Annotated in this window: 82 protein-coding genes and 14 pseudogenes (1 of these 96 running past the window's edge); 42 read left to right on the top strand and 54 right to left on the bottom strand. The window is 58.9% G+C overall.

Going from position 1 to position 115,343, the window contains the following annotated elements; genetic code table 11:
* Window positions 1–169: 169 nt before the first annotated feature.
* A complete protein-coding gene (locus ABIA42_RS01295) occupies window positions 170–340 on the bottom strand; it encodes a hypothetical protein (RefSeq protein WP_014497906.1) in 171 nt (56 codons plus the stop codon).
* A 36-nt stretch (window positions 341–376) separates the two neighbouring features.
* Between ABIA42_RS01295 and ABIA42_RS01290 the strand changes: the two genes are divergently transcribed.
* Window positions 377–751: a di-heme-cytochrome C peroxidase gene (locus ABIA42_RS01290; protein ID WP_269465757.1), complete on the top strand. Its 375-nt coding sequence runs from the start codon at window positions 377–379 to the stop codon at window positions 749–751.
* Window positions 752–1,435: 684 nt separating this feature from the next.
* Here the strand turns inward: ABIA42_RS01290 and rpoN are convergent.
* The 3 genes and pseudogenes from rpoN to ABIA42_RS01275 form a co-directional block, all read right to left on the bottom strand.
* Window positions 1,436–2,890, bottom strand: coding sequence for an RNA polymerase factor sigma-54 (gene rpoN, locus ABIA42_RS01285; protein ID WP_011084688.1), 1,455 nt, complete (start codon window positions 2,888–2,890; stop codon window positions 1,436–1,438).
* Window positions 2,891–5,199: 2,309 nt separating this feature from the next.
* Window positions 5,200–5,985 carry an autoinducer binding domain-containing protein gene (locus tag ABIA42_RS01280; RefSeq protein ID WP_370115775.1) on the bottom strand — a complete coding sequence of 262 codons (786 nt, stop codon included), beginning with the start codon at window positions 5,983–5,985 and terminating at the stop codon, window positions 5,200–5,202.
* Window positions 5,986–7,085: 1,100 nt separating this feature from the next.
* A pseudogene (locus ABIA42_RS01275) lies at window positions 7,086–7,699 on the bottom strand (J domain-containing protein).
* 1,406 nt (window positions 7,700–9,105) lie between these two features.
* On the opposite strand from ABIA42_RS01275, the gene ABIA42_RS01270 reads away from it, so the two are divergent.
* A complete protein-coding gene (locus tag ABIA42_RS01270) occupies window positions 9,106–10,434 on the top strand; it encodes a hypothetical protein (RefSeq protein WP_011084682.1) in 1,329 nt (442 codons plus the stop codon).
* A 684-nt stretch (window positions 10,435–11,118) separates the two neighbouring features.
* Entirely contained in the window at window positions 11,119–11,535 is a 417-nt protein-coding gene (locus ABIA42_RS01265) for an SET domain-containing protein (RefSeq protein ID WP_011084680.1), read from the top strand.
* Window positions 11,536–12,274: 739 nt separating this feature from the next.
* Here ABIA42_RS01265 and ABIA42_RS01260 read toward each other — a convergent pair.
* A pseudogene (locus tag ABIA42_RS01260) lies at window positions 12,275–13,057 on the bottom strand (IS5-like element ISBj2 family transposase).
* Between the two features lie 510 nt (window positions 13,058–13,567).
* On the opposite strand from ABIA42_RS01260, the gene ABIA42_RS01255 reads away from it, so the two are divergent.
* On the top strand, window positions 13,568–15,226 hold the full coding sequence (locus ABIA42_RS01255; protein ID WP_370115777.1) for an outer membrane beta-barrel protein: 1,659 nt from the start codon (window positions 13,568–13,570) through the stop codon (window positions 15,224–15,226).
* Between the two features lie 2,156 nt (window positions 15,227–17,382).
* Here ABIA42_RS01255 and ABIA42_RS01250 read toward each other — a convergent pair.
* Window positions 17,383–18,144 (bottom strand): hypothetical protein, encoded by a 762-nt coding sequence (locus ABIA42_RS01250; protein ID WP_233465590.1) that lies wholly within the window; start codon window positions 18,142–18,144, stop codon window positions 17,383–17,385.
* Window positions 18,145–19,570: 1,426 nt separating this feature from the next.
* Window positions 19,571–20,215: pseudogene (locus ABIA42_RS01245) on the bottom strand (IS66 family transposase); the annotation flags it as partial.
* 73 nt (window positions 20,216–20,288) lie between these two features.
* Between ABIA42_RS01245 and ABIA42_RS01240 the strand changes: the two are divergent.
* The gene (locus tag ABIA42_RS01240) at window positions 20,289–21,515 is read left to right on the top strand and encodes an IS256 family transposase (RefSeq protein ID WP_370112649.1); all 1,227 of its coding nucleotides are present in this window, start codon (window positions 20,289–20,291) and stop codon (window positions 21,513–21,515) included.
* Here the strand turns inward: ABIA42_RS01240 and tnpB are convergent.
* On the bottom strand, window positions 21,504–21,920 hold the full coding sequence (tnpB, locus tag ABIA42_RS01235) for an IS66 family insertion sequence element accessory protein TnpB (RefSeq protein WP_370115779.1): 417 nt from the start codon (window positions 21,918–21,920) through the stop codon (window positions 21,504–21,506). The two genes, ABIA42_RS01240 and tnpB, sit on opposite strands and share 12 nt — an antisense overlap.
* Before the next feature lie 19 nt (window positions 21,921–21,939).
* Window positions 21,940–22,194 (bottom strand): transposase, encoded by a 255-nt coding sequence (locus ABIA42_RS01230; protein WP_231088534.1) that lies wholly within the window; start codon window positions 22,192–22,194, stop codon window positions 21,940–21,942.
* 446 nt (window positions 22,195–22,640) lie between these two features.
* Between ABIA42_RS01230 and ABIA42_RS01225 the strand changes: the two genes are divergently transcribed.
* The gene (locus ABIA42_RS01225) at window positions 22,641–23,987 is read left to right on the top strand and encodes a citrate-proton symporter (RefSeq protein ID WP_174719444.1); all 1,347 of its coding nucleotides are present in this window, start codon (window positions 22,641–22,643) and stop codon (window positions 23,985–23,987) included.
* Window positions 23,988–24,376: 389 nt separating this feature from the next.
* Here ABIA42_RS01225 and ABIA42_RS01220 read toward each other — a convergent pair whose 3' ends face one another.
* Window positions 24,377–24,583, bottom strand: a complete 207-nt coding sequence (locus ABIA42_RS01220) for a hypothetical protein (protein ID WP_011084669.1) — start codon at window positions 24,581–24,583, stop codon at window positions 24,377–24,379.
* Window positions 24,584–25,139: 556 nt separating this feature from the next.
* Between ABIA42_RS01220 and ABIA42_RS01215 the strand changes: the two genes are divergently transcribed.
* A complete protein-coding gene (locus ABIA42_RS01215; RefSeq protein ID WP_014498653.1) occupies window positions 25,140–25,679 on the top strand; it encodes a GNAT family N-acetyltransferase in 540 nt (179 codons plus the stop codon).
* 188 nt (window positions 25,680–25,867) lie between these two features.
* Window positions 25,868–26,664, top strand: a pseudogene (locus ABIA42_RS01210) (IS1380 family transposase); the annotation flags it as partial.
* A 151-nt stretch (window positions 26,665–26,815) separates the two neighbouring features.
* Here ABIA42_RS01210 and ABIA42_RS01205 read toward each other — a convergent pair.
* Entirely contained in the window at window positions 26,816–27,241 is a 426-nt protein-coding gene (locus ABIA42_RS01205; RefSeq protein WP_223153745.1) for a hypothetical protein, read from the bottom strand.
* 227 nt (window positions 27,242–27,468) lie between these two features.
* Here ABIA42_RS01205 and ABIA42_RS01200 point away from each other — a divergent pair, with 227 nt between their 5' ends.
* From ABIA42_RS01200 to ABIA42_RS01190, 3 genes are all read left to right on the top strand, one after another.
* A complete protein-coding gene (locus tag ABIA42_RS01200) occupies window positions 27,469–27,852 on the top strand; it encodes a hypothetical protein (RefSeq protein ID WP_011084664.1) in 384 nt (127 codons plus the stop codon).
* A gap of 583 nt (window positions 27,853–28,435) precedes the next feature.
* Complete coding sequence (locus tag ABIA42_RS01195) at window positions 28,436–28,729, top strand: IS5 family transposase (RefSeq protein WP_011084662.1); 294 nt, start codon at window positions 28,436–28,438, stop codon at window positions 28,727–28,729.
* Between the two features lie 142 nt (window positions 28,730–28,871).
* Window positions 28,872–29,882, top strand: a complete 1,011-nt coding sequence (locus ABIA42_RS01190; protein WP_011084661.1) for an IS481 family transposase — start codon at window positions 28,872–28,874, stop codon at window positions 29,880–29,882.
* Between the two features lie 330 nt (window positions 29,883–30,212).
* Here ABIA42_RS01190 and ABIA42_RS01185 read toward each other — a convergent pair whose 3' ends face one another.
* The 4 genes from ABIA42_RS01185 to ABIA42_RS01170 form a co-directional block, all read right to left on the bottom strand.
* Window positions 30,213–32,456 (bottom strand): hypothetical protein, encoded by a 2,244-nt coding sequence (locus ABIA42_RS01185; RefSeq protein WP_011084660.1) that lies wholly within the window; start codon window positions 32,454–32,456, stop codon window positions 30,213–30,215.
* 426 nt (window positions 32,457–32,882) lie between these two features.
* Window positions 32,883–34,124: a cytochrome P450 gene (locus ABIA42_RS01180; RefSeq protein WP_011084659.1), complete on the bottom strand. Its 1,242-nt coding sequence runs from the start codon at window positions 34,122–34,124 to the stop codon at window positions 32,883–32,885.
* 550 nt (window positions 34,125–34,674) lie between these two features.
* Window positions 34,675–35,556 carry a pantoate--beta-alanine ligase gene (locus ABIA42_RS01175; RefSeq protein WP_011084658.1) on the bottom strand — a complete coding sequence of 294 codons (882 nt, stop codon included), beginning with the start codon at window positions 35,554–35,556 and terminating at the stop codon, window positions 34,675–34,677.
* A gap of 184 nt (window positions 35,557–35,740) precedes the next feature.
* A complete protein-coding gene (locus tag ABIA42_RS01170) occupies window positions 35,741–37,222 on the bottom strand; it encodes a pentapeptide repeat-containing protein (RefSeq protein WP_370115782.1) in 1,482 nt (493 codons plus the stop codon).
* 1,406 nt (window positions 37,223–38,628) lie between these two features.
* On the opposite strand from ABIA42_RS01170, the gene ABIA42_RS01165 reads away from it, so the two are divergent.
* The gene (locus ABIA42_RS01165) at window positions 38,629–39,537 is read left to right on the top strand and encodes a hypothetical protein (protein ID WP_014497924.1); all 909 of its coding nucleotides are present in this window, start codon (window positions 38,629–38,631) and stop codon (window positions 39,535–39,537) included.
* Between the two features lie 462 nt (window positions 39,538–39,999).
* Here ABIA42_RS01165 and ABIA42_RS01160 read toward each other — a convergent pair whose 3' ends face one another.
* Entirely contained in the window at window positions 40,000–40,434 is a 435-nt protein-coding gene (locus tag ABIA42_RS01160; protein ID WP_011084653.1) for a VirK family protein, read from the bottom strand.
* Between the two features lie 685 nt (window positions 40,435–41,119).
* On the opposite strand from ABIA42_RS01160, the gene ABIA42_RS01155 reads away from it, so the two are divergent.
* The 5 genes from ABIA42_RS01155 (at window position 41,120) to ABIA42_RS01135 (ending at window position 49,468) form a co-directional block, all read left to right on the top strand.
* A complete protein-coding gene (locus ABIA42_RS01155) occupies window positions 41,120–42,100 on the top strand; it encodes a hypothetical protein (RefSeq protein WP_370115784.1) in 981 nt (326 codons plus the stop codon).
* A gap of 2,013 nt (window positions 42,101–44,113) precedes the next feature.
* A complete protein-coding gene (locus tag ABIA42_RS01150; protein WP_011084649.1) occupies window positions 44,114–44,803 on the top strand; it encodes a response regulator transcription factor in 690 nt (229 codons plus the stop codon).
* A gap of 26 nt (window positions 44,804–44,829) precedes the next feature.
* On the top strand, window positions 44,830–46,284 hold the full coding sequence (locus tag ABIA42_RS01145) for a type II and III secretion system protein family protein (protein WP_018647881.1): 1,455 nt from the start codon (window positions 44,830–44,832) through the stop codon (window positions 46,282–46,284).
* A gap of 10 nt (window positions 46,285–46,294) precedes the next feature.
* Window positions 46,295–46,957 carry a CpaD family pilus assembly lipoprotein gene (locus ABIA42_RS01140; protein WP_011084647.1) on the top strand — a complete coding sequence of 221 codons (663 nt, stop codon included), beginning with the start codon at window positions 46,295–46,297 and terminating at the stop codon, window positions 46,955–46,957.
* 195 nt (window positions 46,958–47,152) lie between these two features.
* On the top strand, window positions 47,153–49,468 hold the full coding sequence (locus ABIA42_RS01135) for a hypothetical protein (RefSeq protein WP_011084646.1): 2,316 nt from the start codon (window positions 47,153–47,155) through the stop codon (window positions 49,466–49,468).
* Window positions 49,469–49,760: 292 nt separating this feature from the next.
* Here ABIA42_RS01135 and ltrA read toward each other — a convergent pair whose 3' ends face one another.
* Window positions 49,761–51,170 (bottom strand): group II intron reverse transcriptase/maturase, encoded by a 1,410-nt coding sequence (gene ltrA, locus ABIA42_RS01130; protein WP_028144280.1) that lies wholly within the window; start codon window positions 51,168–51,170, stop codon window positions 49,761–49,763.
* A 272-nt stretch (window positions 51,171–51,442) separates the two neighbouring features.
* On the opposite strand from ltrA, the pseudogene ABIA42_RS01125 reads away from it, so the two are divergent.
* A pseudogene (locus tag ABIA42_RS01125) lies at window positions 51,443–51,883 on the top strand (transposase); the annotation flags it as partial.
* A gap of 771 nt (window positions 51,884–52,654) precedes the next feature.
* Here the strand turns inward: ABIA42_RS01125 and istB (ABIA42_RS01120) are convergent.
* From istB (ABIA42_RS01120) to ABIA42_RS01110, 3 genes and pseudogenes are all read right to left on the bottom strand, one after another.
* Window positions 52,655–53,386, bottom strand: coding sequence for an IS21-like element ISFK1 family helper ATPase IstB (gene istB / locus ABIA42_RS01120; RefSeq protein WP_014497992.1), 732 nt, complete (start codon window positions 53,384–53,386; stop codon window positions 52,655–52,657).
* A gap of 8 nt (window positions 53,387–53,394) precedes the next feature.
* Window positions 53,395–54,771 (bottom strand): annotated as a pseudogene (gene istA, locus ABIA42_RS01115) (IS21-like element ISFK1 family transposase); the annotation flags it as partial.
* A gap of 82 nt (window positions 54,772–54,853) precedes the next feature.
* Window positions 54,854–55,072 (bottom strand): hypothetical protein, encoded by a 219-nt coding sequence (locus ABIA42_RS01110; RefSeq protein WP_161966259.1) that lies wholly within the window; start codon window positions 55,070–55,072, stop codon window positions 54,854–54,856.
* 324 nt (window positions 55,073–55,396) lie between these two features.
* Between ABIA42_RS01110 and ABIA42_RS01105 the strand changes: the two genes are divergently transcribed.
* Window positions 55,397–56,731, top strand: coding sequence for an IS5-like element ISBj2_B family transposase (locus ABIA42_RS01105; protein ID WP_041960889.1), 1,335 nt, complete (start codon window positions 55,397–55,399; stop codon window positions 56,729–56,731).
* A gap of 129 nt (window positions 56,732–56,860) precedes the next feature.
* Here the strand turns inward: ABIA42_RS01105 and ABIA42_RS01100 are convergent, their stop codons facing one another.
* From ABIA42_RS01100 to ABIA42_RS01080, 5 genes and pseudogenes are all read right to left on the bottom strand, one after another.
* Window positions 56,861–57,067: a hypothetical protein gene (locus tag ABIA42_RS01100; RefSeq protein ID WP_011084638.1), complete on the bottom strand. Its 207-nt coding sequence runs from the start codon at window positions 57,065–57,067 to the stop codon at window positions 56,861–56,863.
* Between the two features lie 834 nt (window positions 57,068–57,901).
* Window positions 57,902–58,303: a hypothetical protein gene (locus ABIA42_RS01095; protein WP_011084637.1), complete on the bottom strand. Its 402-nt coding sequence runs from the start codon at window positions 58,301–58,303 to the stop codon at window positions 57,902–57,904.
* Window positions 58,304–59,305: 1,002 nt separating this feature from the next.
* Window positions 59,306–60,370: an IS630-like element ISRj1 family transposase gene (locus ABIA42_RS01090; protein WP_026192128.1), complete on the bottom strand. Its 1,065-nt coding sequence runs from the start codon at window positions 60,368–60,370 to the stop codon at window positions 59,306–59,308.
* 324 nt (window positions 60,371–60,694) lie between these two features.
* Window positions 60,695–60,853 (bottom strand): annotated as a pseudogene (locus tag ABIA42_RS01085) (IS630 family transposase); the annotation flags it as partial.
* A 234-nt stretch (window positions 60,854–61,087) separates the two neighbouring features.
* Window positions 61,088–62,109, bottom strand: a pseudogene (locus ABIA42_RS01080) (IS110 family transposase).
* 325 nt (window positions 62,110–62,434) lie between these two features.
* On the opposite strand from ABIA42_RS01080, the pseudogene ABIA42_RS01075 reads away from it, so the two are divergent.
* Window positions 62,435–62,752, top strand: a pseudogene (locus tag ABIA42_RS01075) (transposase); the annotation flags it as partial.
* 134 nt (window positions 62,753–62,886) lie between these two features.
* On the opposite strand, the gene istB (ABIA42_RS01070) reads toward ABIA42_RS01075, so the two are convergent.
* From istB (ABIA42_RS01070) to ABIA42_RS01060, 3 genes and pseudogenes are all read right to left on the bottom strand, one after another.
* Window positions 62,887–63,696, bottom strand: coding sequence for an IS21-like element ISBj11 family helper ATPase IstB (istB, locus tag ABIA42_RS01070; protein WP_014497900.1), 810 nt, complete (start codon window positions 63,694–63,696; stop codon window positions 62,887–62,889).
* Window positions 63,693–65,243 carry an IS21-like element ISBj11 family transposase gene (istA, locus tag ABIA42_RS01065; protein WP_080769320.1) on the bottom strand — a complete coding sequence of 517 codons (1,551 nt, stop codon included), beginning with the start codon at window positions 65,241–65,243 and terminating at the stop codon, window positions 63,693–63,695. Before istA (ABIA42_RS01065) ends, istB (ABIA42_RS01070) begins: the two co-directional genes overlap by 4 nt.
* 430 nt (window positions 65,244–65,673) lie before the next feature.
* Window positions 65,674–66,467, bottom strand: a pseudogene (locus ABIA42_RS01060) (IS630 family transposase); the annotation flags it as partial.
* Between the two features lie 107 nt (window positions 66,468–66,574).
* On the opposite strand from ABIA42_RS01060, the pseudogene ABIA42_RS01055 reads away from it, so the two are divergent.
* A pseudogene (locus ABIA42_RS01055) lies at window positions 66,575–67,356 on the top strand (IS5-like element ISBj2 family transposase).
* A 9-nt stretch (window positions 67,357–67,365) separates the two neighbouring features.
* Here ABIA42_RS01055 and ABIA42_RS01050 read toward each other — a convergent pair.
* Genes ABIA42_RS01050 through ABIA42_RS01000 form a run of 11 tightly spaced genes read right to left on the bottom strand, consistent with a single transcriptional unit; the run spans window position 67,366 to window position 75,789 of the window.
* A complete protein-coding gene (locus ABIA42_RS01050; RefSeq protein ID WP_011084630.1) occupies window positions 67,366–68,403 on the bottom strand; it encodes an EscU/YscU/HrcU family type III secretion system export apparatus switch protein in 1,038 nt (345 codons plus the stop codon).
* A complete protein-coding gene (gene sctT, locus ABIA42_RS01045; protein WP_011084629.1) occupies window positions 68,400–69,221 on the bottom strand; it encodes a type III secretion system export apparatus subunit SctT in 822 nt (273 codons plus the stop codon). The genes ABIA42_RS01050 and sctT overlap by 4 nt, the downstream gene beginning before the upstream one ends.
* 10 nt (window positions 69,222–69,231) lie before the next feature.
* Window positions 69,232–69,507 (bottom strand): EscS/YscS/HrcS family type III secretion system export apparatus protein, encoded by a 276-nt coding sequence (locus ABIA42_RS01040; protein ID WP_011084628.1) that lies wholly within the window; start codon window positions 69,505–69,507, stop codon window positions 69,232–69,234.
* A 2-nt stretch (window positions 69,508–69,509) separates the two neighbouring features.
* Window positions 69,510–70,175: a type III secretion system export apparatus subunit SctR gene (gene sctR, locus ABIA42_RS01035; protein WP_011084627.1), complete on the bottom strand. Its 666-nt coding sequence runs from the start codon at window positions 70,173–70,175 to the stop codon at window positions 69,510–69,512.
* Window positions 70,168–71,289: a type III secretion system cytoplasmic ring protein SctQ gene (gene sctQ, locus ABIA42_RS01030; RefSeq protein ID WP_011084626.1), complete on the bottom strand. Its 1,122-nt coding sequence runs from the start codon at window positions 71,287–71,289 to the stop codon at window positions 70,168–70,170. The genes sctR and sctQ overlap by 8 nt, the downstream gene beginning before the upstream one ends.
* On the bottom strand, window positions 71,286–71,822 hold the full coding sequence (locus tag ABIA42_RS01025; RefSeq protein ID WP_011084625.1) for a hypothetical protein: 537 nt from the start codon (window positions 71,820–71,822) through the stop codon (window positions 71,286–71,288). Before ABIA42_RS01025 ends, sctQ begins: the two co-directional genes overlap by 4 nt.
* Window positions 71,798–73,153, bottom strand: a complete 1,356-nt coding sequence (gene sctN / locus ABIA42_RS01020) for a type III secretion system ATPase SctN (RefSeq protein WP_011084624.1) — start codon at window positions 73,151–73,153, stop codon at window positions 71,798–71,800. The genes ABIA42_RS01025 and sctN overlap by 25 nt, the downstream gene beginning before the upstream one ends.
* Entirely contained in the window at window positions 73,150–73,770 is a 621-nt protein-coding gene (sctL, locus tag ABIA42_RS01015; RefSeq protein ID WP_011084623.1) for a type III secretion system stator protein SctL, read from the bottom strand. Before sctL ends, sctN begins: the two co-directional genes overlap by 4 nt.
* Window positions 73,767–74,405, bottom strand: a complete 639-nt coding sequence (locus tag ABIA42_RS01010; RefSeq protein ID WP_011084622.1) for a nodulation protein — start codon at window positions 74,403–74,405, stop codon at window positions 73,767–73,769. The genes sctL and ABIA42_RS01010 overlap by 4 nt, the downstream gene beginning before the upstream one ends.
* An 11-nt stretch (window positions 74,406–74,416) precedes the next feature.
* The gene (sctJ, locus tag ABIA42_RS01005; protein ID WP_011084621.1) at window positions 74,417–75,280 is read right to left on the bottom strand and encodes a type III secretion system inner membrane ring lipoprotein SctJ; all 864 of its coding nucleotides are present in this window, start codon (window positions 75,278–75,280) and stop codon (window positions 74,417–74,419) included.
* Window positions 75,281–75,288: 8 nt separating this feature from the next.
* Window positions 75,289–75,789, bottom strand: a complete 501-nt coding sequence (locus ABIA42_RS01000; protein WP_038975004.1) for a nodulation protein NolB — start codon at window positions 75,787–75,789, stop codon at window positions 75,289–75,291.
* 182 nt (window positions 75,790–75,971) lie between these two features.
* On the opposite strand from ABIA42_RS01000, the gene ABIA42_RS00995 reads away from it, so the two are divergent.
* On the top strand, window positions 75,972–76,664 hold the full coding sequence (locus tag ABIA42_RS00995; RefSeq protein WP_020608155.1) for a secretin N-terminal domain-containing protein: 693 nt from the start codon (window positions 75,972–75,974) through the stop codon (window positions 76,662–76,664).
* Window positions 76,665–77,220: 556 nt separating this feature from the next.
* Here the strand turns inward: ABIA42_RS00995 and ABIA42_RS00990 are convergent.
* Window positions 77,221–77,397, bottom strand: a complete 177-nt coding sequence (locus tag ABIA42_RS00990) for a hypothetical protein (RefSeq protein WP_161966260.1) — start codon at window positions 77,395–77,397, stop codon at window positions 77,221–77,223.
* 416 nt (window positions 77,398–77,813) lie between these two features.
* On the opposite strand from ABIA42_RS00990, the gene ABIA42_RS00985 reads away from it, so the two are divergent.
* Complete coding sequence (locus ABIA42_RS00985; protein WP_011084616.1) at window positions 77,814–78,017, top strand: hypothetical protein; 204 nt, start codon at window positions 77,814–77,816, stop codon at window positions 78,015–78,017.
* Window positions 78,018–78,587: 570 nt separating this feature from the next.
* Here the strand turns inward: ABIA42_RS00985 and ABIA42_RS00980 are convergent.
* The gene (locus tag ABIA42_RS00980; RefSeq protein ID WP_039228620.1) at window positions 78,588–79,652 is read right to left on the bottom strand and encodes an IS630-like element ISRj1 family transposase; all 1,065 of its coding nucleotides are present in this window, start codon (window positions 79,650–79,652) and stop codon (window positions 78,588–78,590) included.
* Between the two features lie 154 nt (window positions 79,653–79,806).
* A complete protein-coding gene (locus tag ABIA42_RS00975; protein ID WP_014497946.1) occupies window positions 79,807–81,261 on the bottom strand; it encodes a DUF1521 domain-containing protein in 1,455 nt (484 codons plus the stop codon).
* A 250-nt stretch (window positions 81,262–81,511) separates the two neighbouring features.
* Between ABIA42_RS00975 and ABIA42_RS00970 the strand changes: the two genes are divergently transcribed.
* The 13 genes and pseudogenes from ABIA42_RS00970 to ABIA42_RS00910 all read left to right on the top strand — a co-directional run bounded on the left by ABIA42_RS00970 (window position 81,512) and on the right by ABIA42_RS00910 (window position 94,406).
* Entirely contained in the window at window positions 81,512–82,072 is a 561-nt protein-coding gene (locus ABIA42_RS00970) for a hypothetical protein (RefSeq protein WP_370115789.1), read from the top strand.
* 97 nt (window positions 82,073–82,169) lie between these two features.
* Window positions 82,170–82,478 carry a hypothetical protein gene (locus tag ABIA42_RS00965; RefSeq protein WP_011084613.1) on the top strand — a complete coding sequence of 103 codons (309 nt, stop codon included), beginning with the start codon at window positions 82,170–82,172 and terminating at the stop codon, window positions 82,476–82,478.
* A 42-nt stretch (window positions 82,479–82,520) separates the two neighbouring features.
* Window positions 82,521–82,712, top strand: a complete 192-nt coding sequence (locus tag ABIA42_RS00960) for a hypothetical protein (protein WP_014497948.1) — start codon at window positions 82,521–82,523, stop codon at window positions 82,710–82,712.
* A gap of 116 nt (window positions 82,713–82,828) precedes the next feature.
* Window positions 82,829–83,722, top strand: a complete 894-nt coding sequence (locus tag ABIA42_RS00955) for a hypothetical protein (RefSeq protein WP_011084612.1) — start codon at window positions 82,829–82,831, stop codon at window positions 83,720–83,722.
* A gap of 33 nt (window positions 83,723–83,755) precedes the next feature.
* Window positions 83,756–84,292 carry a hypothetical protein gene (locus tag ABIA42_RS00950; RefSeq protein ID WP_011084611.1) on the top strand — a complete coding sequence of 179 codons (537 nt, stop codon included), beginning with the start codon at window positions 83,756–83,758 and terminating at the stop codon, window positions 84,290–84,292.
* Window positions 84,293–84,294: 2 nt separating this feature from the next.
* The gene (locus tag ABIA42_RS00945; RefSeq protein ID WP_011084610.1) at window positions 84,295–84,723 is read left to right on the top strand and encodes a M48 family metallopeptidase; all 429 of its coding nucleotides are present in this window, start codon (window positions 84,295–84,297) and stop codon (window positions 84,721–84,723) included.
* Between the two features lie 9 nt (window positions 84,724–84,732).
* Window positions 84,733–86,832: a type III secretion system export apparatus subunit SctV gene (gene sctV, locus ABIA42_RS00940; protein WP_011084609.1), complete on the top strand. Its 2,100-nt coding sequence runs from the start codon at window positions 84,733–84,735 to the stop codon at window positions 86,830–86,832.
* Window positions 86,833–86,862: 30 nt separating this feature from the next.
* Window positions 86,863–87,453, top strand: a complete 591-nt coding sequence (locus ABIA42_RS00935; RefSeq protein WP_370115791.1) for a tetratricopeptide repeat protein — start codon at window positions 86,863–86,865, stop codon at window positions 87,451–87,453.
* Window positions 87,454–88,020: 567 nt separating this feature from the next.
* Entirely contained in the window at window positions 88,021–88,443 is a 423-nt protein-coding gene (locus ABIA42_RS00930) for a hypothetical protein (RefSeq protein WP_011084606.1), read from the top strand.
* A 1,114-nt stretch (window positions 88,444–89,557) separates the two neighbouring features.
* Window positions 89,558–90,904, top strand: coding sequence for a pitrilysin family protein (locus tag ABIA42_RS00925; protein ID WP_018647480.1), 1,347 nt, complete (start codon window positions 89,558–89,560; stop codon window positions 90,902–90,904).
* Between the two features lie 53 nt (window positions 90,905–90,957).
* Window positions 90,958–92,363 (top strand): annotated as a pseudogene (locus ABIA42_RS00920) (M16 family metallopeptidase).
* A 519-nt stretch (window positions 92,364–92,882) separates the two neighbouring features.
* Complete coding sequence (locus tag ABIA42_RS00915; protein WP_011084600.1) at window positions 92,883–93,632, top strand: hypothetical protein; 750 nt, start codon at window positions 92,883–92,885, stop codon at window positions 93,630–93,632.
* Between the two features lie 54 nt (window positions 93,633–93,686).
* Complete coding sequence (locus ABIA42_RS00910; RefSeq protein WP_370115793.1) at window positions 93,687–94,406, top strand: hypothetical protein; 720 nt, start codon at window positions 93,687–93,689, stop codon at window positions 94,404–94,406.
* A 546-nt stretch (window positions 94,407–94,952) separates the two neighbouring features.
* Here ABIA42_RS00910 and ABIA42_RS00905 read toward each other — a convergent pair.
* A complete protein-coding gene (locus ABIA42_RS00905) occupies window positions 94,953–95,396 on the bottom strand; it encodes an NEL domain-containing protein (protein ID WP_240536560.1) in 444 nt (147 codons plus the stop codon).
* A gap of 84 nt (window positions 95,397–95,480) precedes the next feature.
* A complete protein-coding gene (locus ABIA42_RS00900) occupies window positions 95,481–95,870 on the bottom strand; it encodes a hypothetical protein (RefSeq protein ID WP_014497954.1) in 390 nt (129 codons plus the stop codon).
* A gap of 3,450 nt (window positions 95,871–99,320) precedes the next feature.
* Here ABIA42_RS00900 and modC point away from each other — a divergent pair.
* Together modC and ABIA42_RS00890 are read left to right on the top strand one after the other, a co-directional pair.
* On the top strand, window positions 99,321–100,430 hold the full coding sequence (gene modC / locus ABIA42_RS00895) for a molybdenum ABC transporter ATP-binding protein (protein WP_014497956.1): 1,110 nt from the start codon (window positions 99,321–99,323) through the stop codon (window positions 100,428–100,430).
* Window positions 100,431–100,437: 7 nt separating this feature from the next.
* Window positions 100,438–101,755: pseudogene (locus ABIA42_RS00890) on the top strand (IS256 family transposase).
* Window positions 101,756–102,780: 1,025 nt separating this feature from the next.
* Here ABIA42_RS00890 and ABIA42_RS00885 read toward each other — a convergent pair.
* Window positions 102,781–103,910 (bottom strand): IS3-like element ISRj2 family transposase gene (locus tag ABIA42_RS00885; protein WP_109866565.1). Its coding sequence is split into 2 segments (ribosomal slippage): window positions 102,781–103,658 and window positions 103,658–103,910, totalling 1,131 coding nucleotides; the frame shifts between segments, so codons are not numbered across the junction.
* Window positions 103,911–104,150: 240 nt separating this feature from the next.
* On the opposite strand from ABIA42_RS00885, the gene ABIA42_RS00880 reads away from it, so the two are divergent.
* Complete coding sequence (locus ABIA42_RS00880) at window positions 104,151–104,660, top strand: peroxiredoxin (protein WP_370115795.1); 510 nt, start codon at window positions 104,151–104,153, stop codon at window positions 104,658–104,660.
* On the opposite strand, the pseudogene ABIA42_RS00875 reads toward ABIA42_RS00880, so the two are convergent.
* Window positions 104,624–105,407: pseudogene (locus ABIA42_RS00875) on the bottom strand (IS5-like element ISBj2 family transposase). The gene ABIA42_RS00880 and the pseudogene ABIA42_RS00875 sit on opposite strands and share 37 nt — an antisense overlap.
* A gap of 141 nt (window positions 105,408–105,548) precedes the next feature.
* Here ABIA42_RS00875 and ABIA42_RS00870 point away from each other — a divergent pair.
* Entirely contained in the window at window positions 105,549–106,097 is a 549-nt protein-coding gene (locus ABIA42_RS00870; RefSeq protein ID WP_011084585.1) for a carboxymuconolactone decarboxylase family protein, read from the top strand.
* A 211-nt stretch (window positions 106,098–106,308) separates the two neighbouring features.
* Here ABIA42_RS00870 and ABIA42_RS00865 read toward each other — a convergent pair whose 3' ends face one another.
* From ABIA42_RS00865 to ABIA42_RS00835, 7 genes are all read right to left on the bottom strand, one after another.
* Window positions 106,309–106,605 (bottom strand): ferredoxin family protein, encoded by a 297-nt coding sequence (locus ABIA42_RS00865; RefSeq protein WP_011084584.1) that lies wholly within the window; start codon window positions 106,603–106,605, stop codon window positions 106,309–106,311.
* Window positions 106,606–106,643: 38 nt separating this feature from the next.
* Window positions 106,644–107,951, bottom strand: coding sequence for an FAD-dependent monooxygenase (locus ABIA42_RS00860; protein ID WP_370115797.1), 1,308 nt, complete (start codon window positions 107,949–107,951; stop codon window positions 106,644–106,646).
* Window positions 107,952–107,962: 11 nt separating this feature from the next.
* Entirely contained in the window at window positions 107,963–109,072 is a 1,110-nt protein-coding gene (locus ABIA42_RS00855; RefSeq protein WP_014497958.1) for an electron transfer flavoprotein subunit alpha/FixB family protein, read from the bottom strand.
* Between the two features lie 950 nt (window positions 109,073–110,022).
* Entirely contained in the window at window positions 110,023–110,364 is a 342-nt protein-coding gene (gene nifW, locus ABIA42_RS00850; RefSeq protein ID WP_011084580.1) for a nitrogenase stabilizing/protective protein NifW, read from the bottom strand.
* A gap of 654 nt (window positions 110,365–111,018) precedes the next feature.
* Window positions 111,019–111,837 (bottom strand): nitrogen fixation protein NifQ, encoded by an 819-nt coding sequence (locus tag ABIA42_RS00845; RefSeq protein WP_018647473.1) that lies wholly within the window; start codon window positions 111,835–111,837, stop codon window positions 111,019–111,021.
* A 106-nt stretch (window positions 111,838–111,943) separates the two neighbouring features.
* Complete coding sequence (gene nifH, locus ABIA42_RS00840; RefSeq protein ID WP_011084578.1) at window positions 111,944–112,828, bottom strand: nitrogenase iron protein; 885 nt, start codon at window positions 112,826–112,828, stop codon at window positions 111,944–111,946.
* 181 nt (window positions 112,829–113,009) lie between these two features.
* Window positions 113,010–113,321, bottom strand: coding sequence for a hypothetical protein (locus tag ABIA42_RS00835; protein ID WP_161170736.1), 312 nt, complete (start codon window positions 113,319–113,321; stop codon window positions 113,010–113,012).
* Window positions 113,322–113,395: 74 nt separating this feature from the next.
* Between ABIA42_RS00835 and ABIA42_RS00830 the strand changes: the two genes are divergently transcribed.
* Together ABIA42_RS00830 and ABIA42_RS00825 are read left to right on the top strand one after the other, a co-directional pair.
* Window positions 113,396–113,821, top strand: a complete 426-nt coding sequence (locus ABIA42_RS00830; protein WP_011084576.1) for an ArsC/Spx/MgsR family protein — start codon at window positions 113,396–113,398, stop codon at window positions 113,819–113,821.
* Window positions 113,822–114,030: 209 nt separating this feature from the next.
* On the top strand, window positions 114,031–114,774 hold the full coding sequence (locus ABIA42_RS00825; protein WP_018647470.1) for an OmpW family protein: 744 nt from the start codon (window positions 114,031–114,033) through the stop codon (window positions 114,772–114,774).
* Between the two features lie 405 nt (window positions 114,775–115,179).
* Here the strand turns inward: ABIA42_RS00825 and ABIA42_RS00820 are convergent, their stop codons facing one another.
* Window positions 115,180–115,343: the 3' portion of a ferredoxin gene (locus ABIA42_RS00820; protein ID WP_011084574.1), read on the bottom strand. 184 nt of this gene lie beyond the right edge of the window; 164 of the gene's 348 nt are visible here — the last part of the coding sequence; its start codon lies beyond the right edge, outside the window; the stop codon is at window positions 115,180–115,182.

Genomic DNA, 115,343 nt, shown 5'->3' with positions numbered 1-115,343 from the left:
TCGAACTCTTGGACGAGATTTACCGGCCAAGCGCATTTCTAGCGTCACAACAAGTTCCTCAAATTTTTTGCGTGTTGCGCCCGCCAGAGGTCGTTGCCGATAATAGCTGTACAGGCGCTCGGTTATGACAGCTGTCACCCACCGTGGCGTATCTTCCGATTCGTAAAACTCACTTATCCTGGTTATAGCTAGGGAACGAGTCGATCTCGAGCAACATGAAAGAGCAGAGCAGCGTGCGAATTGCAGATGTCTTCTCGCTGCGTATCTGCTCATCGATAAAATCAACCAGCTTTTCGCTTCCAAGGCTTTGATAGGCGATCTCGGCAACGATGGTCGGCATGACATGCTTGATCGTACCCTCGATGAACCTAAATAGCTGGGACAGCTTTTCACTCAGTACCGGGCGCGACCATTGGACGGTGTTTGGGCAACAGCTCCTTATCTGCACAACGGGTCTGTTCCGACCCTGAGAGACATGCTGGTGCCGCACGCCAAGCGGCCGATGTCGTTTTGCGTAGGCAGCCGTGCGTTCGACCCGGTCAACGTCGGGCTCGCGACGAAAGCACAGTCGTCCGAAAGCTGTGCGGCCGGTCTGACGAACTTCGATGTGTCGCTGCTTGGGAACAGCAATCGCGGACATTCTTTCGAGGGTAAGGAAACCGACTTAAGGAAACTGCCGCCCGGCATCATCGGACCAGAGTTGACCGACGCCGAACGGCGAGCGCTTGTCGAATATCTCAAGACTCTATGAGCGATGGCGTTCGACGCCGACTTGTGTGCCGGCGTCGCTAGCTTCCGCCGAGTTCGAATGCGCCTCGTCAGAACACGTGCCATTCGGCAGATTGTCCCTGCTCAGCCAGGTCATGTGTCCCTCCTGCCGGGACGTCGTCGATTGTCTTGAAGCCGCCATGAGCTCGCCGGTCCTAAGCAGCCCCGACTTGGCGCAATCCTGACGATCCCGCCCAACCGCACTTGGCGATGCTGGGCGCGGCTACAGTTGCGCACTCGAAAACCTGTTCATTTTCCAAAATCTGGGCGCTCCAAGTGTAGTTTTTACAACATTTAGCGCCGAGCTATTATGGTTAAGCCAATAATTCGCCCTACAACCTTGTTGTGCAGCGTAGCAACGAACCGGAAAGTTATCGCGGAAGAGGTGGTGGCGATCATTGGCGTGCGAGATCAGCCGGCTGCTACCGATCGGGGCCGTATATCGGCCGACAATAAGCCAAGGCGAGGACTTGGGAGGAATAAGAGCTTGGCGCCGACGGAGCCTCTGAAAACGCTCGCCCCTCTTAGACGGCAGTCGGCCTATACTACCTCTCCTCAAATGCCGCGCCAGAAGCTTCCTTCCATCACCATCAACAATCTCGCTCCAAAGGCCCGCTTTCAGAGACCTCCAAAGCTACGCTTCCGGATTAAATCGACAGCTGGGGGTTTATTTATCGAGGCCAGTTCCGCCCGATGCTCTACTGTTCATCGTTGACCACATATTGTCGCGGCGGCGCTGCACCGAGGACCGAATGCGCATGGCTTCGCGGTACTTCGCGACCGTGCGGCGGGCAATATCAATGCCCGAGACTCGCAGGCGCTCAACGATCGCGTCATCGGACAGAACCGCTGACGGCTCTTCGGATTCGATCAGCTGCTTGATGCGGTGACGCACCGCTTCAGCGGAATGCGCCTCACCGCCATCCGCCGAAGGGATCGATGCCGTGAAGAAATATTTCAACTCGAATGTGCCGCGATTTGTTGCCATGTATTTGTTGGCGGTGACGCGCGACACCGTGGATTCATGCATCTGGATGGCCTCGGCAACGGCCTTTAGATTCAGCGGCCGCAAATGCGCAACACCAAGGGTAAAGAAGCCGTCCTGCTGACGCACGATCTCGGTCGCAACTTTCAGGATGGTGCGGGCGCGCTGGTCGAGCGCGCGCACCAGCCAGGTCGCGTTCTGCAGCGCGTCGTTGAAGTAGGACTTATCGACGTCCTTGCCGATCTTCTTCGACAGCTTGGAATAATAGGTCTGGTTGACCAGCACGCGCGGCAAGGTGTCGCTGTTGAGCTCGACATGCCAGCCGCCATCAGGAGCCGGACGGACATAGACGTCGGGTACCATCGTCTGCAGCCGCGCCGACCCGAACTTCATGCCCGGCTTGGGACTGAGCCGGCGGAGCTCGTCGATCATGTCGGCGATGTCCTCGTCGTCGACGCCGCAGAGCTTGCGCAAGCTCGCGATGTCGCGCTTGGCGAGGAGATCGAGATGCTCGACGAGGGCCTGCATCGCCGGATCGTATCTATCGAGCTCGCGGAGCTGGATCGCCAGGCACTCGCGCAAGTTACGCGCACAGACGCCGGGCGGATCGAACTCCTGCAGGACGGCAAGAACGTGCTCGACATCCTCCTGCGTTGCGCCGAGCCGCTCGGCGGCCTGGCCGAGATCCGGCGGCAGATAGCCGGCTTCGTCGACGAGATCGATCAGATACTGCCCGATCATGCGCTGCGCCGGCGCGGTGAATGCGACCGACAGTTGTTCGGCCAGGTGGTCGGACAATGTTGTCTCGGACGCGACAAACGCTTCGAGATTGTAGTCTTCGTCACCCGAGCCGCCGCCACCCCATTCGGTATAGGTGGTCATGGCGCCATCCCGGGCGTCGCGCACTTGGGCCTCGGCCAGCTGATCGCCGCTGACCTGATCGACCTCAGTCGGGGCTTCGGCCCCAGCTGCATCGTCACTGGCACGCTCGAGCAGCGGATTACACTCCAGCTCTTCCTCCACGAAGGTCATGAGGTCGAGATTAGATAATTGCAGCAGCTTGATCGCCTGCATCAGCTGCGGCGACATGACCAGCGACTGGGATTGCCGGAACTCTAATCTTTGCGTGAGCGCCATGAAGCAAGAACCGTTACTGAAGTTGGTCTGCGTTTTGCTCATCTAGTCAGGAGCTGATCTAAGCGCTTTGATGTCGCGCAAAAGCGGATGCGAGGTGAGATGAAGGCAGCGAACAACGGAATCCGACACTCAGTCGGAGCTCCCTCGTCAATCCCCATTGTGCGCGAGATGAGAGGACTAGGAATTCGGATGCGGCACTGTGACGCGAGGGCATCAACAAACAGGACAGCTTCCCGTGGCGATACTCCTATCAAGGACTTGCAGTCCCCGGCAGTTTCGGTGAGTTCTGCGCGTAGCCGCGATCCTCCACCCTCCCGCAGGAGCGCCGGCAACAGCTGCGCGGGGCTCAGGATCAGTGCCTGCCGCCACTCAGACAGTCCCTCGCTGTCGAGCCTTGCTGCACGCTCGAATTAGCGCGAACTTCGAAGCCGATCGTGGAAGGAAGTTGCGCAAACGAATTGGCACTAGGGCTGGCAGTCGAAAATAGTTGAGGTAGCGGGTTGAACCGGCCGCAAGATCGCTATTGCGTCAAACGCGATTGCGAGGCGATCACCATTCAGCTGCCCAACGCCTGCCGCTTGTTGGCCGCTAGCGTCTGCCCCATGTGCGTCGAGAAGAGTCTCTTGTCCGGGTTGCTGACGCAAATCGGCAGAAGTTCGAATAGCGGGCATATATTGGCCTGCTCTTCGGCTTATCCTGCCGAAAGTTCCAACGTATTCGGGATGACGAATCTGGGGCCTCTGACGCATCAAATCTGGGACAGTTAGTTTCCTCCGCTTGGCCGCTGAGCGGGACGATCTTGTCGGTTTGGTCGAGAGCCCTGCGCCAGTCGCCTTGCTTGCAGCGGCCGGCCGACATACTCGCTCCGCGAGAGGCGTCCGCACGCGCGAGACCGCCATGATGTTCCTACGACCTCGAGCAACATTTCATCGCTGGCCAGCGGGGTCTTGCCAGCGCGTTGGCCCACTCCTCGCCATATCGGTGCTGCCGGTGAAGCCTGCCGCCTCCCCAAACAACACCTCTCCGAAGCTTCGGTGGGATGCCGACCCCAATCACTCGCCTCAGTGGCATCTGAGCTGCGGCGAAACGACAAGAAGAATTCGCGCTCTTGGTACAACTCACCGGGTCGCAGAGGCAAGCTCCCGAGCCGAACCCCGGCTCATCGCCCGCGTCGTCGTACCTGCCATTCGCGCTCCCGCTGCCTCTGCGCCGATGGTAGCACCATACACCGCGCTGTAGAACACCGCAGCGGAAGTTGGCGCCGCGACATCTTATTCCGGCTACCGACGCAATTGAGCGGCCGCGTGAGGAGTTCGAGCGACGGATCAAGATCAAGACCGTTTGCCATCAGCGGCCGCCGCGGCAATGCCGTCCTGGCCTGCTCACCCCCGGCCAGATCAACATGCGCAAGGTCGACGGCTGGAGACCCCTCACCACAAATCCTTCGATAGGTAACTTGGGACGCGCCTAGTTGTGGGGCGCGCACCATAGCCACAATGCAATGCGCATCGCGATTGAACTCGCTGCGCACGGGCAGGTAGCTTCATGTTAGTGGAAATCGCGCCGACATTGCCGCAGCTGGCAAGCCTCGATTGCACAACGCGAAGCATCAACTTCTCGATAAGGGCCGCGCTGCCGCTCAGGTGAAGGGCCTGGCTTCAGCGATCACGGCTTCGTCCAGCGGCAAGCCCCTGCCATAGGGACGAACCAGCTTTCGCGGGCGGTCGCATCGAGCAGCGGCACCTCAGTTGCCTGATTGATATGGCCGGGACGGCCGGCTGGCGCAGCCTCGAGAGCCTCGAGACGGTTGGTGGCGAGAATGAAGATGTTGTCATTGTTGCTTCAACCCGTTCATTGCGTTGAGCAGCCTGTTTAGCAACACTTACTTGCAAAAACCTATAACAGCGCGATTCCTGGCAAACAGATCGACATCCTCGATCTGAAACGGATGGAACTTCATATCAATAGCGCCGGGATCGCGTGGTCGGTATGACAAAGCATGCGATTTACCGCCTAGGACCTGCATTGTCCGAACTAGGAAATCCAGCCTCAGGCGAGTCTGACGCAGCGAGACTTGCATGAAGCGCCGACGCCCCTAGGTCCACGCCAGCCACTGATAAACACCGGACACGCGCGCCGGATGCGCTTGCCCCGTCATCTGGTTTGAGCCAATTCCGTTGAAGTACATCGTTGAATCCACTAGAGATCGAATCCACTAGAGATCGGCTATCCCGACCGCAGCAGATGAATCGCAAAGGAAGAGCCCGCCGACGCAGGGTCCTTGATCGTTCCTTTGAAGGCGTACGGAGCTAAATGATGCCGCGCCGGGTTGCTTTGGCTACAGCATTTGTCCGGTTTGCCGCCCCTAGCTTTCTGATGACGTTCTTCATGTGGAAATTGACGGTATTATCAGTGACGTTAACAAGTTGCCCGATTACCCAGGCTGACTTCCCCTCTGCGACCCAGTATAGGCACTCTGTTTCTCGCGGTGTTAGCGGAATGTCTGTCTCGCAACTCTCATCAAGCGGCGGTGTAATCTGCGCGACAGCGTTGTGAAACGCCGACGCCAATGTCGTGAGATGAGCCATGCGATCCTGTGGATCGGCATCATCGAAAGGAGATGCAAACGATACGAAAGCCGATCGGCCTTGCGATCCAAACAATGGCACGCTCATGCCATGCTTAAGGCCTGCTTCTTTGGCCTCGCGTAAGACGCGCGGCTCACGGGGCTGCAGTTCATATCGACTGGTTAGTTCATCCCAAAGAAAGGGCCTTGGCAGCATTGCTGTCCGCCGGACCACCGGGTCGATCGCTTGATATTCTTGTTCAGCATAGCGTTGGCACCAATCAGACGGGAAGTTTATAGTTGGCGGGGGCGATAGATACTCTGGCAAACGACGCTCATTGGAGCAGGAGAGTGCTCCGTAGGCGACTTTATCAAAGCCTTCATTGCTCGCGAAATTCACAAGAAGATCGAACAGCGCTGCGATTGATCTTGTCTGTATAGCGCACTCGATGAAGCTGAATAGGTCGGGCCCGCGACTTTCCCGTCTGCTTGAAGCGAGTGGCATTTTGCCGTGCGACTGGTCATCCATTTTCTATTTCCGTTTGCTTACACAGATGTTGGCTTTGCTTCTTGCAGCTGAAAGCTCGCGCGCGAAAGGAAAGCGCCGGCCCAGAACTGTTTCACACGGTCCCAGCACGCTCCGAGAAGATAATCGGAGCGACTTGACGCACGCTGGCAGGTCGAGCCAAAGCGAAGCTGACTTTGTTCGCTGCTGACCGGTCGGGCTGCTCTCCAAGGTGCCAGTGCCCCAGTCTCTCGAAAGAACGGCTGGCAAATCATGCAACGATTGCGGCGGACACGGTCAGCACTTCTCGTAAGAACATGCCGGCATCTCGAGCGCCACCGCAAAGGAGCGAGGTCGGCATGGAACTGTTCGCAGCTCGGCACACCACACCCGGACGGGTCCAGCGCCCTCAGGTGCTTGCGCATTTTGGGCCACCACCCGCGGACATCAACAAATGGCTGCTTGACGAGGACGACAGCGTGCATGCGATCCTCAGGACTTTCCAAGAACCACCGATGCGCACAGCAATTCTCGCACCACTCGCCGATCGGAGAACTTGCCCCCATAATAGGGGCACTCGCAGAAAGATGGTCTCCTCTGGTTGAGCGGATGTGACATACGTCGAACATGCGACAACGTCTCATGCGCGACACAGAATTTGATATAGATCAAGAGCGTGATTAAAGGCCTGCCGTCTCACCTGCATTGACGGGGCGCGAATGGCACTCCCTGAGTGCCATCTTAACGCGCGAGGCAAGTCCAGTACCAACCTTCCTGCGGGCAGCGGAGCAGCAGTTTAGTGTGGCTCTGCTTTTCGAGCAGTCGAGGACGGCACTTTCGAACTTTCGCTGTGGCTCGCCTTTGCGAACTTCCCATCGGCGTCGTGAAGACTTGCCCCCTCCTTGCAAACCCGAGGAGAGAGCGAATGAACGAGGAAAGAAACAAAGGCTCGTTGTTGATCGGTCCGGGAGCAGGTTGATAGAACTCCTTGTGGCGTGGCGGAAATGTTGCGCCTCTCGGGCCTAGGGTCTGAAGCGGGTTACACGCCAGCTCGGGTGCAGCCTTCACACGATGAAGGGCTATGGAATGGCGGGTGAGGTGAAGCCGTTCAAGTCGTGTCCGGGTTAGCTCTCCCGCACCACGGTCTTCAGGTAATGGTAGGCCTTGATGATCTCGACCAGGCGCTGCTCCGTAGAGCGGTCGCCGCCATTGGCATCGGGGTGGTGCCTCTTGACCATCGCCCTGTACCTCGCCTTGATATCTCCGAGCGTCGCATCGACATTCAGGCCCATCACCTGCAACGCTTTCCGCTTGGCATTGAAAAGCTTGCGCGTCTCAGGCCTGGCCCCGCGCGGGCGCGTCCCTTCAGCTCAGCGAGCATGCAAAAAGCATCGCAGTCGTCCTCGGAATGGGCCGGGCTGCCGGTCATCTTGCGGGCGCTGATGGGCTCGCCGATTTTCCAAGTTGGACGATGGCCCGTCAGCGCGTCATTCTGGTAGCGCGCGATCGCTTCGGCGTCCATCCCGGAGAAGAAATTGTAGGACTGATTGTATTCGCGAGCATGCTCGATGCAGAAGTGCCAATATTCGCGCGCATTGTGGCGGCCCTTTGGCGCGGGATGGGTTGCCTTGTTCTGGCAATCAGGCCATTCGCATCGCACCGCGGTCCGGCGCTCCTCCTGCGCTTCCTGCTTGTTGATGCGAATGGAGGCGAAGAATTTGGATGTGTCGCTCAGCATGACTTGGCTCCGTTGGGCGGAGCGGCAGTTAGCAGCGCCGCTTCTAAGCTAGAGAATTGGTTTCGACGGCAAGTTGGATCTGACTCGGCCTTTGCGTCTAGTTCAGTGCATGGTGTAGCAAGCACTTCCCAGCAATCGACATGCCAGGACTCGCGCGCTTGGTTCAGACAATCATCTCTTTGCGATCTCAGATCGATTCAATTGCAATGTGCTGTCGGGCTCTGCACATCGAGGTCTTGAACGGGACCGGGTGAATACGAACAAAGCGGGAGCTATGCAGGAATCTGGCTGATGACGCGCTTAGGGAAGCAGCGGAGCAACGCGGATGGTGAATTTGCGAGAACTTCTCGACGAGGCGATATGGCCAGAATGAGACTATCAACATCCTGCCCTTCGCTCAGCCGCCTGCGGTTGATCATGCGTGCTACAAATTCTGCGCAACAGAGCGCGTGTTCTGCTCGCCCGGTGCCGCGACGGAATCGTTCCAGAGACGCCGGCGAGATGAAGCGGCCAAGGATGGCCGCGCAACACCGCAAAAGCTATCGGCGCAATCGAGGCGGCCGGGCCCAAGGTGAGGACCGGGCGCGCGACTCTCGCCGGTTGGATCCGCTTCACGTACTTGATTTTGCCAGCCGAGCGCGGCGACCAGGAGCTTTGATCCCCTGCTTAGCCGGGCCGTATGTTGACTCGCGATTTCAGGAGGCACGATCGGCCCTGCTGGAAAGGATGCGGCGAATCTTTTGCTATTAGCGATTTTTGGGGCCTGAACAATCGATCGCGGGGCAAATACGTGCGCCGCAGCACAAGTCCGCCGGCGATCAAAGAGAGCCCGAGCTGGTTCTGAGCGGCAAGAAGAAGGCCATGGAGGGTCTCAACGGCGCCCAGCCGGCGCGGTCGCGGAGCATGCACTCGACATCTTTACTGCGAGCGCACCAAATATGTGCGTGGCCGCGATTACCGGACAAGGATCGCCGATATAAAGCCTATTGGCTTTCTGTGTCTTGCCGGCCGAGCACCAGCAGAGAACCACAATCCGAGCGAGAGCATCCGCCGCGGTACGGCACACGAACATGCGAGCCAGGAACCGTTGTCGGCCACCAACCGTATTAGATTGTGCAAGCTGAGCAAGCGTGAGACGTTGGGATGACCGAAGAGCCACAATCAGTTGCCGAGATCATCGCGGCGTCAGAGTGCCGACAGTATTTGAGCCCGTCCCAAACAGGCAAAAACGATGCCGCCTGCTCGGCTTCGTCACCAGTCGCGATTGCGGCGAAATGACTGAGCTGAGATCGCACTCCGGTTAGTCTCTAAGCACGTCAGCTTGTCGACAGCTGATCCTAATAGAGTGAGACAGTGACACGATTGGATCGGCATTGCGAGCCGACTCAAACCACCGGAGAGTCGACATGGACCCTTTTAACCGCATCAACCCACTCGACCGTGACCACGCCGCGGCACCGCAACAGCAGCAAGCGGAGTTTGAGCCTTACTTGGATGAAGTGCCCCAGCTTGATACCTCGACAATCGCAGAGAATCCCGTTTTTCATGATCCCTACTACCCTCATCTGTCTGAAGAAGGCCTTAGACTGGCCCAGGCATTGGGACTTGAGCACCAGAGCACGGACCGTCCTCATCCCGAACACGCAGTCACCAGACGCGAGGACGCCGCTGCGCAGCATCGCGCGCCGCAGGGTGGGCCGGAGGAACTGACTGCGCAAGGTCACGATCAGGATCCGTGGCAAGAGCCGATACGCGAAGCGATCCTAGCATCGTCTCTCAACCGGCCAGCCCCGGGTGGTCTGGCACCGGATCCCGAAGAAGCCGTTCGTTACTTCAGCTGGAGCGGCGCCTACCGGCCGGCTGCAAACGAGCTAGCCTCGGTCGCTTCCAGCTCAGGTCACGAAGTCGTTGTGGATGAGGATTACACCGGCCAACCTACGAAGAGGCAGAGGACACTAAGCCTGGCGGAAGAAAATGCCACTGCGCGCCAGCGCACCGAGCCCGGCAATTCAACCGGTCGCGAGTTAATTGAAGACGCCGGCGCACCGCTTCTGGCCAGCAGCCGGTTCGTCCTTCCTGAGGAAGTCTACGATCAGGATCTGCTGTGGGCCATGGTGGATAACGCTCGCCCATCGTCATCTCTCGAACCAAACGAGGGTCATCACCAAGCCCTGGACTCAGAAGCGGCCGTTGGTCCGTTCAACGCGCAGCACGGCGACCAGCACGCGTCCGCTGCGCACGAGCGCAGCAACGTCCCGCCGAGCCAGGACAGCCGACCTACCAGTTTTATCGTTCACAATGACCGTTACACGGCGCTGTTCGTGCCTGCGGGGGCGATGAGGCGAAGCACCCCACTCAATCCGCCAGGCTCAACCATTCAATTCGGATCTCGACCGGAAAACGTTCTGCCGCCCAGCCTGCAGCCAACGGATCGAACCGCCCGATCGCTTTTTGGACGGTCGATTGAGCAAGCCGCTCCGGCGTCCTCCAGGGCTCAGAGGACGTACCCCGCGGCCCGCGAGATTTACGCTGCATCATTCTCCGTTCCCGAGACTTTTTTGCACGGCACCCAACCCGCGCCGGACACGATGCGGGCGAAACTCGGCCAGTGGGGCCTTCTGCCGGACGAAGCGCATCCGACAAAACAATACGACATTCATGGTGAGCGCTACACCGCCCTTTTCGGACCCGGAGGCTCCGATGACCTTCGGCTCATCCATCACCCACGAATGTAGACGCCGAGGGACATCTCAAACGCATGGAGCCCGTCCAGATAGTTCCGGAATTGGACTTGTTATTGGACCATAGCTTGCTCCGGCTGCTCCTGCGAGGTTGGCGCGGTTCTGGGCAGCACAGATGTCCGCTGCTCGCGTCGATGACTTGCCAGCATCATCGCTTAGCAACTCCTCGTTGGGCCGAACTTCTACCTCCGTTTTCTTGCTAACTACGGCGTGATCACGTTGATTGCCTCGAGGCGGTTGTGCAGCGAAATCGGCAGTCGAGTGCCGGCCTCCCGCGCACTTTGCCTGCAATATCTGCTCCACATCCACAGTTGCCTGGGCACGCACTGACGCATTCACCCGCGGGCGGCTCTTGAAGCTGCGATGAAGGGCTTGTCGGCGGCTTGCCGGGCCGCGAGAGCATCGAGCGCGCCGTCGCGCTGGTAACAGGTCATGATCGTGCGACACGAGCTCGCCGCTATAATCGACACGGATCTTTGCTCGGAATGCGACTGACTTGCAGCCCTCCCAGCTCACGGCCTTGTCGCTGGAGGCGATCCGCAGCAGGCGGCCCAATACGCCTGGAGAAGACATAAATTGTGATGGAGGCGCGGATAAACGAGCCTACCAATTCGTGCAGCAGATTTCGCAGCTCACGTCAGTTAGTTTGCTGGGTAGTAACTCCGGGAGACTTCTTCAATGCTGATCGTCGACACAATTTTGAAGCCAGACAGGTTTGGCGGTATTGGACTTTTCTCCGCGACTCGTTTGCCCAAAGGTTCGTTGATCTGGATTCACAACCCAATCGTTGACATCACGGTGACGCCTGAACAATACGAAGCCCTAGCTCCAACATTCCAAGCGCTACTTGATAAGCATGCCTATCCAAGAGACTACAAGGCTTACGATGGTGTTATCGAGTACAATGCTGACAATGCCCGCTTCATGAACCACAGCAGCCGCCCAAACACATACCAAGACGACCGCCGAGTTTTCACAGCCCGTGACGTACAACCCGGTGAAGAACTGACCTGCAATTACTTATTTTTCGATCCACGGTGTGACGTATCGTGGAATGAAGAACCATCCATGAATCTTGATGCCCCAACGGGCTAGGCGACGGTGGATTCAAGTTCGCGGTCTGACGACTTGATCCGTTGGCGAATTACGCCGGCAAGACTTTCGGCAACTCGTTGTGGCCATCGACCGACTCGGCCAATTTTCTAGCTGCCTTACCGAGCAAGAAGATTTTGCGAGCGGAGCCTTGTTCGACAGACATCCCTTGGCGCGCAGAGCTCCTTGGCGCACCGTCGCGGGAGCGCTTTCGATGAGGTATCTCCTCGAGGCGGACTTCATTGCATCTCTAGAGCTTACCCAACGCCGGATCTCCGCGGATGTGCCCGTTCTCGCACTGACTTTTGAGTCTTGATCCTCGATATTTCCTGAGATGGCCCGGGCACCGATCCTGATATTACCTTTAGGATAGGCCGATTGTGCCGCTTGATGTCAGAGTAGCAGATGTGCTGTTACAAACGCACTTGATGAGGGCTTATCGCGGCTCGATCTTTGCGCCTCCGATTTAGCTTCGCGCAATGCAGAGAGCATCCGTCCCATCTGGTCACGATCCTACATACTGCCATATCAGGACCTGTTTAGATAAGAGATCAGCGACTATCGTGTGATCGATTTCGTCGGCCGAGGTCCATCCGATCTTGCCGATCAACTATCATTACGCGCTCAAGGATGCCGCGAGGGACGAAAGCCGCAAGACAATGGGCGCGTCGATCCTAAAGCGGTCCGAGCACGACTCCTAGCTTCCTGGCGTACTCACGCTCCCAAAAACTAGGGTCCAGACTCAATTGAGCCAATATGCGACGAGAGCGGCGAGATGAACAGCGGCCAAAAAATTACGGGCGAGCTTGTCATATCGCGTGGCGATGCGCCGGAAGTCCTTAAGCCTGCCAAAGCAGCGTTCGATGACATTTCGTCCTTTGTAGGCGCGTTTGTTGAAGCGATGGATGACGACACGGTTAGATTTATTGGGGATTACGGGCTTGGCGCCACGACGAATGATTGCGCCGCGAAGCTTGTCGCCATCATACCCTTTGTCGGCGAGGAGCACGCTCATGGGTGGCGCGAGCGCCAGGACATCGGGAGCCGCAGCGATATCGGCATCCTGGCCTGGAGTCAGATGCAGGACGACCGGCCGGCAGAGCGGATCGCTCAGCGCATGGATTTTTGTCGTGCGGCCTCCGCGCGAGCGGCCGATTGCTTGATTGTGCTCCCCCCTTTTCCGCCGGAGCCACACCGGTGAGCTTTAATCGAGGTCGAGTCGAGCGACAGTACGACGCCGTCTTCGCCAGGCTTGGCCAGCGCTTCGAAGATTGCGCACCATCGTCCTCGCTTGGCCCAGCGATTGAAGCGATTGTAGATCGTCGTGTAAGGGCCGTATTCACGTGGACAATCACGCCATCGTGCACCCGATTGCAGCATGTGAATGATGCCGCTGACGATGCGTCGGTCGTCGTCCCGATCCGGCCCCGTCAGTCCCCTCGGCAGATGCGGTTCGATACGCGCCCATTGCCTGTCGTTCAGCCAAAACAAACCAGCGCGCATTCTCTCGCCCCCGAATCAACACGTAGGCAAGAGAATCACGTGGCGCTATTTAGGTACAGACCCTAGTACGAGCTGAACTTGCAACGGCCGGCTGGTTGCCATCAGGCAGCTCGCGGAGTGAAAAGAACACTAGGCTTGAAATCTCACGGCTCATCCAAGCTGAACCAGCTTGTGCTCACCGGGCAGACCACAAAGTTCCGGCACATGCACGTGCCTTGGACGCTAGCTCCGCAATGCAGCGAACCTCGACACTCGTTCGTCCGCCTTCCACCCAATGTAGGGAAGTTGACGCGGCACGCTCTTAGTAAGCTCCTGCAGAACAAAGGAATTGCTCCGGCACGCGGCTTGCTACGTTGAGGACGTCATCACCAATCGTCGTGCGGTGATCTTCGGAGCGGCCCCGGCTCGTTATTGGGGGCCTGGTGCTCCGACGATTTGCCGTGCGGCGATACTTAGCGAGCGCGACTACAACTCGGGAAAGTTCAGGGCAATCTTTATGCGATCAAGAGTTCTCTTTTTGGGGGCTGCGACCATGGCGATCGCCACAACGGGTACATCTATGGCGAACCTCGGGCGAGAAGCCCTGCCACCGTCGGTGTGGAACTGGTCCGGAGGCTACATTGGCGGGCATGTAGGCGGCGGGTACGGTCGAACCTCTTTCACCAATCCGTTCGGCCCACCGATCTACGGCGACGTCGTCGATATTCCCTCCTTCGTCGCAGGTGGCCAAATCGGCTACAATTGGCAGAACAATAGTTGGGTGTACGGCCTCGAACTGGATGCCAGCGCAGCTGTCGCGAGCGGCTCAAACACCTGCCTCGCAGCCTCAGACTTGATTGTAAGCGCAAACTGCAACGCAGCTCCGAACCTCTTTGCGACCGGGACCGGTCGCATCGGTTACGCCTTCGGCTCGCTCGGGCAAACGCTTGCCTATCTCAAGGCAGGTGCAGCCTGGCAAAATAATCGAGGCGACATCGTCAACAACTTTGAAGGGGGCGACCTGCCACAGGAGAAAACCCATTTCGACTATGGCCAAGTTGGTGGCGTCATCGGGCTCGGTGTGGAGCAAGCCCTTACGCCTTCATGGTCGGTGAACGTCGAGTATGACTATCTGCATTTTGGCGGGCCGAGCGTCGCGACCGCTTCGACCGCGAAGTTATCTCCGTCTACGATTTTGCCGGCGAGCACGACCAGCCTGTCCAGCAACTATCACATTGGGAAAATTGGTCTGAACTACCACTTTGGTGCGGACCCAGAAGCCGCACCAAAGTCCGATTCGCCGCTGCATGCGAGATCAGCCGGCAGCGTACCAGCCATTCCCTACACGTCCGGTTGGTCGTTCGAAGGGGGCTCGCGGCTCTGGCTGAGCCGGGGAAGATTCCAGTGGGATCAAAGCGCAGTCCCGTATGGCTGGCCTGAAGACCCCAGCATACTGATTTCCAGGCTCACTTATCATGCACTGGACGGACTTTCGGGGGAGGTATTCGGCCGTGTCGACAGTCCCTGGGGAGTGTTCTTGAAGAGTAGCCTTGGTATCGGGTTCTTCAACAAAGGGAAATCGAACGATGAAGATTGGCTGCCCCACGAGGGATACCCCTACCTAAATACTCGTTCAGGTGAGTCAAACGGGCGATTTGCATATTACACGGCCGACGCCGGTTACGATGTCCTGCGCAGTACGAACTACAAGATCGGCGGATTTATAGGCTGGGCCTATTACAGCCAGAGCTCAGACTCGAGGGGTTGCGTTCCGCTCACAAATCCGCAGGACTTTTGTCGTATCAAGCCGAGCGACGATAGGATCGTTGGCAGCCAAGATACTCAATGGAATGCGCCTCGAATCGGCTTGAGCGCCGAAACTATGCTGACCGAGCGCTGGCGCCTGAATGCGGACATCGCTTACCTGCCCTGGACCGACTTCAAGGGCCGCGATAATCATCTCTTGCGCAAAAAGACCACCTTTAGTGAGCAACACGGCAATGGTGGCGGCGGCGTCCAGGTTGAAGGCCTTCTGTCCTACTTTGTCACCAACAATATCAGCCTAGGCGTTGGAGGCCGCTATTGGGCCATGTGGACGAAAAAGGAAGCGGACTCCGCGGACTGCGGAAACGGCTGCGGCTCGCTAGGATTTGCGAACTACAGCATGGAACGGTGGGGTACGTTCTTCCAGGCGTCTTACAAGCTCAACTAAGGGCTTCACTGTTACGAGGCTCCAAACTGCAGATGCTTAGGGGCCGTTCTGAAGTTCGCTGATGGCCCCAGTCCTCGGCGCCCATTCGCCGCCGAGGACTATGTCGCGATCACGCCTGTACACCGGCTTGCTTCGATTGCAAACCGCCCGCATGGACAAGGCGAGCGCAACTCCGCTCGCGAACCGGAGCTCGTTTCTGGTGATAAGAGCTCGATCCGTTGACCCGGAATTCGCTCCAAAGCCGATTCCGCGCACCATTGCGAAGGCGCCGACCGACCGGGAAGCCGCGGCCGTTGTCTCATCGCGCGGCGGCCGGAGGCGGGCGCAAAGTGCCTGGCGAAAGATCAACGGCTTATTCACCGAGGGGAGAGTTGAACGGCTGGCGGTCTGCAACGGACGAGCCGCTCACAGAGGAATTCAAGCCGTGGGTACACAGCGTCGGTGAGGTTCTGCGCGAGGATCCATCCAGCGCAACGACTCGGGCAGTATTGCTTGGCGAGCTACCCGCCCTTGCATCGCCACGCGAACTCACGCGGGTCATTTCCTTTCATGTAACAGCAGAAGATCACCAGATGGAATGCGAGCCGCGCGTCCTTGCCCCCGATCACCAGACGTGACCAAGGATTCCAGACCGTCCTGATTCCTACACTCCCCGCTATGGCCCGGTCGTCTGCCCCTGCTGGGACCTTCATGAGCAGCATCATCCGACATCAAATTCAGCTTACTGATCGTGTGAAGGGCGAGCGCAAGTTCAGTTTTTGCAATCTGCTCATCGTATTTGCCTGCACTTTGGTGCCACCCCCACGGGCAGATCCTCGGCGCTAGAAGTGAATGCGGCCCAATTGGCTGGGGGAGACTAAAGGCAATCGGCATTCGGCCACTTTTCCTCGCCAGCCAAACACGTAACCGGCGGCAGGGCGCCGAGCCCGTATGGAAGGCGCGCCCCCACGATTCCTAAATTCCGCAGCGGGATCTCTCCTGGGCAATCCTGACCGCGGCGAGCCCCAACATCACGTCGCCGGTGAACCCGAAATGGAGACGATAGAGCCACCAGATTGCGCAGCACCGGTCAAGATCGGACAAGGCTAGCCCGCGCCTAATTGCTGCGAGCATCCGCGCCATGGGCTTCATTCCGTGGATCATGTGGAAGCCTCGGCGTCTCGGGGCCGGCGCTCGCCATTCAATGACTTTCCGGGCGGTGGCGGCTCGCTGTCCGGCGCGTGCACCTGCAATAGATTGGGAGCTGAGATTGATGTTCGCCATGACGTTCTTTTCCGGTTTTTGAGGCTGGTTGCACACGCCTATGTGCATGCGATCTTGCGTGACTCTACGGTGGAGCTACTGCTTGCAGAACGCCCAGATTTGGTAGTGTTAAATTGACACGATTTCCTCGACAAATACGCTCACGCAATCCCACTGCTACGCAAAGCGACTGCGCCACTTGCGACGGTCCTTGCGGCTAGGCGATCTTTGCTGCCACCTCCTTGAGAATACCTTCGCGTCCGCCAAGACAATCCAGCCTCGCACTTGCAGGGCCTCCGCCGTTTCCAAGCAAGTGCTCAACGGGCACCGGTTTCTGCCCAATTTGCCGAACCCAGCCGACATCGAGCGCTGGCTTGCGGCCGAGCCCCGTTTGCCCTGGTAATTCTCGGTCACCTCGCGAAGCACCGCCCCGAGCAGTTCGGCCGCGGCACACCGTCGTGCAGCGCTCACGGGGATCCCTCAGACGCAAAGCAGCCGAGAAGACGATCATCCCGCGCACGGCTAACAGTGCGGCGCTGGCCGGTGATCCCGGGACCGGGGCGCGGCGGCGTGCCTTGGGCACTCCGCGACGCACCCCGGTTCTTCCGATCCCGCGCGCAATGGTGCAACCTCGGACTGGCCCACAGCCGGAGCTGTATCGGTCAAGCGCCAGCAACATCCTCGAGTGAAGCAACACGGCGACAATATTGCCGGCCGGATGACAGGTCGGCACCACGCAGACGAATGGCCAGGATGACCGTGCATCTCGAGCGCTGCCAGCGGGCCCGATGATGCGTACCCGCTGGCGGCTCGAACAATCCACTGCTAAGCGATGAACCGTCTATCCAGGTAAGGACAACCAAAGTGACCGCACGACTCAGACCCAGCGCGATCGGCTCACCGTCAAGTTGGTCTCATACCCGCGTAAGCTTAACGAATCCTCCTTCGGCTAGTTCGGCTTTGTAGGCCCGTCCGTTAAGATGGATGGTCGTGGGGCTATTGGCGGTCGGCATGAAACCTTCTTCGCGCAGCTTGTCTATGAGGGCAGGTGTGGCCCATTGCTGTGGTAGCGGCCTTCCATAGCGTCGGTTCTCCGCGAAGAAGGCTCCGAAGTCCGGTACCCCCGCCCGGCCGGCCCCAAGCACTTGGTCTTCCGCAGGGTTATGAACAAGAAGAACGCGATTACACTCATCCAAACCGGCCGTGTAGCGGTGACCCTGGATTTCATAGGTCATTGTCGGCTGGTCCGAGTCCGGCAAGAGACCCCGGTGGAACAGCCTATCGACCATCGAGTCAGGGGCGATTTGCGAACCGTGTGAAAATCTCTGGGGAGCGGCGAAGGAGACATCTACCGCTTCCTCAGGTGCGGCAGACGATGATGGTCCAGCTTCATTCATGATCTCGCTGAACAAATCATGATCTTCCTGTGTCCAGACGTGCGCTGTCGGTGATTCTGGTGAACGGGCATTATCGATCGGGCTTGGAGCCATAAAGCCCTCCTTTTTGTTAAGAGACCAAAGGCCTCTAGAATATCTCCCAGAGGGAATGAGCTGAAGTTCGTCACGAATTCCGGCATGGGCAGCTTCGTCATCAAGAGGCCAAGTTCGAGTGTTAGAGAGGCTGGCTTTCGAGAAGCTGACAAAGGTCGAAGAAGAAAGACAAACTCGCGGCTGCATCTACCACGTCTGATGCGATCATCTCCGATCCTGAACTCATTCCACCTCAACTCGCGGTCGGCGCGCAGCTCTGCGTCCTGCATCGTTTCATCTGACGGAAAGCTCGTTAGGAGGTCAGGCGACGCTGACCGCAGCCAGCCCCAGTCCCATACCGAACATGTGCATTTCGATCTCTGTCCGCGACCAGTTGTTCTGGCCTGCACTTGAGCCTATGCTTGGTCCGATAAGCAGAATGACCGCGATAGCCGGGCCAACGCGAGAACAGACGAGAGCGCGATCTGAGAGTCCGGCAAGAGCGGAGCGATCTGTTCACCTGATTAAATGAAGAAAGAAATCGCTCAGACGCAAAGCAGCCCAGACGATCATCCCGCGCACGGCTAAAGGTGCGGCGCTGGCCGATGATCTCGGGACTGCGGCTGCCGCTGCGTTTAATGCGCACTCCGCGATGTCCCCAGTGCGTCCGATCCTGCGCGCCATGATGCAACGTCGGACAGGCCGTCAGCCGGAGCTACATCGGCCAAGCTGAGATTTTCATCGTCAGATGAGGCAATACGATCCGCCAACTTTATCCGGCTGCTATTGATGCTACGCGTCATGCAGATGGCGCTCGCGCCTTGTTGTTGGAAAAGAGGATTCACTCGTGTCCTGATTAAGACAAATCGTTGTAATTGTTGGCGAAGCCGCCGCTGAAATGGCCGTCTTCCTCTAAGCGTCCGCTGGCGAAGAAGCGTAGCCGTTTCTTGCTTGCCCGCCCGGGCACACAAACGCTAGCTTCTGCGTGTGGCGCTATCGATTAGCCTTAGCAGCTCTCCACATGGTTGACCAAGATGGGCGACTCTGAAGCTCGCGCTCACCTAACGACTTGAGATCGGCATTCGTCGGTGTTGCGGCCGAACAGCTGGGCCTTCTCACGTCCTGGACGACGCGCTCGCTCGGGCGATAGCCAAGATGCAAGCGAGCGGCGCGGAACGCATGACGGCCTCGGTCCTGATGGTCGCCAGACCCAAGCGGCTCGGGGGAAAGCGGTTTGCCCGTCCGCTGGCGATCCGGCCGCGACGGAAAGTGGAGCACTGGTGAATGGTGATCTTGCTCGCGCGCAAGAGACCGCCTCGGGCGCGTTGATTGGCAGCATCGTCTAGGCGATGACGCAGCCCCGACTGGCTGTTTAAGGAGCGGACGCAACGCGTGACGCTGAGGTGGCTCGCGTCCTCGTCGATCATGTTCGGCGCCAGCCAGTCTTGTCGCAAACCCGCCACAGCAACGTAATGTCTGCGGCGCCCGACAACTGCACCAGGTTCTCATATTTCTCTTACCGTAAGCGACGTTCGCGTCCCACTCGCAAAGGTTTGGCGTGGGGATTGCAGTCTGTTGATCAACGTGTTTGCAAATCGCTGGCGGGGGGTATGGAGGCGGCAACGACGGAGAATTACGAGGTGCGGCCGAACGACCAGGGCAGGAGCTCGTCGATCCGGGACTGCGGGTGACCGGTTGCGATCGCTTTGAGCGTCGCTTTCATCCAGACGTAGGGCTCCACGCTGTTGATTTTGCAGGTGGCGATGAGCGAAGCTATGCGCGCCCATGAACGACCACCTTCGTCGTGACCAGCAAATAAACTATTTTTACGCGTCAGAGTCAGCGGCCTGATTTGATTTTCGACGGGATTGGTGTCCATCTCAACGCAACCATCGTCGAGAAACAAGGTGAGGCCATCCCAATGGTTCAGGAGATAGGCGATCGCCTTGCCCATCTCGCTGCCCGGCGACAGGCGAGCGGCTTGCTCGCGCAGAAACCTCTCGAGTTCAGCGACGAGCGGCCGTGATCGCTCGTTACGGGTCGTTTGCCGAGCCGGGGCGTCGGCGCCACGGATCTCCTTCTCGATCGCATAGAGTGCGGCGATGCGCGCGAGAACGGCTTCGGCGATGGGTGAGCCGGCTTTCGGAGTCGCTGCGATGATCTTGCGCCTTGAGTGGGACCAACATGCGGCCAGCCGCAGCGGCACGCCGCCTTTGCGCTTGGGCCGTGCGAGCCGATGATAGCCCTGGTATCCGTCGACCTGAAGGATGCCGTCGAAGCCCTCGAGGAGAGGGTGTCAGTAACTCGGTGTAAGATGGTTTCTGTGAGTTTACCTTTGACAGGAGACTCACATGGCTACGGATTTTTCACCTGAGATTTTGGACCAGCTTCTTGCCGGGGGCAGCCTCAAGCCAGAAGACTTAGCCGGCGAAGACGGGCTTTTCAGACGACTGAAGAAGGCGCTTCTGGAGCGCGCACTGGGTGCGGAGCTGACCCACCACCTTGGCTATGAGAAGGGCGACCCGGCGGGCCGCGGGTCGGGCAACAGCCGCAACGGCACAAGCAGCAAAGCGCTGTTGACGGACGACGGCGAGATCGAGATCGAGGTGCCGCGCGACCGCGCCGGCACGTTCGAACCGGTGATCGTCGCGAAGGGCCAGACCCGCTTCGACGGCTTCGACGAGAAGATCATCAGTCTCTACGGGCGGGGCATGACGGTACGGGAGATCCAGGGCCATCTGGCCGAGCTCTACGGCACCGAGGTGTCCTCCGATCTGATCAGCAAGGTCACCGACGCGATTCTCGACGAGGTCCGCGAATGGCAGAGCCGGCCGCTGGAAGCGATCTATCCGGTGGTCTTCTTCGACGCGCTCAGGGTCAAGATTCGCGATGAGGGGATGGTCAAGAACAAGGCAGTCTACGTCGTGCTGGGCATCACTGCATCGGGCGAGAAAGACGTGCTCGGGCTTTGGATCGAGCAAACCGAAGGCGCCAAATTCTGGCTCAAGGTCATGAACGATCTGAGGAACCGCGGCGTCGCCGACATCCTGATCGCCGTCGTCGACGGTCTGAAGGGCTTTCCCGAGGCGATCAACAGCGTCTTTCCCAAGGCGATGGTCCAGACCTGCATCGTGCATTTGATCCGCAACAGCCTATCCTTCGTGTCCTGGAAGGATCGCAAGGCGATCCTTCCCTCGATCAAGGCGATCTATCATGCCGAGAATGCCGACGCCGCTCTGCTCAGGCTCGAGGACTTCGAAGCCGAGTGGGGCAAGCGCTATCCCGCGATCGGGGCGGCCTGGCGCCGGGCGTGGGAGCACGTCATTCCGTTCTTCGCCTTCGCGCCGGAGATACGCAAAATGATCTATACCACCAACGCGGTCGAGGCGCTGAACCGTTCGCTGCGCAAGATCATCAAAACACGCGGCAGCTTCCCCAACGACGAGGCGGCGATGAAGCTGCTTTACCTCGCCATCAGAAATGCCGGCATCCATTGGCGACGACCGGTTGCATGGACGGCCGCAATGGGCCAGTTTGCCATCCAGTTCGGCGAGCGCTTTGCAGGCTCAGCGGACTGACCCCATGGGGTCAGTCCGCTGACCCCGCAAACCCCTCACAGAGACGCTCTTACACAAAACTTCTGACACTCCCCTCGAGGATGCGCTCAGCAGCTTCCAGTTCAGCCCTTCAAACAGCGCTTCGAACTGCACGCGCGTCAGATGCATGACGCCGTCGCTGATCTGCGGCCACTCGAAACGACCATCGCGGCCAAGGCGCTTGTAGACCAAAACGAGGCCCGTGCCGTCCCATAGCAAAATCTTCAGCCGGTCGGCGCGCTTCGAACGAAAAACCACGATCAGGCCCGAATGCGGATCGAGCCCAAGCGTGTTTTGCACAAGACCGGCCAGCGCGTCGTGCCCGCACCGGAAGTCAACAGGACGCACAGCAAGCACAATCCGCAGTCCCTGCGCCGGAATGATCATGCGCCGCGCTCGATCGCAGTCACGATCTCCGCGATCCGCACCGCCGACACGTCCGCATCCAGGCGGACCGAAACCTTGCCAATCGTAATCTCGACGGGCCCTCGCTCTTGCCTGACGCCACTGGATCGCTCAGCTCGATCGACACGAAATCCGCCGCGTCGTCCGTGACCAATGCGAGCCGGCCAGCACGCGCCAATCTGCGCCACGTCGTCAACTGCTGGGCCTTCACACCATAACGCCGTGCGACATCACATACCCGGGCGTCGGGCTTCATGCTCTCGAAAACAGCGCGCCCCTTGATCTCCGCAGACCATAACCGGCATCCAGAACGCGTCCGGCGCGTAAGCTTCCCCACAAAGCCATCAGCTTCGGCTTCCTCCCCCGATTGTTCCATCGCCTTCAGTCTCCTCTCGGCTCTCTGACAAGCCAAGGATCGCAGAGCGAAAGCCGAAGCGAAACCAGTCAATCAAATGGGAGAAAAGCTCCGCTTACCTCTTACCGGCCAGGCCTGGGATCAGACCAGAAGTCAAATCGGCCCAGAAAGGCAGGCATTCTTATTGCAGACGTTACCGTGAGGTTTGTAGCGACGCGCTTCAGGCTACATGTGGACAGGCGCAATGGCCGTGAAGGACGAGTTCGGGCAAGCGGACTGCAACTTTGCGCGACCGGTGTCTGGTGGAAATGTTCGGGCCAGGGTTCGCGCTCCAGATCAGGTTGAGGATGGCGAGGCAATTAACTCGAGAGAGGCTGGAGCCGGTCCCCAGTCCGGCAGACGAAGGCTTAACGCGCCGGGCGGTGTTGGGCGCCACCATCGGCAATATGCTCGAATTCTACGACTTCGGCACCTATAGCTTTTTCGCAATACAGATCGGTCAGGCGTTCTTCCCGGCAACCGACCAGTTCGCCAGCCTCATGCTGTCACTCGGAACCTTCGGCGCGGGTTTTGTGACCAGGCCAATCGGGTCCATCGTGCTCGGCTCCTATTCGGATCGGGTTGGCCGCCGGCCTGCCATGACCGCCAGCTTTGCTATGATGAGCGTCGCGGTCCTATTATTGGCCATTACGCCATCGTACGAGACAATAGGATTTGCCGCTCCGTTGCTAGCCATCTTCGCACGCTTGCTGCAGGGCTTTGCTCTCGGAGGCGAAGTCGGTCCAACGACAGCCTACTTGATGGAAGCGGCACCAGCCAAAGCCCGCGGTCTTGCTGTCTCCTTTCAGCCCGCGAGCCAACAGGTCGCTGCGACGGCTGGAGCGTTGGTTGGAGAAATACTCTCGCTCACCATGACAAGTGAGGCGCTCAATGCATACGGATGGCGGATCGCGCTGTTGCTCGGCGCCGTTACTTTGCCGTTCGGACTTTGGCTGCGGAGCGTCCTACCCGAAACGTTTCTCCGCCCGGAGGCGCCGGTTCTGGTCACCCGGCCTGTAAGGCGATCGCCCGCCGCTCGCCGCATCATGAGCTTGGGATTCGTCATCTTGGCCAGCTGCACGATCACTACTTACGTTACGGGATATATGACCACCTACGCCTTGAACACCCTCCACGTATCCGCGCCTCTCGCCTTCGGCGCCACGCTCATCAGCAATATGGCAGGCATTGCTGCGGCGCTGTTGGGCGGCCTGCTCGCCGACCGCGCAGGCCGCCGGCGCATCATGATATGGCCGCAGGCAGCTGCGTTGCTGATGATCTATCCGGTATTCTTGTGGATTGCAGAGAGCCGCAGCGCCTTCGCACTTTTAGGAGGCCTCGGCACGCTCACCCTTATCGGAACGGTTCCGTATAGCGCCTTCTACGTAAGCATGGCCGAGAGTTTGCCCAGGAACATTCGTGGTGGCGCCTTCGGGACGACTTACGCTTTTGCCATAGGCATTTTCGGAGGCACAGCTCAACTGGTCGTCACATGGCTGATCTACTTGACCGGGAGCGCACTCGCGCCCGCCTGGTACATGCTTTTCGCGAGCGCGGCCGGGCTCTTTGCCATGGTGATGATGCCGGAGACGGCGCCACTCAATTTCGAGCGAAACCATAGACGAACATCTGTAACGGCACGATCGCCGCCCTAGTAGCTTAGCCGAACAGGTAAGGATGACATCTGTGACGTCCGAAATGCGAACATCGAGCAGGAGCACGGTATGGGGCTAGCCCGAACAGCAATCTATCCTGAAAACTGGCGCAGCTTGACATCGTGAAGGAGTTCCGGCCGTAACGGCAGCGTCGCGGTCTGAAACGGCTTTCTCCGTTTACCCAACGTTCGCCGATGCTGCAGTTGAGCGATCGGGCTGCCGTCACCCGCCGGCTGGAGTGAGCAATGACTCTGATCATCTTTAGAGAACAAGAAGGCGCGGCTCGCACCATCCGCCAGCGTAAACGAACGGCATAAGGATGCGGCCGCTGACGGAGCAGCGGCCGCACGAGGCTCGATCCTCATTCTCTGCTTGATTGTTTTCCGTCGTCAGTGCAGCACGCACGCGGGATCGGTCAAGCAAAAAAACAGATCGCAGATACCATTCAATGGGTCATCGGCGCACTGAGGATACGATGTATCGGCTACCTGCACGCTGGAGGTGAGCGGTTGCGCGGCAACTTCTGCAGCAAATGGAGGTACCGCCGCGGTCGCAAGTGCGAGGGCGCTCGCCGTCACCAAAACTGACTTCTTCATTGGGAGATCGCTTCCCTAGGTTAGCCCCAGCCGTGGTGACGGTCTATATGACGACGCTACAATCGGTAAAATTGATTTTCTTGATCAGATCTATCGACCGAATGGATAAGTTCGGCCATCACCGCATCGCTCCGTCTACCCGCTCGGAACCTGTAGACCTACTTATGATCGGATGCTCGTCGCACCTCCGTCGATGCATTTCTCGGAGCACCCGACTAGGGTCTGTTTGGATTCAGGATTGAACTTCCCAGCCGGAACGATTCAAACTCAATCCGCTGCAGAAATGCCGGGGCCAAACACCTAGTTTTCCGTTAATTTCTCGGCGTCAGCTTACGGACAGCTAAGCTGCTTATCTGCGGAGTCAGGTCTAACGACCTGAAACACAATGCAACCGGCATAGGAGTGTGGTCGTCATGGACGATCGAGTTAACAATATGTCGCATGTTCCATCCTACGATGAGTATCATTACGCTAGCCCGTCTTATTCGTAAAGGACCGGCTCATGCGTCGGCTTTGTCAGCTTTCTGTCAGCTCGTCCAAATAGTAGCTCGTTGTGATGAGAACCAATTACAACAACTGGCCCTCCGACGGGCAAAGTGTGGACCAGCAGCGCGATGCGCTGGCCGGCACTTCTGGCGCAGATGGTGCTGCTTTTACGGCCGCTTTAGCTGCTGGACCAGCGTCTTCCGCTTTTGACAAGAGGACAGGTGTGTCAGTCCGCCTACACAGAGTAAGTAGCAATATTGGCAACGCCCAAAGTGTTTCTTTGTTTACTGATGCCAATGAACGCAATAAGGTGGGAGCGATGACCGTGGCGCCGGGGCGCAACAGTTTGCGAATTCTCAGCATAGAAAATCTCGGCCGGTCGAGGTACAAAGGGGTCGGGACGGCTATGATTGAAGTCGCCGATCATACTAGGCAGTCCGCGGGCCTTTCCAAGCTATCCCTTCTCTCTCAAGATGAAGGAGCTTCAGCATTTTTCTACAAGAAGGGATTCCGGTTTGCGGACGAGGGCAAGAATGCGGAAATGCGGACTGTCATTTCCAATCCACGATACGTCTCAGATGAAATTCTTATGGGCGAGATGGAGCGCTAGCCCGTCTTATTCGTAAGAGTGCGCCTGAGGGCTGGCGAGCGTGGTGTAAAGCGCTGATGCGGCGTAGGATTCGGTTGCGAAACCCCATCACCTTAAACCACGCCCGCCATGACCGATGATACGATTCTGCCATCCTCGTTTCCAGCCGTTCACGCCAAGAAAGTCACAGCTGCCTTCGATGGCGGTCGATCCACGTCTACGACACGGATAAGAGCCGGCCCGTGGCCGTCGTGCTGCGGCCCGGCAAGACGCCGGGCGGCGTCGAGGTGCGTGCCCATCTGCGCCGCCTGGTACGGCATATCCGCACGCGATGGCACAACACGCAAATTACGTTCCGTGGCGACGGGCACTATGCCCGGCCGGAGGCAATGGCGTGGTGCGAGACCAACGGCATCGACTACATCTTCGGTCTGTCCGGCACCAAGCCTCTCGCCAGAAAAGTCGACGAGGTCGCCGACGACATCCGCACCCGACGCGCCATCGAGAACCTGCCGGTTCTGCGTGGCTATACCGAGACCCGCCACAAGGCAAAGTCCTGGGATCGCGAACGGCGCACTGTCGCCCGTATTGAGGCGGCGATGCTCGGCCTCGACATCCGTTTCGTCGTCACCAGCCTCGATGTCGGCTCGGCCGAGTGGATCTACGACAGCCTGTATTGCGCGCGCGGCCAAGCCGAGAATCTGACAAGCTGCATAAGTCACAGCTCGCCTCCGACCGCACCAGCTGCCGTTCGGCGCTCGCCAACCAGGTCCGTCTCGTGCTCCATACGGCCGCTTATTGGCTGATGCTGACCCTGCGCGAGGCCATTCCCAAAGTCCGGGAATTGGCCGCTGCCGAGTTCGCGACGCTGCGTCTTCGGCTCTTGAAAATCGCTGCCCGTGTGGTCGAGACCACGAGCCGCATTCGCCTTGCGTTCGCCGCGGCCTGTCCGGAAGCCGACCTGATCCGCTGCTTGCCAGGTGCGCTGCTGCCGCTCGGTCCTTGACCGGCGGGGCGTCCGCCCCCCGTTCGCCCAACCTATACCTCAAGCGCGTTGCAAAGTACGGGTCGTCAGGCGGTGAAAAGCCGAAGGCAATCCTGTGCGCCTCGTCAGACAAGATGTTCGGCCGCATCAATCGGGCCCCAAAGCCGCACTCTCACGAATAGGACGGGCTAGCATTGTTAGGAGGTTTGTGCATGTGCACATGATGCGCGCCGACTCGAACGACGGCCAGGCGCGGAGACGTGACCATAGGAGACGTCCGTGAAATCTTGGACGGACTTCGCTGCAGGCTCTCCGATTGATCGATATCGTACAGATTCGTCGCACTCTCAGGATTGCTGGCTTCTTCAAGAATGCAGGAGCTTTGAATGAAGGATGGGGAATGCCATGGGTGTGCTGGTTTCCGCTCGATCTCGCCCACCGTTCCGATTTGGTGTCGCCCGCCATGCCCAATCGCTTTTCTTAGCTGCGGCTGAAGTTCGTGCATGGTTTCCTCGGCGCGCCCGGTGCTGCTGCTTCTTCCTCGCACGTGCGTCAGGCATTTCCTGGCATTGGACGGGGTCTTCTCGGCATAACGCATTGCAAGCTCGTCAGGCTCCAAGCTCTTCTCAGGCAATTGCAGACGCGACAACCACAAGCAGTTCTGCCCGCAGCAGCCCATTACCCTTGCCGTCCCACCAAGCCTGGTAGGTGCGATCACGGGTCGTTTCGGGGATGATCCGACGCGAGTAAAGGTGCAACAACGGCTACAGCTATCAACTAGGAAATACGAGCGTCGGCCTCCAAAGAACGGAAGCCGGATTTCCTATGGCGACTGGTTTCACCAGCCAGCGGTGGCGAGAACTGTTTCCCGGACGGACTGATGTCACATCAATCGTGGATTTTCAGGTTGCACATCCGCTCGTCGGTAACGCCGGCGATATTCTGCTCGAGCACCAACTAGGGCGAGACGGCGAACGGCCGCTAGTGAACTGGCGTCCTGCCAATGACGAAGCGAGAGCCCGTGCAGAACAACTGGGCTTCGTTCATGTGGATCCCGATGATATGGTACTTGATCCCACCCAGTCCAAACAGTGGAGATATAGGGATGGTGAATGGCAGCGCGCAACCAATTCTTCGATGTATCTCTCCAAAGCGTCGAGCGATGATGAACCTTCATCAGAGCCCGACTCGGATGGAGACTTCATGTGACGTGAGATCTCTACCAATCCATTTGAGGTGGAGCAGAGCGCAGACCAACCGACACCTGCGGCTTACGATCGAGCCTTGGACGGAGCGAAGCCCAAGCCAATTCGGCTCAAGCCGTGAGGTGCACTGTACTGGCGGCGGTTTACGAGAGCTGGTGCCTATAATAGCACAAAAGAAAACCCCGGCTTCCAGCCGGAGTTTTCGACTCCCGCCCGGGCGGGAGGAGCGGATTGCCTATGGCAGGCGCCAGCGTCATTGTGTCCTCGCCATCAGAATGGCTCGGGATCTTTGCGGGTTGCCTGGGTGAGGAGGGTTTCGTTGGCCGTTTTCTTCGTAGGCGTCTCGAGAAGTGTCGGGCCAACTCATCGAGCAACGAGACCATCCACCCGGGCTCGCCGGCATTGGATGCGAAGATCAAAAAATGGAGCAGATGTCAGGACAACTACCTTGCCTTCGTTCAACTCGCGTCAGTCAGGCTATGGCTGCGCCTTAATGAATCCGCGCCCTAACACTACTTTGGCAGATTGTTAGAATTGGGCTTTTTATTAGGATTCTCATCCTGGCTTGGTTGTGATTCAAGCTTGGGATGGACCGATTCGTTTTGACTGACGCCCAATGGGCGAAGATGGAGCCGCTGTGTCTTGGCAAGCCGGGCGATCCCGGCCGGAGCGGCAAGCTGTTTGTCGAAGCCGCGCTGTGGATTGCCCGCACGGGCAGTCCGTGGCGCGATCTTCCGCGCGCCTTCGGCAACTGGATAACTGCGTACACCCGCTTTCGCGACTGGGCGAAGGCGGGCGTCTGGAAGCGCATGTTTGATGCGGTCTCAGACGAGCCGGACATGGAATATGTCATGGTCTGTAGAAGTTTCGACTTAATCTGACGGCAAGGTTTGAACTGGCAGGGAATGGAGCTGCGGGCGAGCAGGAGCGCTCACCCAAAGGGCGCTCCCGCGCAGCCCGCGGCGTCTCACAGGGAGACGTTACCATGACCCAGGAACAGAAGTCATTCGCGCGAAAGTCGGCATGCTGGAATTGGCCAAGCAGCTCGGCAACGTCAGCCAGGCTTGCCGGATGATGGGCTATAGCCGCGACAGCTTCTACCGGTTCAAGGAACTGTACGACAAGGGCGGCGAGCTGGCGCTGATTGAGATCAGCCGCAAGAAACCGGTCCTGAAGAACCGTGTCGCGCCGGAGGTCGAGGCAGCCGTCGTTGAGCTGGGGATCGACCAGCCGGCCTGGGGTCAGGTGCGGGTCAGCAATGAGCTCAGGAGCCGCGGCCTGTCGATCTCCCCGTTCGGCGTGCGGGCGGTGTGGCTGCGTCACGACCTCGCCAACGTCAAGAAGCGGCTGACGGCGCTGGAGGCCAAGATGGCCCAGGACGGCCTGGTGCTGACCGAGGCCCAGCTCGTTGCGTTGGAAAGGGCCAAGTCCGAGAAGGAGGCGCACGGCGAGTTCGAGAGCGAGTGCCCCGGCTATTGCGGTGCGCAGGACACCTTCTATGTCGGCAACATGAAGGGGGTCGGGCGGATCTATCAGCAGACCTTCATTGACACCTACAGTAAGGTGGCGTTCGCCAAGCTGTATGATCGCAAGACGCCGATCACGGCGGCCGAACTGTTGAATGATCGCGTGGTGCCGTTTTTCGATGCGCGGGGCATCCCGCTAAACCGGATCCTGACCGACCGCGGCACCGAGTATTGCGGCAATCCGGAGCATCACGAATATGAGCTCTACCTCGCCGTCGAAGACATCGATCACACCCGCACCAAGACGAGGAGCCCACAGACCAACGGCATTGTCGAGCGCTTCCACCGCACCGTGCTCGAGGAGTTCTATCGCGTCGTGTTCCGCAAGAAGATCTATCCGAGCATCACTGCCTTGCAGAGCGATCTCGATGAGTGGATCGCTGCCTACAATGAGGTGCGCCCACATCAGGGGCGCTGGTGCTACGGCAAGACGCCGATGCAAACTTTGCGTGACGCAAGTGCTCTGTCGAGAGAAAAATTGTTGCCGGCTGCGTGGGGTCGCACATGAAACCTTTGTCGGACACCTGCCGCGACAAAGCACTCGCTGTCAGCTCAAGTCCCTTCTTTTACAAAGTTTTCCGTCTTGCAACACTCAGCGGCCTACATTCTCATCCGAGCGCCGATGTTCGCCACACCCCGCAATGGCAAGCTTGCTTGCGCGCCGATTGGCGATCCTCCGGACTGCGGGCTGATAACCCTCCCGAAAGGAGTGTTCTCTCCAGGCTCCATGCTTTTGTAAGATAGAGCTTGATGGGGCTCGGCGCTGCTCAGGCAGTCCGCCAAGCCGATGGAGGCATGAGCGCTGTCACCGGATGGCTCACCGCCGCAAGACGATACCTCACCGGATCCCCAGTCGAGCCATCTGCGCTGAAGCGTGCTCCGGATCGGGGAGGGGCTGCCACGGCTGGCCAGCGGCGGTGCTTAACAAGGACTTGCAGAACACAGGAGTGAGCCTGCCGCGATGGATCACGACATTGTCGTGCCCCTCGGCGGCTCGAGCGCTCTGCCAGTGCCGATTGTAGCCGCGCTGTTCGTCGGACTTGACGTGGCAAGCGGCGAATTCGCGATCGCCCAGCGTTGCCAATTGCCAGGCATTTACCGGGCGCTTGGTATGGATGTGCACCCACATCGGCCTTGGCATCGCACCGCTGCGCAGCGCCCTGGGCTGCAGCTTGATTTCGAATAGCGTCCCCGGCTCTCCCTTCAAGGCGTGCGGTGGATCCACTGACGCCAGTTCTCCCGCTTCCCGCAACTGTTCTAGGTATTCTTGCGATGGAAACGCATAGGTCTTCGTGCAATCGCTTGTGATTGCTGCCTTTCGCGCGTTCAATGAGCTTGCCTGTCCCTGAACCTCGGACCACATCCTTGTCAGCCGGACTATTTTTTCGTGCACTTCAGGCACTTGCGCAGGCGTGAGCAGGCCTCGCCGGCGAGGCTCCTCCAGCGCGGCTACACAGGCCTCAATCTCGGAGGACTGCGTCTGCATGCGCTTGATGACGACATCCAACACGTGTTCGGCGTCCTCGGGCTTCATGTGGCGAGCTTGCGAGGCGGCGCTTTGCTGAGCCGGCAGATCGAACTGCAGCAGCTGGTCCAATCGCTCAAGTAATCCCGGCAGTGCTTTCCTGGATGGCGGAGCCATCCACATCTGGAGGTTATCGGCCGCAGCGGATGACGCGCGTGCCTGCTCCGGAGTGGCGAGTTTCTTTGTACCGAGATCCGAGAGCACGATGACCTTGCCCGCCGGGGCCGTCGCCGCATCGGGCCTAGCGAGTTGCGGCGTGGCGGGGCTGGCCGTCGAACTCCCCTCTCCTGCGGCTGCTGCGGGCCTTGCTTTGCCCGTTCTGCGCGCCGGACTGCCTCCGCCCGCTGGGCCAATATTATCCGGAAGCGCAGCCCAAGCCGGCGGTTCAATCGTGGCTTGCGTCTTTGGCTGCAATGCCAGCAGCCGCATGACTTCGTTCGCCGTCACCCACGCAGCTTCCACGATCTGGTCCAGCAACGGCAACGGAAGGTCAGTTTCCGTTGCAGTCCCCCTCAGGCTGTCAAGCATGCCGCTCAGCCCCGATGCAAATTCCGAAAGTCGTTCCATGACTCCTTCCAGAACGGCGCGATGCTCCGCTTCGAGCGCCGCTCCATCGCTGTACAGAACGGCTTGGGCCGTCGAGACGAACGCCGGAAAAACATCTCCGATGAAGGCCCCGAGCAGGCGCACCCTCCCGCTCTCATCCATGAGGGCGTCGCGCACGTCTGGTTCCAACGTGCTCGCTTGCGAGTTGACTAAAAGCTCCACGAGAGCGATCCGCGATTGCAGATACATGCACTTCGTAAAGAGCGCCCAGCCCGTATGATGCCTTAGTGCGGCATCTTCGGCCGTGCGCATGGCGGGCGTGCTGCCTGGAAGGTGGGCGGTAGCGGCACAGACTGACTGCATCCGCTCACAGCGCAGCACCTTCTTTCCCCACAACTCCATGCATGCTGCATAGTGGTTCGCAACGCTTGTAAACAGTCGGCTCAGCTGTGCAGGCGAGGCGATGTCTTTGAGGCTGTCGAGCACGCCTTGTGCTTTCTTTCTGCTCTCCTCCAGCTCGTAGATAATCTGGGTCGCCACTTCATTACATTCGTCAGCCTCCCTCACAGTGTCATCGCGGAGCCGGCGAGCCCGATCGTTTGGCAGAATTCGGCGCGCCAAATCGGGTGGCAGACTGGCGTAGTACGCCAGAACTGTTGCGCCTGCTTTGACGACCTGATCCATCAGATCTTGTCTCTCCGGCAAGTTCCGGGCATGCCCGGCCGCTCGGCGGCAAGCTTCAAGTTCCTCAAGCAGGCTGCTCAATTCTCGCTTTGCTGCCTTTATCTCCTCCCTCGTTGGCGCCGCTACGTCCGAAGTTGGCGGCGGGTTCGCAAGCGTCGCCGCTCTCACATCAGGCTCAGACCGTATCCGCCCTACGACGGCATCGAAGGACTGATCGCGTTCCCCAGGGAAGAGACCAGACTCCGGGCTCGAACGGCTCGATTCCCTAATGCTTTCGGCTCCCGCGGCCTCAAGCTCTGATGGACCAGCTCGGCCAATGCCTTTCATGCTTCATCTCCGGATAATTGAGGGTGCGCAGCCTGTCTGGATAGGCCGACTGGCTGACGACTAGCTGACCAAGAGCATTCATCCGGATGCGCAAGGAAGAAGATGCGGCCTTGTGTTCGACTTCTATCGCAGCTTCCATGCTGCTGGAGTAACCGCGTCAGTTCCGGTGTCATCAGCTGAGACGCGAACAGGCCAGACGCCCCCTTATAGAAAACTGACAGCTATAGAAAAATGACAGTCGCGTGCACCAAGCATTCGCCTCACGTATCGTTCTTCACGGGCGATTCAACGTCTGCCCGGTTATAAATAGCTGCCGACAGAACCTTCGCTTCTATCCATTCATCTGCGCAGTTTGAAGAAGCCAAGATAGTTCACATCAATCCACACCCACCGCACACCGGCGGTCGAGACTGTCCCGATCATGGCCTAAGCTTCAATCCGCACGGGGAGAGCGGAATAGCCGTGCACGAAGTTAGATGCAATTCGCTCGGGTTCGCCGACGACCTTGATCTTCAATCCCCCATCCAAAATCTCTTCCCAGAGGACTCTCAACTGCAGTTCCGCAAGGTGTCGGCCAAGACAGCGATGGATTCCGAATCCGAACGAGAGGTGTTGCCGCACATTCTTGCGGTCGATCACGAAACTGTTGGCGTTCTCAATGACCTCTTCGTCTCTATTGCCGGAGATGTACCACATGACGACCTTGTCGCCTGTCCTGATCGGTTTTCCCCCAACGATGCTGTCTATAGCAGCAGTGCGGCGCATATGTGCGATCGGCGTCTGGTATCGAATGATCTCAGACACGGCGCTCGAGATCAACTTGGGATTGTCAGTTAGTTTCCGCAGTTCGGAGGGGTACTGGCTCATGAACAGGAGGCCGCCGGTAATCGAGTTGCGCGTGGTATCATTGCCGCCTACGATCAGTAGAATGAGGTTCCCAAGAAACTCAGTTGGCTCCATATGGCGTGTGACGGGTGAATGCGCCATCAAAGAAATCAGGTCGAGGCGTGGCTCGGCATTGATGCGCTCGTTCCAAAGCCGTGTGAAATAGTCCAGGCACTCCGACAAGATGGTGCTTCGCTTGTCCCAGCTGTCGATGGCATAGCCTGCTTTAGGAGTTGTAACAGCTGCGTCCGACCAATAGGTCAGGAGTCGCCGATCCTCAAATGGGAAGTCGAACAGCGTGGCGAGCGTTTGCGTCGTCAACTCTATGGAGACCTTGGTTACCCAATTGAAGACTTCATTACGCGGCAAGCCATCGAGAATCATCCGGACCCGAGAGCGGATCAAGGTTTCGAGCCTCGTCAGGCTTTCCGGCCCGACGATCGGACTCACCGTGTTGCGCTGCTCGGCGTGCTGGGGAGGCCCCATCTTGATGAAACTTGGGGTCCAGTGCTTATCAGGCACCTCGACAATAGTGACACCTTGCTGTGACGAAAACGCGTGGTGGTTTGTGTCGACCGCTACGATATCCCGGTATTTCGTTATTGACCAATATGGACCATGAGCGCTATTTTGACAGTAGTGAACGGGATCTTCTCTTCGCAACCGCTCGAAGCAACCCCATATGCTGTCGTCTTGAAAGCGCTTGCCCTCGCTTACATCCAGCTCGCTGAGCGGGATAATATATCCATCATCCGCTCTATGGATTTCCAATCGCCTGTTCATAACATCTCCGCAGATTTTGTTCGCGAGAGCTTACGGATCCAAACTTACGATTCACCGGTTTGAGCTGTCGTGGCGTTTGGCTGTGACAAGCTACCCGAACAGACTATCTCAAAGTGCGGCTAGCCAGCCCTACCATGTCGGGCAGTAAGGATCGCATTGACTTTCCGGCTCCATCTACTCAATGGATCGCTGAGAGCTGTCACCACCGCTGGCCTCGCCGTTTCCGGGAACGGCATCGGCGTCAACATAGTGGCTGTCGTTGCCCTGACGGCGAAGGAGCTGGTCCGGCTGCCGCGGCTAGGTCCTGTTCTTCCCAGTGACACCGTCCTGCGCCGCCCTAACAGAGGCCGCCGACGAACGTCATCGCGCTGCCCGATCGCTATCTGAGCGCTACCGCGCGAGCCCAGCGCGAAACTTCGCCTTCATTGAGGGCTCCTACAACCGAACTTGGCTTCATTCCGCTCGCATATATCGCCCCAATCGACATGGAGCTAAGAGCCACCTAACCCCGTCTACTTTTTCGGGCGAAGATCTATGAGTAATCGACTCGCTACGACTGCTTAGGCAAATCGATCCAGATATCCTGAGCACCATTTAGGAGCGTATCCTGATCTGGAACATAGATGCTATCGGAAACCGTGAGGCCATGAGCCATTGCAGCCCCAATAATTAAGAATGGGAGCTTGACCTGCTCTAAATCTTTGAAATTATCAGCGTCGACAATCCGAACAAACTCGAGTCTAAACTGTCGAAACTCTATCCGAGATGTCGCCGACGCGACCAGATCCTTCACGCTTGACGCTCCTCGGGCGATCTCTTCTCTTGAACGGTTGAGTGCCGTGAAGAGACAGGACAGCTCATCAAGCTCGGAACGGTTAAATCGCCTCAAGCGCGACGAAATGGGCACTCCGTTCTTGTATCTCACGGTCGGCACAAACCTTATCTCGCAATCGAGAAGCAGGTCTGCGACGGCGCGCTTTACCAGGATCGCCTGACCTATATCTTTCAGGCCGAAGTAACTGCGAGTTGGCCTCGAATAGCAGATCCAGCGGATTGCTCCAGTAACGGCTTCCTTCAAATAAGTTTCAGGCCCCCCTAAACGCAAATCACAGTCACCTTGCGATACATACGTTCGATAGCCGACCGGGAACATTTCGGTGTCGCTCGACGAAATCACGGCAGTTGCTCCTGAACGTAGGGCAAGTCCAATATCATCGTCCAAATTGAAATCGTAGCTCCCACCTGGTCTAAGCTGGATCTTGTTCGGGTACACTGTGACGATCGCGACATCATTCTCCAATGCCGCTCTTCTAATCAGCTCTGCATGCCCAAGATGCAGGGCGCCGAGAGTGTGGACCGTTCCAATCGTCTGACCTGTTCTCGCGACCTCCCGGATGAACGCCTTGCCTGCGGAAAGACCTGTCAGATGCATCTTCTTACTCCGCTTTTTGAACGCCAAAATAGTGGCGCGTTCGGATCTCGGAAGGCGCGCCGCCCAGCGTCTCGTGGGCCGCGCACGCCAACGAGCACCAAAGAGGTTTTACGCCCTCTCACACCTCGACCACCGCACGAACTGTCCAAAGCTCGCGCGCACTGTTCTTGCAGCTCCGAAGCAGTCAGGTTGACCCTTCTCGACCCCGTCTGATCACCGATGAGAATTCAGCCAGATAGCTTGATGGTTCGCGCGGCTGCCGCCCCTCCAGAGCGACCTGCAGTCCCCGACAACGGTCGGCGAAAAATGGTGGCTCGAAAGTGGTTATCTTAGCGCCCGAAAAGTCCACCTTTACGAAACTGGCCTGGAACGGCGATATCCCACTCAGGTTCGCATCGCGCAGGGACGATTGGTTCATGCGAACGTATGCGGCTCGCGTTGCCTCCAGGTTACTTTCGGTCATATCCGCGGCGAGATATGCCTGAACGAGATTTGATCCCTCGAAATTTGCGTGATTCAATGCCATTGATTGCGGCGGATCACCGGTGATCATCGACCTGTAGAGGTAAGCTTGGGATAGGTCCGCATGCTCCAGATCGCAGTCGCGCACAAAGGCGCAGCGGCCGCGAAAACCGGTGAATTTGGCCGCTCGCATTGTGCTCTCTGTTATCGAAATGCTTTCACCTGATGCGCTAGATAGATCCGCCCCATTCAGCTGACAGGAGTGAATAGATGCACCGGTAAGCACGGCACCCACGAGGTTCGCGTCGGACAGGCCTACGGACAGAAGCCGCGCCTCGGTCAAGTCTGCCTGTTCCAGCTCCGCTCCCGCAAGATTTGATAGGTGAAGATCAGCGAATGGGGCGCTCAGGGCTCTCGCCCGAATCCGCCCGCTCACCTTTGAGAGTCTCAGATACGGAAGATGAGCGCCCTCTAAGACGAGACCATCGATCGAGATGGGACGCACGATCGATAAACAGTCTCCCTTCGACTGAAAGAACGAGCAATCCGCCAGATGCGCCTTCGTGATCGTGACCTGGCTCAGCTTTGCGAAGCGGAAGGACGCTGAAGGGAGGAAGCATTCATTGATGGTTGAGCCCTGTAATTCCGCGCCGTCGAATACAGCATCACTCGCGTCGCACTGGTAAACGAGGAGCCCGCTGAGCATCGCGTTGTCAAAGCGTGTTCTTTTCATGCTGCAACCGTGAAAAAGGCTGCCGGTTGCATCGATTACATTGCGCAGACTGGCATCATCGAAGTTGCAGACCTGCGCTGCCATCGCATGCATATAGGCAAAATCGAGCTTGGCCCCCATGAAACTTGCCCGCTCTAGCCCCGGACAGATAAGGTTCGCCTCAGAAAGATCTACTCGATCCAACTTTGTTCCGTAGAGCTGCGCGCGATTGAGGGTACAGCGTCGCAGCGGGAAATCTGATAGGTCATGACCGCTAAGGTTCTCGGAGGATAGCTGCAAGCCAATCCCGGTCCTTCTGATTGCCTCCTCGGTTCGCCTCCTAACAGCAGCAACCGCCAGCAGCCGGTCGGCAGCCCGGCTCCAGTACCGAACGAACTCGCCATCTGATGAAAGCTTGTCTTTCGGATCTGAGTAGTGCTCTGCCCCTTCATTCACGGTGCACTCGCTATCAGCGCCGATCCTTTGCGACATGTCGAGAGTTCCGTACTGCCAGGATTACGAGGACCTCTTTGTGCTTGGCATGGACGCAGGCTGCGGGCTTTGTGGCGAACTCGCCGGGGATTTGGTGACACGACGTGTCGACGAGACTCTTATCATGTCGCTGTCCGCGGCGGCCGACGCTTGACCACGTCAGCCGAATTCTTGTCATGCGTGTCCACTGCCAATCGGTGCAATTGTCTACCACACCCACCAACCCTGATCCGTTGTTTGGCAGCGCTGATATGTCCGAAAGTGTGTTTCTTTTCGCCAGCTCTTCGACACTCCACATCACTCTCCATTAACCCGAATGCGCAACATTCTAGGTCTTTCTTCTTGTTCGGAATGGACCCGCGGCTTGCGGGCGGAACAGTGATCGTTCACCTAGCTCTGCACTCAGCCTGGCCTTACCTCATCGGCAGCAACAACCGTGCCAGCCGCATCAGTCGGAATTGTCGAGCTAAATCGGCAGCGTAATTTCCACATGGGCGCAGAATGTTCTGATTCTGACAAACACGGTCCCGCTGACAGAAACCGCATTATGGTCGCTACGCCACCTTGAAAGCAAAAATTCCGACTTCGGTTGCAGGAGGGCAAGAGCCGCAGTCCTTACGGGCACGCAATCGATCAATTGCAATTCGACACTTGCGGATCGCCGGCCTCCTGGTTAGCCAAAGCTCGCGATCGGCTAGGCCTGCTCCGCGAGCCGACGGGTCCATCTATGGGAGAACGAGTTGGGCCGATCGAAGTCGCACCCCCGTGGCTTGTTTTGCGACTAACGCTCGGCGCGCCGACGCGATCCATCGCATCAGTATTCCCAACAATGGATCTTCATGCCACGCGGCCCGGTCAGAGCCCGATGGCCGCGGCATGATCCGGCGTTAGTATCCCCAGCAGCTTCTTGAAGAGCTTTTCAAAGTCCTTCACGGGGAGCCGATGCAAGCTAGTCCAGGCAGGCTGCCCCATGCGGCTCAAGCTTACGGTAAGCGGGCCCTCCCCCGGGCTGCTTCCCCATAACCTTTCATACGGTACTGCCATGAAGCGGAGAGCGACAATGGCCCATCTCGCCAAAACTCTGCTCCGCAATAAACAACAGGCTCGCCGGCACAGACGCAATGGCCACGGGCTTTCTTCAAGCAATTGGGTCTGGTCAGCTGTTCGACAGCTAGGCTTTCTAGCATAACAGCATCTTTATCCGGACTGGAGCCCGACTCGAACACAAATATCTGGACGAGAAGCATGAGCTGGATTGCCGGTCAGGGGCCTGCCGCACGCCTCAACACCGGACGTTCGAGAACCAGACCGGTGCATCTTATACAAACTGCGCCCGTCTCAGTTCCTGCTCCTGATCTGATCAACTTTTGCATGACGATATTGAAGGCCGACAAAAGGAGACCGGAATGGCCCCATTTGACAACGTCAACCCATCCGAGGCTCGGATGCATAACCTCGATCCACAACAGGAAGAGACGGCGCAAGCAGACTTTGAGCATCGGCTTGGAGAGGCTCAGCCAATCCTCGCATCATTAGCTTCACCCGCGGCTGGATCGAACCCGACGGTAACGGACGGCAACAAGAAAGCGCAAGCTATCCCTGAGAACGAACGGTGCGCGGCTGCATCGTTCGTGAGAACGCGCGGTCAGCTTGCCGCAACGTTGACTTGCGCTAACCTTGCGGAACTCAGAAGAGACATCGAACTCGCTGCGCAAAGATCAGCACAATGGCCAAGAGCGACTGGATCGTCAGCCTATCGCGTCGACAGTGACCGCGTTTACGACGACGTGTTGGCATCGTCATACACGGAGCTGCAGCGCTTTCAAAACCACGCCAGCCACTGCAGGCCACATGTGTTGGACCGTCAAAGCGCGATGGCCCATTTGCGTTCCATGGCGGCTTTGCGTTACGAGCAAGCTCCCTGGAATATCTGGGGAGGCCAACGACTAGATCTGGGCCGCGCAGCGGCAGAGCACATGAGGGGCGATACCAATTCTTCGCCTTTTGTGTCACTGTCCGAGGACGCCTCACTACTGCTCGTTTCGCCGGACGACGACAAGGAGTTTGGCGCCAAAGTCATCGCGGAAAACGCGAATGAGTTGCACACCTACACGGTGCCGAGGGTCACAACTTGGACGGCGGAAGACATCGTCAGTATTCTCGAGGATGGAACCGAAAATGATGAACCCGATCTGGCATGGGTGAGTGCTACCCCAACCGAAGAGCGTGAGGTACTATTTCTGGGTGGGAATCTGGACGACTTTCGGACGGCCAGCGCATCGAATCCGTACAAAAAGTCAGGAGCAAAAGGCTGATGACGCAGGCTCCGGAAAGGGTGATTTGCCTTTTCCGATGCTTGGAAAAGTCGAAAACAGCGTTCATGCTATAATCCTCCGGTCCGTCTGCCCGGCGAGGGGGAGCGTCAACAACGCCGGTCCTGGCTGGATCCGCTTAAATATGATGTTCTCACGAGGGCCGCGGGCAGCGCGTGGACGTAGCGAGATCATCTGGACGTTCAACCGAGAGGTATTGGCTCAGCCCCATACGACGACTGCATGAGCCGCCGATCTTCCACCTCAAAGATCGAATGGAGATCGGCGACATTCATGAGTTAGCTGAGCAACAAGTTCAGGCAACTTGATCCTTCCCTGACGAAAAGACGGCTAGAAAGAGTCTGGCAGTCCTGACGATCGAAAAGATCCGTATCATGCCCGGCGAAGCTGTCCACACGATGGAGGATCAAGTCTACGAAGCGCCCGTCTGCTCTGTGCTCTTCGTTACCAGATGAACTTTGCGCCATCCGGCACTTCGCAGATGAATTCGCCTTGATTCGCGAGTTCGGTGGTCCCGACGACAAGTTTGGAGGCTCGCACCGTCAGCTTGCCTTCGCGGCTAAGGCTATGGCGGATGTACTCGGTCACGGCATGTCCGGAGCTGTCGACCGTTTGATGAGCATTGGCGAAGCTGATGCCGCTCTGGCTGGTCACCCTGAAGGCATTGATGACCAGACCGGCCTGCGTCGCCGACGCAGGTTTGCCACCATCCGCGTTGGTACAGTGGGTCATATCGAGGATGAGCTTCACATTCTTCCCCGCTTGGAGGGCTCTGAGTACTTCAGTGTATTTCGGCGAGGGGTCGTCGGCTCTTGCCGGCGCGCTCGCGGCCGAAAGCAAGGACAACAGGATCGTTAGTCCTCGGCCAGTAACCTTCATATGCTCTTCTCCCTCGATAAGTACCGCCGATTGCGGCCTCCAAGTCGTGATGCTCGCGATGCGTTTGGCTGATTCCAGACAACAAGCGCGCTCGTACAAAGCAGCCTGTCGCAACGACGCGCAAGACGTTGTAATGGCTATTCCGACATCACAACCTCGTATGTTAGGTTTGCGGAAGTGGCTTAGCTTCCCGCGCGTCGACTAGACCGGCTTGATCCAGCGTCGTCCGCTTGGAAACAGCAAACCAAACCGGTTGCGCTGGTCCGCCACAGGCCTCTCGAGCGAGAGAATGTAGTTCTCGCCTCTGCATAAGTAGACGATCTACGAACGCGCCTTTCGCCACCTCAAGCACCGGCTCGTCCATCTTGCTGCGCACGGGCTGTCTGCCTTAGATCACGCGTCCACAATGAAGTGGTGGGCGCGTCCTGGCGTGCCGATCCGAACAATCTCAGGCATCCAATAGCAGCCCAATCGAACACCAATGCCAGGAGGCAAACGGCAGCACCGATTTTGATCCGACGCTTCGCGCGACTTCCTTCCGGCTGGCTGTTCGCCATGCTGACTGACTCAATTCGACTCCGTCAAGAGCTGAAACTAAATGGCGCCCTCTCTGGTCTGTCAGCTTCTCGAAAGCTGCGCCTGCAACAATCTAGGCTGGCATCCGGCACTTCGAAGGGAGAGAGATATGAACGTTGATCCACGAAATGCTGTGGACACTCCCTTTGAGGTTCACAACGTGGTACAGCAGGCGCGCCGCGTCCATGGACAACAGGATGAGCTTGGCGCCGAGAGCAGCGCAACGGCACACAATTCCGAAGATCAAGCAAGCTTCGAGCAGCAGCTGAATGACTTGGATATAGACGACCTCGATTCGGCCTACCCGACGCCGCCTTCACTCTGCTTAGCGGCAAATTCCGCGACTGCCACGTCCTCGTCTGCGCCAGCCGAGGCCGCCTCGGAACCCGGTAGCTGCCCAGCCCCATCATTTGTCAGTGCCCGCGCTCAGCTTGCAGCAACACTGACAGGTGCCAATCTTGAAGTGCTTCGCAATGAGATCGACCTTGCCGTGCAGCAGGCGGCGCGCTGGTCACCGGCGAGCGCACCTAGCATTGACCGAGACGGCGTATTTGACGACGTCGTGAGGTCGTCTTATGTCACACTGCGGCGTTTTCAGAATCAGAATAGTGACTGCAAGCCGCATACGGACGAAAACACAAGCGCCATATTGCATGTTCGCAACACGGCTCGGGATCATTCTTCCATTGGAGATCATCCAGAGCGGTATCCTATTGACCGGGCGCGCCAAGCTGGCTGGCATATGCGCGGCAAGACAACAACATCACCCTTCGTATCGTTGGTCGAAGATCCGGCGAAACTCGCCGTTTCTCGCGATCATTGGGCGAGGGCGATCGCCAACAATGCGAACGCACTGCACACCTACACTGTTCCGAAGCACAGTGTCTGGACGCCAGACGACGTGATGAGCAGCATTGCGCTCAGAATGAATGCTGAAGACTACGACAACATCGATGCGGACGTCGATTTGATGTGCTCACTTGGCAGAACGCCAACGAAAGAGACCGAGCGCCTGTTCTTGGGCGGAAACTTGGAAAGCTACCGCACCGGCAGAGAAGAAAATCCCTATAAGCGCGAGAGCAATGAGTAGATGGTCTCTCGGCCAAACCGTTGGGCTGGTTCGTTGGTTTTCAAGCACCCAAACTCCCAAAAGAAAGACCTTGAAGCGGCGTACCAACTCCGCACACGCAGAACAGCTTAAGCTTATGCGGCGACCGGCGGCCCGATCAACTCGCCGGTCGAGCGGCAGAGCGGTTGGGTCTCCGACAAGATGCACTTCCGGCGACGCGAGGATGTCGGACAATCCTCCTCCTGTGCGCGCTCGTTGGAGCATCCCGGCGCCTTGGACATTGTGAGTTCGAACGACATACGAGCTCACGGCTGGCTGGCGGCTTTGGTGGAGTTACGCCGCTGAACGCGCTGCGTCCCTCTCTGTACTCGGTCTGAAATTGGCCGCGCGGTCAAGCAACAGGTGTTTCGGCCGCGATCGCATCGGGCATTCGCTCCCCGCGATAAGCCGCGCTGTTACAAGACAGCCGATCCGTCACCTGGATGCGTTCCATCAAAACAATCGATTTTGCGGAGCGCGCCTAAGAGGCTCATAGTCGATCGCAATATAAGGAGGCCGCATTCAAGATGACGTCTGGCAATCGATTCTCTCCTCAATCCCTTGCCGAACAACTTGGCTCGAGCGATCGACAGTCTTCACCTCGAACGTTGCTTCCTGTTCATCAAGTGGACGTCCACCTCTCGCCACGGTCTCCCCGCTAAATTGACACGCATGAGGCGGATCGGATCGCCCCGCTCCTGGTGTCATGGCTTACCCCGCTTGCCAAGAGCGCCTGCCTCTTCTGCACTCAATAGCGCTTCTGCGAGACGTTTAATTGGACGGACGAATGCTCACGGCTTTGTACACAGCGAGACGGACCGCCGCGCGCAGTTCGACGGCATGGTCGAACTGTGTCGCCGTTGCCTCACAACGATTCCAAACTGAAGGCACCCCGACAAAGAGCATTCAATTGCACTTGAATCTCACCTCGCGTCAGATTGTAGGATTTCCGACAGTCTCGCGACACAGTCCGCTCGTGTGAACTCTTCCTGACGGGTACCAACAATTGCGAACGTCTCAAAAACTCAATGCTCGGCCGATTCGGTTGATCACACTACCCAACTCCTCCTTTTTAGAGCTTGCATCGTTCATCTGCTCTGTGAGGGCTGGGCGAAGCGCCGTCTTCGCAGGCAGACCTGGATCCAGCGCGCGAGAACAACGCGGGCAGTCTTTGTTTCGCCTATGCCGACGAAAGGCAGAGTTCCTGAGCCGTGCACCCGATCCGACGACATGGAGCCGGCGTCGCCGCCTCAGACAAGGCACGACAGCAATGCCGCACGTAATTTGTCCTTCATTGGCAGCACTAGCTCAGTTGGGACGGAGAACGCCTCGGAAGCGACCGAGCATTGGAACGGTTGACATCTTACTTGGATAACGCCGGCAAACGAGAGGACGTCTGTCCCGAAGGACGCGTTGATCGTTTCGTCGCATCTCGGCCTTTTACGCCCCATTGGCCGGCACATAGCGCGCGAAGTGTCTTTAGCGCGGAACACTTGCAATGCCGCGACTTGACGGCACTACGGCCAACAGCCTCGCAAGACTGACCGCGGATCAAGACGAACTGGGAAGTATTCAATGTCGGTTTCGCAAGCCTGTTCGACGACAAATACAGCTGATCTCGCCCGTGCCTTGCTTTCGCTGGGGCAGTCTCGCGCGATCACTACCGCTAGCATTCGCGCAGCGCATGCAGGCATTGCTATGTGCCGCCCACAGATGCATCAGTGCGCCGCCAGGGCTCTCAACCCCGTAAGTCATCGCAGAGCTCTTGCCAACATAACGGATATGTTGAGCTGCGCCGCCCGCCCAGGCGACCCGCCGCGAGCCGTCACATATCCGATGTCAATGGATGCGCATGCATCGGTCGCCTGCCAACAAGCTCTTGCGGGTCGTCTACGGCTTTTCGAATTCATGCCAGACCGGCAGCATCCAGTCGCCGGATCTCTTGGTCAACCCTAACACGCTCAAGTCTTGCCGAGGACGGGCGAGAGGCGATGGATGCGAATTCTCCTGGTTGATCATCATGCGGACTTTGGCCGCGCTGTGAAGGCAACGCTCGTGAATTGCGGGTTCGCGGTGGACGTGACGCCCACGCTGGATGAGGCGTCAGCCGCGCTGGATTGCGCAAACTACCACCTCGTACTGCTGGAGTCCGTCTTGCCGGATGGGGATAGTTTGGACTGGTTGAAGCAGTTGCGGCGCGAAGGACGATCAATGCCGGCAATGATGATGAGCAGTCTCAATGATCTCAGCCGCCGGATCGCGACCTTCAATGCGGGAGCGGATGATTTCCTGCCCAAGCCTGTGTCGATCGACGAACTCATCGCTCGCATGCGGGCCATTTTGCGAAGGTCAACGCAAATGACGGCGCCGGTCGTGACATTCGGGAATCTGCATTTCGATCCGATCGCCAGACAAGTCTCGGTGGGTGGCCGGATCCTGAGGATTGCTCGGCGTGAGGTGTGCATTCTCGAGCATCTGCTCAATCGCGCCGGCCGCACTGTGCCGCGCGCTTCGCTGGAAGATAGCTTGTACGCGTTCGATGACGAGGTTTCGACCAATGCGCTGGAAGTCGGGATTTATCGCTTACGCGCGCATTTGAACCAGGCGGGTGCGACGCTCAGAATCAAGACCGCGCGCGGCGTCGGTTACACTCTTGAACTCGTTGGCACAGCATCGGCTGCCTAGCAGCGTCACTTAAAGGCAACAATCGCTTGAAGGTCCTTAATAATGCCGCCGGCGCTACCCAGCCGCCTGCGATCACCAACCCACAACGCTCTGCCGCTCTCAATCGTCTCTGCTACCTCCTATGCGGATTTGCTTTGCTGTTTCCGCTTGCGGCCTCAGCCGAGACCAAGCGGGACGGCAAAGGAGAGATGCCACGTGCGGCACCCGGCAGCACCACGGGCACGCTCAATATTACCTCGTCACAGGGAAAGACGGTGCATTTGAGCGCACCGGCGGCGACCATTTTTGTCGCCGACCCTGCAATTGCCGATTATCAAGCTCCGTCGAGCAGTACAATTTTCGTGTTCGGCAAAAAGTCCGGGCGGACGAGCCTGTTCGCCCTCAACGAAAACGGCGAGGCTCTTGCCGAGCTGCGTATTGTCGTAACCCAACCACTCGAGGATCTACGGGCCGCGCTCAAGGCCGAGGTCGGCGACTATCCAATTCAGGTCAGCTATACCCCGCGCGGGGCGATCCTTAGCGGTATAGCGCCCAATGCCGATGTCGTTGAGGCTGCGAGGAAGGTCACTGAGCAATTTGTTGGCGCGGGCGCCCCGGTCGTCAACAAGATCCAGGTCGCCGGCTCACTGCAGGTAAATCTCAGCGTGCGCGTAGCAGAAGTCTCCCGCACCGCCGTCAAGGATCTCAACATCAACTTCACCGCCTCGGGCCCAAACGGCGCTTTCCTTGCCACCGGCAAACCGGGAGGGTCCGGCAGGGCTGGCGGCGGCGGCACGATTGGGATCGGGTTTAGCACCGGCAATATCAACCTCAGCGCTGTTCTCGACGCTCTCGCCAGTGAGCACCTCGCCTCAATCCTGGCTGAGCCGAACCTGACGGCAATGTCCGGCGAAGCCGCAAGCTTCCTCGCCGGCGGCGAGTTTCCGATCCCAGTCATGCAGGACAACAGGCAGGTTTCGGTCCAATTCCGGCAGTTCGGCGTGAGCTTGGAATTCGTCCCGACAGTGCTCAGCAACAACCAGATCATTGTCCGTGTGAAGCCCGAAGTCAGCGAACTATCGACCGAAGGCGAAGTCAAGATCAATGGTATGGCGGTTCCTGCCCTCTCGACGCGGCGGGCGAGCACCGTGGTCGAGCTCGCCAGCGGCCAGAGCTTTGCAATCGGCGGCCTCATCAGGCGCAACTTCAACACTGATATCGGCGAGTTTCCCTGGCTCGGCGACGTACCGATCCTTGGTGCGCTTTTTCGCTCTTCATCGTTTCAAAAACGCGAAACCGAGCTAGTTATCGTTGTTACACCTTACATCGTACGGCCGGGATCAAATCCAAGCCAGATAAGTATTCCGACCAACCGCATCGCACCGCCATCAGATGCAGGCCGCATCTTGACGAACACGGTGGCACGGCCGCCTCAAGGCCGCGATGCGCCGCGCGCGAGCGCACCGGGACTGACGGGCAACGCCGGCTTTATCATCGAATGAGGATCGACATATGAACATGCGATATTTGTCCCATTCGATTGTCCTTGCCGCAATATTGGGGGGCTGCGCAAATACTGCGTCGATCCATCCCAATCCTGCCGAACAAGGAGTCCAGGTCGAACAGAAAAAGCGTGTCTTGCTTCTGCAGAGCCTCCATGCCCTCGAAAAGCTTCAGCTGCGTAATTTTATCGCCGACGCAAGTGGTGGCCGGCGGGATGCGCTCCATGTGGATGTCAGCGGCTCCCATAAGCTCATTGCGCAGGTGGCGCACGAAGCACGCGCCATGGGGGTTGTTCCCTCTAACATCCGGCTGTCCGCTTCTCCCCTCAATTTATCGGGCCGTTCCGCCGTCAGGATCGAGGCGATTACGTTTGAAGCGCATCTTCCGAACTGTCCGTCGCTTTTGATCGCAGGACCAGCAGTGGACGACAATTCGTTCGAACCGACTCTTGGTTGCTCGACCAAAAACAACCTGGGAGTGATGGTGAACGATCCGCTCGACCTGGTTGATAATCGGTCTGTCAGCACGGTAAATGGCGATCGCGCCGCCGCTCCTCTTGCTAGTCACTCTACTCTCGCAGCGCGCAACAAGGGCAACGGAGAAGATGGAGCAAGCACGACAGCGCCGGACGCAGCGGGACCAACAACACAGAATGTGCAGCCGCTCCGATAGGCGCTTTAAGCGCTTGTCGGAACCTACTGTGCAGCACCTGGCGCTCAGGCGCACGAGCGATGCTGCAAGGCGCAGAGAAGGCAATTGCGAGCCATCATTTATCCTTTCATTCTACCTTTCCGCTTGGCGATGTCAGGTTTTGGAAAGCAAACGTGAGTAGCGAAATAGCGAGAGAGCGAGCCCTGCGGACTGAACATGGACCGATTCAACACGATCAACCCAGCCGATAAGGCGTCCGCTGCGTCGGATGCCGCCGTGGAACAGCCGGATCAAAAGCATGTGGCGTTTGAGCAGCACCTGGCAGGCGTGCGAGAGGCGGGCCCTGTATATCCGCACGCGGCGCTTCATGATGTCACTGAGGAAGACGATCACCTCATCCAGGCGGCATCGGCCGCTGCTCTCAATGGAGGGCCGCCGCCGAGTGAGACCACCGTCAAAATTTATGATCGTCGGCTTCGCAAATTCGCCGAGGGGCTGAAGAAGTCCGGCAAATCAATTGCTGGGCTCGATGACGATGCCTTACTCGCTAACGCTAGGAAGCTGCTGCCAAACGACAGGGTCATCGCGCCAGCATTGTTAATGATCAGTCGGTACCGCGAGCCCGACGCCAACGCTCGCCCCCTCTCAACACATTATCGTCCTTCCAGGGAAGATGAGGGTCTTATCAGGGATGCCGCCGAGGCAGGTTTTGGTCGACAGATCGGCAGGAAAACGGCCGAGAGCTATGCGAGCGGACTGCGGAAGTTGGCGGTAGCGCTCCGACCCTTGTCCATTGCCGACCTCAGTGATGATAAACTGCTCGGACACGCGGATAGGTTGTTCCCGAAGGACAAGATGCTCATCTCCGCCTTGAATGGCCTTCGGGACTATCGCGCCATTACCCTGCAGACCAATTTAGGCGGAGAAGGAGGCAGTTCGCGCCAGGTCATCCAGCCGTCCACCCCCTCAGCTATGCCGGCCGATGAGCAGCCGATTGGGGACGATGCAGATGAGCGCAGCTCACGGCCGCCGGGGTTCAATGCTCCGCAGGTCTGGCATGGAGTGGGGTTGGCCGTCCATTCGCCTACGGAAAGTGTCGCCCAGGACGTGCTTTTCGATGCTGCAGAAGCCGAGAGCTTCTTGCCGGCGACCATGCTTGGGCCAACGGTCAGTTCAATGGTTCACTCGCCGGTGCAAAGTGTCGATCAGGAGGCGCTTTTCGATGCCGCGGATCGTGCGAACCTTTTGTCGGCGGCGACCTCCAATGCGCCGGTACCTTGGCCAACGATGAGTCCAACCATTCCCTCGCCGGTGCAACGTGTCCCTCGGGACGCGCTTTTCCATGCCGAGGGTCGCGAGAACCTCTTTCGCGCGCTGACCTTCGATGCACTGGTGCCTGGTCCAATGATGAGTTCAATCATCCACTCGCCGGTGCAAAGTGTCCCTCAGGACGCGCTTTTCGATGCAGCGGACCGCGAGAACCTTTTGCCAACGCCGACCTTCGATGCGCTGATGCCTTGGCCAACGATGAGTCCAACCGTTCCCTCGCCAGCGCAGAGTGTTGCTCAAGAAGCGCCTTTCGATGCCCCTGCTTGGCATCCGAGCTTGCGGCAGCCCGATTTCGCCTCTGAAGACCACTCTGGACAGATGATGAACGAAGGCGCTGCGGCGCAGACCACCCTTGAGCAGACGATCGCAGCAGCCGGCGAAGCCTTTGATGCGTCTTTGAGCGTTCCCGAACATTTCTCCCACGGGACTCAGGCCGCGCCGAATATGATGCACAGGCTTCGCCGCTGGGGCCTCTTGCCGGATGCAGCACAGCGGGTAAAGGCCTACGACATTCGAGGTGAGCGCTATATGGCCGTCTTGGGACCGGGAGGGCTCAACGATGTTCAGCTCGTCCATCTGCTGTCGCCCGCTGTCGGCGATACGTTTGATGTTTCTTTCGCCGTTCCCAAGAATTTTTCCCATCGCACCCAGCCGGCCCCCGACGAGATGCTGTCCAAGTTAGGCGAGTGGGACTTCTTGCCTGTTGTGGAACATCCAATCATGAACTTTGAGATCGGCGGCGAACGCTACACGGCCATCTTGGGACCGGAAGGGCCCAAGGACGTTCAGCTCATTCATCACCCTCGGCCCGCTTTGCCGGGCGAAGCTAGGCCTGCGGCACTGAGGACTTCCTCAGATATCTACGGCGGTCTTGCGCCAGGGCTTGATTCGGCGGCTCCGTTCGAATGGAGTAGGGACGCTCCCTCGGCGCTGGCGCCGAACCTTCCTCTGCCGTCTGCCGCACCTGCATCAGGCCATCAGCCAGTCCCGCAAGTGCCTGAACTGGGAGAGTTCTTGGGCGACGGCTGGACGCACGCCTCCCAAGAGGCTTCGCCCGCCGTGATCGACATATTGCAGAATCTAGGCCTTCTGCCGAGCCGGGACGTCCCAATGACCGCTTTTTTTATCCACGGTCAGCTCTACACGGCAGAGAGCCTACCGGGAAGCCGCGTTCTTCTCTTCCATCAGCCACAATTTGGCTGAATGAGGGGCTCGTCGGCACCTCGGACAGCTGTTCAGGCGGACCTAAAACCACGTCTGATCCTCCTTCCGGAGATCTTAGAAGCACGCTTCAACGATGCCGGGCGGTGAGCAAATCCGACCTTTCCAGTGCCACCATGATCTCAAGCAGCTATCGATCAAGTAAGCATTCGGCAGCACCGCACTCTGCAGAGCAAGAGAGGCGCGGTCGAGTAGCTCAGCCATTTGGCTTTCGCCCTCACAGATCCGGGCGGGCGGATTTCCCGCACCCGGCTCTTCCCGAGGGTAACCCGCGTCATATCCGCGCCTGCGCCCAAGTGCGAGTGATGCGTGGAACGGGCAGAGGGAAGCGTGCCGTCAGGGTGTCGAACTCCGACCAGCCCATGCGCCGACTTTTCTGGCTGCGTCGTCTCAGACAACGTAGCCAGATCCGACGCACTTCGCGGTAGAAGCCGTTGAGCGCTGGATAATTGTGCGGCCTGCCATAGTAGCCGTAGTGCCCGCGCAGTGCGGCGGCGAACCGCTCGTGCTGCGTGGCCAGTGGCGCGTGCATGAGCCGCCAGGCGTCCTGGCGCAACGCCGTCAGCTTGCGCGTCAGGCGTTTCCCTTCCGTCTTGTGCTTCACGATGAACCGGCCATCTCGGGTCCGCCCGCAGTAGTGGGTGAAGCCGAGGAAGGCGAAGGTCTCTGGTCGCCGCTCGCCGCGCCGCTGACGCGAGACGGCCGCGAACCGGCCAAACTCGATCAGCCGCGTCTTGCCCTCATGAAGCATCAGGCCAAAGCTGGCCAGCCGCACCTTGAGGGCCAAGAGCATTTCCTGCGCATCTGCCTTGCTCTCGAAGCCCATGACGAAGTCGTCCGCATAGCGCACGGTCACGACGCGACCGCGGGCATGACGACGACGCCATTGGTGGGCCCAGAGATCGAGGATGTAGTGCAGGAAGATGTTGGCAAGGAGCGGGCTGATGCCTGCCCCTTGCGGCGTGCCCCTGTCCGTCTCTCGCTTCTCGCCGCTCTCAAGAACACCGGCCCGCAGCCACAGCTCGAGGAGCCGTAGGATGCGAGGATCGGCGATCCTGTGCGCCACCATCCGCAACAGCCACTCGTGGTCGACCGAGTCGAAGAAGCTGCGTATGTCGGCATCGAGCACCCAGTTCACACGCTGGCTCATGATCGCCGTATGCAAGGCATCAAGCGCCATATGAGGATTCCGCCCCGACCGGAAGCCGTAGGAGAACCCAAGGAAGTCGGCCTCATAGACGGCGCTCAACACCTCGGCCACCGCGCTTTGGACGATCTTGTCCTCGAGCGCCGGCACACCGAGAGGCCGCTTACCGCCATCGGCTTTGGGGATGTAGACTCGCCGCACCGGCTGTGGCCGGTAGCGACCAGTGTGGACCCGTCCGCAGAGGTCGCGGATGTTATCCGTGAGCCCCTCTTCGTACTTCGCCATCGTTACCCCATCGACCCCCGCGCTGGCCTGCCGCTTTTGTCGTCGAAACGCCCGAAGCAGAGCGTCCTCGTCGATGTGGTGCAGCAAGGCCGTGAACCGGGTTTGGGCAGCCCGCTTGGCCGCCGCGTTCACCCGATCGAGGTTCGGCGGCAAGGCAACCCGGCTCTGTGTCCGGACCCTGGCCTTCTCGCGCGGGCTCCCCTCGGGCTGGCCCCTTCCCTCCATACGTCTCGTTTCCTTCGACGACTTCACAGGTACTATGGACCAGTCCGACTCCCGACCTCAGCTCGGACCGCGGCTCTGGCAGTGCCTCGCCGCTGTCCCCCACTGGAGACCAATCCAGTGGACCCGATCGGGCCTCTCATGTTCCGATGATTGCCTTCCATGCGTGATGCGGCCATCGACCCCGACGGAGCGGCATCGTCTCGCATAACGACGATGCTCATGCTGCCTTCGTGACTAGGGAACACACTCGGCCTCCGGCTGATGGCGCTGGTGGTCGAAGGCATGACCGGCGCGGCATGTGCAGTGAGATCGGCGACAACGTGAAGGCCTTCCTCAACCGCCCGCTCTAGGGCGATCGGCCCTATCTGTGGATCGGCCACGTACGTGAAGCTGCGTCAGCAGGGGCGCATCGTCTCGGTCGCGGTGACCATCGCGTCGAGTTAACAGCGACGGCCGGCGTGAGGCGCTCGGCATTGACGTCGGCCCATCCGAAGCCGAGACGTTCTGGGCCGCGCTCCTGCGCAAGCTCGTCCGCCGCGGCCTGCGGGGCTACGGGCTCGTCGTCTCCGATACTCATGAGGGATCACGGCCACGGTCGGCGAAGTTCTCAACGCCACTAGCGCTGCCGCGTCCACTTCATGCGCAATGCGCTGGCACGTGCCGGCAAGAGCGCACGGCGCCTCGTCTCCGCCTTCATCGCCACGGTGTGCGCCCAGGACGATGCCGAGGACGCGCGGGCGTAATGGCGCTGCGTCGCCGACCAGCTCCGCTCCCCTGCCAAAGCGCGGCGCCTTCCTTGCAGCGCCGGATCCGCTACTGACGGGCAATGCACGGCGGCGGGCAGGAACTCATCTTCCGTCAGACCTCCGGCTCTTGCGATTGATTTGATACGCAAGCGGCTGACCGCTGGCGTTGTCACGTGACGATCTCCTTCATCCCGCTAATCCCGAATCTTTTTCGATTCGCCTGTGCGATGTAGTGCGCGGGCTTCTTCGCCATGTTTCTGAACTTGGCCACTCTAGAATCAGAAATGCCGTCAGTTGCGAGTTCCTTGCGTGCAATGAAAATTCAGATCGAAGCCCGTAGCACGAGTAAGTACGCGGCAACGGGCGGTGCTCCCGCCGCTCTTCGTAAATATGAATGTGCATCACGTCTTCGACCTCTGGACCCACGAGTGGAGAAGCAGCGGCAGCTATGCCGGCGGCAGTCTTATGGGCTTCGAAATAAAACCGAGGTCCTACGCCTTCTCGACGCCCTGCGTGAGCGAATAGCGGAGTTCGGTCTTTCGCTAAATGAGGAGAAGACCCGGATTCTGAAATTTGGACGGTACGCGGCCGAGCGCCTCTCGCGCCGGGGCAACGCCGCCCGAAGACGTTCGACTTCCTCGGGTTCACGCACATCTGCGCGGTGCACCCAACGAAATCCGCACTTCACAATGCGGATTTCACGGATCGTGAGCATCGATTTCGCGCGATCGTGAGCACTGAATTCAGACGATCGTGAGCAGCCCGCTACGGCCGATGGGAGATAGAGTCAGTGTTCTGGTTGCCGTCAAGGGTGATGGTTTTGGCGCTGCGTTTTCGCATGCTTTCTCCGGTGAGCTGGAGGCGGTGGGCGTTGTGGACGAGGCGATCGAGAATGGCGTCGGCGACCGTGGGGTCCCCAATGGCTCCATGCCAGGTGTCCACGGGGAGCTGACTTGTGACGATGGTGGATGCGCGGCCATGTCGGTCCTCGAGGATTTCGAGCAGATCGCGGCGTTCCGCGGCGGTGAGCACCGATAGTCCCCAATCATCCAAAATCAGAAGCTGAGCGCGGCCGAGGCTTTTGAGGAGCCGGGCGTAGCGTCCGTCTCCGCGCGCGAGCGCGAGCGCCTCGAACAGCCTTGGAACGCGATGATAGAGGACTGATCGGTTGTCGCGGCAGGCCTTGTGGCCGAGCGCGCAGGCTAACCAACTTTTGCCCAGGCCGGTTGCCCCGGTGACGAGCAAATTCTCGTGGCGATCGATCCAGCGACCTTCGACGAGTTTGGCGAAAACGGCGCGGTCGATGCCCCGCGGGGTGCGCAGATCGACGTCCTCGACGCAAGCAGTCTGGCGCAGTGCGGCGATCTTGAGGCGCGTGGTGAGCCGCCTGGTGTCGCGTTCGGCGGCTTCGCGGTCGACCAACAGGCCGATGCGATCTTCGAACGGCAGGGCTTCGAGATCGGGCGATCGGCGCTGCTCCTCGAAGGCCTTGGCCATTCCGGTCAGTCGGCGCCGTAGCTTTTGACGAGCGCCAGAATGCCAAGGCAGGTTCGAAAGCCTTGTTCTGGATGGGGCCGGGCGTCGATCACGGCCTGGAAAAACGCTGCTGTCGAAGGACCGATCCGCTCGCCGGCGGCGATCACCGCGGCGGGGGTCCATTCGCCGTAGCGGCGATGGGCGCTGGGCATGTGGTCGGCGATGGTGGTGTGTCCGCGTCGGTTGGGCGCGCGGGCATGGCTGGCGATCCGCTGGCCCTTGTGGAAGATCTCGACCGTCCGATCGTCGATACGGGCATCGACCAGCTCGCCAATCAGACGATACGGCGCGGAGTACCAATGGCCGTCGACCTCGACATGATAATCGGGAGCGAGGCGGCAGCGCTTCCAGCGTGCGAAGGCATAAGGCTGATCTGGCAGCGGGGTTAGCTTGGGTTTGTCGAGTTCGGCAAACAGTTCGGCGCGGCTTGAGCCGAAGCCACGCATTTGACGAGCATTGAGTTCGTCGACGAGTGTCTTGATGGCGGCGTTGAGCTCGGCCCGGGAAAAGAAGCGCTGATTGCGCAGCCGGGCCAGAATCCAGCGCTGGGCGATTTGCACCGCGACCTCGACCTTCGCCTTGTCTTTTGGGCGCCGCGGCCGTGCGGCGAGAATGGCCGTGCCGTAATGGCTCGCCATCTCGGCATAAGTGCGATTGAGGCCGGGATCGTAGCGGTCGGGGTTGCTGACGGCGGCTTTGAGGTTGTCGCAGACCACGAACGTCGGCGTTCCGCTCAAAAACGTGAACAAGTTGACGTGGGCCCGGATCCAGTCGGCCAAGCTCTCGCTGGGGCAGGCCTCGGCGTAGGTGTAGTTCGAAGCGCCCATCGCCGCGACGAACAGCTTCATCGGCTGCACTTCCCCGGTCAGGGGATCGACGATGTCGATGGTGTCGCCGGCGAAATCCACGAACACCTTCTCGCCGCCCAGATGAATCTGCCGCATCGAAGGTCGGACCCGCCCCTTCCAGGCCTCGTAGGTAGTGCAGAACCACGTGTACCCGAAACCGTCGGGATTAACGGCGCGATACTCCTCCCAGAGCAGGCGACGGGTTACGTTGCGCCGGCGGAGCTCTTTATCGATGTAGCTCCAGTCGGGCACCGGCCGCTGCGGGCTCTGAGACGCTGGTCGTGGGGCCGGGAAAAGCAAAAGCTCCAGGTCTTCATCGGTCATTCCCTCCGGAAGCGGCCAGCTCAACCCAGCAGAGCGGGCGCGGCTCAGGTAGCTGTGCACAACGCCGTTGCTGACGCCCACGCTCCGCGCGATGGCCCGCTCTGGCAGGCCTTGAAAATGTTTTAACCGAAGGACTTCCTTGATCCGGCGCATCGACAATCTCTGGGTAGGCATTGGACTTCCTCGTTAACCACGAGGTCATCCCTAAGCCGGTTGAGTTGTCGGCCGAAGCGCTGCAAGGCTCCGAAAGCCTTGCTCACGATCCTGCGAAATCGTTGCTCACGATCCCCTGAAATCCGCGCTCACGATCCCGCGAAACGCGCATCACAATCCGACGGGTGACAATCGACTCCCGCAATGCCAGGATGGCACGATACGACACGGCGTAACGAACCGCCGCCAGGCGTTCATCGTTGATACCGGCGCGTGGCTCCGCCGCGTGTTGCAGGGATACCTGAACTACGACACCATTCACGGGACTCTGATACGGGCTCGCGCCTTGGCCCGGTGCGATGCTTACGCGCTGGCCCGCCGAGCGACCACAGCGCGTTCTGCAGACCCTCGGCCAGGGCGACGAAGCTCTCGCCCCAGGACTGGTAGTCGCCTCACGTGTCTCGGCGATCAGCTTCGGATGTTGTCCGTGAACAAGCCTCCAAGCACTTGATTGAGAGTCTGTTTTCCGGTTGCGGCGGCATTTGAGATTGCAGGGGATTGGGGCTTCACAGCAAAAACCTGCAATTTCGATTTTGGATTTCCCTGCCGCTGCGAACCGTGATTCTGTGCTGCATCGGAGGGACCGATGCGACCAAAGAAGCACAGGACGACAGGCTCGAACGATCTGTTCCGGTCCCGGCTGGACCAGATCATCAACATGCGACACGAGCTGGTTCTGCTCGCCGGCAGGGTCGATTGGGACTGGATCGACGGCGAGATCGCGCCGCTCTACAGCGACAACGGCAGGCCGGGTATCGCGACCCGCTTCATGATCGGATTGCTGCTGCTCAAGCACATCTACGAGGGGGTGTGCGAGCGCTGGGTCCACGATCCGTACTTCCAGTTCTTCACCGGCGAAGAGTTTTTCCAGCACGTTTTCCCGCATGAGCGCTCAGACCTGAGCCACTGGCGCAAGCGGCTCGGCGACAAGCTGGAGCGGTTGTTGGCCGAGAGCCTTCGCGTGGCGCACGCGAGCGGTGCGTTGCGCAGCCAGGACCTCAAGCGGGTCACGGTCGACACGACCGTCCAACCGAAGGCCATCAGCTTCCCGACCGACGCCAAGCTGCTGCATGCAGCGATCCGCGGGTTGAACCGCCTGGCGAGGAAGCACGGGGTCAGGCTCCGGCAATCCTATGTTCGCGTGGCCAAAAGCGCGGCGATGATGGCGGGCCGCTACGCTCATGCCAAACAATTCAACCGGCATCAGCGACAGCTGCGCATCCTGCGCAGCCGGCTGGGCCGGATCATCCGCGACATTCGCCGCAAGACCGAGGGCCAGGCCGCATTGGAGGGGGCATTCGCCCTGCCGCTGAGCCGAGCCACCCAGATCGGCTCGCAGCAGCAGCGCCAGCGCGGCTGGAAGTTGTATTCCTTCCATGCTCCGGAGGTCGAGTGCATCGGCAAGGGCAAGGCCGCCGCGCCCTATGAGTTCTGCGTGAAGGCCTCCATCGTCACCAACAACCAAAGAGCTCCGGGCGGCTTGTTCGTGCTCCACGCCTGCTCGCTGCCGGACAACCCCTACGACGGTCACACCCTTCGCAACGTCATCGAGCGCACCGAGAGCCTCACCGGCTGCCCGATCGAACGGGCCTATGTCGACAAGGGATATCGCGGCCACGACACACAAAATCCCCGCCGCGTCTTCATCTCGGGCCAGAAGCGCGGCGTCTTCGGCGTCATCAAGCGCGAGCTACGCCGCCGTTCCGCCATCGAGCCCATCATCGGACACATGAAGAACGAAGGTCACCTTGGCCGCTGCTATCTCAAAGGCCGCGCCGGAGATGCCGCTAACGTTCTCCTCTCGGCCGTTGGCCACAACCTCCGCCGTGTCCTGGCTTGGCTCAGAGACCTTTTGTCCCTCTTCCTGCTCTCACTCTGGCCAACGCTCAACTGTCCAGTTCAGCCCAATTCGGCTTATTAACGATCGACTCGGATCGCAGGCAGCGCGGGCGACTCGCCGCCTTGGCTGACTTCAATCGGGAGCTAGTTCAGTTTCTGCGGAGAAAAATCTCGTGTTCCGAGCCTGGCGGCCCGATACCGGCTGTTTAGTTCACGTCCCCGAGAGTAAGACTTTTATTTGGCTCAGATCCGGATGGGGCAGAAGCTTGTGCAAACCCATTCGCAACTTGAGGTCTTCCGGCGCCCACGGATCTCCCTGCTGCCAGCTCGGGGGCACATAAAGAGACAAACTTGGCAGCGGCTGGTTGCGCCGCACTTGCGGCGCATAAGGCGAGGATGTTGAGTTGAAGCCGTCCATGTTCCACCCCCTGAACGCTTAAAGCCGACTACAGAAGGTCAGCGACAGGAAACAGCGCGGGCGCGGCCTGGCGCCTACCGACCTGGGGGGCTGGATAAAGGCACTATCCCTGCCGCTCCGCGCTGCCGTTGAGTTTAGCGGAAAGCGTGACTCGGCGCTGACCGTTCTGGATAGATAGCGCTGTCCCTGCCACGTCCCGTTAACCACAACGGCTCTGTATCCGGGCTGGCTTACTGAAAGCTGACGAGACCCGGCAATTCCCAAAACGAAAGCGGCCCGTGTGGGCAAGTTGCAGTCAAGCGTGAGAACGACGTTCCGGCGGCACGCTTGGTACCACGTCAGCCTGAGCATTCGCCAGCTAGCAGCTCCGGTGTCCAGCGCCCGGCCTGCCGGAGGGCCGCAGGCGGTGGCCACCAGAAGGGCCTCTTCCTTGTCGTTGAGTTCGCGCTCTGCCCGGTAGGCGGCTCTTCGCTCTGGTTCTCCGCCAGGTTGCCTTCGACAAAAACGTCGAAGGGTGGGAGACCGCCAAGTGGCCGACGCCCAGGCTTGTGGCGATCACGTCATCACTCATCCCGGCATCGGCCGCCAACCGGATCTGCGCCCCCTTGAGCGGACAGCGGTTGCCTGCCTCCGCCTAAGAAAAGCTCTATTCGACAAAAAGAGAGGTATCTATGGCAAACGAATCTTAGATAACTCGCGGCATCTTGAGTTCAGAGCAATCGTGGGATTTGGCGGGTGAGCTGAAGCCACTAAAGCGACCCACACCCTCGTCAGTGGGCGACATATGCCCTCGGCTCTGGAGGAAGTAGCTGCGATCGGGCTCTTATCGCAAGCTCAGTGAAGCGCCTGCCTTCCCGCGGGTGATGGCTGTGGCTTGAGATGATCCAATATCTTCGAGCCGGCGCTGAACGACCTCGACCAGAATTTCTCCAGAAAATCCAGGTGACACCGCAACAGCTCCGAGGAAGTTTTGGAGTCCGCGATATCCTTCAGAAAGGTGGCCTGATCGTGCAGGGAGGAAGCCGCCAAACCTAGTCCGTCCTTCAGGGCCGCAGCGAACAGGTTGCTTGTCGCTTCAATCGAGCTCTGCCATTCCCGAAAAGTAAATGGAATAGGCGATGCGGCTGTCGTAGATTTCCCAGCGCCATCGGCGGAAGCGCCAGATATCAGAGCCGGGTCGTGCCCGACATGTGGCCGCCGCTCGCGTTTCTCGTCTTCGCTTGCATTCGGTGCCATTCGAGATCTCCTAGCTTGAAGGGCTTATAACGTACTAAGTTGTTCGCCGCTCATTTCGATCATCCCCTACAAGGTACCACAATTGCCAACACGCGATACCTACCTCATTTGGTAACGTGGCAGCAAAGGAGGCAGTGAACGCGATACGGCCAGAGCCCATAGGCTGTAAAGCGCGCGTCCGTGTGCTGTCGCTTTGCCCACCGGTGCCGGCCCAGAGGCTGAGAACTGGGGCGATCGGATGGAGGATGGTGCCGGCTGCGCGTAGATGGCTGGCGGCGGCAAAGTCGGTGAGCGCACGTACATGGAGCAGCAATCAACATTCAATAATTGTTTAAGATTCTCCAAGCCGCTGGAACGGGCGATCGCTTCTACCCTGCTTCGAAGGCTTCACTGGCAGCCTGCTCGGCCTGTTGACGGCCCTGCCCTCTGAGCCAACGAGCGCTTCTGGACGGGCCACATGAAAGCGACTTTGAATCGCGGTGGATGCCCTCGACGGCTGGAAGCCGATTCGGCCGGCTGGCGTATATGATCTATTAGAACCATCTCGGCGGCTCGCGCAACCAGGCGACCGCCAGGCACTTAACCGCCGCGGCACCGCTATACGGGATCATCCAGAGGTTCTTGCCGACCGAATGCGAAATCCATGCTTCGATACGACGAGCTAACTGCCGGCGCAAACTTGCGATGTTCGGCGAAGCTTGTCCGGTGTCAGCTAGCGGGTTGGGTTAGGTGAAGCAATAGACGTTGCAAGCACCCCGCGCGGGAAAACGGCGTTGATGGACAATGGCGGCAATACCCTTGCGTCTCGAGTTTAGCTGGAGGCTTGCTTTTTCTCTCGCACGCAGGCTTACGTCCTGTGGCTCTCGAACGTGTGCGGCGCAATGTGGCACTCGGGCGATCTTGAGACGTATAAACGCTGTGATCGTATGAACTTGTAGCAGCGCGGCTCGAGATAGACGACCAGAGACATGCTCCAGATGGCACCGTCCCTAGTACCCGGAATCAGAGCTGAGTGATACGGCGGCCTTTGAAACGGCGTTGACGGACCTTTTTCTTGGTCCAGACGAAGGGCTCGGCTCTGTCGTTGTATGCGTTGACGTAGGCATCGATGTGTTCCTGAAGCTGCTTGAGGCTCGTGAAGGAGGTGCCGCTGAGCGACTGCCCCTGCAAGATGGAAAACCATACTTCGACCTGATTGAGCCATGACGCACTTGTCGGCGTGAAATGAAATTGCACGTTGGGGTGGGCCTTGAGCCAGTCCTCGTTCTTTTTATGGGTGTTGAGGTTGTCGAGGATGACGTGAAGCTTGCGGTTCGGAAAAGCCGCGGTGACGCTGTTCATGAAATCGAGAAACTCGACGCGGCGCCGGCGTTTTGAATGGGTCGCGATGATCTTTCCGGTGGCGACTTCGAGCGCCGCAAACAATGTTGTGGTGCCATGCCGCTTGTAATCGTGGCTTTGGCCGGTTAAGGCGCGGCCATTGGGCAACTTCAGATAACCCTGCGCTCGCTCCAAAGCCTGGATCGAGGGCTTCTCGTCCACGCACAGCACAATGGCCTTCGCCGGCGGCGCGACATAGAGGCCGACAACATCGGCGGCTTTGGCCGTAAAGTTCGGGTCGTTGCTCTCGCACCAGGACTTGCGAGCCACCAGGTCAATCTTGTGGCTGCGCAGGAACCGCCAGACATATTGGACATCGACATCGCCCAGCGCCTCGGCCAGCAGGGGGCCGGTCCAGCGCGCAAACCCTTGCGGTGGCGGCTTATCCAGCAGCTTCAGAATCCGCTTGTCGGTCGTCTTCGTATAGATCGGCTGCTTGCCAGGCCGCGGCTTGTCTTGCAGCCCTTCAAGGCCATGGTCGGCATAGCGATGCCGCCAAAGGCTGACAATCCGCGGCTGGACCCCAACTTCCTTGGCGATCGACCGGGTGCTGCGCCCATCCGCCGCCAACAGAACTATCCGCGCCCGCTTCAAATCGCGCTGCAACGTCACCGGTGAGCGACAGCACGCCTCAAGCACCTTGCGATCTTTCCTCGAAAGGTGGACTTCTCTTGCTTCGGGTATCATCCCGACCTTGAATCACGACTCACGTTCCAAGAAAAGTGGGTACTAGTTGAAGATCAGCACTACCGGCTTGTCAACCGAGTGGCAGGGTCCCCTAGCCAAGGTGGTACAAGTCGACGTCCTCGAGGGTGTAGGCGCTGAAGCTCCCGAAATGGGCGAACAAGTTGTTGCGCTTGGCGCCGCAGCTGATCCGGTGATCCGGTCGGCGAGGCCGCGGCCCAGAGGCTATCGGGCGAGCGCATCGGCGCCTCGCGGAAGATGCGAGCATCGATTGAGCGCCAGCCTGCAGATCGCAGCGTCAGGACAGGACGACCTAGTCACGTGAATCTAATGTTCGCCACATAAAGTCTGCTGGGTTTTGTGGCAGAAGCGTTTGACGGAAGCCAAAATCTGGTCTGCGGACTTGGTCCATTTGAAGGGCTTCGGGTTTTGGTTGTGCAGGTGGATGAAGGTGCAGATGTCGGCCTCGAGTTGCCCGACGGAGGTGTCGTCTAATCGCTGCTGGGACGTCAAGCATTTAGTTTCGTCAAGAGACGCTGCCGGGTGCGTGGTTGTCTTCGCGGTCGACATTGGTCGCCGCATGATGGAGCTTCGCGGACGAGCCTTCAATGTGGACGACGCACTTTGCTGAGTCAGCAGTGCAACCCCATCAGCGGAATGGCTCGGCTCACGTCCTGGCAGGGATACCTTAGGCGTTCAGGTTCTGAACGCTATCCGAGCTTATGCGGCAGCTCCGGCATTCGGATTGAACAGCTCGCCGGTCTTAAGCATCGTATGCTTATCACCGCCAGTTTCCGTGCCACAGCCACGGCGGCTCTTTTGAAGCCGATCCTCTCCCGGAGATGCCGTCCCCACGTCCGCAGAGCGCTGTCGGTTGAGCTGCGCGTCAGAATGACCGCTGCCGCTTCATAGAGAAGCCCACGCAAATGGCGGTCGCCACGTCGGGATATATGGCCATCATAATCGACTTCTCCGGATTGGTAGCGGCGCGTTGTCAGGCCGATCCACGCGCCAACAGATCGGGATTTCCTAAAGTTGTCAGGCTCCTCAATAGCTGTGGCAAAAGAGGTTGCGGTGATCGCACCGATGCCCGGAATCGACATGAGGATGCGGCAGGCCTGACTCTCGCGCGCATCCCGAACCAACTGGCGACCGAGTTCGGCGGCGCGGATGCGAATGCCACGCCAGGCTTCCAGCATCGGAAGCACGATGGATGCAAGTCCGTCCTGATCAACCAGAAGGTTCCGGACGTTCTCGAAGGTGCTTCCCTTTCCGGCGGGAACAAGCAGACCGAAGGTCTTCATGACGCCGCGGATCTGGTTCGAAAGCTCGGTGGTGATCCGGACCAGCCGCGTGCGCGCCGCGACAAGCGTGCGGGTCAGCATGCTGTTGAATCCCTTCACGCGCACCTCACGAAAGAACCCGACTTCCGCGAGCTGCGCCAGACCATCGGCGTCGTTCGCGTCCGTCTTGTTCGCCGCCATATCGAGCGCCGCTTTATCATGGCGCGCATCGACGCAGATCGCCGGCAATCCTTCGGTGCGCAAAGAATGATAGAACCATACCGACAGCGGTCCCGTCTCGAACACCACGCGTTTCACGGCCGGCGCCCGCTTGCGGATGAGCGCGGCGATGACACTGGGATCAGATGCACACTTGCCGCGCCAGATCCGTTCACCTGCTCGACGGATCGAGACCGCCGTCTCTTTCATCGACACATCGAGACCGATATACTCTTCCATGGCTGTTCTCCATTCGATGCTTGGGCCCGGCGTCCAGTCGTGAGCCCGTATTTCCATCCTATCGGGGAACAGCCACCCTCCAAGACTATTGATTGTCTTTAGGGCAACACGCTCCTGCGATTACCCCATGTGGACGCCCCCTCACGGCATCGCTGTGCCAAAGTGGTGTCGTTGACCATCACTTGAACGGAGGCGTCCATGTCGGAATTTAGCATAATCGCGTTGGATCTGGCGAAGAATGTGTTCCAGATGCACGGCGCGGATGCATCAGGAACCGTGCTTTTCCGCAAGAAGCTGCGCCGGGATCAGATCCTTAAATGTCTTGCCGCGCAGCCGACGTGCACGGTCGCAACGCGACTTTGCGGCATGGCTGGGGCTTACCCCACTGCAGCGCTCCACCGGAGGCAAGCAGAAGCTCGGCAAGACGTCACGTATGGGCGAACGAACCCTGCGACGACTACTGATCATCGGCGCGAGCGCGGCCGTGCGCTGGGCAATGCGCAAAGACTCGACAGCGGATTCTTGGCTTGCGCGCATGCTTGCCCTCAAGCCGCCCATGCTGGTGATCGTCGCCCTCGCTAACAAGATGGCGCGCATCGTCTGGGCATTGATGGCGAGAGGCGGAACCTATCGGGCTCCGGCTGCTATAGCGCGACGATCTGGGTCGGAAGAGCGCGGCGATCAGGATGGCGAGTCAGTGTCGCGGCGCGATGATGATCGCCGCGATGATTGTCGCGCGCAAGAGTTTTGTTTGCTTTGATTGTCGCGGAGCGTCAATCAAGCGAGCGTTTTTTGTGTCGCGTGCTCCGGTGGCCGCCCTGGACCACGCTTTCGCTCGAGGGCAGTCCGCCTGCGATAGCTCTCGACGTTCATCTCGACGATGGTGGCGTGGTGAACAAGGCGATCGATCGCCGCGAGGGTCATAGCTGGGTCCGGAAAGACCTTGTTCCATTCTCCAAAGGGCTGATTGGCGGTGATCAGCAAAGAGCGTCGCTCGTAGCGTGCGCTGATGAGCTCGAACAGCACACTGGTCTCGGCCTGGTCCTTGGTGACATAGGCAAGATCGTCCAAGATGACGAGATCGAAGCGATCGAGGCGGTTGATGGCGCCCTCGAGGTTGAGCTCGCGGCGAGCCACCTGGAGCTTCTGCACGAGATCAGTGGTGCGGGTGAACAGGACGCGCCATCCGTTCTCGATGAGGGCCAAGCCGATTGCTGCCGCCAAGTGGCTCTTGCCTCCACCGGGCGGACCAAACAGCAGCAGATTGGCGCCCTTGCCGAGCCAGCCGTCGCCGGCGGCGAGTGCGGTCATTTGCGCCTTGGAGATCATCGGCACGGCCTCGAAGTCGAAGCTGTCAAAGGTCTTTCCGGTAGGCAGCCGCGCCTCGACGAGATGGCGCTCGATGCGGCGGCGGCCGCGCTCAGCGATCTCGTGCTCGGCAATGGTGGCGAGGAAGCGCGCCGCCGGCCAGCCTTCTATATCGGATTGCTCGGCAAATTGCGGCCACAGCGCCTTGATGGCGGGCAGCCGCAGCTCGTTGAGCAACAGATTGAGGCGCGCGGTGTCGACTACGTTGGTTGTGCTCATGCGGCGCCTCCGATCTCGGCGGTACCGATGAGGCATTCATAGGTGGCGAGCGGTGCGAGGCGTACCACGACGTTCGGCACCTGGGCGGGATCCGGGGCGAAGTGAGTACGTAGCCGGTTGAGGTCGGGCAGCCGGCCGTCGTTCAGGTCAGCCGTGAGCTGATTGGCGAGTTCGGCCTCGCAACCGCGCTCATGGGCGAGTGCGAGGAGATCGACCATGATCCGGCAGGCCTTCTTGTCCGGTAAGCGTTTGCGCAAGACGTCGAAGGCTCGGCGGTAAGCTTCCCGGGGGAACAGCTGGTCGCGGTAGACCAGGTTGAGGAGCGCCATCGGCTTGCGCCGCAAGGAATGGATCACGTGCCGATAATCGACGACCTGATCGTGCTTGCCATTGGGATGCGGCCGCCCGCGCGGCAAGGTGAGGAGATGCGTGCCGCCGACAAACACGTCGAGGTGATCGTCATACAGGCGCACCCGCAGCCGATGGCCGATCAAGCGCGACGGCACCGTGTAGAACACCTTGCGCAAGGTGAAGCCGCCGGACGACGTCACGTGGACGATCACCTCTTCATAGTCCGACGTGCGGCGGTCCGGCAGATCCTGAAGTGCGCTACGTTCACTGTCGATCCGCTTGGCGTTGCGGGCATTGCGGCGGCTGGCGATCTCATCGATGAAGCCACGATAGGCAGCTAGATCGTCGAAGTCGGCGGTGCCACGCAGCAACAGCGCGTCGCCGATCGCTCGCTTGAGATGACCATGCGAACTCTCGATCGCCCCGTTCTCGTGGGCGATGCCACGATTGTTGCGGGAAGGCCGCATGCCGTAATGGGCACAGAGGTCTTCGTATCGCCGCGTCAGATCGTCTTTGGCGTCGCGGTCGAGATTGCAAAAGGCGGCCGACAGGCTGTCGGTGCGATGCTCCCGTGGCGCCCCACCGAGTGACCACAAGGCATTCTGCAGGCCTTCGGCCAGAGCGACGAAGCTCTCACCGCCGAGCACGACATGGGCGTGCTCAAACCCGGAATAGGCCAGCCGGAAGTGATAGAGACGATGGTCGAGCGGTACGCCCGCGATCGTGACACCCAATTCGCCCATGTCGGTGAAGTCGGACAGGCCGCGCTGACCGGGTTCGTGGGTCTGGCGGAAGATGACCTCCTGCTCCTCGCCGTGGATCGCCCGCCAGGCCCGGATCCGGCGCTCCAGCGTGCGACGGATGCCGGCGCCGAGCTCGGGATGGCGTCGGAGCAACTCCTCGAAGATCGTGACCGGCCGCACACCGGGGGCGGCCTTCAGCATCGGCGCGATATCTGTCTCAAATACGCGGGCCAAGGGATCTGGCCGGCGACGGCCGCGGGGAGCCTTCTTCTGCGACGGAAGGCGTCGATCCTTCTCGATCCGGTAAGCGGTCGAGGTGCTGAACGAAGCCTTGGCGGCGGCCACGGGTGGGCTATCGGTCTGACGGTACTTCATGTAGAGCCTCATTTGGTGATCGGTAATGTGTCGGCCTGGCACGCGAGTGATTCCTCTTGGCGGAAGAACCACTTGCATAACCAGCCGGCCGCGATCACCAGTCGGCGCGGTCCGCTGTGGATCGCGCCGACGCCGGGCTCGTAACTCCGGTCGGGCTACGCCCTCCCTGCGTCACGAGCCCGGCGTAGCCCTCTCATCATGGTCGACGCTCCACTTCCATCCTGTTCGCCGCGCGGCAGGCTGCGGCGAAGTAGTTCCGCGGCAGGGACCGTGAGTGTGAGAAGGTCAACCGGAGAGTATGGCGCACGGTCACGAGACAGGAATGGGAAAACCAGATCATGGATACGCGCCTCGAGCACGCGAAGTTGAATTGGACCCGTTCCGCGAACTCCCATACGGGCCAGCGGCATGTGGCAGCCGCAACAAAAGGCCGAACACATGTCAGCGCCCGACCACGCTCCGCACTCTTCGAAAGATTCTTCTTGCACCAACGGGGGCGTCTACACATGTCCATGACGATATGGACATCGAGGCCTTCAGGAACTTGAGCATCGATCTCTTTTAAAAACTTCAAGACTCGACTGCCCGGTGGCGCTTGTAGCATTTGCCGATGACGAACCCCGAGGCGACATCGAGCGCGGCAAACAGCGTGGTCGCACCATGCCGCACATAGCTGTGCGTACGACGCTCCGGTATGCCGGGCATCATTGGCAAGACCGGCTGCTCGCGATCGAGTGCCTGAATCTGGCTTTTCTCATCGATGCTGAGGACAAGGGCTCGGTTCGGCGGGGACAGGTAAAGCCGACGATGTCGCGTGCCTTGTCGACGAGCCGCGGATCGCTCGACAACTTGAATGTCTGGCTACGGTGCGGTTGCAAGCCGAACGCCGACCACATTCGGCGGATCGTGGTGCGGGAAAAGCCAGTTTCCGCAGCCATCGAGCGGATCAACCATTGCGTCGCCTCGGCCGGCGTCGTACGCAGCGTGCGATCGATCATGGCGGCAACCTGATCGTCGTTGATGGTGCGAGGGCGGCCAGGGCGTGCCTCGTCAAGCAAGCCATCACAGCGATCCTTCAAAAATCGGCGGCGCGACTTGCCAACGGTGTGTTCGTGGAGGCCGAGTTCGGCAGCCACAGACTTGCTTGGCAAGCCATCCGCCCACCGCAGGATCGCGCGGCATCGCTCAGGAAAGCAACCGCGCAGCACGATGACGACGAACTTGCCTCTCCAAGTACGCCCGCTCCTGCGGACTCAGCACCAACGGCGCGATCGGCCGGCCTTTCCCACCTGCATTCGCCACAAGCGCTCTCCTCTCTCGAGATTCAAGCTATCAACCAATGCGACGAACTTGCGTTCCGGATGACTAGGGTCTGTACCTAAATAGCGCCACGTGATTCTCTTGCCTACGTGTTGATTCGGGGGCGAGAGAATGCGCGCTGGTTTGTTTTGGCTGAACGACAGGCAATGGGCGCGTATCGAACCGCATCTGCCGAGGGGACTGACGGGGCCGGATCGGGACGACGACCGACGCATCGTCAGCGGCATCATTCACATGCTGCAATCGGGTGCACGATGGCGTGATTGTCCACGTGAATACGGCCCTTACACGACGATCTACAATCGCTTCAATCGCTGGGCCAAGCGAGGACGATGGTGCGCAATCTTCGAAGCGCTGGCCAAGCCTGGCGAAGACGGCGTCGTACTGTCGCTCGACTCGACCTCGATTAAAGCTCACCGGTGTGCCTCCGGCGGAAAAGGGGAAGCACAATCAAGCAATCGGCCGCTCGCGCGGAGGCCGCACGACAAAAATCCATGCGCTGAGCGATCCGCTCTGCCGGCCGGTCGTCCTGCATCTGACTCCAGGCCAGGATGCCGATATCGCTGCGGCTCCCGATGTCCTGGCGCTCGCGCCACCCATGAGCGTGCTCCTCGCCGACAAAGGGTATGATGGCGACAAGCTTCGCGGCGCAATCATTCGTCGTGGCGCCAAGCCCGTAATCCCCAATAAATCTAACCGTGTCGTCATCCATCGCTTCAACAAACGCGCCTACAAAGGACGAAATGTCATCGAACGCTGCTTTTGCAGGCTCAAGGACTTCCGGCGCATCGCCACGCGATATGACAAGCTCGCCCGTAATTTTTTGGCCGCTGTTCATCTCGCCGCTCTCGTCGCATATTGGCTCAATTGAGTCTGGACCCTAGACTAGCCCCGCCGCATAGAGCGCTTTTGCGACTGACTCGAAATACTGCGAAGGCACCGGGTTGCCGAGCCTTGCCTTGCCGAGCAGCTGACGCGCCAGAACATTGTCCTCCACAATGTTGAGGCGAAGCGCGCGCGCCTCACCAAGCAGCTGTGAAGCAGCTTCACCCTCGCCACGGCAGACCAACACCGGCACACCGGTCTCGCCGCGAACATAGCGCAGACCAATCAACGTTGCCGGTCCCCGCAATATCAACGTGGCCCGGCTGATGCCGAGTGGAGCCTCGTTTGCCGACTCTTGCCGCAGCCGCCGGTGCTCGCGCTTCACCTGCGGATTGCCTTGCTGTTCCTTGTTCTCCCGCTTGGCCTCCGTTTCCGTCATGCGCATGTCCTGCATAAACAACCAACGCTGGATTAGAAGGTCAGCCAATCCGCCGACCAGAAAAGCTCCAGCGGCAATGCCAATCAGCAGTTTAACCTCGGTGAAGACGAAACCAAAACAGCCCATGCCGCAGACTGGCAGGTACACCAGCGCTTTCCAGCTCGCGGTCACGGTTAAAAAGAAGATCGCACCAAGCAAAACCACTTTAGCCAGGGTCTTGCCAAGCTCGATGGCCGAACGTTTCGAGACGATACGCTTCAAGCCTTTGATGGGATCGAGTTTCTCGAGCTTCGGCTTGAGCGGCTCCGAAGCAAACATAAAGCCGCCATTGGCCAGGACATTGGCCAGAAGAGCTGCTGTCACGGCAGCGGCGAGCAACGGAGCGACAGTGGCAATCGAAAGTTCTAGCAAGCCGCTGAGCGCTTGTGGCACCGCGCTTGTGAACGGCTGCTCCTGCAGTTTATCGACCAGCCGGACCGTCTCCTGCCACTTGTCCTCAATGGCACCCGCTCGCCACCACAGACAGCCGAAACCGGCACAGGCGCTGACGCCGCTCACTAGATCGGAGCTGCGCGCGCTCTGCCCCTTCTTGCGCGCATCGCGCAGCTTCTTGGGCGTCGGAGGAAGCTTTTTCTCCTCACTCGTAGAGCTCATTTCAACAGCTTCCTCAGATGATCGAGCATGTCGTTCGAGGTCAGGATTTCAGAACCGGCATATTCGAGCAGATAGACGGTGTAGCTGACCATAATGACCCCGAATGCAACATTCTTGATCATCGGAGAGAGATCGTTCATCTTGAGCTGAGATGCAAAACGGCCGAGCATCATGACCGAGATATCCACCAGCAACAGCAGGGCCAGAACCGGCCCGGCGACCAACAAGGTCGTCATCATGATACGATCGAGAAGGGCAAGACACTCCATTGCCCCTTGCACTGTCAAGGCAGGCAAAAACTGATAGACAGGCCACACTAGGTAGCTGCCATAAAGGCCGCTCACCATGGTCTGCAGCCCGCCGACCAGAACGAAGATCGTAACCGCCGTAACACCGAGAAAGAGCCCGGTTCCAGTCGCTTGGCTGTGCGTCGCGGGATCCTCCCCCGCAACTTGGCTTGAAATTCCTCGTTGGGTATCGATGATGTCGCCGACTGCCTGTATGCTCCATAGTGGAATACTGAGCAGGATGCCGAGCATCAGACCGACGAACACCTCCTTCACGCCAAGCATGGTAACGCTAACCAAGCGCGTGTTCGGGTCCAAGGCCTGCAGACCGAGCTTGATCTGAGCAAGGCAAGGCAGGCCAATCGCAATCGTCAGGCTTCCCCGAATGAGGCCGCTGATACGCGGCCGGGTGAAGACAGGAAGCACCAGCATGATGCCTAGGGCGCGGGCCGCACTCAGGCCGGTTGCGGCGACGAATTCGATCGAGCCCTGAACGAGAACTTGCGCCTCTGCGGGTGACAGGCCAGCCATCCAAGCTCTGCTAGTATCTTGCGGTGAGTGCCGGAAACTCGCTGAAGATGCGCTCGGCCTGGTCGATCAGCGGGGCGCTGAGAACCGGGGAAAAACCGGCGAGCACGGCGACGACAACCAGAAGCTTGACCGTCAGTGGCAGGGTTTGGTCCTGGAGCTGAGTTGCCGCCTGGATAAGGCCAATGATCAGTCCGGAGATCAGAGCTGCGAGCAACGGCGGCAGAACCCAGATCATGAAGAGCACGAGCGATTGACTGAGGTGCGTAAGGATGCTGGCTTCGTTCATGGTCAACCTCCTGGCGTGGTGTAGCTTAGTACTAGCCCGTGCATGAGACGTGACCAGCCGTCGATAGTGACGAACAGAAAGAGCTTGAAGGGGACAGATATCACTGTGGGGGATACCATCGACATACCCATGGCCATCAAAATCGTGGTGACAATCAGATCGATCGTGATGAAGGGAAGATAGAGAAGAAAACCGATTTCGAAGCCCCGCTTGAGTTCGGAAATCAAGAACGACGGCACAAGAATTGAGAAATCATCTGCCGTTACGCTGCCGCGCATCTCCTCCGACCAGACATGTTCGGTGGATGACAGGAAGAAGCGGCGCTGCTCTTCATTGGTGAATTTCTTCAGATGAACACGCAGCGGCTCCTGTCCCTCCTTGGCGGCCATCACCCAGTCATCGAAACTCTGGTAGCGAAGTTGCGGATCGGTAAGGCGGTTATAGGTCTGCTCGAAGACTGGAGCGCTGATGAAGACGGTCAGGATGAGTGCCGCTCCGTAAAGGACGATGTTCGGCGGTATCGATTGAGTTCCTAGCGCATTGCGCACGAGGAAGAGAACAACCGAGACCTTGATAAAGGCTGTAGTTGTGACGACAGCAAAGGCCAGGAGACCAAGGCCGACCGTTATTGCAAGAAGCGCCAGGATGCTGGGTTGAATTTCAGTCATTAAGCGCCAACCTGCCGCGTAACCTGACGGCGAGCTCCTCGCCGATCCGCACGATGTCGCCTCGGCCGATACGTTGGCCGTTCGCAACGATATCGACCGGCCCGTCAAGATGCCGGCCAAGTTCGAACACGTGGCCTTCGTTGATGGTTCGCAAGGTTCCCAACGGCATCGGCCAGCGGCCACATTCGAATACGAGTGTGATCTCGATGCTGTCGATATCCGCCTCTGACGGGGGCTGCTGTTGCATCTGGTTTTGGGGCATCACATCTTCACTTTTTAGAGGGTGGGATCGCAAGCGGAATGGTCCTCGCAGCACCAGCCTGTCGCCGCCAATCTCTGCAGGGGCCCACAATCGGTCTGCAACGAGAACAATTTGGCCTCGCGCGAGTGGAATTGTGTCCGGGAGCAGCGCATCGCCTTGCTCTGCTTGGCGAAGAACGCCGATCGCGACGCGGAGCGAGCCGATATGGCCTGCAACGATGACCGGGAGTTCGGAAAGCAGCCTGGCCGCCTGTCGCGGTAATCGGCCGAGCAGCTCGCCGAGGACGGTGAAAGCCGGAGGCACCGGACCGTCGAACGGAGAGAATAGAAGCAGCCGAGCCTTGCTGGCGAGCTCACCATAGGCGACGTCAAATTCAAGATAAGGCTGCGTACTCCGCGCTTCCTCGGTGCGAACAAGCTGCAGATTCCGCTGCGTCATTCTTTCCAGCGCAGCAAGCAAGGGTTCAAGCGCAAGTTCCAGGACCAGCGAACGCGCCGGCTCAGAAGGTAAGGTAAGCCCATTCTGCACGGTCCGAACCAGCGCTTCCGCAAGCTTACCCGGCAAGGACAGGATCAAGGTTTCACCTTCTACTTCGAAGACGCAGTCGAGCATCGGTGCCGCAGCCGGCTCCGCCTGCCAGACGGTCCGGCTCACGCGCACAGATAGCGGCTTCTCGCCGAGGAGGCCTTGTAGAGGCGCACGCAACGCTGTGATCTCGTTAAGCCACGAGGCCACTGCGTGCGACAGGATCAGCGACGGCATGAAGGCTGCGCGCTCAGCCGGCCGGTCCGAGGCCGGTGCGGCTTCCGCGCCGCAGGCCCCGAGCTCGCGCGTGAGAGGATCTGCAATCATGCTGGCTCACCTCCCGTCTGCCCTGACGGGCCGCGCCGGTAGCGGAGCAAGACTTCATCATCAGCTTCGATTTCGGCGGCGGCTTCGAAATGAGCACTCGTGGTGCGCCGAACGTCTTGATCAATCTCACGCCATTTCTGGCTCGCCGCTGAACGCCTGGCCCAAACGGCCCTCGCCTCAAGAACCGCAGTCTCAGCTTGCGCCTGAGCAGCACGGGCATTTTCAAGAACCTGCTGCGCCGCTGCAATCTCGTCTGTGAGCCGGCCGATGATGAGATGATAGCGCCGCTGCAGCTCGCAAACAGACATCGCATCGGCTGCTAGCATCTCCCGATAGAGCTCTGCCTCGAGCTTTGCCCGGCGCTCTTCGGCATGTGTAAGATGCTCGAAAGCTCGTTGGACAGCTTGGATCGCAAGGTGGCGCTTGGCTTCCATGTTAGACAATTCACGAATGGCGCTTCGCTCCCGCATGTCCTTTACGAGCCGCAGCTTCGAGGCGTGAACGGGACTTAGGCGGTCAGACGCGATATCCATGCGATCGTCTCCTCAAAGCTGCACGCCTCACCCTGCCCCTGGCGCAGAAAGGCCCGCAGTTGCTCGATCGAGGCGATCGCCCGATCGGTCAGCGGATCAGAGCCTTGTTTGTATTCACCGACCTTGATCAGGAACTCGGCCTCAGCGTACCGTGACAGCAGATCACGGAAAAAGGATGCCGCCTTGCGATGCGGCACGGACACGATCGCATCCATGACGCGGCTGCGGCTCGACAACACGTCGATCGCCGGAAAATGCTCCCGGGAGGCCAACGCGCGGGAGAGAATAATGTGGCCATCGAGGATGCCGCGTGATTCTTCCGCTATCGGATCACCCGTGCCGTCACCTTCGACAAGCACAGTATAGAAGGCCGTAATGGAGCCATGCTCGCCCATGCCGGCGCGCTCCAACAAGCCCGGCAACAGTGCAAAAACGGATGGCGGAAATCCGCGCCGGGTCGGCGGTTCTCCTGCGGCAAGTCCGATTTCACGCATGGCGCGGCTAAAGCGCGTCAAAGAATCCATCATCAGAACGACGCGAAGGCCCTGATCACGAAAATATTCGGCTAGCGCTGTCGCCATGTGGGCGCATTGGGCCCGCTCCATCGCCGAACGGTCGGAAGTCTCCACCACAACGACGGAACGGTGAAGGGCTTCGCCAAGATGACGTTCGATGAATTCACGCACCTCTCGACCGCGCTCGCCGATCAGCGCAACGATAGTGACGTCGGCCGCTGCGCCTCTTACGATTTGCGACATCAGCGTCGACTTGCCGCAACCGGCATCACCATAAATTCCGATCCGCTGACCTTCTCCGCATGTGAGAAGACCATCCAGGACACGGACGCCGAGCGGGAACGGCTGTTCAATCGCGCGCCGTTTCATCGGATTAGGCGCCCTGCCGCGCAGCGGTCTGGCTTCGCCGGCTTTTATAGGGCCCTTGCCGTCGAGCGGCCGGCCAAAACTGTCGATCACGCGGCCGAGCAAATCGGGGCCGGCAGCCACTTCCTGCATTCGCCCGGTCGTCACCACCTCTGCGCGATTGGACAGCCCCACCATGTCCCCGATGGGCGTGAGTAACACCCCATCCGGCAACAGACCGATTACCTCGGCCTCGAGCGACCATCCGCTGCGAGGATCCTGCAATAAGCACAGTTCTCCGACCCTGGCCTCCGGCAAGACGGCGTGCAGCAGCGTGCCCACGGCCCGCGTGATCCGGCCGCGGACAGCGCGTGTATCGATGTGCTTGGCGGAAGATCTTAAGGATGAGAGTGCGGCCTTTACGGTTCCTTCTGCGGCCGCGGCATGATGGGTCGGTCGTTGCACGGTCACGATTCAGCTTCCTCCGTCAAGCCAAAGCCGAGGCGCAGCGCGCGCAGCTGCGCGGCAAGCCCAAGATCGACGTTGCCGAACTCGCTCCATAAAACACATTGGTCCGCGCTCAGCGCCGGATCCGCCTCAATCCTGAGCTTCGGCCGGCCCTCAAGTCCGTCATAATCCTTGAACTCACTGGCTAGCAGGTCGGCTTTCAGTGGGGATACGTGAAGGCAGACCTCCGTGTTTTTATATCTTTGCTCGATGGCATGACGAACGCACTGGACCAGCATCTTGCCCGAATCAAATGCGCCAAGCAGATCGCGAACGATCTCAAAGACCAGTTGCGGCAATTCCCGCTCCAGAACCGCCTTGCGTTGGGCCAGTTCACAAGTCGCCTGCGCAATCAGCCGGGCCATTTCCTCTGCGCCAGCCTTTGCACCCTCGGCGCGGCCCTGCGCACGTTCCCGCTCATAAGCCAGGCGTGCCCACCCTCGAACCCGCTGCAGATGCCGCTCGGCAGCGGCCAGCGCCTGTATGGCATCGTGCCAGATCTCAAGCTGCGCAGCTGGGATCAGCGGTCCAAGAGCCCGAATCTTCGGGGCCGCGGGTGGTGCGAGGGCATCGGCCGTCATGCCCCAGCATCCTCAGTGCGCAAATGAGCCATGACGAGGGAAAGCAGCGGGCCTGCTGCGCTACGGTGCTCGGCAGTTGAGCTCTCGGCGGCCGTCCCAGCGGGCAAGCGTAGAAGCACGCGGATACGAGCAAGCGATGAAGTCTCTTCGAGCCAAGCGCCGAGACAAGCATGCCCGTCATATTCGATCTGTCGGGACAATTGCTCTGGATCGGCGATCGGGGCCGTTGCGACGGCGCAGGATAAATGCCGGACTGCGAAAGCATGCGCCTCGGCACCGATCAACTCCACCAACACAGGCAGATCGTGCCTGGAGAACAGCTTGAGGATGGAGCGTGCATGCCAAATGCCGCCCGCGAGCAGCGCAGCCCGCCGCGGATCATGCCCCAGGAGAGCATCTTCGCTCCAGTCGCCGCAGCTCACCTCCCCCTTGCTGCCCAAAAGCAGTTCGGCGAGCCTTGGCTGTAGCCTGGCACTCTGCTGTAGCCGAGCCAAAGTGGAAGGTGAAAGCAGCGGGTCAAGAAGCCCGGCGAAACGACCGGGATCGGCCGAGGCAGCAAGCTCGCGCAGCCGATCGGCTGCGAGCGTGAACGAGCGATTGGTTTTTGTGGCTGTGGTTGACATTGATGGCGGCATGAGCGTCCAGACTATGACGCATCAGCAATCATCTTGCCCGCCGCTTGGTCAGCAGACAGGCGCGAGCCCCTACCGAACACGCTCAGCTTACGCGATGATTTTCCAAACTGACGCATGCGCGGGCCCAGCAATACGCAAGCGACGATGCCGAATACCGCTCCGGCGCTTCCTACAGCAAGCGCAAGTAACGGCGATGAGCCGGCTCTTGCTGACTGAGCCACAGGGACTCCCGGACCGGCAGACTGCTCGACTGGAGCGCGCTCGACCGGCACGAAGACAACGGCGACCTTGTCATAGGACAGCCCTTCAATGCTGTTTGCGACGAGCATCTTGATCTGCGGCAATAGTGCCGAAAGCCTCGCGCTGGAGCCATGTCGAATGAAGACCGATGCCGAGGATGGGGTCGCACCTTGCCGCAACAAGTCGTTCTTCGGCAGAACGACGTGAACGCGTGCTGAAAGGACGCCATCTATATCGCTGATCGTGCGCGACAATTCTTCGCTTAGAGCATAAACGTATCGTGCCCGCTCCTCGATCGGCGAGGCAACGAGGCCCGATCCCTTGAACACCTCGCCGAGATTCTTGAAGGATTGGCGCGGCAGCCCCTCAACATTGAGCAGGTCAATCGAATAAGCGAGCTGCTTTTCCTCGACCTGGATTGTGCTGGTTCCGTCCTTGGCGACAACACGGACAGCATCAACGCCCTTGCCAAGGAGAAGCGCGAGCATCTCATTAGCCTCGCGCTCCTGAATTTTGGTGTAGAGATCGGTCTTACAGCCGATCAGCGAGAGGAGAAGGGGCATAGCAAGAAACACGCGAAGCCGTCGCCACGATTGACGGCCGCCGGAGCTCCCCCTCTTCATATCGCCAGTCATCAGCTTACTCAGCCGGCCGATAGCAGCTTGTTTAGCGACGAGCTGACGGCGCTGGTGCCCTTGGAGACGAGGGAAACCTGAACAACGTCTTTGTAGACGTCTCGCAGATTCGTCATCATCGATTCGAAATCAGCTCCAACCGGCTTAACAGCCGCATTGGCTCCGGCGTTATCCGCCGGCAAAAGTGGCTGCGCAGCCGGCCCAGGCTGCACCCCATTTACGACAGCCGGCGCAATCGCCGGAGAAACGGCTCGACCCTGGTAGATGCCGGAAAGGGTTTGGAGGATTCGGTCGCCCGGCGGACTTGCCAGCACATTCGTGCGCTGGACCTCCAATATCGGAGGAGTCGCTGCGGGTGGATTCGCGGTCGGGAAAGGCGACCCCTGATTGGGAGCTACTTGCGCCAGGGACTGCTCGAAACGCGCCTGCTCGCCAGCAGCTGCCGGAGAGCAGGCACCGGAAAGACAACCGGCTGAACTGGGAGGGATCGGCGTTGCGCCTAACAACATGGAGTGTGTCATTGTGCTGGTTTGATGACCTAAGCTTTAGCCGATGAACCGATCAAGTTCATAGGCTGCCGAGCTGACGAAAACCTGACGGAGATCAGGTTGACTTGGTCATCTAATGATCACGTTTGGCTTCCAAGCTGCGGCGAAACTCTAACTTCATAATGAGCGGAAGGCGTCAAGGAATGCTCGCGCGGTCCACGGTGGTACATATCTTAAAAAGAATTTTTTGTGCCGGTGTTCTCATCTGTGTCGGAATTTTGCGCACGTCTGCTGCATCCCTTTCGCTGCCGCCCGCCCCTTATAGCTACACCGTTCTCGATCAGGATCTTGCTGCGGCGCTGCAGGAGTTCGGAAACAATCTCAATATCAGGGTCAATGTCAGCGCCGACGTCAGGGGCCGGATTCGTGGACGAATGCCGGACCTGCCGCCACGAGAATTCCTTGACCGTTTGACTGCTTTGTACAATCTCCAGTGGTACTATGACGGACTTGTCCTTTACATCTCCGCCGCCCAAGAGGCGCAAAGCCGGCTCATTGTATTGAACCCAATCAGCTTCGATGCGCTCAAGGCCGCGCTCGACGCGCTCAACATCTCGGATGAGCGCTATATCGTGAAACCTGCCCCGGGAGAGGGCCTCATCCTTGCTTCTGGCCCACCCAGATTTGTTGCGCTGGTGGACCAGACCCTCAAGGGCCTTGTGGCGGAAGCGCAGGCCCGGCGCAGTCCCGCCGCCGAGAGGTCACAACACGAGTCGGTTTTGATGTTGTTTCGCGGCTCCTCGAGCACGGTCTTCCGGGACGGGCGGCCGGAAGCTTCTCCCGAAACGCCGCTTCATGGGGGCGCTGTGCGCGAAGCCGGTCCAGGCCAGAAGTGATGGTCGAAGATGCAAGACCGCTCCGACTGAAGTCGCATCCGATCGTCAGCTTTTCGAAAGCTAAAGCCCCCAGCATGAGCCTGCGAGGTCTTGACGGCTGCCCTGCTTGAGGCAGCCCGATAGATGGATAAGAGACCGGATGCTCGAGGGAAATTGGGTAGCGCTGCCTTCACGCAGTGCGAGGCATTAAAGATCAATGTGGGCCTCCGCACGCGCGCTTCCGAGCTAGCTGAGGCTTCGCATAGCTCAATGCGCGTCATCAGTTGGAAGGAGAAACAGGGTGGATTTCAATGCAGTCGCCCCGGCGAATACGAGCCCGGAGCCCGACACAGCACGGACGGCTACAGATGCAACCGAGTTCGAGCGGCAGCTCAGCGGTTCAGAGGCTCCCGCTTCGGCGCAGGGAGTCGCCCATCCAGTGCTGCAGGGCGAGGCTTATTCACCCTATCTCGACGCGGGCCATCCCTACTCTCCATACTTGGAGACAGGACACCTCTATCCGCCTTACCCAGATTTAGCGCATCCCCTTGGGCCAGACTCGGGTTGGCAGGATAATCTATATGCCGCGCCTGCGGCCGTCGCTGCGCCAGAGCCGGACAACGGCCAGCAGCATCTCTCGCCGCAGGCCATAGCTCAGGCGATCGAGGAACATCCCGGCTTCGATCAAGATGTGATATGGCAGACTCTGGATGTCGGCCCATCGGAAGCCGAGCCACGGCACGGTGAGCCTCAAGCGGGGACATCGCATGCAGGACCATCGCGCACCGCCCCTTTTTCAGGATGAGCCGCCGCACGCCGGCCCCTCGCATGCCCGGCCATTGCAGGCGGGACCGCCCCAACCTGGGTCTTCTGAAGCTCCGCCAGAAAGGACCGCGAGGCGATCCATGTCGTCGAGATGAAGGTAAGCGCGTTGCGGATCAGGATAGTCTGGGTATGACCGGCCCCCCTAAATACCTTCAACATACCGGTTGTTAGAACCAGCACAGTTCTTCGCACAAACCTCCAAACACCGGACCACCTGAGATCACTCGGGGCACGAATCGCGGCATCAATCCGGCCTCACTCTTCGTCAGCTTCTTGCAAGCTGCCCCTGCTAGCACGAAAGGAATAGGTCATCTCGCGGCACCGCCGCTATCTGAGTTTTATGACATGGACACAGGCGCAGCCGATATCGCAGCAACGGCGCCAGACGCTGGCACAAACACCGATAACGCCGCGAACGGCGGCGACAACTCGCACGCAGCATTGTTGCAGCGGGCCTTCGAAAAAGCTCTGGTTGCCGTCGCTACCCAGGTCATAAGCGATACCCAGTCAGACATGGATGACGCTATGAGCGAGCTAGATGATGGCTGAAGGCCGGATTATCAGACGCGCACAGGGAGGACCTGACGGACGGCAAGCCGAACCGAAAACGATCGGGTGAAGCAGGCGGACTTGGCAACAGCAGCCGCTAGACCGTCTTAGGTGATCCTCCAGGCAGGCGGTGCGGCCGTTCTGCAGGACCTCGCAACTTTCGGAAGACGCCGCAGCGACTTGCTCATGCCGCCGTGTCACATATTCTTCGATGAGGGTTCATCAGGAGCGCTCTTTAGCCAGGGCACCAGACGTTCTAAGCGAGCCCGAGCGCTCCCCGCCGATGAACTTCGTCATCTATTATCCTCGATTGGTTCTGCAGCCGCCCGCGAGATCGTGCGCTAGAGAGATCCTCCGAGATTTTCCGGAACATAGGCAGACTTGGCGCTCGCTGCGCCCATATCTGCAGAACTCCGGGGACCGCTACCCCTCAGCATCGAGGCATGTTGCTGCTGCCTGATCCTGAGTTATGGCGTATTTGTCGCTACGAATTGGCGCCAAAGCTCAGACTGCCCCTATCACGCTAAGAGCTAAGATCCTCATCGAGGCCGCCGCACCTAGTACCCGGAATCAGAGCTGAGTGATACGGCGGCCTTTGAAACGGCGTTGACGGACCTTTTTCTTGGTCCAGACGAAGGGCTCGGCTCTGTCGTTGTATGCGTTGACGTAGGCATCGATGTGTTCCTGAAGCTGCTTGAGGCTCGTGAAGGAGGTGCCGCTGAGCGACTGCCCCTGCAAGATGGAAAACCATACTTCGACCTGATTGAGCCATGGCGCACTTGTCGGCGTGAAATGAAATTGCACGTTGGGGTGGGCCTTGAGCCAGTCCTCGTTCTTTTTATGGGTGTTGAGGTTGTCGAGGATGACGTGAAGCTTGCGGTTCGGAAAAGCCGCGGTGACGCTGTTCATGAAATCGAGAAACTCGACGCGGCGCCGGCGTTTTGAATGGGTCGCGATGATCTTTCCGGTGGCGACTTCGAGCGCCGCAAACAATGTTGTGGTGCCATGCCGCTTGTAATCGTGGCTTTGGCCGGTCAAGGCGCGGCCATTGGGCAACTTCAGATAACCCTGCGCTCGCTCCAAAGCCTGGATCGAGGGCTTCTCGTCCACGCACAGCACAATGGCCTTCGCCGGCGGCGCGACATAGAGGCCGACAACATCGGCGGCTTTGGCCGTAAAGTTCGGGTCGTTGCTCTCGCACCAGGACTTGCGAGCCACCAGGTCAATCTTGTGGCTGCGCAGGAACCGCCAGACATATTGGACATCGACATCGCCCAGCGCCTCGGCCAGAAGGGGGCCGGTCCAGCGCGCAAACCCTTGCGGTGGCGGCTTATCCAGCAGCTTCAGAATCCGCTTGTCGGTCGTCTTCGTATAGATCGGCTGCTTGCCAGGCCGCGGCTTGTCTTGCAGCCCTTCAAGGCCATGGTCGGCATAGCGATGCCGCCAAAGGCTGACAATCCGCGGCTGGACCCCAACTTCCTTGGCGATCGACCGGGTGCTGCGCCCATCCGCCGCCAACAGAACTATCCGCGCCCGCTTCAAATCGCGCTGCAACGTCACCGGTGAGCGACAGCACGCCTCAAGCACCTTGCGATCTTTCCTCGAAAGGTGGACTTCTCTTGCTTCGGGTATCATCCCGACCTTGAATCACGACTCACGTTCCAAGAAAAGTGGGTACTAGTATCTTCATCTCCTCACTGAACACGAAAAGCGGGCGCTAGCGCCCACTTCAGTGACTTATCCCATAAGCTGGAACCGCTTCGCAGTACCAGCCAGACCTCAGGCCAACTCAAGCATCGGACGTTGTGCCTGGATTCTCATTGCTGTCGATGATTTCCTGGTTCACCTGGCGTCCAGACCGGTCAACCCAGCCCGAGCCTGGTTGTTCATAAATCGTCTGGGCTCCGTCCGAAGTCAATTGATCAAGCGTACGGCCCGCATTCGACTGCGTCACCTTGAGATTGTTCTTACCGTCAAAGCGGTCTCCAAGCCCTTCGACGACCATGGCATTGTCGCCGTTAGTAATGGTCAGCTTCGAGGCCATCGTTTTGCCCTTGCCGATATCAACGGTGTCGACAGTAATCTTCGTGCCGTCGTCGAGCTGGAAAGTCATGTTCTTCTTGAAGTCAAAGTCGACCTTGCCGTCACCGTCGGCATCGACGTGGGGATCGCCTTTAATCGAGGTGATCTTGCCTGTTTGACTGTTACGAATGAGCACTGTTCCGTCATTTTCGTCGACCAAGATCGAATACTTATCACCAAGCTTGATCTCAGCCTTGCCGTCCCTGACCTCATGTGACCACACTGGCGCCGGCTGAGAAGACTGCGTGGGCACCTGGGCAGCCGCAACAGGCACCATCGCAAGAGGCGGCGGCGGAGGAGGAACGAAGAAGACGGGCGCCGTAGAGGTGGGCGCTCCGCTTGCATACTGGTAGTTGCCCGGCCCACGCCCTTGCTCGCCGTCGTCGATACTCGCCTGATTCACGGCGCGTCCGGCGCCATCGACCCATCCCTGTCCACTCTCATGGATCGTTTGGGCACCATCAGACGTCAACTCGTCAAGGGTCATCCCAGCGTTGGACTGCGTCACCCTCAGATTGTTTTTGCCATCCTTGTCGTCGCCGAGCCCCTCGACAACGATCGCGTTGTGGCCGTTCGTAATCGTAAGCTTTGAAGAGATGGCCTGGCCATTGCCGTAGTCGACATTATTCACAGTAATCTTCGTGCCGTCGTCGAGCTGAAACGTCATATCCTTCTTGAAATCGAAGTCATCCTTGCCGTCTCCGTCGGCATCAACGTGCGGGTCGCCATGAATGACCGTGACATGGCCGGTCTGGTTGTTGCGGACTGTCCACGTGCCATCCTTCTCATTGGCCGTAATCGTATACTTGTCCCCAAGGTTGATCGTGGCCTTGCCATCCTTGACCTCATGCGTCCACACCGGATCCACAGCAGGCTCGGCATTCTGATTCAGCTGGCTCATCAGCATGGTGGAAGGAGGAGGCGCCATCATGTACGCCTGCGTCGTAACGACGGCTGGCGCCACGACGACCGGAACGACACTCCCAACGGCCGTACCGACGAGGGCTGGTGAGGCTACCGGCAAGTACTGGTAGCTCGCCGGGGCATATTGCCCCAACATGGCGTTGAAGGTGGGAGTGACAACAGCGCCCTCCGGCGCCACTCCGTTCATCGAGTCGGGCGCACCCACCACTGGCAGGCCGGCCACGGGAAGATACTGCATTTAGTTCACTCCTGTTGCATAGACGACATCTGTAAAACTGTGAGCGTTACGCGCATAGTCACCCAAGATCCGCCGCTTCAGATCTGCATGAGAGCGCCTGATCAGCTCATCCGAACGAACGACTAATTCCCTTGCCAGAACCGGCAGCCTATGGAGATCCTCTCTCGCCCCATCACCGTAACCGCACGAGCACATCACGCGCATTCAACTCACAGATACGGTAGCCCGAACACCTGTCGAAAAGCTGACGATGATCAGCGAGCCAAGCCGCACGCACTTTGGCATCGATCGGATGTCCGAAACGCATCCTTCGCTGAACGTATCGCAAGATTTAATATTCCCTCCTGGCAAGATTCGTCTGGTACCAGCGGTGCTCCCATGTCTTCAGGCAAATGACACGACGTTGCCGGTTATCAGCCAATCATCTCATCCTCACCGCAATCAGCGCTCCCGCCGGAACTGCACATCATCTGCGAGGAGCGATCAACAGCTTGAACTCTCGCTGCATTTTCCCAAACATCAAGACTTCGCGAAAGGTGAGCTTTCGCAAGCCGCCATCTTAGCCAAACGGGACAAGCGAGGGCTGAGATCCGCACGGCTCGATGACCTTATCCCGCTTCCGTGCTCCACCCTGCAAGCCACGCGCCTGCGAAGGTTCCGCCAAGTCAAATCATTCCTGAACGCGCAGCTAAGCACGGCTCAACTCGCCTTCATCCAAGCCGGCTATAGGGAGCCGCTGGGAGCGACAGGGCGATCCGATGATTGCGAGCAGATGCAAGCCTGCCGCAAAATATCACTCGCCTCAACGTGAGGCTCGTCAGCTTTTCGAAAGCTAGCGCCCCTAGCATGAGGCCGCTGAAGCTAGGCGAACAGTCGTCTGCGCAACAAGACGAACATAGGAGAACGCAATGATCGGAGAAATGATTGGAAGCGCCGCCGGCGGTTACCTAGGCGGCCCGGCCGGAGCGGCAATTGGTTCGGCACTGGGCGGGACCGTGGACAAGGTCTTTGACAAGGTGGTCCACACCTTGGTGCCCGACGAGGGTCACCATGATAAGGCCGAAGACCACAAAGACGCCGGCGAAAAGACCGAGGTGCAATCCAAGCACGAGACTGCCTGCAAGAGCCCGGAGCTGAACCTCGGGCTCAGCACGCTCGGCGGTACGCCCATGTTCCTTTCCATTCCTGCGATCGTCTCGCCGGCCCGCACCTCGTAACAAATCAGAACCAGCGTTATCCCAAAAGAAAGGCAAATAGACATGGCGGTTGACAATGTTGGCGGAAATGGCGGCGCTGCTGGTGCCCAGCAGACCGGCGATAGCGGCTTCCAGAACCAGATGGCTGAATTCGAGCGTGTGAGCCAGAAGGTTCAGGCCCAGGCCGTGGCAATGCGCAGAATTACGACCGAACTCTCGTCCGAGAAGAAGGTCGCCGACGAGCGCGTCCAGTAATTCTGCAAGACGGGTGGCTCACCGCAGTTGCTACCGTCGCCGCGCTGTGAATGACGAAGTCTGGATGAGCCGTACGGCACCGCCGTACGGCTTCTCTCGTTATTCGGGGGATTATCGTGAACGACTCTGTTTCGCTTGAGTTCGAGGTGCTTTCGGGGGTCTATACCGGGCTCAAAGGAAAGACGGCGGGCGGCGAGAGCATTGTGGGCAGCGGCCTCGATGCGGACATGATCTTCGTTGAACAAGGGCTCGAACCGCATCATCTTCGCGTCATCCCGCAGCGCGATTCGATCGAGCTCGAAGCGCTCGCTGCCAGAATCAGCATTGACCGTCACGCTAGCATTGCAACAGGTGAGCGCGTCAGAGTGCCGCTTCCCGCGATCATTCATGCCGGCGCGATGTCCATCCGCTGGTCGGCAGAGGATTTCCAACCAATTGCTTCGAGCAAGCGATCTCGCCGCTCGATCGTGGCACTCAGCCTGATCTTGCTCAGCTCTGTCGCGATCGGCACCGTCTCAATCATCTTTGCCCCCGGCGATAGGGCGGTGGCGCCAAGCACCGGATCATCGCACGCGGTCGAAATTGCCGCTAAACCTACCGTCGATCATTTTGACGCGAGAGCTGCTGATGAAATGGCCGCATCACTGCGCCAACAGATCGAACGAGAGGGCCTTCCTGACGTCAAGATCGGGCACGGGCCCGGCGTCGTGACCGCGGAAGGGACGATTGCGCCGGACCTCGTCGCAAAATGGAAAGAAATCCAGCAATGGTTCGATCGTCAAAGCAATGGTACCCCGACCCTTGTGAACGCTGTCGCGGTGAAAGAGGAAAAGATGCCGTCTTCGATTGCTGTCCAAGCCGTCTGGCGCGGAAGCGAACCTTATCTGCTTATTGCCGGGCAGAAGTATTTCGTCGGCGCGCTCTTAAGTAATGGATGGACCGTTGATCGAATCGAGGATGGACGAGTTCTGCTCAGCCGCAACGGCCGATCTGCCGCTTTGCCCTATTAAGGTCTCTACCCTGCAAAAGAGAAGGAGAAGGCTATGGCTAGGCTGCCTCAGAACTCCGTAGGGCCCGGCAACTCATCGCAGGGGTTAGATGCGGGCCAGCACGCACCAGTCATCGGCTCGCCTCCTTCGCGAGGTGATAAGCTCGAAGTCGGAGGCGCCCATGCGGATAGCGGCACGAAGCGGGCGTCGTGGCAGGATGCGGCTTCGTATGATCTGCCAATTGATGGCGCGAGCGAAGCGGCGCTCGGGGTCGATTCCGTCGGCGCCATCTCACGCGTCACTTTATTCGAAAGCGAAGCAGGAGCGAATGAGGTAGATGCACGCGCGAGATTGGCTTCGCTTTATGGTCCCAATCTGTCCCGCGGACTACTCTCCTTCGTAGTTCCGCGCCTTCGTCATCCCGACGTACTGCGCGCTGACAAGCATGGTGTTCTTCTGGAACGCTTGACGCGAACATTGGAGGCGACGCCGGAAGACAAGACGGCGCGAGAGTGCTTGGCAATCCTGCAGCAGGAGCTGCAGCGGTTACTAATGCTCCGACAAAACCAAAACAGCTTAATCAAGGGTTAGCCATGGCCGATCCTGATGGATTGCATCGCGTCGCCGTTCCCCTGGCTCCAGGAGTCTCAAAATCCGGCGATATTCCGTCGATCTCCGGGCCAGAGCGCGACCTGCTTTGCGCACTCTCATATGTCCATCTCGCGTGCGGGCAGAGCGCACACAGCCTGGCTCTGTTGCGAATTGCAGCTCGCGAGCATTCCAACGACGTCGGTCTACTCCGCATTCTAGCCTACACGCTCATCGCCGAGGGCCTCGGCGAGGAAGCACTCCATGTGCTGGACCGGCTGGACGCACTTGATACGCAACCCTCTTCTCGCATACCGATGACGCTGTTGCGCAGTCACGCGCTACGGCACGCTGGCCGCATGGCCGAGGCTCGCGAGGTCTTCCAGACCTATGTGTCATTGCGCGCGAGTACAGCCCTCATCCGAAAGCAATAGGGATCTATCATGGCCAACACCTTGCGCGGCTTTGTCGTGCGCGCTCCGGCCCACCCGGATTTCATGGTTGCCTTGATGCTGCTTCTAGCGATCGGCATGATGATCATGCCAATCCCAATCATCGTGATCGACATGCTGATCGGCTTCAATCTTGGCTTTGCCATATTGCTGCTGATGGTTGCCCTCTATCTCAGCACACCGCTTGATTTCTCGTCCTTGCCGGGCGTCATCCTGATCTCCACCGTATTTCGGCTGGCGCTGACGATTGCAACAACACGGCTGATCCTCGCCGAAGGCGACGCGGGCAGCATCATTCACACCTTCGGCGACTTCGTCATTTCAGGGAATATTGCGGTCGGAATTGTCATATTCTTGATCGTGACCATGGTCCAATTCATGGTTCTTGCCAAGGGTGCCGAACGCGTCGCAGAGGTGTCTGCGCGCTTCACGCTTGACGCGCTACCAGGCAAGCAGATGGCGATCGATGCGGAGCTACGCAACAGCCACATCGATCAACACGAAGCACGCCGCCGACGTGCCGCCTTGGAACAAGAGAGTCAGCTTCATGGCGCTATGGATGGTGCCATGAAGTTCGTTAAGGGAGACGCGATCGCCGGGCTGATCGTGATCTGCATCAATATGCTTGGCGGAATAAGCATCGGCCTGCTCTCCAAGGGCATGTCGCTCGATGAAGCGCTGCATCAATATACTCTTTTGACGATTGGTGATGCGCTCATTTCGCAGATTCCGGCGCTGCTGCTGTCAATTACCGCCGCGACCATTGTCACGCGCGTCAACGGACCCTCCAAACTCAGACTCGGCGCCGATATCGTTCACCAACTTACCGCAAGTACGGAGGCACTTAGGCTAGCCGCTTGCGTCTTGGTATTCATGGGGCTCGTTCCTGGCTTTCCTTTGCCCCCGTTTGCCGTGCTGGCCGTCCTGTTCGCTGCCGCAAGCTACGTCAAGGTCGGCCCCAAAGACGACAAGCCTGCCGCCAAAATAGGAGCTAGCGCCGCGGCATCGGCGCCGGTTCCTGCAGCGGTCCAAAAGCAGGCCGCACATGCGGAAGCGCTTCCGATCGCGTTGTTCCTTGCACCAAACCTGACGGATTCGATCGACAAAGACGAGCTGGAAGAGAGCATTTCGCGTGTTTCAAGGCTCGTGTCGGCGGACCTTGGCATCACCATTCCGCGGATCCCTGCCCAGATTGGCGACAGCTTGTCCTCGTCGCAGTTCAGGGTCGATGTCGATAGTGTGCCAGTTGAGCGTGATGTGATCAATCCCGGGCACTTGGCACTCAACGACGATGTCGCGAACATCGAATTGAGCGGCATCCCCTTTCAACAAGACCCTGAAACGAATCGGGTCTGGATCGAAGAACGGCATGCAGCGGCTCTCAAGGCCGCCGGAATCGGATATCATCGGCTAAGCGAAGTTCTTGCCTTACGTCTCCATTCCACATTGACGCGCTTTGCACAGCGCCTGGTCGGTATTCAGGAAACCCGCCAATTGCTCGCTCGGATGGAGCAGGAATACCCTGATCTGGTGAAGGAGGTACTGCGTACGGCCACCGTCCCTCGGATCGCCGAGGTCCTGCGCCGCTTGCTCGATGAAGGCATTCCAATCCGCAATACCCGCTTGCTTCTGGAGGCATTGGCAGAATGGAGCGAGCGCGAGCAAAACGCCGTCCTGCTCACCGAGTATGTTCGTGCTACCTTAAAACGCCAAATCTGCTTCCGGTATGCTAATGCCCATCGCGTCGTGGTCGCCTTTATCATCGAGCGTGAGAGCGAGGAAATCATCCGCGGCGCAGTACGGGAAACGGCCGTAGGCCCATATCTCGTCTTGGATGAATGGCAGAGCGAAAAGCTGCTTGCACAATTTCGTCAGATTCATGCGACCATCGCGCAAAGTAAGAGCCAGCCTGTCGTCCTCGGTTCGATGGATATCCGGCGTTTCGTGCGCGGTTTTCTCACGCGCAACGGAATCGACTTGCCTGTTCTGTCCTATCAAGATCTCGCCGCGGACTTCACGGTCCGGCCGATCGGATCCGTCAAGCTTCCAAAGGCGCCTTCCTCAGGAGGGCTCCTAACAGCTGCAAGCTAAGAGTGCGCAGCACTACCTTGTGAGTAGCCGATGAAATCTAATGACACCAGCTTCCGCCGATATCTGTGCTCCGCCAGTCCAAGGCTGCGGCCGGCTCTGCTTGCGATGCTGACTGTTGTGCTGCTCGTTGGTTGCGCTACCGCAGACAAACATGGCCTTTCACCGCAGCAGAGGTCCGCATCAGACCTCGCAGACAGCGAAGAGATCGACCCCGCCGCGCGCGAGCGCATTTCGCACGCGCTTGGCCGAGATGCTGATGAAGGGGCTCTGCGCGACGCATTGAAGCAACAGCCGAACAACATTGATGCGGCTATTCCTCTTGCGCGAGCCCTGCTGGCACGCAACTGTCCGAATGATGCGCTTGAGGTGCTCGACGGCGTGTTATTGGCAACCCCTGGCGACCTGCGCGCATTAAATGCCAAAGCAGTTGTTCTCGATCACGAGGGCCGTCATCAGGAAGCCCAAGAGCTATACCGCCAAGCTCTCGCGGCGGAACCTGCAAACCCGATGCTGCGCAACAATTTCGGACTGTCCCTCGCCCTTCAAGGCAAGATGGACGCCGGCGATGCCAGCGCAGCACCTCAGGCGGGCAGCCGGAAAGCATTGGCTCGTTCAAGATAAGGCGATCAAGAGCGGGCAGGAATAGCGAAGCGTGATGCTTAGCTGTCAGCTTGCCGACAGCTAGGCTTACTATGAGCGCGGAACCCCACTCCGGCGCGGCCTCGCCGACATAACAGGACGTGTTATGTTTCAAAACACTAAAGCTCTATCTAACAGCGAACGTGCGTCCGAGCTCGATGAAATGGGAACGAGCTCGGACGATGGCTCCCACACGGATAGCCCAAGATTCTTGGATGTATTCTCTGCTCTGAGTTTGGCGCCATCGAGCTGCTCCGTTGATGCATCTTTGGCAGCAGTCCCGCCATACGCGCTGGTTGACGAGCGGCCGGTGGTTGAGATCTCAAAATCTTCGTTTGAGAATAAGCTGGCAGATTTTTATGGAGGAGACATAGAGGATATTGCTGCCAATCCGCAGCGATACTCGCGCTGGGTTTCCGAAAAGGCTCACGCACAGCGGACACTGCATTTCGCTTCGGCACGAAGTCTATTTCGGAGAAATCGTGCTTTTTCAGCTATCAGCTTGGGAACAAGAGCGTCGGGCTTCTGAGAACGGAACCCGGAGGCCGCATGAGTGAGCTGTTCAAGGGCAACAATGATTGGCGCCATCAATTTCCTGGACGAGATGAAATCACCTCAACAATAGCTTTCCGGGTTACTCATCCGCTCGTCGAGAACGCGGGCGATATCTTGCTTGAACATCAGCTCCAGATCGACGGAAACAAACCGCTCGTTCTCTCCCACTCTTCCAATCCGGAAGCGAAAGCCCGCGCGGCAGCGTTGGGCTTTCTTGAGGTTAGTGACTCGATGATGGTGCTAGATCCCACCAAGCACGATGACAAATGGAAGAACGAAGGCGGCAATTGGCAGCGGGCGGGTAAGCCGCCTTTGTATCTTGCCGCGACTGAAGACAACAGCGGCAATGCCAAGTATACCGAGAGTGTAGCGAAGCCCGCGAACGATCCGTATGATGAGGAATATGACTTTATGTAGAGCCTACAGGCATCACACGAAGAGCGATTGGCCGGATCGGCGGGGCAAGATCAGGCCTCTATCTCATTTCCTGCTGCATGTACTCTTGAGCACCGACATCTTTTCCGTATCCGCAGGCGGAGTTGGACTGCGCTGTGGGTCCTTTCGTCTGGCGGAATCAAGCCGGACGAGCAGCAGATCGATTATCTCTCGGACTCCGCAGCCTCGTGTTCCTCCTGATCTGCAGCTTGCGCCAGCAAAGAGCCTCCTTGTATCAGCCGAAATGACGCGGTCTATCGGCACTGCGAAGCTACAGCGCGCGATGGCGGCGCACGATCTCCATGACACCCGGTCCTGCCATGTGAGGATCTCCTCCTCTGCCTTCCCGGGAAAAAACTTGCTCGCAAACCGTTTTCAGCCCTTTAGCCGCCGGCAGCGGACGGCATGATTGGTTGGCAGAATCTTGCCGGCATGAACGTCCTCCGGGAGGATCACATCCTCATCAAACCCGCTCGGCACTGCTACATCCACGCCCTTCTGGCATCTTGTCGTTCAGATAAGAGAGAGGAGAAATAGCGAAGTAGTTAACATGCGCCAACCAGGCTCCGGCTTGCAACCGCAAATCACATGACCGCGATCTGCGGTGCCCTTGGTATCCTTAATCTGAGTGACTTGTTGGCAGGTGATTTAAGGACGGTGAGCGGTGCGCTCGGCTTCCCTTTGCCTTACGTAAACCGCGACGGCCGGCAAGTGACTTCCACTGTCTCATCGAAGCTATCGCTGAGCATTTGTTTACCTCGCGCGTCAACAACCGATGGGCTTTTGCGGCAAATCTTCTCAATCGCGCTCCCCCGCGGCACCTGATGCGCGCGGCCGATAAACTACGCTGTTGTCGCACGTTCATCCTGGACTACTTCGGCGCAGTGTACTCAGAGGAGCTGCTCGCTGGCAGACAAATCGTCAAGCCGCTCATCGTGTAGAGCGAGATGTGTGACGGCAAGCTGCTGAGTGTTGTGCCAGCGTATATCGCGCTTGATCTACCCCCAAATCTCCAGAGACGCCAAGTTCTCCTGAGACGTTGTGCGCAAGGTTGTGTTCATGACATGTCGACGGTTACATTTGGCCACCTGAAGCCTTGGACTCGACGACGCGCACCACTCCGGCGGTTAGCGTCTATGCCGGCACGGTCAGATCAGATCGAGCAGCATGCTTCACGCTTCAGAACGACCTGCAGGTGGTTGTGATCCAGGATCATCGCACACCAGTCGTCACTCAGATGATCTGGTATAAGGTCGGTTCCGCGGATGAACCGCCCGGCAAATCGGGGCTTGCGCATTTCCTCGAACACCTGATGTTCAAGGGTACTTCCAAACATCCGGCGGATGAATTCTCCAAGGCCGTGCTGCGCGCCAGCGGCTACCAGAACGCCTTTACCGGGTTCGACTTCACCAGCTACTTCCACCACGTGCCTCGAGAGCACCTCGGCAAGATGATGGAATTTGAAGCCGACCGCATGACCGGTCTCGTTCTCAAGGACGAGAACGTGCTCTCCGAGCGAGACGTCGTGCTGGAGGAATTCAATATGAGGGTCGCCAACCATCCAGGTAACCGGCTTGCTGAGCAGATGATGGCGGCGCTTTACCTCAACCACCCCTACGGCCACCCTATTATCGCGTGGCGCCAGGAAATCGAAAAGCTTACCCGAGAGGACGCGCTTGCCTTCTACCGGCGCTTCTATGCACCTAACAACGCGATCCTGATTGTCGCTGGCGACGTAGCCACCAAGGAAATGCGCTCCATGGTGAAGGAGACGTTTGGCGGCATCCCCGCGCAACCTTCGATTCCCAAGGAACGCCTGCGGCCGCAGGAACCGCCGCCGGCCGCGCAGCGCAGAGTGACACTGGCCGATGCCCGCGTCGAGCAGCCGGCCCTGCGCCGCTATTATCTCGTACCCTCGACTCGCAGCGCGGCCGCGGGCGAGGGTCCAGCGCTTGAGGTGCTCGAGCAGTTGATGGGCGGCGGCATTAACTCATATCTCTATCTCTCGCTGGTTGTCGAAAAGCAGCTCGCGGTCACCGCCAGGGCGAGCTACCACTCTGCCGCGCTCGATCCATCGCTATTCGAGATTTCCGTCATACCAAAGCCTGGCGCCAACCTCAGCCTGATCGAGCGCTGCATCGACGAGGTAATCGCCGGTATTGCCCGTAATCCCGCGAGTGCCGAAGATCTCCAGCGGGCGAAGACGCGGCTAACCGCGCAAGTCGCCTACGCCCAAGACAGTCAGGAACTGCTCGCTCACTGGTATGGCCGCGCCCTGACGACGGGACTATGCATCGAGGATGTACAACGCTGGCCGGACGACATCCGCGCGGTCGGCGCACCGCAGGTGCATGAGGCCGCGCGGATATGGCTCGACAAGAAACGAGCGGTAACCGGCTATCTCGTCAAAGAGTCTACCCCGCAACACTGGGAGACGCTCTAGTGATCCATCCTTGCACTCGACGCGGGATCCTCCTTGGAGGAGCCTCCCTCTCCATGGCGGTGCTCGCTTCGTCAAATTCGCATGCCGCACCACGATCACTGGACCGGACCAGGATCAAGCGTTTGATTTCGTCTTGCGGCATAGAAGCCTGGTTCGTGCAGGACTCCACTGTCCCATTGATCTCGATGGAATATGCCTTCACCGGCGGCGCGGCTCAGGATCCCGCTCAAAGACCTGGCGTAGCCCACATGGTTTCTGGGCTGCTCAAGGAAGGTTCCGGCAAATTTGACTTCAAGACCTTTCATCAGCGGCTGGACCGCCATGCCATTGAGCTGCGTTTTCACGTGACCCATGATCACTTCCGCGGTGCCTTGCGCACGATCAATGACAGCGCGGAGGAGGCCTTCGAGCTTTTACGGATCGCGCTAACCTCGCCGCGTTTTGAGGCCGCCGACGTCGAACGGAACCGTGCCGCTGTGCTTGCGCGCCTTCGGCACGACTCAACCGATCCTTCGTCGCTGGCTCGCCGCAAGTTCCTCGAAGTCGCTTTTGGGGATTATCCCTATGCTCGCCCAGTCGATGGCTACTTGGAAAGCGTGCCGAAGATAGAGGCCGAGGATCTCAAGGGTTATGTCCGGCGCGTCATTGCAAAAAGACACGTTCAAAATCGCGGTGGTCGGCGGGGTTGATCCAGGGGCCGTCTGCAAGCTGCTCGATAAGACCTTTGGCAGCCTGCCGAGCAACGCGGAAGCGATGCCGGTCGCCGACGTCATCGCAGCAAAGCCGCCGCAGCGGGTCTTTATTCAGCTCGATGTGCCGCAGACAGTTGTGACTTTTGGCGGTCCAGCCGTCCGTCGCAGCGAGCCGGGTTTCATGCCCGCCTGTATCGTCAACCACATTCTCGGCGGCGGCGGCCTGACGTCACGCCTGTTCCGCGAAGTCCGCGAGAAGCGCGGACTGGCTTATTCAGTCCGTGAGCAGCTTGTCTGGCTGGATCATTCAGCCATGTTTCTCGGTACCAGCGGCACCTGCGCCGATCGGGCCGGTGAAACGGTTGAAGAAATCGAGAAGCAGGTCCGACAGATCGCCGCGGAAGGACCGACTCAGCAGGAGCTCGATGACGCAAAGTCCTACCTGAAGGGCTCGCAACTGGTAGCTCTCAACACATCATCAAAACTGGCGCGAACGCTACTGCAGCATCAGCTTGACAAGTTGCCTATCGACTATCTCGAAAACCAGAATGCCGTCGTCGATGCGGTGACGCTGGAAGACGCCAAAGAGAGCAGCGCAGCGGCTGTGGGGCGGGGGTCTGCTCACAATTATCGTCGGCCGCGCCCCAAAGGACGCAGCGCAGGCGGCCATTGTGCCGTCCAGGACTACACCCCCGCCGGGCGCCGATCAGCTAGACACCGGCCCGACGACGCCGCCCAATTTATTTTCTAGCAGCCCATGTGCTTAGCTCTCGCGCGCAGAGAGGCCTTTAGCCACTCACCTTTAGCTCGTGGAGATATTCCTCGGCATGCCGAAAAGACGGCGATCTGATCCAGTAGACCTTTGATGGTCTGCGAAGCCATAGTCGGACCGCCTAGCATCCCCCCGATTTGCGCTTTCATCGAGCTCGCAATCTGACGCTACGTAAGACTCGGTCTCCCATTAAAATTTGATAGCGGCAGCGACAGCATCCATAGCGAACCTACGGCAATCCAACGATCACCATGGGCAGACTTTGATTCTTGCCCCGCATATTCCAGCCGCACACAAACCTCACGTAAATCACCAGTACAAGTGATTACTCCCATTGCCGGAGCTGCATCATCACGCGACGTTACTCGCTAGATGTTGAAAACGCTTATCAGTTGCAGAGCTCTCGCATCGGCGGTTCATTGCCCCTTCTTTCCGCCATGTTCGCACCCAAAGCAGTGACGCGCCGATAGCGCACTTTGCGCGCGGCAATAGCAAGAGCTCAGGAGATGTTTCTATGGTGAAGCCAGTGGTAATTGTAGTCGGTGCGGACAAGGGAGGAGTCGGCAAGACGACCGTATCACGAACGCTACTGGACTACTTTAGCGTCAATAACGTGCAAATACGCGCGTTCGACACGGAGTCGCCCCGGGGAACGCTGAAGCGCTTTTACCCCGGGATCACTGAGATCGTCGACATGACTGCGACGGCGGACCAGATGAAGATCTTCGATACCTTGAACTCAGGGCTGTCCGTCACTGTCATCGATGCTCGCGCAGGCCTACTGTCCTCTGCGCTGGCTTCCTTGCGCAACATCGGCTTTCTGGACTCGGCACGGTCTGGCCAGATCACATTTGCCGTGTTCCACATCCTGGGATCATCTATCGCGTCGCTAGACGAGATCGAGGAAACCGCGACTTTCATGACCGGTGCAAAGTACTACCTGGTCAAGAACTTCATCAACGACACTCAATTCTTCCAGTGGGATCAAGCCACTTATAATTCCTATTTTCATCGCATCAAACATGCGACTGAGTTGACCATCCCGAAGCTTAACGAGATGGCGTATGAGCAGGTGGAAGTCGCGTCCGTCCCGTTCATAGACTTCGTCGCGAACAAGGGACGCAATGATGAACCCGCGAACAACTCCTTCGTGCTGCGCGGCTATGTCCGGCACTGGCTGGCAAATGTCTGGAGCGAATTTGATCGCATCAACTTGACGGAATTGGCCGGGGCCAAGTCCGCCACCCGGGCCGGCGAGAAGTAGCCGTATATCCGGCAAGCTCGAGCCCACGCACGGAACGAAATTGATCTGCTGGCTATGTTAGCGACCCCCATCTACATCATCTGCTCACCTAGCCCGCAGGTCGGTAAAACCCTCATCGCTCGGGCCATGAGCGAGTTCTTGCTGCTGAAAGACGGTACAACGCTGTCGTTTGACGTCAACTTGAAAGAGCCATCATTGCTCGACTACCTGCCCAACATCACGGAGACCGCGGATGTGATCGACACATACGGCAAGATGCAGCTGATGGACCCTCTCATCGTTCACGATCGTGTACCCAAAGTAATCGATCTCGGCTTTCACGCCTTCGACGAATTCTTCAAGATGTGCGAGGAGATTGGCTTCGTCAAGGAGACGGCGCGGCGCTGTGTCACCCCTGTCGTACTCTTCGTCGCGGGCGCAGATCGCATCTCCTTTCGTGGTTACGAGATGCTGCGGCGGCGAATTCCCCCGGCCTCGCTGGTCATCATCCACAATGAATTCGCACTGCGCGGCGGATTACCTGAAGCGATGGACGGCGATCGGGTGATTCGAATTTCCGCACTACCGCTGTTCCTTAAGAGATATATAGATCGGCTTGGCTTTTCCTTCACTGGGTATCTGCGCAACGAGAAGGACTGGTCCACCGAGCTGCATCAATGGATCCGGCGGAATTACGGCATGTTTCGCGATCTGGATTCGAGTGTGACGCTGCGAAGGTGGGATCGGCCGCGGGGGACGGACATCGGTAGCCTACGTTGCACGAGGGCGACTTGAAGAGATCGGTCTGATCCCCCATCTATTTGTCTGGCCTATGAGAGGCCGTTGAGCGCTGAGTTCAACGGCGCTCGCAACGTGAACGCATTGCGTTTTGCTAATCTTCTCTTGGATGTCCATCCTATACCATGATCGTCCGCACGGACGCACGGGCGCAATTAACAGAGCTCATTCGGCAATGGCTCATGCAGACAGTCCGTCATGCAGGCAGTCCGTCCCGGAAGGCGTCGATTAAATTTTGACTTTTGTGACCGGCGAGGCGGATCGACGGACCCTCCTTCGGAGGTGCGCTCATAGCTGAAGGCCGAGCTTCCCGAGGACCTGATGCAGGAGCGCGCTTTTGATCGCGCGGGCAATCTCGTTTCGTATCTGGCGCCGAGGACCGGCTCGGCATCGGCATCGCCCGTCAGACCATGCTCAGCCAGTCGCTCATCCAAGCGGGTTTCAAATTGTACACCCATCACGCCGACGAGCCGCTCCTGCATTTCAGCATAATCTTGGGGTACCATACGCCTCACCACGCTTTCCATGGTTGCCATCGCGTCGCTAAATAGTCCCGAAATTCCGCCGCTTCCCGTCCCGCGCCGACGCCTCGGCCCTGGCCACATCGGCCTCGGTCACTTGAGACACATTCATGAAGCGCATGTCGGGAGCGTTGTGCCGCAGCTCCAGGGCGTCCCGCAGCTGGGCTTGGTAGGCAAGATAAACCTCGATCTCGTCGACATCCGCGTCGGGATCGGCACGGCGAAGTGAGTTGCCCCTCTCGCGCGCGATCCCGTCAAGCGCTTCCAAGCGAAACAAGACGCGGTCGTTCTGGAGCAGTTCGCCGAGGCGCCCGTCATAGAGTCCGTCCTCGACATCAGCGTTCAGGCGTGCGGTCTGCATGCCGTTCCAGACCAAAGTAACGCGATCTTCGCAGCTCCCGTTCGCTCCCGAAGCCAACTCGAAATACTGCTCGCGTAAACGGGGCCTGACGGCTGCCTGCCGCAGATCTTCGGCGACCGCCAGGCGGAACGCCTAGTGATGGTAGTTCACGGTCTCTGCAGGCAGGCGCGTCAGCCCATTGCTGATGGCCTAGAGCCGCTGGAGGCCGGTCGAAAGTGTCTCGGGCAGGCTGTCGAGCTGATTGTGATCCACATTCAGGCGGCGCACCTCGGCCAAAATGGGCGCAGGCAAGGCGGTAAGGGACCGAGACGACAGATCTAGCGGCTGATTGAGATCACCCGTCCCCCGCCAAGCCGACGTTCGGCTTACCGCTTGTTGCCGATCCCCATGTTGCCCCTGCCCGTCTTCGGCAGCCCAGTTGGCCAGCACCTCCTCCGGCGAGGCAACCGCTCCGGCAGCGGACGTGTGCACGCCGGCCAAGGTCTCTCCCCACAGCGGTGCGGCCGGAGAGCCTGGTTCGGAGCTTTCCAAATCGGAAGTTGCGGAAGGAATACGAGTGACGAGCTGTTCTGTGTTCATCGATATCGTTTCTTCGGTAGCAAAATGAAGCGAATGCGCCGGGGCGGCGCATCTTAGAACCGCCAATCCTCCACTATGGCTGACGCGCCACCGGCCCACAAGGAGTGAGGTGCGATCCCACAAGCGTGCCGACAGGCACGAATGGCCCGGATACGCTTCTGCAACTAGCACCCACTGCAGACAGTGTAGCGAATCCAGACGGCGTTTCGCTCGCGGATCAATTGATATTGCAGTCCACCGGTCTCGCCTGCGAGCTCTGCGCCCATTGAGCCAAGCCTGCAAGGGAGTAGCGGCGCTCATGATACGAGCGCCACCTGTCGATAACCTGACGCAGTCCGGAGCGACGAAATGACGGATGGCGTTTGTAATTCCGTAACCTTGGGCTCAGCTCTCCGCAGACGAATCACTTTGTGCTGGACCGGCTGGTGGCGGGTGCCGGTCCGCCGGCAGCAGCGCGTTTAGGCCGGCAACTTTGCTGTGACGTGAGGCGAGGCGGCCATACTTCTCCCCGGGGTCAAACGCTTGGGCGATAGCTGAGCTCAAAAGCTTGCAGCCTATCGCGCTAACGCGCTTGGCTACGAGACGCAGCGCGCCCCGATGTCAACACCGCGGGCTCGCTAATTCTCTTCGACGCGGAGTTCCCAGCCATTTTAACATTGGTCACGTGAACCGGCAAACGGCGATCGGGCGGCTCTTCACGGTATCCTTCCGACTGGATAATCGGACAGGTGCATCTGTCACTGGTACGACAGATTTTCTGTGTCGAGCTCAGTGTAGCCTAGCTGCGCCGCGACCAAATAACTCGAGCAGCTAGTGCGCCTTGTTGATCTCGCGTTAAACACGCTTAACCCTATGAGCGCTGGAATTGTGCAGGACACACGTTCGCGGCGCATTGAAACCGCGAGGATCTGCCGCGATTTCTCGCCAAACGCGGCGTAGGATAATATTGACTTATAAGCGTCGCATACATCGGACTTCTCGCCTCCTCCGGACACGAGCGGGCGATACGCCGTTGTCGGCTCAACTATCCGGCAGGAATGCGGAGCCAGGGAACGACCGCTCGACGAGCATCGCCATGTTTTACACTTAAGGATCAACATCCGTGATGACTTCGATTGATGATACGCTAAGTGAGATCAGATGGCTGCGAAACGGAATCTGGCGCTGCCGCCGGCTACTCAACACCGACCTGCCTGGCACCGAACGCAAGGCCCTTGAGAAGCGTCTGCATGAACAGCTCTCTGCCTTTGAACGGCTCTCGTCGACGGCGTTTCCTTTCGCCTTGAGCTCTAAAGTGTATTCGCTCAGGAGCACCACAATCGGGCGAAGCGACTCCCCTGAAGCGCCCATAGAGAACGTCGCAATGGTATCAAGCGGTTGCATGGGGAAATCGATCAGCGGCTAACAAAAGAGGTTTCCTAGCCCAATCTGTTACAGCTCAGTCTAGCCGAAGGTAATCCTGAGAAATCTAAGGCAACCGCGATGAAACAAACGCGCTGATATTCCGGCAATCATTGGCTGTCGCAGCCGACTTAGCCACTTCCGCAAAAATACGTAGTCGCGGGCCACAATGCCATAAATTGATGACAGTACGGTCCACTGCCTCCACAGCTGACGCTGATTGCCCTTGGGACCAGCCACAGAGAGACGAAAGCAACTTCACAAAACCTCGAAGCCGCGAATGGCTACAGCGCTGAACAAAGCGCAACTGCTGCAGCACGAAACTCGAAATTCAAGGCCGCACCACGCCTGGGCAACTGTATCGCTAATCGAGCCAATCCAATCACGGATCGGTCCCACCCAGCCGACTGCGCCTCGGCAGGCTGATGCTCCAGCCCGGTCGACCTTCAGCCACCAAGCTGGCCAACCCCGCCGCCCGTCAGTCTGAATACTTCACTATCGTTCGAGTTCGCAACTGCCGCGTCTCTCGATGAGGGCCTACCGGGCGCTTGTTGAGCGATTGTCTCGGTGCATCGTTTTCGTTTGCCGCGGTTGGCATCATGCGCCGGCATTCGCGGTGCAAGTTTTTGAAATTGTCCCTAAGACAAAACATGGCCACGTCAACATCGCTACGGCCTGTAAAGCGGTCACAGAAGCGGATGACGTCTGATTTGCACGACGCCAAGACTTCCTCGGCTCGCCGATCTCGCGCGCGAGCGTGTCCTGTGCACCATGTCGCAGCGATCGCGATCGCAGCGAGGACGGCTGCAAAGCGATGCGCATTGCAAGTCCAGCCCATTCGTCGCTCTTGATTGACCAAACCCCTCATAAGACGCCTGTGCTTCTCTGTTTTTCTTTGCCCCGAGAGGTGATCTGTTTACCGGATTGGAATGCCTCGGCAGCCATGAGTCTCGCTTCTCGCGGGCCGGCTGCAATGATTGCCGCGCTCCGAATCATTATCCCGCCACTCGCAACACGCATTGCGAAGACCGCGACAAACAGAGATCGGCCGTTTAGCACTTATGTGCCCATGTTGGCTCCCAATATGGTTTTCTGCTTCGCCATGCCTACAACCTGACGTTACGGTCGATTCAAGCACTTTGAGCGCGCGGGCACCGCATATCATCTCGGTCAGCGCTTTCGCCAAGCGACCGTCTACAGGCCTTCTCCGCCGAGTAGATCGGATGGCGCGTCAGTCGGATGGCATGGAGTTGTGCATCATTGACGAGCTCTACGGCCGCATATTCGCCAAAGCACGATCTCGAACGCGAGAGGCTTGGCATGATCCTTGGGTGCCGCCTCACGGCCCTGCATGTGCGGTTGGAGACGCGAGCGTCAAAGTCCTACAATAGGATGCGGCGATTTAAGACGCGGAGTGGAGACAGATAAAACGCCTCCCTTGCCGCTAACCGCCCAGTTATCACTTCGAACGGCACGCGGATTGCTGGGTAAGTATCAGCCAGTTGCCGGGAAGGAAGCGGCTCAGGCGGAGCCGGAGTTCCAATGAGACTTATTCGATTCATGTTAATCGACCTGGCGCTGATGCTGGTCGCACCTGAGAGTGCAGAGGCTACGATCAGCTACTGGGCAGACTTCAAATCGGCTCGCGAAGCTGTGGGATCATTGATGCCGATTTCCGGCCGCGGGCCAGTATTCAGCTTTGGCGTGAGCCGGCATCTTTGCCCCCCAACCTCTCAAGCCGCGCCATTCAACATTCACCAGAAGGCCTCGGCCCGGCCAAGCAGACCAAAGACCTCGCGTTGCTGGAAAGGCGGCGCTTAACTCTTAAGGTAAGCGCGCCGGCCACCGTACCGATTGCCACGATCCACCGGCGTGGAGCTGCTCAACAAGGCTCCGGACTTGAAACCGCTCTGCACGCCTCCCTCCCACTTTATACCCTCTTGCGAGCAGCAGCGCCGTGCTGGAGCGGAATAGACTGGATGGCCAGCAGCATAACGATCACCTCCAGTGCAGCCGCTAGGCTCCTCACTTAGATGGAAGATACAGCACATGGGCGGGTTCACCAAAGAAGCCAAGAAGGGCTATATTGAGGTTGCCTTCAACGGCTCGCTCGCGAGCATTCTGCTTGATACGCAGTTCAGCGTACCGGCCAAAGGCGTCACAGCGATTTTTGGTCCGCCTGGGTGCGGCAAAACTACACTCGCGCGCTGCATCGCTGGCGTGCAGCGTCTGCCGAATGGCTTCTGTGCGATTGATGGGGAGATTTGGCAAGATGAGACGACGTTTCGACCGCCTCATCTGCGTCGCGTCGCATATGTATTTCAGCTACCGATCCTCTCTTCTCATTTGTCGGTACGACGCACCCTTTTATACAACGCGTCAAACTCGGAACCGACACTGATCGATTTTGATGGTGTGGTCGAATTGCTCGGCTTGGCGCCACTGCTCGAGCGTACGCCATCACATCTTTCCAAGACCGAGCGGCAGCGACTTGCCCTTGGCAGTGCGCTGCTAGGCCAGCCTCGGCTACTCCTGCTGGACGATCCACTCATTGTGCGCGACCGCTCCGCCAAATGCGAGATCCTGCCATTTCTCGAACGCATCCTGCAATCGCTTGCGTTGCCGATGATCTACATCAGCCATGACATCACCGATATCGAACGTCTCGCCGATCATCTCGTCATGATGAAAGATGGCACCGTGACTGCGGCCGGTCCGCTCAATGTCACCCAGAGCGACCCGGCGCTCGCCAGCCGCAGTGAAGCGGCAATCTGTCTGGATACTATGGTCGGCGGTTATGACGGGCGCTACGGGCTGGTCAAGCTCCGCCTCAAATCCGCGCGCTTTCTGATACCAGCAGTACCGCTAAGGCCGGGCGCAAGGCTGCGGCTGCGCATCGCTGCCGGCGACGTCAGCATTGCGTGCGAACCTCCGCGCGCAAGCTCTATCCTCAATGTATTTCGAGCACGCATAACGGCCTCTCTGCCGCACGGCGATGCTGAGGTCACCTTGGTTCTGACCCTTGAAACTGGCCACTCTGGCGTGCCGCTTTTGGCGCGCATCACGCGCCGCTCCTTTGATGCCCTACGGCTCAGTATTGGAGCGGAAGTATTCGCGGAAGAGCTATGCGGGAAACTGGGTGATGACGGAATGAGATAGGCGGCGTATCGAGGCGGGTGTCGAGCCTGCCAGAACCTCAAGGAGAGCGATACGCCATGAACGAGCATAGCAACATTGTCCCACTGCGTCAGCCCGATGAGATCGACGATCCACTGACGAATATTTTGCGATCTGGTGCTCGGCAGCTGCTTGCGCAGGCTGTCGAGATGGAAGCCGAGGCGTTTCTCGCCGCGATGAAGGGCTTGAAGCTTCCCGATGGCCGCGACCGCCTCGTGCGGCACGGCCATGGTCCAGTGCGGACGATCCAGACGGGGATCGGCGCCGTCGAAGTCGCCCGGGTAAAGATTCGCGATCGCGCGGTGACCAGCGATGGCGAGCGGATCCGCTTCACCTCGGCGATCCTGCCGTTGTGGGCACGGCGCACGAAGAGCTTGGATGCACTTTTGCCGGTTCTGTACCTGCGAGGCATCTCGACGGGCGACTTCCAGGAGGCGCTGGCGGCGCTCCTGGGCAAGGATGCGCCGAATCTTTCTCCGGCGGTGGTTTCCAGACTGACGACGGAGTGGCAGCTCGAGTACGAGCGTTGGCAGAAGCGCGATCTGTCGGCGCGCCGGTACGTATACGTGTGGGCGGACGGCGTCTTCCTGCAGGCTCGCATGGAAGACCACAGCGAATGCATGCTGGTGCTGATCGGCGCGACGCCGGAAGGCAAGAAGGAACTCATCGGCTTCCAGGTCGGCGTGCGCGAGAGCACGCAGAGCTGGCACGAACTGCTCGTCGAGGCGAAAACCCGTGGGCTGAAGATCGCCCCGGAAATCGCCGTCGGTGACGGCGCGCTCGGCTTCTGGAAGGCGCTCGACGAGGTCTTTCCCGCCACGCGACATCAGCGGTGCTGGGTGCACAAAACCGCGAATATCTTGAACAAAGTCGCAGTGTCGGTACAGGCCAGCATGAAGAAGGATCTGCGCGAGGTCTATTTGGCGTCCAACCGAGCTTCGGCCGAAGTGGCGATCGATGTCTTTGCCGAGAAATACGGAGCGAAGTACGACAAGGCGGTCGAGTGCCTGACGAAAGATCGCGACGCAATGCTTGCGTTCTACGAATTCCCCGCCGAGCATTGGGACCACTTGCGGACGACGAATCCCATCGAAAGCGTGTTCGCGACGGTCCGGCACAGAACGGTGCGCACGAAAGGTTCGTTATCGTCAACGACTGCCAAGTTGATGGTGTTCAAGCTGCTCTGCGCCGCATCAAAGACCTGGCGGCGGCTGAAAGGCACAAATCAGTTGCCGAAGGTCAGCGCAGGTGTCAGATTCGAAAACGGCATCGAGGTCATCCAAGTGCCGGAAAACCACGCCGCCTGATCGCCTCGTCACCCAAAATCCCGCATAGCTCTTCGCGGAAGTCGCGCGCGCCGTTCCGCTCGGGCTGCCGAGCGGTGGCTTGTAAGGCCTGCCACATCCCCATGAGCACCTTGGACGGCTATGTCTGGACGCGAGAAACACACCAGCAAGATCGCGGCCATCATCGATAGTCTAGATGAGATAGATTCGAATAGCGCTCCGGGCAGTTCTTTACCTGCCAAAGACGATCTTGAGGCTACCTGCCGATTCCGCTTTGGATGTCGCGCAGCGAGGAAGGCATCACCTTACAGGTGCAGCGGCACTCGAGGGGGGCACACACATTATGCTCGCAAGCGAACGTTGCGAGGGGAGAACAGATCTCGATTTCCCAACCGTTCGGCAGCAGAACAATCCGGTCTTGACAAAAACGGTTGCCGAGGCTGCGCCCGCCGTCTCCCGGGCGCTTCGCAGCAGGACCCCATCTCCTTGCGATCAGCAAATTCGCCAAACAACGGGAATGAGCTGACCGGACCTGCGCGCCGAATCGTTACGATAGCCAGGCGTACCGGACTTAACAGACGTTCCGAAAAACATGCCTTGCGGCCGGCGCCGTTCAACCCCAGCTGCGGCTATTGGTCGGAACGATACCGGGCGGCGCACGCCCATCGAAACCCTTCGCCATTTGCGGAAGCCGCCTTAGCTCCCGCGTCCGCTGCTGCGCCGCCTCGATGCCTTGCGAACGCGCCGATTGTGGACCTTGAACGGCACGACGTCGCAGTTACCAGCGGCGAGCGCCAAACTGCCATAGCCCGGCCAGGCCGGCTGTGCAGTGCCTACCGGTCGGGGACGAGATTGCTTCGGTTTAGGTCTGGCTGCCGTCTTCCCGCCAACCGCGTAGCCAGAGCTGGCCCCGGTTGTTTGGACAGCGCCCCGCTGGATTTAAGTGGATTCCTGCCGGGTTATGCTGAACGCGGGGCTTTACGATTTTGTCGTTGCGTCGGGAGGGCGTAGCCCGACCAGAGCGACGACAAAATCGTCGGCGACGGTCATGCGGCCATCACCATAGCTTGCGTGCCGAAGTAAGCCTCGTCGGGCGTGCGCCCGTCAAGGCTCGAGTGAGGGCGTCCCTGATTGTAGAAGGCCAGATACTTGGCAATTGACGCTCGCGCCTCGGACACGCTGTCGTAGGCGCGGAGATAAACTTCTTCGTATTTGACCGTGCGCCAGAGCCGCTCGACAAACACGTTGTCGCGCCAGGCGCCCTTGCCATCCATGCTGATGGCGATCTTCGCGTCCAGCAGCACATCGGTGAACTCGAGGCTGGTGAACTGGCTGCCCTGGTCCGTGTTGAAAATCGCGGGCCTGCCGTGCTTCGCCAACGCCTCCTGGACCGCTTCGACGCAGAAGGCCGCCTCCATTGTGATCGAGACGCGATGGGCCAGGACCCGTCGGCTGAACACATCGACGACCGCCGCGAGATAGACGAAGCCACGCCGCATCGGAATGTAGGTGATGTCCATTGCCCACGCATGGTCGGGCCGCTCGATCTTCAATCCGCGCAACAGGTACGGGTAGATCTTGTGACCCGGAGCCGGCTTGCTCGTGTTCGGGCGACGATAGACCGCCTCGATCCCCATGCGCTTCATCAGCGTCGCGATGTGGCGGCGACCGGCGTATACCCCCTCCCGCCGCAGCAACGATCGCAGCATACGCGCTCCCGCGAAGGGATAATCGAGATGCAGCTCATCGAGCCGACGCATCAAGGCAAGGTCCTCGGCCGAAACTGGCCGAGGTTCATAGTAGACCGTGCTGCGAGCCAGCTTCAGGACCTTCGCCTGGCGCACGATAGAAAGATCATGACCGCGGTCGATCATCGCTTTGCGCTCAGCAGGCCCGCCTTGGTGAGCGCGCCGGACAAAAAATCGTTTTCCAACGCCAGCTCGCCGATCTTGGCATGCAACGCCTTCAAATCGACCGGCGTCTCGGCCGATGTCTTGTCATGCCCAAACACGCCGGCGGCGCCTTCCAGGAGCTGGTTTTTCCAGATCGTGATCTGGTTCGGATGAACATCAAACAGTTGCGCCAGCTCCGCCAGTGTCTTGTCTCCTTTGACCGCAGCCAAAGCAACCTTCGCCTTGAATGCCGGAGAATGCGTCCGGCGGCTCTTCTTCGTCATCTTCGCTCCTGATTCGCAGCAAGAATCCTCGCCGCTGTCAGGCAGAAAATCCACTCAAGCTACTGTCCGAATTTGCGGGGCCAGCTCTGCCAGCGCCCGTGTACTTTCGTGCTCAAAGGCGCCTGTATCCAAGCCGCTGGGCTGGTCTTGTTGCGCCAATTCTAGGTCTAAGAATGCGTGGCATATGGTTTGCTCCACCAGTGAGGTCACGATCTACAAAAGCAAGTTTGTGAGGACACCATGCTCGGAATTGGAAGTCAGTTGCCGCCATTCGACATCACAGGCGTGAAGCCCGGTTTTCAAGCGCAGGAAGAGGAAGGGCAGAGTGCGTTTGAGACGCTGACCGAAATGAGCTTTCCGGAGAAATGGAAGATCATCTTCTTTTACCCAAAGGACTTTACCTTCGTCTGCCCGACAGAGATCGCAGAATTTGCTCGGCTTTCCAAGGAATTCGCTGACCGAGATGCGGTTGTACTGGGTGGCTCGACTGACAACGAGTTCTGCAAGCTTGCTTGGCGGCGCTCACATGTCGACCTGCACAATCTACCAATCTGGCAATTTGCCGACACAAAGGGAACGCTCGTCGATGGCCTCGGGGTGCGTTCACCCGAAGGGGTTGCCTATCGTTATACCTTCATTGTTGACCCCCAAAACACGATTCAGCACGTCTATGCGACCAATCTGAGTGTGGGCCGCAGTCCTAGGGTCCAGACTCAATTGAGCCAATATGCGACGAGAGCGGCGAGATGAACAGCGGCCAAAAAATTACGGGCGAGCTTGTCATATCGCGTGGCGATGCGCCGGAAGTCCTTGAGCCTGCAAAAGCAGCGTTCGATGACATTTCGTCCTTTGTAGGCGCGTTTGTTGAAGCGATGGATGACGACACGGTTAGATTTATTGGGGATTACGGGCTTGGCGCCACGACGAATGATTGCGCCGCGAAGCTTGTCGCCATCATACCCTTTGTCGGCGAGGAGCACGCTCATGGGTGGCGCGAGCGCCAGGACATCGGGAGCCGCAGCGATATCGGCATCCTGGCCTGGAGTCAGATGCAGGACGACCGGCCGGCAGAGCGGATCGCTCAGCGCATGGATTTTTGTCGTGCGGCCTCCGCGCGAGCGGCCGATTGCTTGATTGTGCTCCCCCCTTTTCCGCCGGAGGCACACCGGTGAGCTTTAATCGAGGTCGAGTCGAGCGACAGTACGACGCCGTCTTCGCCAGGCTTGGCCAGCGCTTCGAAGATTGCGCACCATCGTCCTCGCTTGGCCCAGCGATTGAAGCGATTGTAGATCGTCGTGTAAGGGCCGTATTCACGTGGACAATCACGCCATCGTGCACCCGATTGCAGCATGTGAATGATACCGCTGACGATGCGTCGGTCGTCGTCCCGATCCGGCCCCGTCAGTCCCCTCGGCAGATGCGGTTCGATACGCGCCCATTGCCTGTCGTTCAGCCAAAAACAAACCAGCGCGCATTCTCTCGCCCCCGAATCAACACGTAGGCAAGAGAATCACGTGGCGCTATTTAGGTACAGACCCTAAGGACACACTCCGCGTTCTAGACGCGCTGCAAACCGACGAGCTCTGTCCCTGCAACCGCGAAATCGGCGGGGAAACACTGAAGGTTGCGTGACGCAGCATGTCGCCGATCGAACAAATCTACGACAAGATTCCCGATTTCGCGAAGGATGTCAGGATTAACTTGACCTCCTTGATGGCCGATGAGACGCTTTCGCCGCGGCGAAAATACGGGGTGCTGGTAGCGAGTGCAGTTGCCACCCGCAATTCAGCCCTGATTGCCGCGGTGGAATCGGCAGCCTCGGGCGTGATGACATCTGTGGCGATCGCCGCAGCGAAAGCTGCGGCCTCCGTAGTGGTAATGAACAATGTCTACTACCGCTTCGTTCACCTCGCTTCCAACCCAGAATACAAGACGATGCCGCCGCGGCTGCGCATGGACGTGATTGGCAATCCCGGCGTGGACAAGTCCGATTTCGAGCTGTGGTCGCTTGCTGTCTCCTCCATAAACGGCTGCGGTATCTGCATTGATGCCCATGAGAGGACATTGAGAGCCGCGGGCGTCAATTCGGAGACGATCCAGACCGCCGTGCGCTTTGCTGCGATCACACAGTCAGTGGCGATCGCACTCGAGGCCGCTGGGCCTGCCTCCCCTCAGGCAGGAGACTGATCTTTTCTCTGCCATCAGATCGACGGCATCGTGGCGCTACTCAGTGGCGCCACAACGAGCCTTTTGCTGCTTATCTGCATGTCACGTCTTGCGTCGCGTTGCGATGACGGGTGTCTTCTCAAACAACCCGGCGCTATGCAGGTGACAGTGAGCGCGCCACAGATACAGTGAGATTGCGTCGGCTAACGCCGCACCACCCTTCGCTCTGTCATCACCCAAACTTGAACAGAACACCATATCCGCCGCGCGGGTGGCTCCATTCGATGTCGCCGGTCGGCTCGGCGATCACGCGGCAGGTACCGCATTCAATGCAGCCATCAACTGTAACTTCGACCTGGCCGTTGTCGTTGAGCTCGTAGCATCGCGCCGGGCAGGCCTTCAAAAGTGTGAGGAGCTGCGGCGATGGCGTCTTGTGCGCACGTACCCTGACGTGAGGGTGCCCGGCGTCGACAAGATAACGGTTGTAGTACAGCTTGTCTTCGACGCGCACGGAGGGTTCGACATTCATGCTTTTGCCTTCCACTGTTGGACTTCACACTGTCGCGATCACCGCCAGGCCCTGGCAAAACGGTAAGCATCGCCGACCAGACCTGACCATGACCGCGTCTTGACAAAGGATTTGAGGCTCGCCTTCTCCTTCTCAACCTTGGGCGTACCATCGACGCGCACAAAGTTCTGCATCGCCTTGGAGATAAGCTGCGGATAAGTGAGAAAGAAATTTTCGGAGTGGGTATGCATGAGGGGTGGCAAATCCTTGTACTTCTTGAGATCTTTGATGACGAAAGAATCGTCCAACATCTTTTTGTAGATTGAGAGATTTGTTGCACTCATCGGTTCGCCGCGCGATTTGACCAGACCTATCGCTTCGGCCGCGATACGGCCCGATGTCATCGCGAGATTGGAGCCCTCACGATGAACGGCATTGTTGAGTTGGGCGGCATCGCCCACGACGACCCAGCCCTCCCCATAAAGCTGTGGGATCGATTTGTAACCGCCTTCGGGAATGAGATGCGCCGAATATTCCTTTACTTCGGACCCTGCTATCAGTGGCGCCACAGAGGGATGCCTTTTGAATTCATCGAGCAGGCCATACGGCGTTTGGCCCGTGCGTTGGAAGTCGGCGACGAGACAACCGATGCCAAGCGAAATGCACTCATTGTTGGCGTAGATGAAACCCATCCCGGTCATGCCGCGGGAAATGGTACCGGCAGCCTCTATCACGACGCCTTCATCCCCCTTAAGATTGAAGCGTGCTTCGATGGTTTCACGGGGCAAGAAGTGCATTTCCTTCACCGCGAGCGCAACGTTATCGGGTGCCGGACGGGCGCGCAGGCCCGCACGCGTGCCGAGCAAGCCATTGACCCCTTCGGCCAGAACGACGACGTCAGCATGTATCTCGCCGTCACGGCGATCTGTACGAACACCGACGACCCTGTTACGATCGTCCTGCGCGAGCTCTGTGACGGTGGTCTCGCAAAGCACGATCGCGCCAGCTTCCCGCACCTTTGAAGAAAACCATTTGTCAAACTGGGCGCGTATAATCGTATAGCGATTCGGCCTCTGCTCGTTGAAGTCCTCCGAACGGTAGTGCATGCCGACATGCGAGCGATCGTCCATCATCCAGAACCGCTGTTCGATCAGGTGGCGTTCGAGTGGCGCCTCCTCTCGAAACTCGGGGATCAGCTTTTCCATCATATCGGCATAGAGGATGGCCCCCTGCACATTTTTCGATCCGGGATATTCGCCCCGCTCGAGCTGCAGCACCTTCATGCCCTGTTTGGCCATCGTCAATGCCGCCGCGTTGCCGGCCATACCGGCTCCGACCACGATCGCATCGAATCTCTCTTCAATCATCAATATCTCCTCTAGACCGCGATCCTGGCGCGCGAATCTGGCAGAAGCCGCGCGCGAAATGCAGCCGTCAGGGCTGGCAACAATTGCATAGCATCACTGACGATCGCGAGATGGGCGAAGTCGAAGATCGGAGCGTTTTTGTCCGTGTTAACGGCGACGATCAGATCCGCGCCCTCGACGCCGACCCGGTGCTGGATCGCACCGGAAATGCCCGCGGCAATATAGAGCTTCGGCCGGATGGTTTTGCCTGTCTGACCGATTTGCCGGTCAGACGTAACCCAGCCCTTTTGCACGAGAGGACGCGAGCAGCCATATTCAGCCCCAAGCAGAGCTGCGAGCTCGCGTACCAACCGGAAGTTCTCAGGCGATCCCAGTCCAAGGCCGCCCGCAACCACAACATCGGCATAGGCCAGAGTGGAAGTTTCTGCATCGCGGTCGGGTAGGAAGGACAATACTTTCGTGACTATATCGTCTTCTACAAGGCCGAGCGGATGAACGACGATACGAGCGGCATCGCGCATAACGCGTGCAGGCATCGGCATCACTCGCGGGCGGACCGTGGCCATCTGCGGGCGGTAATTCAAGGTATAGATTGTGCAGAGCAACGAGCCGCCAAAAGTTGGCCGCGTCGCCGCAAGTGAACCGTCGGCGTCCACGTCCAGCGTGGTGCAGTCGGCAGTAAGCCCCGTCGATAGATTCGTCGCCACGGAACCTGCGAGATCGCGACCAAGCGTCGTGGCACCCAACAGTAATATCTCGGGCTTGTAGGTGTTGACGAGTTCGGTGAGCGCTTTCGTATAAGATTCGTTGCGGTAATCCGACAACACATTGTCGCTCACGAGATAGGCCAGATCGGCGCCGTAGCAAAAGGCTTCAAGTGCGGCGTTGCGTGTGTGCTGCCCCTCCGGACCGACAACGACAGCGGCAAGATTCACCTTTAGCCTGTCGGCAAGACCACGCCCCGCACCCATGAGCTCCCAGGAAACGGGATGCACTTGGCCCCGCTCCAGCTCGACGAAGACCCAGACGTGCTTGTACGACTTGAAGTGCTCCGGCAGTTCTTTTTTGGCTGCTCCGCGGCCGGCCCCTGCTGGCATCGCCGTTTTGCTGACCTTGCTCATAGTCTAAATTCCTCTGGAGATAGGCGCGCCCGCGCCACGGGTTGCTTTTTCGCTTTCGTTAACCGAAGTTCACTTTTGGCCGGCAAGTGGCTGGCTGCTCTGCCCGCCTGCGCGCTCGGACCAGTCGCACCACAATACGCGTCGTCGCAATTGGCGCACCCATTCGGCCGGCTTTGGAGGGATCTTGCAAACTGAATCCTTGGGTGCCGGGCTCGACGAGCGCCACCGTGGCCGGCCAGGACGAGGTGATCCTGACCGGCCACTTCCATGCCTTAGTTGACTAGTCCGTTCGCGGCGCCTCGCCGGTACCATCGATGGAGGTCCTGGCAAGGCTTCTGTCACGCGACCGTGCCGAGCCTCCAGCGCTGGCACTCCGTGTGGGAGGAGGGCACCACTTTTCGTAGCGCAGTTTCTATCTGCGATGAGATGCAGACACATTTGAGCGGGATCGGGGGCCGATTTGATGCGGACGCTACTGTGCATAGCCGCCGCAAGAGCCGCGCGAAGGGGACACCTATTATTGACTACCATCTCACCGTCACTACGAAACTGCGACCGCGTCAAAGACCGTTGCGAACAGACCTGACGGCATCGTAGGCCTCGATATGATGCCGCAGGGGGGCTCGGCAGGCAATGTAAGCAGCATCATGGGTCCTCCTTCAAACTCACCGCGGGCGCCACCATCTGTCGGCATCGATGATCAGATCAGCAGGACAACAGCAAGTGTCGTACCAGTTGCAAAGACGATTGAAGTCAGTGGGACGTATTGGCTTGCGCCACACATCAAACAGCTGCTGATACCTGGTCACGAATAATCCGGACATGGGTCGGGAATACGACAGCCGTTGGCCGGGCCATGACTAAGAGACTTGCCGCGATAAATAGAAAGCCGCATTAACGGAGCGCCTCGGCGTCCGCCGGACAGACTTCGCTTACAGTGGAACGCTAGGTCACTTCAACTCGCTCAAAGGAACGAAGGCCGCAGCCTTCTTGGAGTCTGAGACGGCATCCTTCAAAACCTTGAACACTCGCTCGTCGATCGGTGACGATGCCACGAAATCTCCATATGCCCGTTCCAGCATCGCCTTGCATCGAGTTCTGATTTCCGGCTCTGCGGCACCAGCAAATTTCTCCTGTGCGAGGTATTGTCCCATGCGCTTCAAAATGTGAAGGCGCGCGACATTCACGATCTTAGGGTCGTACTCGACGCCAAGCAGCGAAAAAAACTCCTCTGCCGATGAGGCCTTGCCGAGTCGATCTAGAATACCGGTTGCTGGGGATGAGCTGATCATCGAATATTCTCCTTCGGTTTAGCTCTGGTGAGCGCCCACATTGAGCGGATCCGAAACAGTAACGACAACGCGCCCGCGGGTTTTGCGGTTGCGCTCAATCTGATGAGAACTCGGTGACGGCGCGGAAAGACTTCTCATGACTGACACCTGAAGTTCGCGGGCCCGGTATATCCTAACACTTGGTTGACCTTTTCCATCGTTAGCTCCTGATGACTACACAGCCCGAAGACGGCATGGATATTGTGGCAAGGGACCACATATTTCATCGACACCCTTGCGTCGACCCTCGCGTCGGCGCCTCTTTCCCGGGTCCGTGCGGCACTCCATCATGGTAAGCGGAAGATCTGCTTCGATAATTGCGCGGACGCGATGTTTTTGTTGACCGCGCCCGCCGTTACCGCCGCAGTCTTTGTGATCCTAACGGCCGACCTAGTGCAAGAAGTCACGCTTCTCTTTATGACCTTGTTCAGCAAATGCATCGTGGCAAATGCGACAGCGCTATGAGGCCGAACGCGTTGCCCTTTGGTGCGACAGGTCCGTTGCGGCGCACCAACACGGGTGAACTGTAGCCTAGCACTCGATCTTGCCGCCTTAACCACACGGCCGTCCGCTCGCATCCAAGTTGGTGATCCGCGCCCTCCTCCGACCTGCGGCCTACAAATGCGCTGAAGCCTTTTCGGATAACGATGCGACTGCGGTCTCTCCTGGCGTTTCAGATGCCCGGCCGCTGGACACAGCCGGCCATGCTGCGGCCTGCAACAGCAAATCGCGCCGACGCTCGGCCATCCGGCTCTCACCGCTTTCTTCACCGAAACAGATGTTGAATTCGTTACATTGATTGCACACGGGTGTCGTGCACATCGCAAGGCCTTCGTCCTCGCAAAGCATGCGGTAGAAGAAGCGCTTCCAACGCATATTGTTGACATTGCTCGCGGCGAGCGGCGCGAAATGCCGGCTCATCACGAGCGAGAGTTCGCCACGATCACGCAAGCCGAGAGCTTCCCAAAGATGGTCCGGCTCCATGGCGCGGCGCGCGATCATCGCAGCCAGCCACCGGCCGATATCCCCTTCCGTCGAGCGATGCTTGAGCAACAGATCGCGAAGCATTGCGATCTCCTCATCCTCTTCCCGCTTGAAGGGCGCGGCCTGCTCCGGGGCCCTGATCCCGGTTGGGAGAAAGTGCTGCTCCAGTAAGACCGCCAATTCAACGCCGGACAGGCCAACTTTCTCAGACAGACAGCCACCATCCATCGTGGCAGCCGCCAGGATAGACGCCAGGGCATGGCGATCGAGATTGCTGTCGATGGCGATATCGGCATTTGCAGGATGTTCACCGGTGAGCAGCCGGTAGGTTGAAATTCCCTTGTGCAACTGGCTATTGGCGTCAGCAGCACAGGCAGTCGTGAACGGAAGGACGTGCGGCTCGGACATAACTCTGCGGTTTTTCACAATGCGTGGTTCGTCACGGCGCACTCTGGTTTTCGCGGCCGATCGTCAGTATGCCGGCCCCCCCCCGGGAAGGGGGGTGAGGGAGACCGGCATCTGTCGCTCGCCTTCGCAAGGCGGCGACTCGCGGCCTTTACGAGGCTGCGAGTTCGGCGGCGGTTTTGCCGATGATTGATTCATCCACGGCCTTTATAATGCCATGCTCCATCAGCATGTCCTCGAGCTCATCCATTGAGATCGGGGTCGGGATGATGCCCTTGCCGCCATTATTGTGAACCTTGGCCGCTAGTTTCCGATAGTGATCAGCCTGCTTGGAATCGGGTGCATATTCAAGCACCGTCATGCGACGCAGCTCTGCATGCTGCACCACATTGTCACGCGGCACGAAGTAGATCAGTTGAGTGCCAAGCTTCTTGGCCAACGCTTCCGCCAGTTCCAATTCCTTGTCGGTCTGCCGCTCGTTGCAGATCAGGCCGCCCAACCGCACCCCACCTGAGTTCGCGTATTTCAGGATCCCCTTGGAAATATTGTTTGCGGCATACATTGCCATCATTTCACCAGACATCACGATGTAGATCTCCTGCGCCTTGTTTTCGCGGATTGGCATCGCAAAGCCACCGCAAACAACGTCGCCAAGCACATCGTAAGAAACATAGTCAATGTTCTCGTAGGCTCCGTTCTCTTCAAGAAAATTGATCGAGGTGATGACACCGCGGCCGGCGCAGCCGACACCTGGCTCAGGGCCACCGGACTCAACGCAGCGAATGTCCTGGTAGCCAACCTTCATTACGTCCTCGAGCTCTAGATCCTCCACGCTGCCGGCGCTCGCGGCAAGACTCAAAATCGTGTCTTGAGCCTTGGCGTGCAGAATAAGGCGAGTCGAGTCCGCTTTCGGATCGCACCCTACAATCAGGATCTTCTGACCCATCTCTGCCAGCGCCGCTAGCGTGTTCTGCGAAGTGGTGGACTTGCCGATTCCGCCCTTCCCGTAGAAGGCGATTTGTCTTAGTGAAGCCATGCTGCTCTCCATCAACCGATTTGCCAAACGTTGCGCGCTTCTTTTGCGAGCTTTGCTTCCCTCGCAGAAGCGGGGGCACACGGGTTCAAGGGAAGGAGCGCATCGCTCGCCTTACACGTCGGCGTGCACTCAGCCCTCACTCAGTGTTGCTGCCGCTTATCAGCAACAGCCGTGCCAAGGTCTAACCCGGCACCTTAAGCTTCTGATTACGTTTCCAAAAGCAACCAGCCGGCGCGCGATCGTAGGCTGTTTTGGATCTGACAAGATCTGCCCGGCTGTCAGACAACGAACAAACAATCGCAAACATGAACGCCAACAGCCAAATAGGCTGACTTAGCCGATGCCGCCATTGTGGAACAGAACTTGCTGCCGCTCGCGCAAGCTCAGCCATGTGAGGAGTAAAGATGCCGGACGGAGTCAAAATGAGACGGGCCAGCGGCTTTGCAAATTCGCTGAGGGCGCACCATGCGCTGATATTGACGTTGACTGTCAAGAACTTCGAATGGCTCCCGGGAAGCAGCAGCCCTGTGCTATTCGCCCAGCATAGCACGCCTACATAGGTACGCCGTGGCTACAATCATCTTTTATCAGAAGCCCGGCTGCGCCACGAACGCGCGTCAGATTCAAGCGCTAAAGTCCGCCGGTCATGACGTGGTCGTCCAGGACATCTTGAAGGAGCCATGGCATGCGGACGAATTGCGCAGCTTCTTTCGCAATATGCCCGTCGGCTCCTGGTTCAACCGAGCCGCGCCTCGTGTCAAGTCGGGCGAAGTCAATCTCGATTCTATCGACGCGGCGAGCGCACTCGCATTGATGGTGAGTGATCCACTCCTGATACGACGACCGTTGATCGACTTAGACGGAATACGATGTGCCGGGCTCGATCGCGAGCCCGCGCTGTCGCTGCTTGGCCACCAGACGCAGGAGCATCTCCAGGGATGCCTGCACCAAGCAACTCGCACGCGCTGCCCGAAGATGGGATCAAGCGAATGAGCCTGTTCCGGACGATCACACCAGAAGAATGACGTTCTCGACTTGCGGCTTGCTTGGCGCGAGTATTTCCTTTAGCAAAACGTGTTTCGCAGCTGTGATCCTGATGCAACTGAGCGGCACGATCGCTCCCATATTTGATTGGTATCAAATCTTTCGCCGTTCCTTATGTGTGACAGAGACCTTGCGCGGCTTCTCGCGCGACTTTTGGAATGGAGAATTCGATGAGAGCAAGAACAGTCCTGGCAACTGTATCGGTCTTCGCGCTAGCGACCTCGTTGGCCAGCAACTCGGTACGTGGTGCTGATCTGGGTCCGGCGCCGGTCTACTATAAAGCTCCCCCTATTGAACCCCGCAACCCGTGGATGATCCGCCTGCGCGTGCTTGGCGTTTTGCCGGATACCGCAGGCAGTTCCGTCAACGTTCCAGGGACGCCGTTGCTGTCATCACCCAACTCTGGGCTTTCGATCAGCGATCAAGCTATACCAGAGCTCGACATCACCTATTTCTTCACAGCTAACTTAGCCGCCGAACTCATTCTCGGCGTGACCAGCCATCACGTCAGCGGCAATGGCGCGCTCACAGGGCTCGATATCGGCAAAGCCTGGCTCTTGCCTCCTACACTGACCCTGCAATATCACTTCACCGATTTTGGGCCGCTTAAGCCCTATGTCGGCGCGGGCATCAACTACACTGTATTCTTCAACCAATCGGCAGCCAATACTTCGCTCGCCGGGCTTTCCGTCACGGATCTAAACATCAAAAACCAATTCGGCGCGGCAGTCCAATTCGGTTTCGATTACATGCTCGATCGCCACTGGGGCCTCAACTTTGACGTTAAAAAGCTGTGGCTGCGGCCGGAGTACTCGGCCACCTTAAACAATGCGATTGCCGTTACGGGCCGCGCCCATATTGATCCATGGCTCGTCAGCGGCGGCGTCGCTTACAAGTTCTGACGTTAGAGCAGAGCCAGAGTGGAGAGGCCGTTTGATAAACTCGGATCCCAGCAGGATCATCGAGCTCGTCTCCTACTCTCGCCGGACTGACACGGAAAGCCGGCTGACGCGCCATCGACGCGTCAGCTCGCAAGAGAGGGAACCGCTGGCGTTGCTCGCGCTGCAAGTTACGAATCGCGCAGCACGTGAGTAACATTACACAAACGTCGACTCAGAATATGATCATACGTCTGTTTCGCCACGCTTAAGACCGAAGCCATTTTCCCATTTGCCTGATAAGAAGGCGATACGCCGCTGACAGCCTAATCTTGGCCGCGAAGTGCCCGGTTAATCTCAGACGATCCGCCCCCCAACGTCGAGCCGACCATGCTAGCTAACCCGGCAAGCGGCCGCCAAGCGACGCCTCTAGCTTCGCTTGAGCACTATCACAAGCCGGTCGACACGTTGGCCGTGCTTGAGGTGGGATATGACGATCTCGTCGACATCCTCAGGCGTGGTCGCGCGATACCAGACTCCGTCGGGATAGACAACCAGCAAAGGACCAGAGTTACAAAAGCCAAGGCAGCCCG

It is taken from the genome of Bradyrhizobium sp. USDA 327 (assembly GCF_041262065.1).
GTDB classification, from domain to species: Bacteria; Pseudomonadota; Alphaproteobacteria; order Rhizobiales; family Xanthobacteraceae; genus Bradyrhizobium; species Bradyrhizobium liaoningense.
This window is presented reverse-complemented; position numbering and strand designations above follow the sequence as displayed.

Bases quoted from the DNA above. Each gene is read 5' to 3' on its own strand.
- ABIA42_RS01135 (WP_011084646.1), top strand. From the start codon at position 47,153: ATGGACCGATTCAACACGATCAACCCAGCCGATAAGGCGTCCGCTGCG.
- ABIA42_RS01265 (WP_011084680.1), top strand. From the start codon at position 11,119: ATGCTGATCGTCGACACAATTTTGAAGCCAGACAGGTTTGGCGGTATT.
- ABIA42_RS01190 (WP_011084661.1), top strand. From the start codon at position 28,872: ATGCTGGAATTGGCCAAGCAGCTCGGCAACGTCAGCCAGGCTTGCCGG.
- ABIA42_RS01230 (WP_231088534.1), bottom strand. From the start codon at position 22,194: ATGAAGCCCGACGCCCGGGTATGTGATGTCGCACGGCGTTATGGTGTG.
- ABIA42_RS01255 (WP_370115777.1), top strand. From the start codon at position 13,568: ATGGCGATCGCCACAACGGGTACATCTATGGCGAACCTCGGGCGAGAA.
- ABIA42_RS00855 (WP_014497958.1), bottom strand. From the start codon at position 109,072: ATGAGCAAGGTCAGCAAAACGGCGATGCCAGCAGGGGCCGGCCGCGGA.
- ABIA42_RS00860 (WP_370115797.1), bottom strand. From the start codon at position 107,951: ATGATTGAAGAGAGATTCGATGCGATCGTGGTCGGAGCCGGTATGGCC.
- ABIA42_RS00915 (WP_011084600.1), top strand. From the start codon at position 92,883: ATGGTGAAGCCAGTGGTAATTGTAGTCGGTGCGGACAAGGGAGGAGTC.
- ABIA42_RS01150 (WP_011084649.1), top strand. From the start codon at position 44,114: ATGCGAATTCTCCTGGTTGATCATCATGCGGACTTTGGCCGCGCTGTG.
- ABIA42_RS00935 (WP_370115791.1), top strand. From the start codon at position 86,863: ATGAAATCTAATGACACCAGCTTCCGCCGATATCTGTGCTCCGCCAGT.
- ABIA42_RS00980 (WP_039228620.1), bottom strand. From the start codon at position 79,652: ATGATACCCGAAGCAAGAGAAGTCCACCTTTCGAGGAAAGATCGCAAG.
- ABIA42_RS00985 (WP_011084616.1), top strand. From the start codon at position 77,814: ATGGACACAGGCGCAGCCGATATCGCAGCAACGGCGCCAGACGCTGGC.
- ABIA42_RS01215 (WP_014498653.1), top strand. From the start codon at position 25,140: ATGAGAACCAATTACAACAACTGGCCCTCCGACGGGCAAAGTGTGGAC.
- ABIA42_RS01220 (WP_011084669.1), bottom strand. From the start codon at position 24,583: ATGAAGAAGTCAGTTTTGGTGACGGCGAGCGCCCTCGCACTTGCGACC.
- ABIA42_RS00970 (WP_370115789.1), top strand. From the start codon at position 81,512: ATGATCAGCGAGCCAAGCCGCACGCACTTTGGCATCGATCGGATGTCC.
- ABIA42_RS00960 (WP_014497948.1), top strand. From the start codon at position 82,521: ATGGCGGTTGACAATGTTGGCGGAAATGGCGGCGCTGCTGGTGCCCAG.
- ABIA42_RS00880 (WP_370115795.1), top strand. From the start codon at position 104,151: ATGCTCGGAATTGGAAGTCAGTTGCCGCCATTCGACATCACAGGCGTG.
- sctR (WP_011084627.1), bottom strand. From the start codon at position 70,175: ATGACTGAAATTCAACCCAGCATCCTGGCGCTTCTTGCAATAACGGTC.
- tnpB (WP_370115779.1), bottom strand. From the start codon at position 21,920: ATGATCATTCCGGCGCAGGGACTGCGGATTGTGCTTGCTGTGCGTCCT.
- sctT (WP_011084629.1), bottom strand. From the start codon at position 69,221: ATGGCTGGCCTGTCACCCGCAGAGGCGCAAGTTCTCGTTCAGGGCTCG.
- istB (WP_014497992.1), bottom strand. From the start codon at position 53,386: ATGGCCAAGGCCTTCGAGGAGCAGCGCCGATCGCCCGATCTCGAAGCC.
- ABIA42_RS01050 (WP_011084630.1), bottom strand. From the start codon at position 68,403: ATGAGCTCTACGAGTGAGGAGAAAAAGCTTCCTCCGACGCCCAAGAAG.
- nifW (WP_011084580.1), bottom strand. From the start codon at position 110,364: ATGATCAGCTCATCCCCAGCAACCGGTATTCTAGATCGACTCGGCAAG.
- sctQ (WP_011084626.1), bottom strand. From the start codon at position 71,289: ATGATTGCAGATCCTCTCACGCGCGAGCTCGGGGCCTGCGGCGCGGAA.
- sctL (WP_011084623.1), bottom strand. From the start codon at position 73,770: ATGACGGCCGATGCCCTCGCACCACCCGCGGCCCCGAAGATTCGGGCT.
- ABIA42_RS00975 (WP_014497946.1), bottom strand. From the start codon at position 81,261: ATGCAGTATCTTCCCGTGGCCGGCCTGCCAGTGGTGGGTGCGCCCGAC.
- sctJ (WP_011084621.1), bottom strand. From the start codon at position 75,280: ATGACTGGCGATATGAAGAGGGGGAGCTCCGGCGGCCGTCAATCGTGG.
- ABIA42_RS01250 (WP_233465590.1), bottom strand. From the start codon at position 18,144: ATGCAGCCGCGAGTTTGTCTTTCTTCTTCGACCTTTGTCAGCTTCTCG.
- ABIA42_RS01140 (WP_011084647.1), top strand. From the start codon at position 46,295: ATGAACATGCGATATTTGTCCCATTCGATTGTCCTTGCCGCAATATTG.
- ABIA42_RS00825 (WP_018647470.1), top strand. From the start codon at position 114,031: ATGGAGAATTCGATGAGAGCAAGAACAGTCCTGGCAACTGTATCGGTC.
- istB (WP_014497900.1), bottom strand. From the start codon at position 63,696: ATGAGCACAACCAACGTAGTCGACACCGCGCGCCTCAATCTGTTGCTC.
- ABIA42_RS01160 (WP_011084653.1), bottom strand. From the start codon at position 40,434: ATGAAGGTTACTGGCCGAGGACTAACGATCCTGTTGTCCTTGCTTTCG.
- ABIA42_RS01270 (WP_011084682.1), top strand. From the start codon at position 9,106: ATGGACCCTTTTAACCGCATCAACCCACTCGACCGTGACCACGCCGCG.
- sctV (WP_011084609.1), top strand. From the start codon at position 84,733: ATGGCCAACACCTTGCGCGGCTTTGTCGTGCGCGCTCCGGCCCACCCG.
- ABIA42_RS00945 (WP_011084610.1), top strand. From the start codon at position 84,295: ATGGCCGATCCTGATGGATTGCATCGCGTCGCCGTTCCCCTGGCTCCA.
- ABIA42_RS00870 (WP_011084585.1), top strand. From the start codon at position 105,549: ATGTCGCCGATCGAACAAATCTACGACAAGATTCCCGATTTCGCGAAG.
- ABIA42_RS01175 (WP_011084658.1), bottom strand. From the start codon at position 35,556: ATGCATCTGACAGGTCTTTCCGCAGGCAAGGCGTTCATCCGGGAGGTC.
- rpoN (WP_011084688.1), bottom strand. From the start codon at position 2,890: ATGGCGCTCACGCAAAGATTAGAGTTCCGGCAATCCCAGTCGCTGGTC.
- nifH (WP_011084578.1), bottom strand. From the start codon at position 112,828: ATGGCTTCACTAAGACAAATCGCCTTCTACGGGAAGGGCGGAATCGGC.
- ABIA42_RS01095 (WP_011084637.1), bottom strand. From the start codon at position 58,303: ATGGCACCGAATGCAAGCGAAGACGAGAAACGCGAGCGGCGGCCACAT.
- ABIA42_RS01010 (WP_011084622.1), bottom strand. From the start codon at position 74,405: ATGCCGCCATCAATGTCAACCACAGCCACAAAAACCAATCGCTCGTTC.
- ABIA42_RS01000 (WP_038975004.1), bottom strand. From the start codon at position 75,789: ATGTTGTTAGGCGCAACGCCGATCCCTCCCAGTTCAGCCGGTTGTCTT.
- ABIA42_RS01100 (WP_011084638.1), bottom strand. From the start codon at position 57,067: ATGGACGGCTTCAACTCAACATCCTCGCCTTATGCGCCGCAAGTGCGG.
- istA (WP_080769320.1), bottom strand. From the start codon at position 65,243: ATGCAAGTGGTTCTTCCGCCAAGAGGAATCACTCGCGTGCCAGGCCGA.
- modC (WP_014497956.1), top strand. From the start codon at position 99,321: ATGGGCGGGTTCACCAAAGAAGCCAAGAAGGGCTATATTGAGGTTGCC.
- ABIA42_RS01040 (WP_011084628.1), bottom strand. From the start codon at position 69,507: ATGAACGAAGCCAGCATCCTTACGCACCTCAGTCAATCGCTCGTGCTC.
- ABIA42_RS00965 (WP_011084613.1), top strand. From the start codon at position 82,170: ATGATCGGAGAAATGATTGGAAGCGCCGCCGGCGGTTACCTAGGCGGC.
- ABIA42_RS01185 (WP_011084660.1), bottom strand. From the start codon at position 32,456: ATGAAAGGCATTGGCCGAGCTGGTCCATCAGAGCTTGAGGCCGCGGGA.
- ABIA42_RS00995 (WP_020608155.1), top strand. From the start codon at position 75,972: ATGCTCGCGCGGTCCACGGTGGTACATATCTTAAAAAGAATTTTTTGT.
- ABIA42_RS01165 (WP_014497924.1), top strand. From the start codon at position 38,629: ATGGCCCCATTTGACAACGTCAACCCATCCGAGGCTCGGATGCATAAC.
- ABIA42_RS01240 (WP_370112649.1), top strand. From the start codon at position 20,289: ATGGCTACGGATTTTTCACCTGAGATTTTGGACCAGCTTCTTGCCGGG.
- ABIA42_RS01225 (WP_174719444.1), top strand. From the start codon at position 22,641: ATGGCGAGGCAATTAACTCGAGAGAGGCTGGAGCCGGTCCCCAGTCCG.
- ABIA42_RS01295 (WP_014497906.1), bottom strand. From the start codon at position 340: ATGCCGACCATCGTTGCCGAGATCGCCTATCAAAGCCTTGGAAGCGAA.
- ABIA42_RS01200 (WP_011084664.1), top strand. From the start codon at position 27,469: ATGGCGACTGGTTTCACCAGCCAGCGGTGGCGAGAACTGTTTCCCGGA.
- ABIA42_RS00900 (WP_014497954.1), bottom strand. From the start codon at position 95,870: ATGAACACAGAACAGCTCGTCACTCGTATTCCTTCCGCAACTTCCGAT.
- ABIA42_RS00950 (WP_011084611.1), top strand. From the start codon at position 83,756: ATGGCTAGGCTGCCTCAGAACTCCGTAGGGCCCGGCAACTCATCGCAG.
- ABIA42_RS01195 (WP_011084662.1), top strand. From the start codon at position 28,436: ATGGACCGATTCGTTTTGACTGACGCCCAATGGGCGAAGATGGAGCCG.
- ABIA42_RS01105 (WP_041960889.1), top strand. From the start codon at position 55,397: ATGCGACCAAAGAAGCACAGGACGACAGGCTCGAACGATCTGTTCCGG.
- ABIA42_RS01180 (WP_011084659.1), bottom strand. From the start codon at position 34,124: ATGAACAGGCGATTGGAAATCCATAGAGCGGATGATGGATATATTATC.
- ABIA42_RS01280 (WP_370115775.1), bottom strand. From the start codon at position 5,985: ATGGATGACCAGTCGCACGGCAAAATGCCACTCGCTTCAAGCAGACGG.
- ABIA42_RS01025 (WP_011084625.1), bottom strand. From the start codon at position 71,822: ATGGATATCGCGTCTGACCGCCTAAGTCCCGTTCACGCCTCGAAGCTG.
- ABIA42_RS01205 (WP_223153745.1), bottom strand. From the start codon at position 27,241: ATGCGTTATGCCGAGAAGACCCCGTCCAATGCCAGGAAATGCCTGACG.
- ABIA42_RS01170 (WP_370115782.1), bottom strand. From the start codon at position 37,222: ATGTCGCAAAGGATCGGCGCTGATAGCGAGTGCACCGTGAATGAAGGG.
- ABIA42_RS00865 (WP_011084584.1), bottom strand. From the start codon at position 106,605: ATGAATGTCGAACCCTCCGTGCGCGTCGAAGACAAGCTGTACTACAAC.
- ABIA42_RS00930 (WP_011084606.1), top strand. From the start codon at position 88,021: ATGAGTGAGCTGTTCAAGGGCAACAATGATTGGCGCCATCAATTTCCT.
- ABIA42_RS00910 (WP_370115793.1), top strand. From the start codon at position 93,687: ATGTTAGCGACCCCCATCTACATCATCTGCTCACCTAGCCCGCAGGTC.
- ABIA42_RS01090 (WP_026192128.1), bottom strand. From the start codon at position 60,370: ATGATACCCGAAGCAAGAGAAGTCCACCTTTCGAGGAAAGATCGCAAG.
- ABIA42_RS01155 (WP_370115784.1), top strand. From the start codon at position 41,120: ATGAACGTTGATCCACGAAATGCTGTGGACACTCCCTTTGAGGTTCAC.